This window comes from Kitasatospora sp. NPDC051914, from assembly GCF_040680995.1.
Classification (GTDB): Bacteria; Actinomycetota; Actinomycetes; order Streptomycetales; family Streptomycetaceae; genus Kitasatospora.
Window position 1 is genome coordinate 1 of sequence record NZ_JBFAXX010000031.1, and the last position, 104,368, is coordinate 104,368.

Annotated in this window: 64 protein-coding genes and 3 pseudogenes; 40 read left to right on the forward strand and 27 right to left on the reverse strand. The window is 69.1% G+C overall.

Going from position 1 to position 104,368, the window contains the following annotated elements; all coding sequences use genetic code 11:
• Positions 1 to 908: pseudogene (locus AB0M03_RS21065) on the reverse strand (cytosine permease); the annotation flags it as partial.
• 75 nt (positions 909 to 983) lie between these two features.
• Between AB0M03_RS21065 and AB0M03_RS21070 the strand changes: the two are divergent.
• From AB0M03_RS21070 to AB0M03_RS21085, 4 genes and pseudogenes are all read left to right on the forward strand, one after another.
• Positions 984 to 2,570 (forward strand): recombinase family protein, encoded by a 1,587-nt coding sequence (locus tag AB0M03_RS21070; RefSeq protein WP_363493091.1) that lies wholly within the window; start codon positions 984 to 986, stop codon positions 2,568 to 2,570.
• Between the two features lie 700 nt (positions 2,571 to 3,270).
• Positions 3,271 to 3,507, forward strand: coding sequence for a hypothetical protein (locus AB0M03_RS21075; protein ID WP_363493192.1), 237 nt, complete (start codon positions 3,271 to 3,273; stop codon positions 3,505 to 3,507).
• A gap of 110 nt (positions 3,508 to 3,617) precedes the next feature.
• Positions 3,618 to 3,851, forward strand: a pseudogene (locus tag AB0M03_RS21080) (transposase family protein); the annotation flags it as partial.
• Positions 3,852 to 3,861: 10 nt separating this feature from the next.
• Positions 3,862 to 4,764 (forward strand): ISAs1 family transposase, encoded by a 903-nt coding sequence (locus tag AB0M03_RS21085; protein ID WP_363493193.1) that lies wholly within the window; start codon positions 3,862 to 3,864, stop codon positions 4,762 to 4,764.
• Between the two features lie 316 nt (positions 4,765 to 5,080).
• Here the strand turns inward: AB0M03_RS21085 and AB0M03_RS21090 are convergent, their stop codons facing one another.
• Both AB0M03_RS21090 and AB0M03_RS21095 read right to left on the reverse strand, forming a co-directional pair.
• A complete protein-coding gene (locus tag AB0M03_RS21090; RefSeq protein WP_363493092.1) occupies positions 5,081 to 5,713 on the reverse strand; it encodes a hypothetical protein in 633 nt (210 codons plus the stop codon).
• Between the two features lie 41 nt (positions 5,714 to 5,754).
• Positions 5,755 to 12,615 (reverse strand): polymorphic toxin-type HINT domain-containing protein, encoded by a 6,861-nt coding sequence (locus AB0M03_RS21095; protein ID WP_363493093.1) that lies wholly within the window; start codon positions 12,613 to 12,615, stop codon positions 5,755 to 5,757.
• 888 nt (positions 12,616 to 13,503) lie between these two features.
• On the opposite strand from AB0M03_RS21095, the gene AB0M03_RS21100 reads away from it, so the two are divergent.
• Both AB0M03_RS21100 and AB0M03_RS21105 read left to right on the forward strand, forming a co-directional pair.
• Positions 13,504 to 17,178 (forward strand): LamG domain-containing protein, encoded by a 3,675-nt coding sequence (locus AB0M03_RS21100; RefSeq protein ID WP_363493094.1) that lies wholly within the window; start codon positions 13,504 to 13,506, stop codon positions 17,176 to 17,178.
• A 257-nt stretch (positions 17,179 to 17,435) separates the two neighbouring features.
• Positions 17,436 to 18,005, forward strand: a complete 570-nt coding sequence (locus AB0M03_RS21105) for a signal protein (RefSeq protein WP_363493095.1) — start codon at positions 17,436 to 17,438, stop codon at positions 18,003 to 18,005.
• Positions 18,006 to 18,228: 223 nt separating this feature from the next.
• Here the strand turns inward: AB0M03_RS21105 and AB0M03_RS21110 are convergent, their stop codons facing one another.
• From AB0M03_RS21110 to AB0M03_RS21145, 8 genes are all read right to left on the reverse strand, one after another.
• Positions 18,229 to 19,191 (reverse strand): thiopeptide-type bacteriocin biosynthesis protein, encoded by a 963-nt coding sequence (locus tag AB0M03_RS21110; RefSeq protein ID WP_363493096.1) that lies wholly within the window; start codon positions 19,189 to 19,191, stop codon positions 18,229 to 18,231.
• A gap of 27 nt (positions 19,192 to 19,218) precedes the next feature.
• Positions 19,219 to 20,361 carry a lanthionine synthetase C family protein gene (locus tag AB0M03_RS21115; RefSeq protein ID WP_363493097.1) on the reverse strand — a complete coding sequence of 381 codons (1,143 nt, stop codon included), beginning with the start codon at positions 20,359 to 20,361 and terminating at the stop codon, positions 19,219 to 19,221.
• Complete coding sequence (locus tag AB0M03_RS21120; RefSeq protein ID WP_363493098.1) at positions 20,358 to 23,405, reverse strand: lantibiotic dehydratase; 3,048 nt, start codon at positions 23,403 to 23,405, stop codon at positions 20,358 to 20,360. The genes AB0M03_RS21115 and AB0M03_RS21120 overlap by 4 nt, the downstream gene beginning before the upstream one ends.
• Positions 23,406 to 23,512: 107 nt before the next feature.
• Positions 23,513 to 23,686, reverse strand: a complete 174-nt coding sequence (locus AB0M03_RS21125; RefSeq protein ID WP_363493099.1) for an FxLD family lanthipeptide — start codon at positions 23,684 to 23,686, stop codon at positions 23,513 to 23,515.
• Between the two features lie 48 nt (positions 23,687 to 23,734).
• The gene (gene fxlM, locus AB0M03_RS21130) at positions 23,735 to 24,952 is read right to left on the reverse strand and encodes a methyltransferase, FxLD system (protein WP_363493100.1); all 1,218 of its coding nucleotides are present in this window, start codon (positions 24,950 to 24,952) and stop codon (positions 23,735 to 23,737) included.
• Positions 24,953 to 25,006: 54 nt separating this feature from the next.
• The gene (locus AB0M03_RS21135; RefSeq protein WP_363493101.1) at positions 25,007 to 25,957 is read right to left on the reverse strand and encodes a phosphotransferase; all 951 of its coding nucleotides are present in this window, start codon (positions 25,955 to 25,957) and stop codon (positions 25,007 to 25,009) included.
• Positions 25,945 to 26,187 carry a hypothetical protein gene (locus tag AB0M03_RS21140; RefSeq protein ID WP_363493102.1) on the reverse strand — a complete coding sequence of 81 codons (243 nt, stop codon included), beginning with the start codon at positions 26,185 to 26,187 and terminating at the stop codon, positions 25,945 to 25,947. Before AB0M03_RS21140 ends, AB0M03_RS21135 begins: the two co-directional genes overlap by 13 nt.
• 257 nt (positions 26,188 to 26,444) lie before the next feature.
• A complete protein-coding gene (locus AB0M03_RS21145; protein WP_363493103.1) occupies positions 26,445 to 26,933 on the reverse strand; it encodes an ATP-binding protein in 489 nt (162 codons plus the stop codon).
• 433 nt (positions 26,934 to 27,366) lie between these two features.
• Here AB0M03_RS21145 and AB0M03_RS21150 point away from each other — a divergent pair, with 433 nt between their 5' ends.
• Positions 27,367 to 28,593 carry a hypothetical protein gene (locus tag AB0M03_RS21150; protein WP_363493104.1) on the forward strand — a complete coding sequence of 409 codons (1,227 nt, stop codon included), beginning with the start codon at positions 27,367 to 27,369 and terminating at the stop codon, positions 28,591 to 28,593.
• Between the two features lie 33 nt (positions 28,594 to 28,626).
• The gene (locus tag AB0M03_RS21155) at positions 28,627 to 29,529 is read left to right on the forward strand and encodes an aminoglycoside phosphotransferase family protein (protein WP_363493105.1); all 903 of its coding nucleotides are present in this window, start codon (positions 28,627 to 28,629) and stop codon (positions 29,527 to 29,529) included.
• Positions 29,530 to 29,741: 212 nt separating this feature from the next.
• Here AB0M03_RS21155 and AB0M03_RS21160 read toward each other — a convergent pair whose 3' ends face one another.
• Positions 29,742 to 30,488, reverse strand: coding sequence for a site-specific DNA-methyltransferase (locus tag AB0M03_RS21160; protein WP_363493106.1), 747 nt, complete (start codon positions 30,486 to 30,488; stop codon positions 29,742 to 29,744).
• A 549-nt stretch (positions 30,489 to 31,037) separates the two neighbouring features.
• Between AB0M03_RS21160 and AB0M03_RS21165 the strand changes: the two genes are divergently transcribed.
• From AB0M03_RS21165 to AB0M03_RS21210, 10 genes are all read left to right on the forward strand, one after another.
• Entirely contained in the window at positions 31,038 to 32,204 is a 1,167-nt protein-coding gene (locus tag AB0M03_RS21165; RefSeq protein ID WP_363493107.1) for an NlpC/P60 family protein, read from the forward strand.
• A gap of 63 nt (positions 32,205 to 32,267) precedes the next feature.
• Positions 32,268 to 32,576: a DUF6112 family protein gene (locus AB0M03_RS21170; RefSeq protein ID WP_363493108.1), complete on the forward strand. Its 309-nt coding sequence runs from the start codon at positions 32,268 to 32,270 to the stop codon at positions 32,574 to 32,576.
• 38 nt (positions 32,577 to 32,614) lie between these two features.
• Positions 32,615 to 33,280 (forward strand): hypothetical protein, encoded by a 666-nt coding sequence (locus AB0M03_RS21175; protein ID WP_363493195.1) that lies wholly within the window; start codon positions 32,615 to 32,617, stop codon positions 33,278 to 33,280.
• A gap of 30 nt (positions 33,281 to 33,310) precedes the next feature.
• The gene (locus tag AB0M03_RS21180; protein WP_363493110.1) at positions 33,311 to 34,780 is read left to right on the forward strand and encodes an ATP-binding protein; all 1,470 of its coding nucleotides are present in this window, start codon (positions 33,311 to 33,313) and stop codon (positions 34,778 to 34,780) included.
• Between the two features lie 152 nt (positions 34,781 to 34,932).
• Positions 34,933 to 36,405 (forward strand): SCO6880 family protein, encoded by a 1,473-nt coding sequence (locus tag AB0M03_RS21185; protein ID WP_363493113.1) that lies wholly within the window; start codon positions 34,933 to 34,935, stop codon positions 36,403 to 36,405.
• A 34-nt stretch (positions 36,406 to 36,439) separates the two neighbouring features.
• Entirely contained in the window at positions 36,440 to 36,889 is a 450-nt protein-coding gene (locus AB0M03_RS21190; protein ID WP_363493115.1) for a DUF6238 family protein, read from the forward strand.
• A 24-nt stretch (positions 36,890 to 36,913) separates the two neighbouring features.
• On the forward strand, positions 36,914 to 38,419 hold the full coding sequence (locus AB0M03_RS21195) for an ATP-binding protein (protein WP_363493117.1): 1,506 nt from the start codon (positions 36,914 to 36,916) through the stop codon (positions 38,417 to 38,419).
• A gap of 165 nt (positions 38,420 to 38,584) precedes the next feature.
• The gene (locus AB0M03_RS21200; RefSeq protein ID WP_363493119.1) at positions 38,585 to 39,346 is read left to right on the forward strand and encodes a hypothetical protein; all 762 of its coding nucleotides are present in this window, start codon (positions 38,585 to 38,587) and stop codon (positions 39,344 to 39,346) included.
• Between the two features lie 46 nt (positions 39,347 to 39,392).
• Positions 39,393 to 39,890, forward strand: a complete 498-nt coding sequence (locus tag AB0M03_RS21205; RefSeq protein ID WP_363493121.1) for a hypothetical protein — start codon at positions 39,393 to 39,395, stop codon at positions 39,888 to 39,890.
• 113 nt (positions 39,891 to 40,003) lie between these two features.
• Positions 40,004 to 41,794, forward strand: a complete 1,791-nt coding sequence (locus tag AB0M03_RS21210; RefSeq protein WP_363493123.1) for a TraM recognition domain-containing protein — start codon at positions 40,004 to 40,006, stop codon at positions 41,792 to 41,794.
• A gap of 47 nt (positions 41,795 to 41,841) precedes the next feature.
• Here AB0M03_RS21210 and AB0M03_RS21215 read toward each other — a convergent pair whose 3' ends face one another.
• Positions 41,842 to 42,183, reverse strand: a complete 342-nt coding sequence (locus AB0M03_RS21215) for a DUF5713 family protein (protein ID WP_363493125.1) — start codon at positions 42,181 to 42,183, stop codon at positions 41,842 to 41,844.
• Between the two features lie 221 nt (positions 42,184 to 42,404).
• Between AB0M03_RS21215 and AB0M03_RS21220 the strand changes: the two genes are divergently transcribed.
• From AB0M03_RS21220 to AB0M03_RS21265, 10 genes are all read left to right on the forward strand, one after another.
• A complete protein-coding gene (locus tag AB0M03_RS21220; RefSeq protein WP_363493127.1) occupies positions 42,405 to 42,626 on the forward strand; it encodes a hypothetical protein in 222 nt (73 codons plus the stop codon).
• Entirely contained in the window at positions 42,626 to 43,798 is a 1,173-nt protein-coding gene (locus tag AB0M03_RS21225) for a DnaB-like helicase N-terminal domain-containing protein (protein ID WP_363493128.1), read from the forward strand. The genes AB0M03_RS21220 and AB0M03_RS21225 overlap by 1 nt, the downstream gene beginning before the upstream one ends.
• On the forward strand, positions 43,795 to 44,379 hold the full coding sequence (locus AB0M03_RS21230; protein WP_363493130.1) for a hypothetical protein: 585 nt from the start codon (positions 43,795 to 43,797) through the stop codon (positions 44,377 to 44,379). The genes AB0M03_RS21225 and AB0M03_RS21230 overlap by 4 nt, the downstream gene beginning before the upstream one ends.
• A 181-nt stretch (positions 44,380 to 44,560) precedes the next feature.
• Complete coding sequence (locus AB0M03_RS21235; protein ID WP_363493132.1) at positions 44,561 to 45,154, forward strand: DUF4913 domain-containing protein; 594 nt, start codon at positions 44,561 to 44,563, stop codon at positions 45,152 to 45,154.
• Positions 45,151 to 45,882: a glycosyl hydrolase gene (locus tag AB0M03_RS21240; RefSeq protein WP_363493134.1), complete on the forward strand. Its 732-nt coding sequence runs from the start codon at positions 45,151 to 45,153 to the stop codon at positions 45,880 to 45,882. Before AB0M03_RS21235 ends, AB0M03_RS21240 begins: the two co-directional genes overlap by 4 nt.
• Entirely contained in the window at positions 45,879 to 46,376 is a 498-nt protein-coding gene (locus AB0M03_RS21245) for a hypothetical protein (RefSeq protein ID WP_363493136.1), read from the forward strand. Before AB0M03_RS21240 ends, AB0M03_RS21245 begins: the two co-directional genes overlap by 4 nt.
• Before the next feature lie 228 nt (positions 46,377 to 46,604).
• Positions 46,605 to 47,459: a DUF317 domain-containing protein gene (locus AB0M03_RS21250; protein ID WP_363493138.1), complete on the forward strand. Its 855-nt coding sequence runs from the start codon at positions 46,605 to 46,607 to the stop codon at positions 47,457 to 47,459.
• Between the two features lie 25 nt (positions 47,460 to 47,484).
• A complete protein-coding gene (locus AB0M03_RS21255) occupies positions 47,485 to 47,970 on the forward strand; it encodes a hypothetical protein (RefSeq protein ID WP_363493140.1) in 486 nt (161 codons plus the stop codon).
• Positions 47,971 to 48,625: 655 nt separating this feature from the next.
• Positions 48,626 to 54,943 carry an RHS repeat-associated core domain-containing protein gene (locus AB0M03_RS21260; protein WP_363493142.1) on the forward strand — a complete coding sequence of 2,106 codons (6,318 nt, stop codon included), beginning with the start codon at positions 48,626 to 48,628 and terminating at the stop codon, positions 54,941 to 54,943.
• 8 nt (positions 54,944 to 54,951) lie between these two features.
• Positions 54,952 to 55,422 carry a hypothetical protein gene (locus AB0M03_RS21265; RefSeq protein WP_363493144.1) on the forward strand — a complete coding sequence of 157 codons (471 nt, stop codon included), beginning with the start codon at positions 54,952 to 54,954 and terminating at the stop codon, positions 55,420 to 55,422.
• Between the two features lie 104 nt (positions 55,423 to 55,526).
• On the opposite strand, the gene AB0M03_RS21270 is transcribed toward AB0M03_RS21265, so the two are convergent.
• The 9 genes from AB0M03_RS21270 to AB0M03_RS21310 all read right to left on the reverse strand — a co-directional run bounded on the left by AB0M03_RS21270 (position 55,527) and on the right by AB0M03_RS21310 (position 63,231).
• The gene (locus tag AB0M03_RS21270) at positions 55,527 to 56,588 is read right to left on the reverse strand and encodes an IS630 family transposase (RefSeq protein ID WP_363493146.1); all 1,062 of its coding nucleotides are present in this window, start codon (positions 56,586 to 56,588) and stop codon (positions 55,527 to 55,529) included.
• Positions 56,589 to 56,642: 54 nt separating this feature from the next.
• Positions 56,643 to 57,035, reverse strand: a complete 393-nt coding sequence (locus AB0M03_RS21275) for a hypothetical protein (RefSeq protein ID WP_363493148.1) — start codon at positions 57,033 to 57,035, stop codon at positions 56,643 to 56,645.
• On the reverse strand, positions 57,032 to 58,885 hold the full coding sequence (locus AB0M03_RS21280) for a mobilization protein (RefSeq protein WP_363493149.1): 1,854 nt from the start codon (positions 58,883 to 58,885) through the stop codon (positions 57,032 to 57,034). Before AB0M03_RS21280 ends, AB0M03_RS21275 begins: the two co-directional genes overlap by 4 nt.
• Positions 58,882 to 59,316, reverse strand: a complete 435-nt coding sequence (locus tag AB0M03_RS21285; protein WP_363493151.1) for a MobC family plasmid mobilization relaxosome protein — start codon at positions 59,314 to 59,316, stop codon at positions 58,882 to 58,884. Before AB0M03_RS21285 ends, AB0M03_RS21280 begins: the two co-directional genes overlap by 4 nt.
• A gap of 179 nt (positions 59,317 to 59,495) precedes the next feature.
• Positions 59,496 to 59,720 (reverse strand): hypothetical protein, encoded by a 225-nt coding sequence (locus AB0M03_RS21290; protein ID WP_363493153.1) that lies wholly within the window; start codon positions 59,718 to 59,720, stop codon positions 59,496 to 59,498.
• A gap of 83 nt (positions 59,721 to 59,803) precedes the next feature.
• A complete protein-coding gene (locus AB0M03_RS21295) occupies positions 59,804 to 60,841 on the reverse strand; it encodes a DUF2637 domain-containing protein (protein ID WP_363493155.1) in 1,038 nt (345 codons plus the stop codon).
• Positions 60,838 to 61,404, reverse strand: coding sequence for a WhiB family transcriptional regulator (locus AB0M03_RS21300; RefSeq protein ID WP_363493157.1), 567 nt, complete (start codon positions 61,402 to 61,404; stop codon positions 60,838 to 60,840). The genes AB0M03_RS21295 and AB0M03_RS21300 overlap by 4 nt, the downstream gene beginning before the upstream one ends.
• 103 nt (positions 61,405 to 61,507) lie before the next feature.
• A complete protein-coding gene (locus tag AB0M03_RS21305) occupies positions 61,508 to 62,215 on the reverse strand; it encodes an ATP-binding protein (protein ID WP_363493159.1) in 708 nt (235 codons plus the stop codon).
• Positions 62,215 to 63,231, reverse strand: a complete 1,017-nt coding sequence (locus AB0M03_RS21310; protein WP_363493161.1) for a hypothetical protein — start codon at positions 63,229 to 63,231, stop codon at positions 62,215 to 62,217. The genes AB0M03_RS21305 and AB0M03_RS21310 overlap by 1 nt, the downstream gene beginning before the upstream one ends.
• A gap of 505 nt (positions 63,232 to 63,736) precedes the next feature.
• Here AB0M03_RS21310 and AB0M03_RS21315 point away from each other — a divergent pair.
• The 4 genes from AB0M03_RS21315 to AB0M03_RS21330 all read left to right on the forward strand — a co-directional run bounded on the left by AB0M03_RS21315 (position 63,737) and on the right by AB0M03_RS21330 (position 66,834).
• Positions 63,737 to 64,168, forward strand: coding sequence for a helix-turn-helix transcriptional regulator (locus AB0M03_RS21315; RefSeq protein WP_363493163.1), 432 nt, complete (start codon positions 63,737 to 63,739; stop codon positions 64,166 to 64,168).
• A gap of 282 nt (positions 64,169 to 64,450) precedes the next feature.
• Positions 64,451 to 64,999, forward strand: a complete 549-nt coding sequence (locus AB0M03_RS21320) for a hypothetical protein (RefSeq protein ID WP_363493165.1) — start codon at positions 64,451 to 64,453, stop codon at positions 64,997 to 64,999.
• A gap of 3 nt (positions 65,000 to 65,002) precedes the next feature.
• On the forward strand, positions 65,003 to 66,217 hold the full coding sequence (locus tag AB0M03_RS21325) for an MAB_1171c family putative transporter (protein WP_363493167.1): 1,215 nt from the start codon (positions 65,003 to 65,005) through the stop codon (positions 66,215 to 66,217).
• Positions 66,214 to 66,834, forward strand: a complete 621-nt coding sequence (locus AB0M03_RS21330) for a hypothetical protein (protein WP_363493169.1) — start codon at positions 66,214 to 66,216, stop codon at positions 66,832 to 66,834. Before AB0M03_RS21325 ends, AB0M03_RS21330 begins: the two co-directional genes overlap by 4 nt.
• A 362-nt stretch (positions 66,835 to 67,196) precedes the next feature.
• Here the strand turns inward: AB0M03_RS21330 and AB0M03_RS21335 are convergent, their stop codons facing one another.
• Positions 67,197 to 69,785: a DUF262 domain-containing protein gene (locus AB0M03_RS21335; RefSeq protein ID WP_363493171.1), complete on the reverse strand. Its 2,589-nt coding sequence runs from the start codon at positions 69,783 to 69,785 to the stop codon at positions 67,197 to 67,199.
• Between the two features lie 493 nt (positions 69,786 to 70,278).
• Between AB0M03_RS21335 and AB0M03_RS21340 the strand changes: the two genes are divergently transcribed.
• The 6 genes from AB0M03_RS21340 to AB0M03_RS21365 all read left to right on the forward strand — a co-directional run bounded on the left by AB0M03_RS21340 (position 70,279) and on the right by AB0M03_RS21365 (position 90,492).
• Complete coding sequence (locus AB0M03_RS21340; RefSeq protein ID WP_363493173.1) at positions 70,279 to 71,022, forward strand: DUF4839 domain-containing protein; 744 nt, start codon at positions 70,279 to 70,281, stop codon at positions 71,020 to 71,022.
• A 650-nt stretch (positions 71,023 to 71,672) separates the two neighbouring features.
• A complete protein-coding gene (locus AB0M03_RS21345; protein WP_363493197.1) occupies positions 71,673 to 72,815 on the forward strand; it encodes a serine/threonine-protein kinase in 1,143 nt (380 codons plus the stop codon).
• A 139-nt stretch (positions 72,816 to 72,954) separates the two neighbouring features.
• Positions 72,955 to 76,008, forward strand: coding sequence for a DEAD/DEAH box helicase (locus AB0M03_RS21350; protein ID WP_363493175.1), 3,054 nt, complete (start codon positions 72,955 to 72,957; stop codon positions 76,006 to 76,008).
• Positions 76,008 to 81,413 carry a hypothetical protein gene (locus AB0M03_RS21355; protein WP_363493177.1) on the forward strand — a complete coding sequence of 1,802 codons (5,406 nt, stop codon included), beginning with the start codon at positions 76,008 to 76,010 and terminating at the stop codon, positions 81,411 to 81,413. Before AB0M03_RS21350 ends, AB0M03_RS21355 begins: the two co-directional genes overlap by 1 nt.
• Positions 81,410 to 88,165, forward strand: coding sequence for a DEAD/DEAH box helicase (locus AB0M03_RS21360; protein WP_363493179.1), 6,756 nt, complete (start codon positions 81,410 to 81,412; stop codon positions 88,163 to 88,165). The genes AB0M03_RS21355 and AB0M03_RS21360 overlap by 4 nt, the downstream gene beginning before the upstream one ends.
• The gene (locus tag AB0M03_RS21365; RefSeq protein WP_363493181.1) at positions 88,162 to 90,492 is read left to right on the forward strand and encodes a UvrD-helicase domain-containing protein; all 2,331 of its coding nucleotides are present in this window, start codon (positions 88,162 to 88,164) and stop codon (positions 90,490 to 90,492) included. The genes AB0M03_RS21360 and AB0M03_RS21365 overlap by 4 nt, the downstream gene beginning before the upstream one ends.
• Positions 90,493 to 90,685: 193 nt before the next feature.
• Here AB0M03_RS21365 and AB0M03_RS21370 read toward each other — a convergent pair whose 3' ends face one another.
• Entirely contained in the window at positions 90,686 to 96,196 is a 5,511-nt protein-coding gene (locus tag AB0M03_RS21370; protein WP_363493183.1) for a DUF4011 domain-containing protein, read from the reverse strand.
• Positions 96,197 to 96,642: 446 nt separating this feature from the next.
• Between AB0M03_RS21370 and AB0M03_RS21375 the strand changes: the two genes are divergently transcribed.
• The gene (locus tag AB0M03_RS21375; RefSeq protein ID WP_363493184.1) at positions 96,643 to 98,112 is read left to right on the forward strand and encodes a hypothetical protein; all 1,470 of its coding nucleotides are present in this window, start codon (positions 96,643 to 96,645) and stop codon (positions 98,110 to 98,112) included.
• A 120-nt stretch (positions 98,113 to 98,232) separates the two neighbouring features.
• The gene (locus AB0M03_RS21380; RefSeq protein ID WP_363493186.1) at positions 98,233 to 99,033 is read left to right on the forward strand and encodes a hypothetical protein; all 801 of its coding nucleotides are present in this window, start codon (positions 98,233 to 98,235) and stop codon (positions 99,031 to 99,033) included.
• Positions 99,034 to 99,308: 275 nt separating this feature from the next.
• On the opposite strand, the gene AB0M03_RS21385 is transcribed toward AB0M03_RS21380, so the two are convergent.
• The 3 genes and pseudogenes from AB0M03_RS21385 to AB0M03_RS21395 all read right to left on the reverse strand — a co-directional run.
• A complete protein-coding gene (locus AB0M03_RS21385) occupies positions 99,309 to 102,620 on the reverse strand; it encodes an AAA domain-containing protein (protein ID WP_363493188.1) in 3,312 nt (1,103 codons plus the stop codon).
• Between the two features lie 1,267 nt (positions 102,621 to 103,887).
• Positions 103,888 to 103,983 (reverse strand): annotated as a pseudogene (locus AB0M03_RS21390) (hypothetical protein); the annotation flags it as partial.
• Positions 103,984 to 104,070: 87 nt separating this feature from the next.
• On the reverse strand, positions 104,071 to 104,368 hold a 298-nt coding region (locus AB0M03_RS21395; RefSeq protein ID WP_363493190.1), incomplete at its 5' end, for a cytosine permease.

The following is a 104,368-nucleotide window of genomic DNA, read 5'->3' on the forward strand; positions in this document are numbered from 1 at the left end:
ACGAGGTTGGCCAGGTCGTAGGCGGGCGAGACCACGTTCGCGGCGATGTTCACCGACAGGGTGGCGACCAGGACGGTGAGCAGGGCGAACAGGATCCCGGCGGTGGAGTCCATCTTGGCGGCGAGCGCGATCGGGTCCCAGATCGGCTCCCCGTAGACGGCCTGCGAGCCGGAGGTGACGAGGACAGACAGCAGGGCGAACAGGGTCATGGTGGTGGGCAGGCCGAGGGCCTGGCCGCGGATCTGCGCCTTCTGCGAGCCGCCGAAGCGGGTGAAGTCCGGGATGTTCAGCGAGAGCGTCGACCAGAAGCCGATCATGCCCATCAGGGCGGGGAAGAAGACCTTCCAGAAGTCGCCGTCCCAGCCCAGTTTGGAGGGCTGGTCGAGCAGCGGGCCGAAGCCGCCGGCTTCCACCGAGATCCACAGCAGCAGGGCGAGCGCGCCGACGATGACGAACGGCGCCGCCCAGTTCTCGAACCGCCGCAGCGTCTCCATGCCGCGGGCGATGATCGCCATCTCGATCACCCAGAAGATCAGGAACGACAGCCACTGCGTCCACGGGTAGCCGCCGACGTGGGCCGCGTTCTGCCAGCCGGAGCCCAGCAGCTTCCCGGCGAGCAGGAAGATGCCCTCGCCGCCGATCCAGGTCTGGATGCCGAACCAGGCGCAGGCCACCGCGGCCCGGACCATCGCCGGCAGGTTGGCGCCGCGCAGCCCGAACGAGGCCCGGGCGAACACCGGGAAGGGGATGCCGTACTTGGTGCCGGCGTGCCCGGTGAGCAGCATCGGCACCAGCACGATCAGGTTGCCCAGGGCGATGGTGAGGACGGCCTGCTTCCAGTCCATGCCGAGCGCGACCAGGCCTGAGGCCAGCGTCCAGGACGGGATGTTGTGGGCCATGCCGACCCATGTTGCTCGTGATAAAACACATACACTGATCGGGGTCGAAGTTTCAGGCCTTTACGGCCGCAACACCAGGGGGACGTGCTCGTCGTGGCTGTACCTGCAAGTGCCAAGTCGCTCCAGCGGGCAATCATCTACATCCGCGTCAGCACCGAACGCGAGGAGATGCAGAGCCCCGAGCAACAGCGTTACAGCTGCGAGCAGTATGCCAAGCGGAACGGCATCAAGATTGTCGGCGAGCCGGTCGAAGATCTCGACCTCTCGGGGACCTCATCCAGCAAGCGTCAGATCTCCGCAATCATCGGGCGGGTGCGCAGCGGTGAGGCCAACATCGTGTTGGTGTGGAAGTGGTCGCGCTTCGGACGGAACATTCGCGAATCGCAGGTCAATCTCCACGAACTCGAGAAGGCCGGCGGCCGGCTCATCGCCGCGACCGAGGACTACGACACCGACACCTATCACGGCCGTTTCAGCCGCGACAACATGCTGCTGGTCGCCGATCTCCAGGCCGGCATCATCGGTGCAACGTGGCAGGAGGCACACGATCGTAGGCATCGCGCGGGGCTTCCCCACACGGGGCAGGCCCGTTTCGGGTACATGCGCTGCCCGGACTGTCGCCGCAAGGAGGACGCCCCGGAGCAGTTCCACCACTGCAGGTCCTGCGATGGTGTCCTGGTCGTCGACCCTGTCCGGGGCCCGGCCTTGGGCGAGGCCTACGAGCGCTACGTGGCCGGTGCCTCGATCTCAGGCATCGCCCGGGATATGAAGGAGCGCGGCATCCGTTCGCTCAGCGGGGCGGTGATGAAGCCGTCCGCGTGGCAGAACGTGATGGACTCCGGCTTCGCCGCAGGCCTGATTCGCTGGCGCGGGCCGGAGTTCCGCCGGCTCCATGGGCGTGCTGCGAAGAAGCCGGACACCTACGACAACTGGGCGCCGGGCAGGCACGTAGCGCTCATATCGATGGATGTCTGGGAGGCGTACAAGAAGCTTCGCCAGAACCCTGCAACGATCCCCTGGTCGACTGAGGCGAAGTACGCGTACTCCGGGCTGCTGCGATGCGCGGCTGTCGACGAGGCAGGCGCCAAGTGCAACCGTCGGATGACGGCATCGGCGCTGATTCGATCCAACGGCGGTGCCGGAATGAAGCTCTTCCGTTGCCCGGGCATTGCCATGAAGGAGTGCTCCGGAGTCACGATCACGCTCAAGCGGCTGGACTCGGCAACGCTCGCATGGCTTGGAGAGTTCGCGAGGGGCGCGGACATGGGCCTCTTGGCAATGAAGCGCAGTGCCCGTCGCGCCCAGGCCGAGTCGGATATCCCCTCGGTCCGCGCGGACATCGCTGCAGCGCAGTCCAAGAGGAAGAAGCTCCTGGACCTGTACCTCAAGGACCTGGTCTCGGAGGACGACTACCGCGAGACCATGGAGCAACTGGCAGCATCTCTCGCATCGATGGAGAACCGGTTGGCCGTCCTGGAGGTGGATACCGGTGAGGGGATCGTCCCGACGGCCGCCGACTTCGGCAAACTGCTCGACCTGTGGCCACGGATGACTCCCGATGAGCAGCGTGCAGCTCTCAGCCGGGTCGTGGCCTTCATCGAGATCGAGAAGACCCCGGGGAAGCAGTACAACCGGATCTCCATCGTCCCCCGTTGGGAGGTAGCAACGTAGGTCGGGCCGTGTTCAGGCCGCGTCCGACTCGCTCTGCCGAACTGCCCGCGCGCGTTCTTCCTTCCAGATTCGGTGGGCCGCCCTCCCAACCACCTCCCAGAATTCATTCCAACAGCGCTCTTCGGTTGTCATGTTGTCCACTGAGTCCTCGCCATTCGGGAAGCCGCGATGAGCGGGGACATGCGATCCAGTGTGCTGCGACGGACAAGCCAGATCGCAACATGATACGGACACTGCTGACCCCAGGTACTGCCCCGTTCGAGGATCCGCCGGAATCGCGGTTTTGGGCGGCCGTATTTCCCTGGTAAGAGCAAATCATCACCTGCAAGCCGCGCTCACGCAGCACCTCGGCAGCCAGTCCGTAGCCGGACACCATGTGTGCGAAGGGCTGTCAAAGTGGGTCTTCGAAGTTGAGCGGTGTGCCCTGGTCTGGGCTGCCGATGCACTGTCACCAAGTGTGAGGATGGTGGGCCCCGGATGCCGGAAGCCCGTGGCCCTGCGTGATCATTTCTGTTCTTGACGCAGAACGATCACACGGGAGCCACGGGCTTGCTCAACGATACGACGCTGCTGCTCGATCTGAACGGGGTGTCCGTCGTTCGGGTCGAGCGGCTGGCCAACAACGGACGCCGGGTCCACCTGGTCACGGCGGACGAGAGCGCACGGGGCCTGTCCGGTGTGTGGGGTGTTCGCCACCCGAGTGAAGGGCTCGGCGATCACCCGGCCCCGGGATCTGCCGTACGGCGAGAACGGGCTGGAGCTGCGCTGGTACAAACGTCGCTGGTACTACGCCGAGCCGGCCTGCCCCAAGGGTCGTTCACCGAGCAAGTGCCGCAGATACCGGCCGGTGCACGCATCAGGGCGCGAGCGTTCTCGGGTGACGAGACGTCACAGTTGTGACGAAGTAGGAGGGTTGTCTGCTTCGCCGGTGTGGTGAAACGGGACGCGGCTCCGGATGATCAAGGTGTCGAAGCCGTTGATCACAACCGAAGCCGCGTCTGCATGCCATCTTCCCTGATCTCCACCGTCACCCGCCACCAGGACCACATGCCAGGCGATCTGACCGGCGACGCCGAGCGCCTGATCACCCTGGCCGAGGTCCTGGACCGTCTGCCGGACCCGCGCCGCACGCGGGGGCGCCGCTACCGACTGGGCGCCCTGCTCGTGCTGTGCGCCACCGCGGTAATGGCCGGGGCGTCCACCTGGGCCGCCATCATCCGCTTCGCCGTCGGCCTCGACCCGGTGCTGCGCGAGCGCATCGGCCTGGTCCGCGGCATCCCGCGCACCAGCACTGGCCCGCCTCCTCGCCCGCCTCGACGGCGACGGGCTCGACGCGGCACTGGGCGCCTGGCTGCAACTGCAGCACACCGACCCACTCACCGGCCCAGTCCCGGCAGACGCACCGGTCAAACGGGACGCGGTCTCGGTCGACGGCAAGACCTTGCGCGGCTCGCGAACCCGCGAGCGCCGGGCCGTCCACCTGCTCGCCGCGTCGATCCACCGCACCCGCACCGTCATCGCCCAGCGACAGGTCGACTCCAAGAGCAACGAGATCACCGCGTTCCGCCCGCTCCTCAGCCCCCTCGACCTGGCGGACAAGGTCGTCACCTTCGATGCCCTGCTCACCCAGCACGACCACGCCCGCTTCCTGGTCGAGGAGAAGAACGCGCACTACATCGCCCTGATCAAGGGCAACCACCCCACCCTGCACGCCCAGTTGAAGAAGCTCCCCTGGAGTGAGGTCCCGCTCATGGACAAGACCCGCGCCACCGCTCACGGCCGCGACGAGATCCGCCGCCTGAAGGCCGCCACCGTCCCCGACCTTCCCTTCCCCCACGCCGACCAGGTCCTGCAGATCGTGCGCCGCCGCCGCGTCCTGAGCACCGGCAAACTCACCGTCGAACGCATCTACGCGCTCACCGACCTGACGATGCACGAGGCCACGGCCGTCCACCTCGCCGAACACGTACGCGAACACTGGGGCGTCGAGGCCCTGCACCACCTGCGTGACGTCACCCTCCGCGAGGACGCCTCCAAGATCCGCACCGGCAACGCACCCCGCATCATGGCCGGTCTGCGCAACACCGCCCTCGCGCTCGCCGAGCTCGCCGGCTGGCACAACCACGCCGCCGCAGTCGATCACTACAGGTCACGACCCGACCACGCACTCGACCTGATCAAGCCCACAGCCTGAGAAAGCTCATGCCCTGGACACCACCCTGGCTGGCACCGGCCTGATCATGGACGGCTGACCGACATCACGCATTCAAGTTCAGTGGCATTACCGTCAGCGTTGCCATCGAGCGACCGAAAGGGCCCCGCTGAGAAGTTTGGCGGGGCCCTTTTGCGAGCAGCTGCCCGCCGGACAATCGTAAGTGAGCTGCAGATGTCCTATCCGGCTGTTCGCAGCCCGAACAGTTTCGAGATCATCAAGCTGACCAAAGTCCACCCTTGTTCAGATCTAATCCCGCGATCGATAGGCTACCGAAACCGGCTGTGCATGAATATAGTCAGTTTCCTTCGCGGTCGATTCTCGGAGGATTCTGGGATCCGAAAAGGATTGCTTCTTTCGGAAGCCTGGAGAGTCTGGATGTGGCGCTGTCCACTATGCTCTGAGTATGCCTTCTAAGATCAGAGGAGTAATCCTCGGCGGCATTTCGAAAAATCTCGAACTGCACGCCGGACATTTCCTGGTGCATCTCGGCTTCGTACTCCTCCAGAACGTCGTCCGGGATCATCTGAGCCATATCGCGGATCTGATGCTCGAGAGGGGAGAAGGCGCTACTTCCTTCCTCTTTCGCGATGTCGAGCTGATCGCACATCCAGCGGACCATGGCAAGACTGCGGGAAGCCTCCAGATCTGGCCCGCTCAGTCGCATCTTGATCGCCCAGTCTGAGCGAGTAATGCAGTCATAGTCGGCGGCGCCATCCGCGACTCCAAGGCCAGGCACTAGTATCGGCGCAGTAGCGCCGCCGTGGACATATTCAGCGCGATCGGCTGCGATCAGCTCAGAAAATTCCTCTCTTGAAATCCCCTCCCCATGCCTGGCCACGAGCATTGCATTTAGCTCGGCTAGCCTTACGGGAGTGAGGACTTCCTTGAGTAGCTCCAACACGTTGGCTCGCAGTCGACTGTCAATCACCCGACCGACTCCTCAGTTAATCGAATCATCACAGCCGGGAATTAGCCCAAGATCCGTCCAGCCCGGATCATATTGAGGGCATCCAGCAGAGGCCCGGCAGGCGTTACAGTACCCGCATGGTGCTCGTCGTTCCAGGGGCCCGGCCACCTCTGAGTCAGGTAGCGCTCGTTGGCCAACGCCTCGGCCTTGCTGTCATAGTTTCTGATGATCTGCATGTAAGAGCCATCGCCGAACGCCTGATACTTCTTCATGCTGTAGCGCCCCACGGGATCATTTGTGATTCCCCACTTCTCTACCGTAAGGCCATCCTTGGACATGATGGCGTATAGGGAAGTCTGGCCGTAGTCGGGGCGGTCTCCAACAACCGGTTTAGTCGAGTCACACCAGAATCCACCTGCATTATGGACGAGTGCTGGCGTATTTCCAGCCAGCACATAGTACGTGTGGACGTCGTCCACGGTGAGGTTGTAGGCGGCTATCGTCCAGTCATGGTGCGCGGTACTTACTACCTCGGCTGTTGCGCCGGTGTCGGTAAGGAGACGGTCTCCAGGGCGAAGATCGGCGGTGTCGACCCAGGTATGCCGGCTTTCCGACCAGAAGGGATGGTGGTCGGTTGCGGTGAGAGCCTCGTCAGTGCCGTCGGAGCCGCGGACGGTCAGTGTGGTGAATCCGCGGTCGTCCGGTGTGCGGATGGTTGCGGTGACCGTGTGGGTGCCGGTTTCTCCTGTCTGCGGGTCGGTTGCTATGACCGTGTCGCCGACCTGGATGTCTTCGATCGGTTTGCGTGTGCCGTCGGCGAGGAGTACCTGGGTGCCGGCGGGGAAGCTGTTTGCGGAGCATCCGCCCCTTTGTTCCCAGGCGTGTGTGGCCCGTGCGGCGGACCAGCCGTTCTCCGGTGCGCCGGTGGTAAGGCGGCCGTTGAGGCCGACCGGGCCTTCGCGGCCGTAGTTTATTCCCTCCTCCAGGGCGGCTTGAATGAGGGATTCGATGTTGAAGACCTCGCCTGGGCAGTTGTCCTTTCCGATGTCGATGCAGGCGAACATGATGGTGTTCTGGAGCTGGTGCTTAGTGATCGGATAGTCGGGGTTGGTGTAAGGGCAGGACTTTTTCCCCCAGTCCTTCGCGCAGAAGTTCTGCATCACGGAGTAGAGGGCGTCGATGAATTCGCCGCCCTTGTCCCAGTCCTCGGGGATGGCGACGCCGGGGTAGACGACGATCTTCTGGGTGCGGCAGCAAGTTCCGTTGCTGCGGGTGCCGCGCTTTTGGTGTCCGCTGCCGTCGGCGTCGTGGCCGTTGGTGGCGGTGGCGGTGGTGGACAGGCCTTCTCGTGAGGGTGTGTTGACTCCGACCTGGGTGCCGCCGTCGCATTCGTCGGGTGTGCGGCAGGCCATCAGGCCGCTGGGGTCGCTGAGGTTGACCGGGTCGTTGCTGCTGTAGGCGTAGCCGTTCCACTGCTGGGGGTCGGTGCCCGCCAGGAGGGGATCGGGGCTGAGGAAGCGTCCGGTGGTCGCCTGGTACTGGCGTGCGCCGAGGCTGGTGAGGCCGGTGGCGTCGTCCCTCATTCCGCCGACGAAGCCGCGGGTTCCGGCCCAGGTGGTGGGCTGGGTGCCGCGGGGGACGCCGAAGGGGTCGGTGGGACGGCGGGTTTCGGCGAGCGTGGCGCTGTCGAGGGAGAGTGCTGCGGTGCCGTGCGGGTCGGTGATCTGGAAGGTGGAGGCGGCCGCCTGGCGTACGAGGGTCAGCCCGCCGGGCATCTGGTAGTAGCGGGTGCCGGTGGTGGTGGAGTTGGAGGAGTCGTAGACGAGTTCGTCGTCGCCGAGCACGAAGGTGGTCTTGGTGCCGTCACGGCGGATCAGCAGTGCGCCGTCCGCGTCGTACAGGTAGGTGCGGGAGACGGCTCCCGCAGTCCTGTTGAGGCTGGCGAGCCTGTTTTCCTCATTCCAGGTGAGGGTGCTGGTGCCTCCGTTGTCGGTGATGGTGGTGGTGTTGCCGACTGCGTCGTACTGGAGGCTGGAGGCGCCGGGGCCTGTGGGTGAGCTGGTGGTTGATCCGAGTAGGGCGTGGGGGCCGCCGGTTCCGCCGCCGGTGTTCTGGGCGGTGGTGGGGGTGTTGACGGTGGCGGCCGGGTGGAATGTCTGGTCGACGGTGGTGTCTTTGCTGCTGTCCCCGGCAGGGTCGTGCTGGATGGTCTGGGTGCGGTTACCGGTGAGGTCGTGGCGGTAGGTCTGCCAGTACGCGGCCGGACCGCCGACGGTGGTGCGGTTGGGGGCCTTGGCGCCGCTGGTGGGATCGGGGTTGGTGCACGATCCCTGACCGCCGACTGCGGGCTGGGGTGCCATGGTGAGGCCGCCGGTGTCGGTCCAGGCGGTGGCGAGCCGGCCCAGGTAGTCGTAGGTGAAGCACTGGAGGTCGGCAGCGGCCGGCGTGTTGTCGGCGATGCTGCGGACTGCGGTGGTTCGTCCGGACTGGTCGTAGGCGTAGCTGGTTTGCTGGACCGCGCCGGTGGCGGCCGTCTGCTTGTCGACGTACTGGCTGAGCAGGCGGCCGGTGGGCTCGTCGAAGTTATTGGTGACGACGATCTGGGTGCCCCACGGGTTCACGGTGGTACGGACGGATCGGCCGTAGGCGTCGTAGTCGTTGGAGAGGTCGTAGGTGGTGCCGAACGCGCCGTAGCTCTGCAGCGGTCCGAGCTTGTCGTAGCTGTAGTTGATCGTTTCGGCGGGGATGTCGGCGACCGCAGACCGGTTGGAGGCCTTGAGCAAGCCGGTGCCCGGGTCGTAGCTCGCCTGCGTGGTGTACGTGAACGGGCCCGTGGCGCCGACGTCAGCGCCGGGCACGGTGAGTGTGGTCTTGGTGGGGTGGTAGGCGGTGTCGTAGGACAGGACGGCCCTGGTGTAGGCCTTGCCCGCAGTGCCTCCGTCGTAGCGGGTGGAGGTGGAGGGCTGTCCCTTGACGACGGTGTCGTAGGTGCGGGAGGTGAGTTGCTTCGCCGGGTCCACCACGGTGCCGGCGTAGGTGGCTGTGCTCCTGCCGAGGAGGTCGTAGGCGTAGGTGATGCTCTGCTGGCGGGCGTCGGTCGTCCGCAGGACGCGCCCGGCCGTGTCGTAGGCGGTCGTACTGGTTCCCGTGTCCGGGTCGGTTGAGGAGATGCGCCGTCCGCGGAGGTCGTAGGTGTAGGTCCAGGTGTTTCCGGCGGCGTCGGTGTGGCCGGCCGCCTGCCCGGCGGGGGTGTAGGTGTAGGTGGCGATGTCGGCGTCCGCCGACTTGCCGGTGGCGCCAGCTGTCTTGTACTGCCACAGCTGCACGGTGTGGCCGCGGCTGTCGGTGACGGTCGAGGTCGGTGTGCTGCCGGGCGGGGGCGTGACGTCGGTGCGGTCCCAGCCGGGGTAGCTCATGGTGGTGGTGTTCTGCACCACGCCGTAGGCGATGGACTGCACGGACACCGGGCGGCCGAGGCCGTCGAAGACCGTGTAGGCCTGTGAGGGGATCTCCTGGGCGGTCGCCGTCTGGTAGAGGACGGTCCCGGGGGGCGCATCCTTGTTGTACCAGGGGCTGTTGGTCCGGACGGTCTGGCCCTGCGAGTTGTAGGCGATGTCGGTGATGATCCGGCCGGTGTAGGCGGACAGCGCAGGGGTGGACTGGGTCTGGATGGTGCGCCCGGATCCGTCCATGATCTGGATCTCGGTGCGGTAGGTGTCGCCGCCGGTCGTGGTGCCGGCGAGGGTGGCGACGGTGACGGACGGCGGGACCACCTTCTGGTCGACGATGCCGGGCACAGAGTAGGTGAACGTCTTGCTGGCCGTCTTCGCCGTCGGCCGTCCCGGCAGCCACACCGCGGTGAGACGGCCCAGCGCGTCGTGGGCCGTGGTGGTGACGCGGCCGTTCGGGTCGGTGACCGTCTTCGGCAGGCCACGGGCGGTGTCGAGAACGGTCGTGGTGGTACGGCCCGTCGCAGCATCGCTGGCGCCGGCCGGGGCCGGCGCTGTGACGGTGACCGAGTTCGGCAACTCGCCCTGATTGGCCGCGCTGTAGACCGTCGTGGTGACCGCACCGGACGCGTGGGCGCTGTCCGTCGCGTTGGGATCGGTCGCGGTCAGCACGCGCCCGTACTTGTCGTAAGTCTGCTTGGCGTCCTGGATGAACTTCGCCGTCGAGCCGTCGAACCGGTCGATGCTCTCGGCAGCCTTGGCCTCGCCCTTGCTGCCGGCCTGACCGAGCGGCAGGTCGTCGTAGTAGGTGCGCTTCCACGACATCGTGTTGGACGCCGTCGGGGCCGCCGTGCACGCGGCCGTACCGCTGACGGCCAGGACCTCCGACACCAGCGCCGTCGTCTGCGCGCTCGCGGCATTGGCATACGAGGTCCGCGCACAGGTGTCGGGCAGGCCGTCGGCCGTGCTGAGCACCGAGGTCACCCGGTTGCTGTGGTCGGAATCGGTCGTCGTTGTCGTGGAGGTTGCGCGCCAGGACCCGTCCGCCTTGATCTCCTTGGAGGTGGAGACCATGGTGGTGCCGGAATACCGGGCGGTCAGCGCCGGAAGGCCCGGGATGGCGTGGGTGGCCGTGGGGACGGGCCCAGAGGACGTCGAGACGGAGTAGGAGACGATGGAGCCCCCGGCCTGGTCGTACGTGTCGGTCTCCAGGGTCTGGCCGTACAGCCAGTCCTCGTCGGCGACGTTCCCGCTCTTGGCGCCCGCCACTGTGGCACTGCGGGTGCCGCTGCTGGTGATGTCGCCGTTCATCCCCTGGTAGTAGGAGATGGTGCTCTGGGACTTGGGCCCGTCAGCGCCGTTGCCCGTCACGCTGGTGACACTGGCGTAGCCGCGGAACTGGTCCCACGTGCGGTCCTTGGTGTCCGTGAACGGTGAGTCGTTGCGGTGCCATGCGGCTTTGCCGTAGGTGTAGGTGGCGGTCGTCGGCACCGACCCGGGTGTGCCCGGGTTCGTCGTGACGGTTTTGACCGGGTACTTCTGGAACCAGTCGTCGATGGGGTCGGCGTTCGGCTGTTCGGTCGGCGGATGCCATTTGACGTTGAAGCACGACCGGGTGTCGGTGTCCGCCGAGGCCGGCATGGACCCGCTCACGCGGGAGCAGTCCGCCGGCCAGTAGTCCACCCCGATGCTGGCACCCGTCTCCGTCGTGATGAGCTGGATGCGGGGCCGGTTGAACGCGGGCCGCGAGGGAACGAGGTCGGTTCCGTCGACCCTGTTCGGCAGCAGAGCTTCGGTGAAGGACACCGCCGGAAGGGGCAGCTGAGTGCTCGAGGCCTGGATGTCCTTGCCGGTGCGCTTGACGGACCCCAGCCAGGGCACCTGGGTGCTCTCCGTGCTGTTCTGGATTTTCACGAAGCGATGGTCGAGCTCGTACAGGTCGACATCCTGGTAGCCGCCGGACACCAGGACCTGGGTCGTGACGGACTCTAGCCACTTCGTGGTCCAGAACGTCGGGCTGTAATTGGTGCAGCTGCCGCTCTGGTCGCAGTTCTGGTCGAGCGGGACGTCGGGCCAGTTCGCGGCGTTGGCCTTGGTCCGCTGCGCGGGGGCGCACGCGGTCGGCGAGGTGGTGCACCGCTCGGCGGGGTTGAAGGCGATCTTCGCGGCGGACTTGGCGGTGCCGTTGGCGGCGATCTGGTCGCCGAGCTGCTGGCCGTAGGCGATGGTGCTCAGGTAGCCGGAGCGGGTGTAGGCGGTGTTCGTTCCGGTTCCGTTGTTCTGTCCGCCGCCGCGCGCGTAGTAGTTGGTTTCCTGGGTGTAGCTGTAGGTGGTCAGGTTTCCGTGCGGGTCGACGACGTGGTCGAGGTTCCACCGCCATCCGGCCTGGCACCACGACGCCTTGCCCTTGGCAGCGTCGTAGCAGGGATCGCCGCTGTTGGGCGAGTACACCGGCACGGCCCAGGCGGAGTTGGCGGCCGGCCCCTTGGCCGTGGGGTTGCCCGCCGCGTCGGGGAGGTGGTTGAGGCCGAAGTAGTAGACGGTGCCACCGGTGTCAGTGACCTTGATGTACGACCCGTTCCACGTGTCGTTGGTCGCACCGGTCAGGAACTCGACCTTGGTGCCGTCGTCGCCCTGGAGCCTCCACGTACAGCTCGACTGTTCCATCGCCGCGGGCGCACCGCTCTGGCAGGAGGCGTCGTGGGGGACCAGCTGGCCGGAGTGACCCGCCAGTGCCAGTGTCAGGTTGGCCCCTGCCCAGCACTCGTCACCCGACCCGGTGATTCCAGCCTTCAGGCACGGCTTGTAGGAGCGCTCCACGAAGCCGGGCGCATAGCTCCACCCGTCGCCGATCCACGACGCCTGGGCGTTCGTCGAGGACGTCTTGCCGTCGACGGACGACGAATCGTAGGAGAACGCGACCTGAGGAGTCGCCCCGCCCAGCGTGGGCGGCGACTGGAGGGCGTAGGAGTAGGTGAAGGCTCCAGAATTGCTGCCAGCGGCCCAGGCCGCGGAGGGGTTAAGAGACGACGCCGCGTAGGTGCCGGCTCCGCTGGAGGCCTGCGACACTGGACTCAGCACCACGCCCCCGGTGGGGCTGCTGAGCGCGCGAACGTCTGTGCCCTCGGCTGCGTTTGCAGCCGGAAGGACGACATCAGCAGTCAGCTTCCGCGACTTGGGGTCGAAGTGCGAGACGAGGGATGTCTGCTTCAAGCACCCATCGACTTGCGGGGTCGTCAGGGAGCACGCAGGGAGCTGGACGAGCCGGGAGCGCTCGGCCCAGTTGGCGCCGAACCCGACACCGAGCTTGTCCACCTCGACGGCCACGCGGACCGCTCCGTCCCCGCCGCCTGCACTGGTGGGGGAGAGGGAGATCAGCGGGCCGACAGAGTTCGCGCTCTTGGGTGCGGACGAGACCTTGATCTTGACGTTCTTGCCGCCGGCGGCGGAGCCGGCCAGAGGCGCGAGCGACACCGGGAGGCCAGAGGCATGGGACTCTGCGCCGGCAGCCGGGGCGCTGCCCGCCGCACGGGAGCCGAACTCCTTGGGCGCCTGGACCAGCCGTACCGACGACTCGCCCGAGACCTCTCGCGGCGCACTCGGCGGCTGCCAAGCAGGCGGGACCGGCAACTTGGGTTTGGCAGCCTCCAATCCGGCCGGCGTCGCGCCCTTGATGGAGACGGTCTTGGGCAGCGGTGTGGTGGGTGGTGACCACTTGCGTGTGTAGTCGGGACCAGCTGCCGCGGCCACTGACACCGGTGCCAGTAGTGACGCGAGCAGACCCGCAGCAGCTGCTCCGGCGATCCTTCTGCTCAGCATGGGCATAGTTCGGGAACGCTGCGCGTTCCAGGGCAAAAGCACTGACAAACCCCCAGATGGCCGGGCGTGTCCGCCCAGCTCGGACGATCTCGACGCAGGTCAGCCGGGAGCGTACTGACGTGACTTGACGGATGTTCAGTAATTTGAGAAACCCGTAAGGGTGAGTCATCTCACATCGAGCACAAACTTCACGACAGGTCCAAAAACGGATCGACCAAGGCCCAAAGCGGTTGCCCACTGGCGCGAAAGAACGGAAGCGTGAGGGCGACCTCTGCGCGAAAACAGCCGAGGCACCTCCGCCCTGTTGGGAGCAACCACTTGACCAGTTCGCGTCGTCGCGGCGCTGCGCCTCCACGTTTCCTGCTGGCCGCCGCAGCCATGGCGTTCCTCGCCTCCCTTGCCAGTCCCGCCGTGCCCGCCGGCGCCGCGCCATTGCCGACGGCCGAGGAAGTCACGGCCGCTGACTCGCGCCACTCGCAGGAACAGCCTCCGGCCGACGACATCTCTCAGGCCCTGGCGCAGGCTAAATCCACCGGGCAGCGCGTGCCGATCCCCTCACTGACCACCGAGTACAGCGAGACCACGGCCACGCCACAGGGCCACCTGGCCCTGACCACCCACCCCGACCAGCAGCGCACCAAGGCCACCGGAACCTGGCAGACGCTGGACGCCGACCTGGCGCGTAACGGCGACGGAAGCTTCTCCCCGAAGGCTTCCGCCAACCCGCTGGTGCTCTCCAAGGGAGGCGGGGGGTCTTTCGCCACCATGACCAGCAGCGACGGCAAGAAGCTCTCGCTGTCCCTGCCCTTCGCCCTCCCCGCCCCGACAGTCACCGGCCCCAGCGTCCTCTACCCGAACGTCCTTCCCGACATCGACCTCAAGGTCACAGCCACCAAGTTCGGCGGCGTGACCACCGTCCTGATCGTCAAGACACAGGCCGCCGCTGCCAACAGCGCCCTGAAGACCCTCCACTTCGACACCGAAGGAGAGGGAATCGCCGTCAAAGCCGACGCCGGCGGGAACCTGAGCGCCCAAGCCGCTGACGGCAAGCCCCGGTGGACGGCCCCCGCCCCCCGCATGTGGGACAGCACAACCGGCGCTGCCCCAGCCGGGAAGGACGCCTCCCAGGCCAGAGCGTTGAGCGCCGAGACCGAGACCACCCCAACCGACAAGGCGCCGCCCACCGGAACCGCCGACGGACCGGGGGCGTACTCGAAGATCGCCCCCATGCCGGTCGCCGCCGACACCGACGGCATCGATCTCGCGCCGGACCAGAACCTCCTGTCCACCGGAACCGCGCCCTACTTCATCGACCCCGCGTGGATCCCCTCGACAACGTCCGCAAACGCCTGGACCTGGGTCCAGTCGGCCCAGCCCACCGCCAACAACTGGAACCGGACCGGCAGCGCCGACTCCGAACACCCTGGCGCCGGCCTGTGCGGCTACTACGCAGCAGGAGGCAGTTGCTCGCCGTCCTCCGTCTACCGGACCTACTACCAATTCGACACCCGCTCCCTGCGGGGCGCCGTGTTCCACTACGCGACCATGAACCTGCAGGAGTACGTCTCCGCGGACTGGTCCTGCACCAACACCTATCCGCTGGACCTGTACCTCACCGGCGGCATCTACGACGGAGTGAACTGGGGCAACAAACCGGGGAGCATCGGCGGCTCACTGGGCCGCCAATGGGTCGGCGGTTCGGGACACGGAAGCTGCTACGGCAACGTGCCGTTCAGCTACACCATCACCGGCACCCTCCAGCAATACGGTGGTGACCACGACACACTGACGTTCGGACTGTACGGCGACGAGGGCAACCAGAACGGCTTCAAGCGCTTCACCTACCAGCCCTCCCTCTACGTCGAATACGACCGGGCCCCCAACCTGCCGACCAACCCCCACGTCAACCCGGCCCCCAAGACCGTCACACCGTCGACGACCTACCAAGCCTGCGACAACAGCGGCACAGCGTCCTGGGCATGGCTCGGCGCCGGCAGCGACCAGGCCAGCGCCGTCACGCTGAACGCCACCGTCTCGAGCCCGACGCAGGCACAGCTCTACACGTGGGCCCACATCTGGGACTACAACCTCCCCGGTGCTCCCGACGTGTCCTCGGGCTACTCACCACTGGTCGCGTCCGGCAGCAACGCCCCCTTCACGGTCGCCACCGGAGCCATCAAGGACGGCCACTCCTACGGCTTCAGCATCATGGCCAGCGACCAACTTCCCGGCGTGCCCTGGTCCGGAGCCACACCGATCTGCCACTTCCGGGTCGACCTCACCCCGCCCACCCTCGCCTTCGACCCCACCGTCAGCGACACCACAACGCAGTTCCCGCCTGCAGGAAACGGACAGACACCGAAGATCTACGCGGGACAGACCGGCTCCATCCCGTTCAAGGCCACCGACCCCAACCCCAGCGGCCTGAACACCTCCGGCCTCGCATGCCTCCGCTGGAGCTGGGACCCGCAGTTCAACGGCGCCTCCTGGCAATGCGGAACCAACATGCCCAGCAACCAGATCACCGGAATCACCCCGACGCGCTGGGGCACTCAGATCCTCTACCTCCAGGCCCAGGACAACGCCGGCAACCTGTCGCCCGTGGCCCCCTACGCCTTCTACGTCCCGTGGAACGCAAGCAGCCAAGCACCCTCCTTCGGTGACATCACCGGCGACAGCGCACCCGACATCGTCACCCCCGACACCGCCGGTAACCTGCGCGCCTACCCGGTGCCCGGCAACCCCCAGGCCTCGTCCGCCGCGGTCACCCTCGCCGCCAAGCCCTCCAACTCGCCCGACAAGGACTCCTGGGCCCTCTACCAGAAGACACACCGGGGCAGCCTGCGCGGCGGAACCGGCGTCGACGACCTCCTCGTCCACAAGACCGCATCCCCCAGCCTCTACGCCTTCAAAAACCCCAACAACAGCGGCGTGACCGGCGCCTTCGACACCTCGGTCCCCATCGACAAACCGTCCTGCGAAACGACCTACTCCCTCAACACCAGCTGCACGAACTACTCCACCGACTGGTCCGCCACACGCCAGATCGCCGCGCTCGGAGACCCGACCACCACCAATCTCGACACCGCCAAGAAGTTCCTCAACAAGACGGGCCTGTTCACCGTCGAGACGACGGGCTCGAACGACGCCGCACTCTGGTACTACCCCGCCGTCGGGGAGAGCCTGTTCGGCCCCCCGGTCAAGGTGGCAGCCACTGGATGGTTCACCATGGACCTGATCTCGCCCGGAGACTGGTCTGCGCAAGGACGCCCCGGCCTGTGGGCCCGTGACCGGGCTAACGGAAGCATCCACGCCTACACCCTCAGCCTCGGCACAGCGACAGCGGTCGACGAATTCGGCACACCCGCCGGGACCTACCCCACTGTCACGGCACTGGCCACCGACACAAACATCGGCACCGCACCGGCCGCCACCTACCCTGTCCTCGGATCTGACGGCGACCTCAACGGCGACGGCCTGGCCGACCTGTGGACCGTCGGCACGGACAACGCAATCAAGCTCTGGCCCGGCACCGGCAGCAACCGGCACGTGAACGCCCTCGGAACTCCGATCACCGCCGGCAGCACCAGCGCGGCAGCAGACCAGTGGCGCCTGGCCGGAAACACCACCGACAGCACCGGCGACAACCCCGCCACCGCCACAGGCAACACGACCTGGACCGCCGACCACGCAAGCCGCCCCAACAGCGCCCTGACCCTGAACAACACCTACCTCAAGACCACCACTTCGGCGGTCGACACCAGCCAGAGCTACTCCGTCTCCGCCTGGGTCAAGATCAACACTGCCGCTGGCTACCAGACCTTCGTGACGCAGAACGGCAACGACCGAGGAGCCTTCTACCTCCAGTACTCGCCGGCCTTCGGCACCTGGGCCTTCGTCGCGCCCTCCGCCGACAAGATCCCGCCCGCCGCCTACTACGCAGCTCGCGCATCCGGCCCCGCCGCCCCGGGCACATGGACGCACCTGGTCGGCACCTACGACGTCACCACCCACGTCATGACGCTCTACGTCAACGGCACGTACGCGGGATCCACGACCAACCCGACACCCTGGGCCGCAAACGGCCCGCTCACCATCGGCGCCGCAGCCACAGCCAACCACCCCGCCGACAACCAGGTCGACGGAGCCGTCAGCGACGTCCGCACCTACCCCTACGCCCTCACCGCGGAACAGGTCAGCTCGCTCGCCGCCAGCTGACCCGACACCCATGTCTGTGGCCCGTTCCTCCAGAGAAGCGGGCCACAGACATCACCCGAAACCCCACCCGCAGACCCCTCCTCCCATCACCCGGCCCTCCGTCAAACCGCTGACATGTCAGCATCGGGTGCCCTAGCCTGCGACCTGTGATCACCAGAACCCGAGCGGGCCAGCTCGTACTCGCCGCCGCACTCACTACAGCCGCGTGCACGAGCTCCCAGCAGAACGCTGCACCCTCGTCGTCTCCCTCCTCGCCCATGGCCCAGCAGGTCGCCACGGCCTCGCCGTCCGGCGGTGCCTCCTCCGCAACCAGCACGCCGGAGGCGGCAGCACCCTTGACTGCGGCGGACCTTCAGGGCAGGTGGTGGAACTGGGTCGCTTCGAGCAATCCGGAGACCGATCCCGTGGCAGACAGCGACGGCCGACACTGTGCGTCGGGGCAGTCGGGTGCCACGTGGTTCCTCGCAGACACTGCCACACCCACACCCGTGACGCGTGAATGCACCGTCCCCACCAACGCCCACCTGGCCTTCCCCATCGTCAACCACCTCGGAACCCGTCAAGCGTGCGACCAGTTCATGGCCGCCGCTCTTGGCACCGCGGTCTTGGACGGAACCATGAAGGAAGCCGAACGCCTTGGAGCGGTCGACATCAAGATCGCGGGCGCCCCGGGCAACCCAGTCACCAGCGAAACCCCCCTCTCCACCCAGGCGTGCGGCTTGTGGATACAGCTCCCGCCGCTCAGCCAGGGCACCCACACATTGAAGATCATGGGTCGTGCGGTAGCGAAGTCAGTGGACGTCACCTACACACTCCACGTGCAGTAGGTGGGGAAGAAAGAACCGACACGGGACGCCAAAGCCTCTGGGGTTCCGCCCCTGCCCTGCGGCCGCCCTTGCTTGTGCTCCAGCGGCAGAGGGCAGCGGCCTTCAATAGCGCGCGACGAGCAGCCAAAGCGGGTCTGTACGGTGACCGGTGTATCTCCCGATCACGTCGCTCATCAGGTGCTCTTCCTTGATCGGGAGATACACCGGTCACCGTACAGACCCGTTAACGGTCCATGGCGGCCTCTCTAGCAGCTCGGGCGAGGATGGCTTGGGTATCAGCGGACAGGCCAACCCGGTTGGCGTGGAAGATCACATGGTGGGCGAGGACGGCGCGCAGGCCACGGAAAAGGGTTCCACGGCCTGCTGCATCGCCGAGTGCGGTCCCGGCCCGGGCGAAGGCCTCGAACCACTGGGGAAACGCGGCAAGTCTCCCCCTAGGGGTGAGGAGGATTGAGTCTGGTTCGGTGGCTGCGAACATGAGCACTTTCAGCGCGTCCCGCATGCCGCTCACCCGATCGGTCGGGACCTCGGGCGGTAATGGGCGCATTTGTTCGACCCGGTGCCAAACGTCGCCCTGTTCGAACCAGTCGAGGCCGGCGGATCGGAACATAGTGCTGCAGAGCAGGACGGAAAGCTCTCGGCGGCCGATCGGCCATGCGCCGGTGGAGTGGGTCAGGATTTGGTCGCTGTCGCTGTGGAACAGCCGATGGGCGGAAGCCATACCGTCCGGGCCGCCGAAGGCACAGGTCTCGGGTTCATAGATGGTGGGAGTCCAATACTCGACCAAGCCGTCGCCTCGCAGTTGGCTGAGGCTGTCCATCATCAGGGCCTGCACCTCATAGGTATCGGCAGTCTGCGCCGGTTGGTAACGCAGGCGCCAGCAGGGCCACTTGCGGATGAACCACCAGCTGGTGAGCAGGCCCTCCGATGCAGCGTCGCGTAGTCGCGGTGCGATCCGGGTGGCAGCTACGTGTTCGGCGGTGCCCCAGTCTGCGAAGCGGATGAGCACCTGGTGGTGGCCTTCCCGTCGCTGTGCTCTCTCGATGGCGCCGAAGCCCGCGGCGGTGAACAGCGCCACTGCAAGGCCGAGTTCGTCCGTTGTGGTTCCAATATCGGCGGCTGCCCGGTCCAGCGGTGTGCCGGCGAGGTGGGCGAGGATCGCCGTGGTGGTCGTTATTGTGGTCATGGGTCTCCATGCGAGGGCTGGCAGTGGTCAGGCCAGGAGCAGACTCGTGTCCCACCCGGACTGTGGGGAGCTGTGGTGGGCGGTGTGCAGGGCGAGCAGCAGGCCTGCGTGGCCCTCGAGGTAGCCAGGCCCGTCGTCTCCGAACGACCGCTCCTGCTGGATGAGCACGTCGCGAAGGTGTGGCAGCCGCATGGCGAGCGGCGATTCAGTGGCGTCTTGGGATGCTCGCCATACGGTCTGGAAGAGGCCGGCCCAGCCGTGGCAGAGGCTGCTGTCGGTGAGCTGGTCGAGTTGGTCGGTGTCGGACAGGCATGCGGCGATCGCGTTTTCGGCGAGGTGCTGGCGGTGGATATCGCCGGTGGCGAGGGCGGCGAGTTGTTGGGCGCGGGCGATGCCCGGTGTGCCGTAGCACCAGGAGGGCCGGAAGGGGCCGCGGTGGGCGATGCGCCGCGAACGGACTTCCTCGAAGTTGATCCATTGTGGCCACCAGGGGATCCCATCGGTGTCCTGCTGCCAGTCGTCAAGCCATGCGCAGATCCGGCCGATGGCGTCGCGGTGGCCGTGGACCTCCACCCCGTCACGCAGGGAGAGGGCGAGAAGGGCGAGTGGCCCGGTGATGCCGTGGGCCATGCCGAGGTTGGCATGGCCGTTGGGAAAAGCCGGGGGCTGGCGGAAGTGTGGGTCGTGGCCGGTCCACCAGCCGGGGACGTGCTGCCCGTCGAGGCGCAGCGGTTCGGTGAGGCGGACGAGGTGGGCGAGAGTTCGGCCGAGCGCGTCGCTTCCTGGTGCTGCGCGCAAGAGGTGGGCGCCGATGCCGGTGAGCCCGTAGATCAGGTCGAACTCTTCCAGCCCGGGTAATTCCCGGCGGCGGAGACGGACTTCGGCGCGGTCCAGGCGGCGGTGGGCGAGTGCCTCGGTGTGGGCGAGCAGATGGGCACGGGGTCGCTCGTAGCGGCCGGGGCCGGCGGCTTCGAGGGCGAAGGCGAGAGAGGTGGCGCCGTAGAACAGTCCGGTACCGTCGCCGGCGTTGACGTTGCCCGTGGCGGCGTCGGTCAGCCAGTGGTGTGCGGTGTCCCAGTCGGCGATGCCGGTACGGGCACGTTCGATGTGCAGCAGGGCGATCCCGGCTGCGCCTTTGGCCAGCGACTGCCCGGTGGGTGTGGCGGTCATCGGGTTGCTCCGGCGGGCGCGGTGGCCCAGCGCAGGGCGGCGGTGCGGGCCAGGTGGGTGGTGATGCGTTCGCGGTCGGGGTCGACGCCGAGAACGCGGACGTGGTGGAGGTGGAGCAGGGAGCGCAGGACGGTGAGCGGGTCGCGCTGATCGGCGAGCCGGTCGCGGTAGGTGGCCAGGGCGGTTCGGCGGCGGTCCCAGGCGTGGGCGATGCCGTCGCCGCCGGGCAGGGCCGCGAGCCGGGCCGGGCCGCGCTGGGGGTCGGTGAGGCGGATGGCAGCAGCGCGCGTGGTCGGGTCGGTGCGTACCGGGTCGTGCGGCAGGTGGTCGACGAGCCAGCGCAGGCCCGTCTCGGTGTGGCCGGTGAAGGCGACGGCCAGGTCCACGAGGCTGGCTGCGGTGACCGACTCAACGGGCAGGTCGGTGCGGGCGATGGCGGCGATCTGGGCCAGGGCGACGACGGAGTCCGCTGCGACTGCGTGCTCGGCGGCCGTCATCGCCGCGCCGTGTCCGTATCTGCCGGTTTCCGGTTGGTAGGTGGCCAATTGGAGGTGGGTGAGCAGGCCGAGGCTGCGGAGTTCGGCGGCCCAGTCGGCGAGTCTGGTCGCAGCCGCGGTGTAGTGGGTCGGGCGGGTGAGGCGGATGTGGAGTCGCAGGTGTTGGTCGATGTCGGGGCGGGTCAGGTCCCGGTAGCGGCGGAACCACCACTGGGGTGGCTGGCGCCAGGTGGCGAGGAGGCGGGGCAGGTGGCCGGTGAGGATCTCGTCCTGGTGGTCGGGGTGGCCGTGCAGCTGGGCGGACAGCCATGGTGAGTTCCCGGGTAGGTGGGCGGCGTCCGGGTCTGCCGGCCGCAGGAGCGTCACGGTGGGAGTCCTCTGTGCTGGTGGTGTGAGTCGGACGAGGGGGATGAGCAGTTCGTGGGCGCGGCCGAGCCAGCCGTCGGAGTCGGGCGGTGCTGCCTCGCGTAGTTCGATCTGTTGGGCCTTGTCGAGGCGGGCCCGGAGGATCGCGCGGTGGAGATCGTGGTCGAGGTCGAGCGGGAGCCTGAGTTCGCCCTCGGTAAGAAGCACGTCGGCCGGGCAGCCGGTTTGCTTCCGCCAGGCGGCCAGGTTCTCGTCCCACTCGGCCGCCGAGGCGCCGGTCGGCAAGTCCGCGGCATCGAGCAGCCAGCGGGCCGGGGCGAGGATCGTGCGTCCGTGGCGCAGCCGCGGCAGGTAGGGAAGGCGGGCGGTGGCTCCCCAGTGGAAGGCGCCGAACACGGCGGAGCGCGCGCCCGCGATCTCGGCGAGGAAGCGGGCCAGCGGCGGTGTCTGGACGCGGGCCTCCAGCGCGTGCAGGACGACCGGTTCGACCGGTCGGCCGGTGGACAGCTGGATCAGGTGAAGGCTGCCGGCGTCGGCGGTGACCGCCAGGTCGTCGAGGGCCAGGGTCCCGGAGTCTGCAGTGTGGTGGCCGGACAGGTGGATGAGGTGCGGGAGGATCTGCGGGGTGCGGGCGACGTTCTCGGCGGCGCGCCGCCGGGGCGGGAAGACCAGCTGGGCCGGCAGAGCCCCGGGGCGGGAGGTCGGAAGCTGCGCGTACACCTCGGCCAGACGGGTGCGGCCGGGGTCGGTGAGGACGTCGAGGAAGCGGCCGGCCATGGAGGCCCCGGTCCGGGGCGTACCGGTTACCGTCAGCCGAAAGTGCCCGCGGTCCAAGTCCTCGCGGCTGGCGGCGTGCACCTGGACGGCAATCTCGGCCCGCGGCGGCGGCACGGCCTCGGTGAAGTCGCCCACTTCCAGGGCATCGATCAATTCCTCGGTGAGGACGATCTCGCGGTCCCCTCGCAGTGCGGCGCGCTGGACCCAGGCGAGCAGTGTCTCGTCCCGGTTGGTCAGGGTCTGCGGGGTACGCCGGTAGGGTGAGCCGAGGAAGCCGGCGGGCAGTCCCAGGCCGGTGCCGGACTGGACGAGGTCGCGGACCGGGACGGCGGCGCCGATCCCGTACCGGTCGAGGAACCGGTGGTGCCACGCCTTCCAGTGCGGGGCGCCGAACGGGTCCGGGGTCAGGCGCAGCAGGGCGGAGGCAGTGGCGGCGGCCTCGTCGGCGACCTGTGCCGGTACGGTCACGGCGCAGTCCAGCCGGACGTCGGTCATGAGTGCGCCCGGTTCGCTTCGGAGCAGCGGTTCGAGGCCAGCGGGGTTGTCGACGGCGAGCATCGCGGTGTGCAGGGATCGCAGTCGGCGCTCGGTGGTTGCACGGGTGGGAGGGGTGCCGTGGTTGTCGAGCTCGCCGAGGACGTGGCCGAGCGGGTCGGTGGAGGTCATCGGCGGGCGCAGGCTGGTCAGCAGGGCACCGCGGTGGACGAGTTCGGCAAGAAGTCCGGCGACCTGCGCACGCTCGGGGTAGCTCGCGCAGAGGTGCTCGACGAGGTCGTGGAAGGCCACGGGCTTGGCGGCCGCCGCCATCGCCGTCTGGACGGGGTCGGTGTGGCGGATCGTCACTTCGATTGGTGCGAAGTCCTCGGGCTCGTGATCGGGGGCCTGGCCGGGGACGACGAGGCGGTCCCCGCGGAGGAAGGCGTCGGGGTTCGCCCGTACGGGCAGGCGTGCCAGCAGCTCTGTATGGCGTTCGAGGTCGGCGACGATACGGGCGAGCCAGCCGGAGTTTGCGCGCACGACCGGGCGGTGGTTCTGGCCCCAGTGCACTGAGGTCTGCCTGCCGAGCTCGGCGGTCGCGATGCCGGCGAAGAGCCCGAACGGGGTGGCCCGGCGTTCCCAGCGCAGCAGGTAGGCGGTCAGCGACAGCACCGTACGGCGTGCCTGCCTGCTCGATGTCTCCTCGCCGGTCTGCACCTGGTCGAGGCGGCGGGCCAGGTCCGGGCTGGCCAGCGTGATTGCCGTCCGCAGTTCAGTGTTCTGCCAGACCTCGCGCAGCCATGCCGCCGCGTCGCCGTCGGCCGGCTGGAGCTGCGGAAGCCGGGTGGTCGCCGGGTCGTGGGTCGTCGCGCGGATCATCGCCACACCGCGGTGCCCGTACAGCGGCCGGCTGTGCCGTGTGCTCATCTCGGCTCCTGCTGGAGGTCGATAGGGGTGGGAGGTGGCCGCCGCCGGCCTGCTGCAACTGCGGGTCGGCGGCGGCTGGGCACCTCGGGACCGGTGCCCGGGTGGGGTCAGGACGGGTTGGAGATGTAGCTCACGCAGGCGCTGCCGGAGCAGGAGGAACCGCAGCCGTCGTCGGTGCTGCGGAGCAAGCCCTTGACCGGCTCGCCGGCCTCGACCACCACGTGGACGTCGAGGTCGAAGTCGCCCTGTGCGGCGGTGGTGCCGTCAACGCTGTGGGTCATGGAACTCCCCTTTCGAAGGGACAGGAGGGTTGGAACGCCTGGACCCGGTCAGGCCCAGGAGACGGTGAGGCGTGTGTGCGCCTTGTCGATGACTGTCCCGGGCGGGAGTTGGTCGTCGGGGGTGCCCGCCGGGGAGACGGTGATGCGCGGGCCGGGGCCGTGCCGGTGGGCGTGGTCCCAGGTCTTCACCTGCTCGGCGAGGCGTTCCGCAAGGGCGGTCGCACGGGGTCCGTAGCCGTGGGCGCCGAACTCCCACCGGTCGTCGGAGATCTTGCGCAGGGCGAGGTGGGCGAGGCTGTCGCCGTCGATGACGGTCGGGCAGGCCATGCGGTTAGACGGTTGGACCGCACCGGTGTCCAGGTCCGGGTCGACCGACAGGAGGCAGAAGCCGGTCGGTGTTGTGGTGGCCAGCCAGAACGGCAGCAGGTCGAACGGTTCGTCCCGTCCCACCTCCACTGCCGACCACGTCTCCGCCCGCGAGGTGTCGAGCACGCCCGCCAGCGGTCCCGGATCGGCCACCAGGCCGTCGTCGAAGCGCAGCCCCACCTCCTTGCCACGCAGGAGCAGCAGCCGCTCCTCGTGCGCACCGGCGCCCTGGGCGGCAACGAATCCGCACACCGCCGAGGACCGGCTGACCAGGCGGTCGCTCTCACGCTGGAAGGCGATGGAGCGGGTCAGGCCGTTGATGCGCAGCGGCACGGTCAGGATTCCGCCGTCGGCCAGTTGCTGCGTCCACGCCGGTGGGATGTCCCAGGCGCCGAAGGTGACCATGACGTGGTCGTAGGGGCCGTCCTCCTTCGCGCCGTTCTCGGCGTCGCCGTGGCGCACGACGACGCGCCAGTACCCGGCCTGTTGGAGGAAGCGGCTGGCGCGGTCGGTGACAAAAGGGTCGATGTCGACGGTGACGACCGTGCCGTCCGCGCCAACCAGTTCGGCCATCAGTGCGGCCTTGTAACCGCCGGAGCCGAGTTCGAGGACCTTCTGGCCGATCCGCAGTCGGGCCTGTTCCAGCATGACGGCCTGGATGTGCGGATCGGAAACGGAGCTGGTCGCGATGCCGTGCTCGTCGCGCTTGGTGACGACCGCGCGCAGGGCGTACGCCTCCTCCAGCGAGGCTTCCGGGGCGAAGATGTGCCGGGGCACGGTCCGGAAGGCGCGTTCGACCTCCCTGGTGCGGATCGCCCCCTGTTCGCGCAGCTTCTCGACCATGGCCGCGCGAAGCGTCTCGGCGGAGGGGGACGGTTGGACGTCCTCGGGCATGGGCATCACAGCTCCTTGATCATCGGGATACGTCCGGCGGCAGGTGCGGTCGGACGGGTCTCAGGAATGGCAGGCGAGGCGGAACCGCATCCACCTGAGGGCGGCATCTCGGCCGACCCTCCACGGGAATCCGTATGGGTTTGTGGGACCGTGGTCGCGCCACCACACCCGGCCGGCCAGGGCCACGGCCAGTGCGGTGAGGTCGTCCTCGTCAGCCTGGTCGAGCCCCGCGTACTGACGGGCCCACGCTTCAGCACCGGCCGGATCGCGGCCCGCTTCGACCAGGTGCGGGACGAGGAGAGCTGCGTCCGCCCACGCCGGGCCGAACCGGGCCCGGCGCCACCCCACCGCCGTGACTCCGCCATCGGGAGTGATCAGCAGGTTGCCCGGGTGCAGGCTGCCGTGGACGACGGCCGGGCCACCGAGCCGCTGGGCTCTGCCGTCCAGGGCGGTAAGCCGCTGGAGCACACGGGCCTCGCGTGGGTCCAGCACAGCTCGGCTCCACGCCGATCCCGCGAACCTCTCCCACGATGGCCAGAACCGAAGCGCATCCCCCAGCACCCCGACCTGGCCGACCGGATCGCCCGCCAGGGCCTTCGCCGATCGCAGCAGGAAATCCCCCACGGGGGCGAGGTCGGGCGAACCGGGCACCAAGCTGACGGACCGGCCCGACACCAGCTCGTGCACCAGCACGCACGACTCAACTTCCCGAACTGCGCAGAGCAGCGCAGGCCCGACCGCGGCGATCCGATCGGAGATCAGCACCTCCCGGCGCAGCTCGGTGATCCCCGGACTGTTCCAGCCCGCGGCCGTGACGTGCACCGCTCGGCCGTCGTCCAGAGTCAGCCGTCCGCAGACGCCCCGCAGCGGTCCGGTCGGCAGCCGGTCGAACCGCACAGGAGCGCCGCCGAGCCGGTCGGCCACCGCAGTCAGGAACCCGCCCAGGGCATCACCAGCCACCAGCCCGCGAGGCGCTCCTGCTCCCCCACCGCCGACCATCAGATCGGCCATGACGCCTCCCGGCCCGGCAGCAGCGGCTCGCCGCCGGTGTTCGGCTGCGCGGTGAAGACATACACCGCGTCGTCGTCCACCAGCGTCACCGTGTACGACTCCCCCCACACCAGAGCCGCCATCGCCACCTCGGCCGCCGACTCGTCCTGTGCCCAGGCCCGTCCCGGCCGCGCGTGGGCGATGTTCAGCTGGTCGGCCAACTGCTCGACCCGCATCTGCAGCCACCGCACGGACCTCCGGGCATCCCGGGTGGGGCACGCGCCGAACAGGACCGGCCGGCCGCCGCTGTGCGGGTAGGCGACAGCACTGCACCAGAACGTCTCCCGAAGTGCAGCACTCGGGCCTTGGCCGAACGCGCCGGCGGCCCGGTGGGCCGCCCGGGGCTGGGGGGCTCGGTCGGCGGCCTCATTGCGGCTCGGTGGGCGCTTCACCGCCGGGGCCCGCCGTACCCCCTCGTCCAGCCCGAGGGCGCGACGCAGCAGGCTTCTCATGCTGCCTCCCCCGGGTTCTCGTCTGCAGAGCTCTGCAGGACCCTGGCCCACACCACCTTTGCTCCCTTCCCTCTCGCCACGCCCCAGTCCTCCGAGACCGCTGCCACGAGCCGCAGCCCGTGGCCGTGCTGGCGAACGCCGGCGGGCCGGGTGGCGGGCATCAGATCGCTGCGGCTGTCTCGGACCTCGAGACGGCAGCCGCCCGCGCTCTCCTGGAGCCGCACGAGAACCGAATCCCCCGGTCGGCAGGCGTGCCTGATGGCGTTCGTCACCAGTTCGGAGCAGATCAACGCCACGTCGTCAGCGCGCTCCCGCGCCCATCCCCACGCCACCAGCTCGACGTGGACACCGTTTCGTGCCAGCCTGACGGAGCCATGGTCGGCGGTGAACTCCTTCGCCCAGACCCGCGACGCCTGGCCTTCGCGGGCCGATGTCCGACCGGCTGCCTGGCGTCCGGCAAGAGCATCAGGGATGGCGGTGGGCATGGCGTGTACCTCCGAGGCCGTGCGCGGGACAGGGTTCCTGGGGCTGTGCGCCGAGGCGCTCCTGGTGGTTGCCTCGTGCCGGAAAGACTCGCCGACGGCTACTGGCGCCACAACGGGAGCAAGTTGCTGATGGCGCACATCAGTTACTGAAATCACGGTTCCGTCCGCGCAAATCAGTAACTAATTGCTGTTATTGGCTAACCATCAGCAACATCGGTTACTAAGCTGATGGACCGCGCAGTCGTCAGGGAGGTGTCTCATGGCGCACAAGCCATCCTGTTCCGCACAGATCCGAGCCACTGGCGTGGCAAGCGGCTGGGCGACGACGGCAATCGTGGCTGCGATCGTCGACTGCTGCGGTGTGAGCCCGCTCCGGGGGCAACGACTTGCCCGTGGCTGGACCCTTCAACGTGCCGTCGACGAACTGGTCGAGATGTGCGATGCGCAGCAGCTGTCCCGACCGAAGCTCGACATCGACCAGCTGCGGGCCTGGGAGACCGGGCGTACACCTCGCATGCAGACCATCGACCTGCTGTGCCGGCTGTACGCGACGGACGCCCAGGGCCTGGGCATGACCGGTGACTACCGCACCGCCCCTCGGCCGGCCGCCGTCCCCGCGCCTTCGTCGGCCGTCACGGCATCCGCCTCCGTCCGCTCCACGCACGCTCCGGCGCCGATCGCCCCCGGTGACGCAGTGGACGCACTCGTGGACTCCCACCGCCGGGCAGTCGAGAGCACGCTCGCCAGCACAACCGTCAGCGCAGGACGACTCGAGGTCCTGGACGAACGGCTGATGGACCTTCGCCGCGCCTACGTCGTCGCCCCGCCGCTGGAGATGCTTGCCCAGCTCCTACACGACCTGGACGAGGTACGCCTTCTCACCGCGGAACGGCAGCCCGCCCACGTGCAGGTCCACCTGTCGGAGATGATCGCGGTCCTGGCCACATTGACCGCCGACGCGCTGATGAAGCTCGGGCGGCTGGGCCAGGCGCAGCTGTGGTACGGCACCGCGCGCACCGCGGCCGACGACAGCGGCAGCTGGGAGTTACGGGCACGCGTCCGGGTTCAGGCCGCCATGCTGCCGTACTACTACGGGCCGCTGGAGCGCGCGGTGAGCTTCACCCACGAGGCGCGACTCCTCAACCGCAGCCGCCCCACGTCCACCGGCGCGTTCGCCGCAGCAGCCGCAGCACGGGCCCACGCCCGACAGGGCAACGCCGAGGCGGCCCGTACAGCGATCAAGGAAGCACGGGAGCTGTTCGACCGCTCCCGGCAGGATGCATCCGAGTCCGACGACGCCTGGGCCTTCCCCCTGCGCAGACTCCTGCTCTACCTCTCCGGCGCCTACACCTACCTCGGCGACACCATCCGCGCACGCCACGTACAGTCCGAGGCCCTGGCGCTGTACTCGGGTCGGACCGGCATCGATCCGGCACTGCTGCGTCTCGAGGAGGCGATGTGCCTGATCCACGAGCGCAGCATCACCGAGGCGTGTCAGCTGGCCGGCCAGACCTACCTGATGGTGCCTGCCGCGCACCGGACTGAAATCCTCGGTGCCCGGGCTCAGGACATCATCGCGATACTGCCGGAGAACGCCCGGTCGGCACGGGCGGCGCGCGAGCTCGGTGAGATCCTGGCGCTGCCGGCCGGTGGGATGTGACAGAAGGGGCATCCGACCGTCAGCCTTACAGGCATGAGTGCTCCGGTTGCCCGGATCGGCGGCTTCGCCGAGTCCGAAGTGTCCGACGTCCTGGAGAGCGCATGCCGACAGGTCGGCCTCGACCCGTCCGGCGCGCAGGTACTGCGCGGCCACACGAACGCGGTCTTCCGGCTCCCCGCTGCCGGGGCGGTCGCCAAGATCGCCCGGGCCGGCACCCCCTACGCGAACGTACGACGCACGGTGGAACTGGTCCGGTGGCTCACCGACCTGGGCTTCCCCACCGTCGAACTACTGGCGGTGGATCAGCCGGTCGCCGTCGGCGCGCACACGGTGACCTTCTGGGAGTACCTGCCGCAGCCCGACGTCCCCGTGCCGGCTGCCGACCTGGCGATACCTCTCCGCACATTACACCGGCTCCCCCCACCTCCCTTCGAAGTCCGGCCGCTCGACACGGTCGCGGCCATCAGGCGGTCACTCGATGCCACCACCGCCCTGCCGGCCACCGACATCGACTACCTGTCGAAGCGCGTGGATCAGCTGGAACAAGACCTTGAGAAGGTCCGCTTCGCCCTGCCGCCCGGCCTGCTGCAAGGCGACCCCCAGCATCGGAACGCACTCCACCACCCAGGAGGCGCGGTGCTGTGCGACTGGGACACCGCATGCCACGGCCCGGCCGAACTGGACCTCGTCACCGTGGAGATCCATTGCCGTAGGTTCGGCTACGGCACCTCCCACTACGAGGACTTCGCCCGCACCTACGGGTTCGACGTGACCGCATGGAGCGGGTACACCGTCCTGCGCGATCTACGAGAGCTACGAATGATCACCACGAACGCCAAGCGGGCCGCAGCAGGATCGTTGATCGTGACCGAGGTACTCCGACGCGTAGAAGGGCTCCGTCGCGACGACAGCGATCTCCGGTGGAACATCCTCTGACGACCAGGCGAAGTCCCAGCTGCGGACAGGCACCTGGCCGTGCCGTGTACAACCGCGCAGCCGGAATCGCCCTTCTTCTCCGGGGAGAAGACCGCGCCATTGATCCACCGGGAAGTCGATGGGCCCGGCGGGGACGGAAGGCGGCCAAGCTGAATGCTCTGGCCGCCTTGTCCACTCTCCAGCCCACCGGCCTGACGCAATGACTCTCAACGTCACGTCTCCGGTCCTGCTAGACCGTAGTGATCCTGGGTCAGCTCCGCGCGAAGCCTCCGCTCGGCTATGTCGGCGTAGTGCGGCGACAACTCGATGCCCAGGAACTTCCGCCCCTCCCGCACGGCGGCGACGCCGGTCGAACCGCTGCCAGTGAACGGATCGAGGACGGTGCCGTTCTCGGGGCAGATCCGGACGAGCTGCTGCATGATCTCCAGCGGCTTCTGGGTGATGTGGACGCGGTCCTTGCGGGGCTGGGACGCGGTGAAGTGGCCGGGCAGGTAGATGGCCCGGCTGTTGTCGAGGCTGCCCTTGACGCCCCAGGTGATGAACTCCGCGGACTGCTTGAAGCCGCCCTTGCGGGGTCGGCTGGTGGGCTTGATCCAGGGAATCGTGCCCTGCCAGGTCCAGCCGGCCATCTGCAGGGCGTCGCTCGTGGTGGGTTCCTGTCGCCAGTCGGAGAAGACCATCGCGACCGAGTGCTCGGTGGACGCACGGTAAGCCTCGGTCAGCAGCTCGGTGAGCCAAGAGCGGTATGAGCGCTGGTCGCGGTTCTCGCCGGGAAAGGTCTTCAGGTCGTGGGCGGATCCGGACGTCACGTACTTGGTGCGGGCGTCGCGGCTGGTGCGCTCGGAGCTGGTCCGCCCGCCCGAGTTGTACGGCGGATCGGTGATGACCGCGTTGACGGACTCGTCGGGGAGTGTCTTCAGCACGGTGAGGGCGTCCCCTCGGTGGAGCGTGTAGCTCATGATTCCTCTTTCGGTGCAGGGGTGTTCCTGCTTTGGGCATGACGGCATTCGCCAGGAGCGGGGAGCCGGGACGGTAACAGCGATCAACGGCCGTGCCTAACGACGGCGTGGACGGCGCTACTCCTGGTGGAGGGGTCGCTTGGTGCGGCCGAACTTCGCGTCTACTGTCTCGCCGTGCCAACAGGGCGAGGTACCAAATCGGCCCTGATCAGCGCGCGTTGATCCATGTTGTCTCGTCCGGTGGGGCAGTGCGCGGACGCTGCTCCCTTGTTCCAAGGAGTGTTGTGTTCCGGCCGAGATTACGAGCGCGGCTGGCTGCCGCGTGATCCCGATACCGGCGTCCTGGGCTACTGGCCCCTGACCCGGTCCGCCTCGAACGAGGCTGATTCACCACCGGCGCGGTGCCGTGGCTTCTTCGCACGAGAAGCCGGCACCCGTTTACCAGGAACCGTAAGGAGTCGCTGCGATGCAGCATGCCCTGGCACAGCCATGCCCTCATCCGCCCCCGCCGCCACGCCGACGCACCCGTCGTGATGACGGACGACGGCGGTGAAGAAGACCGCAGGAGTCTTCGTAGGTCTCGTCGCTGTCGGCCCGTTGCTGCTGGCCCTGCCGGTCGTGGTCATGGCGGGTACCGCTTCCGCTGCCTGTATGCCCGGATCCGATGCGCAGACCGTGGACACCTCTGCCGTCGCCGCGCAGGTGAAGGCGATCCTGGGCGGCTCCACCCCGCCCGGCGCTCCGGGAGTAGCAGGGCTGGAGAAGCCCGGCGAGCAGATCCCCAACGCCCAGGTCATCCAGGCCACCGGCATCGCCATGCATGTCCCCGTCCGCGGGCAGGTCGTCGCCCTGGCCACAGCTCTGCAGGAAAGCGGGCTTCGCAACATCAACTACGGCGACCGCGACAGCCTGGGACTCTTCCAGCAGCGGCCTTCTCAGGGCTGGGGAACACCGGAGCAGATCATGCAGCCGGTGTACGCCTCGACGAAGTTCTACGAGGCGCTCAAGAAGGTCAACGGCTGGGAGTCGATGACCATCACCCAGGCCGCCCAGGCAGTACAGCGCTCCGGCTTCCCGGATGCATACGCAAAGTGGGAGCCGCTGGCGACCGCGCTGCAGCAGGCCATCGCGCCACTGCTTCCCGGCGCCGGCCCGGGCGCGACGGCATCGCCGGGGCCGGGCTCGAGCCCGGCGCCGACAACCCCGGGCATCGCCAATCCCTCACCGAGTGGCGGAGGCTGTTCGACGACGGGCGGCGACGGCACCGGTTTCGGGACGATCCCGGCAGGTTCCCTGCCGGAGGGCTATGCGATCCCGTCCGACGCGCCGGCGCAGGTGCAGACCGCCATCAGGTGGGCCCTGGGCCAGCTCGGCACGCCGTACCAATGGGGCGGCACCTGCACCAACTCCCACGGTGCCGACCCGATGGGCCGATGCGACTGCAGCTCGTTGATGCAGCTGGCCTACAAGGCCTCCGGGATCACCCTGAGCCGCACCACCTATACGCAGGTGTCCGAGGGCACCGCCGTATCCGTCGACGCACTCAGGCCCGGCGACCTGCTGTTCACCCGCGGCACCGCTCTGCGGCCCGAGCACGTCGGAATGTTCATCGGCTCCGGGCTCGTCGTGCACGCCCCGAAGACCGGCGACGTGGTCAAGATCTCGACCCTCGCCTCCTGGCGGCCGACGATCCTCGCTGCCCGCCGCATCGTCTGACCGCACCCCCTTCCGTCCTCCTCGGCGCACCTTCGCGCACCCATATTCGAACAAAGGTTCCCCATGATTCTCGCCGACACGCTCGTCCAGCTCGCGTACGACCCTGGCATTGCCCCGAACGAGGGCGGCCTGCCGGGGCTCGCGGTCCTCAAGAAGGTGATGGGCTCGCTGAACCTGTTTGCCATCATCGCAGTCGTCGGCGCCCTGGCGGTGAGCGCCGGGGTGTGGGCCTGGGGTCACCATTCCGGCGGCCACCAGGCCGAGGCCAACGGCAAGAAGGGCGTGCTCGTCTCGGCCGGCGCCGCCCTGCTGCTGGGCGCGGCCAACGGCGTCGTCGCGTTCTTCTCGGCGCTCGGCAGCCAGATCAGCTGATGCAGAAACGCTCCCTTCCCTCTTCCTCCCACAGCGAGATGCCCGGTGGCACGCTCGCGCGCCGCCGGACACTGCTGGGCACCCTCGTCCTGGTGGCGCTCATCGCACTCTCCGGCCTGCTGGCCTACGTCACCCGAGACTCCCGAGCCGAGCCGAACCACGCTGCTGCTGCTTCGAGTTCACCCTCCGGGCCCGCACCCACCTCCCCGTCGTCGGCTCCGTCACTCAAGGGCAGCCCAGCGGTCCTGCCGAGTCCGCCGGCCACACGCGATCCGATCACGTTCGCAAAGGCAGCGGCCGTGGCTCTGTGGTCGTACGACACGCGGGCCTACTCGCAGCCCGAGCTGGTGGCAGCCCTCCACCGGTGGCTGACGGCCGAAGGCCAATACGTCGACGTGGAGTCGGTGGAGCGGCTGGTGCCCTCGCCGGTGCTGTGGGGGCGGATGGCGGACTCGGGGCAGTTCGCCACTGCGACCGCGGCCGAGGCGCACTTCCCGGAGTCGTTCACCCGAGCCTTGCAGGCCGATCCGGGAGCGATCACCCAGGCATACATCTACGCCGTCACGGTCTCCGGCAAGCAGTCGATCTCCTGGACCGGCTCGCCCGAGGGCGGTGCCGAGGACCGCTCGGCCACTCTCGCCGTCCAGTGCCGGCCCGACCGGCCCTGCGCCCTGGCCGGTGTCCTTCCGTCCGTCGCGCCCTGACCGTCCCCATCGAGAAAGGAGGTTCCCTTCGTGGGTGTCTGCGACATCCCTCTGATGAGCCAGGTCTGCACCGCGGTCGATGCGGTCAGCTTCGTCTCCAACCCCGGCAAGAGCATCACTGACGGCATCGGTGCGTGGATCGCCAAGTCGATGGGCGAGCTGGCGGCCAGTGCCGTCGACCTCGCCGCGAAGGCGGTCGACCAGACCACCGCCATCGACCTGAGCGCCCCGTGGTTCAGGGACAACTACCAACTCATCCTGCCGATCGGTCTGATCCTGACGGTGGGCACGTTCTGCGCACAGCTGATCCTGGCCGCCTGGCGCCGGGACGAGCGGGCGCTCGCCCAGGCGGCCTGGGGCACCATGACCGGCGTGCTGTTCTCCTTCTGTGCGATCAGCTTCACCGCCGTGGCCGTCACCGTGGTCGACGCGCTGTCGGCAGGGTTGTTCAAAGCGGCGAACACCTCGGTGGACGACGCGATCCGTCGATTGGTGAAGGTGTCCACGCTGGGCGCGATGTACCCGCTCGGCTGGGCGATCCCTGCGCTGGTGGCCACGGGCTGCGCGATCGGTGCGTTCCTGTACTGGGGGGTGATGGTCGCCCGCAAGGTCGGTGTGCTGGTCCTGGTGGCGTTTGCGGCGTTCGCCGGCGCCGGCGGCGGCTGGGAGGTCGCCAAGCGCTGGCGGCGCGGCTGGATCGAGGCCACCGCCACCCTGGTGGTCAGCAAACTGCTGATGACCGTGGTGTTCCTGATCGGCGTCTCGGCGATCGGCAAGACCGACAAGACGGACGGTCTCGGTGCCCTGTCCGATGCCATGGCCGGCATCGTGATCATGCTGCTGGTGCTGCTGTGCCCGTACGCGGTCTACAAGTTCGTCCACTGGGCAACGGACGGCGGTGGCCACGACGACCTGCACCGCACCGGTGTCGCCGGCGTGGCGGTGGCAGCCGGCGCGGCGAAGACGGCCGGAAGCCTCGCGATGCAGGTGGGCGGTGGTGCCCCGGCGCCGCAGGGCCCGAGCCAGGTCCCGGGCGCGGACGCCGGCGGTGTCGCCTCCGGCATCGACCCGACCGGGCGGTTCAGCAAGGAAGGCATTGACGCCGGCCCCGCCCAGCCGCAGACGAAGTTCCGGTTCGGCGAGGACCCGAACGCCAAGGGCGACCGCGGACGCGCCCTGGTCACCCGGCCGGGCATTCCGGCTCTGATCACCCGCGCATCCTCCGGTGCCGAAGGTGGCCAGCCAATGCCCGGCCGAGTCCCCGAGGCGCCTGCCCCGCCGAGCACCCGGGGCGCCGCCGTGGCAAGTCCGGTCGCCCCGGCTGCACCCGGTGCTTCCCCGACCTCGAGTGCGCCCGCCCCCTCGGCCCCGGCTCCTCGACCTCCGATGCCCTCGGCGCCAGCCGTACCTGCGGTCGACGGCCCGTCCCCGGCCGGAGTAGCCGCACCCAATCCGGTCCGGTTCGTCTACCCGAACAGGCCGCCCCGGCCCGGTTCCTGAGCGGATCGGGCCCGATCCCGGGGCGGGCCGCCGTCCGCCGCCCGCCCCGGGCACCACCCCGTGCACCCACTGCCGAAGGAGTCGCCGTGGAGTCCAGAAGAACCGCCGTGTCCCGATCCGCCCACCCCGCACGCTCACCCCCTGGAACTTCGATGTCTTCCACTCCAAAACCCGACACCGTTCCTGCGTCCGTCAAGTTCCCCCATCGCTCCAAGCGCGGCGTCCTGCTCGGCCTGAGTGCCTCGCAGCTGGTGACCACCACCATCGCCGGTCTCCTCCTGCTCGCTGTTCTGGTCGCCCGCGGCGTCATCGGTGCCCTCCAGCTCGTCCCGCTGTGGGCCGCCGTCGCCGCGTTCGTGTTCGTCCGCCACCGAGGCCGCACCCTGGCCGACTGGGCACCGGTCGCCGCCCGGTACGCACTACGCCGCCTGCGCGGCCAACTCGTCTGGCTCGCCCGCCCCTCTCGCCGCCCGGTACGCGAAGGCCTGCTGCACCTGCCGGGCAGCGCGGCCAGCCTGCGCGTGGTCACGGCCCCGGACCGCCGCTACGGCGCGGTCCACGACCCGCACGCCGGCACCCTCACCGCGATCGTCAAGGTCAGCAGCCGCGCGTACGCCTTGCTCGACCCCGGCACCCAGAACGCCAACGTCGCGGGGTGGGGACGAGCGCTCGCCGCGCTCGCCCGTACTGGGCACGTCGCCCGCATCCAGGTGATCGAGCGGACCGTTCCGGACAGCGGTGACGCGCTGCGCCGGTACTGGGAGGAGCATGGCAGGCCGGACGTGCGGCTCGCGGGGGCGCTTTACGCCGAGCTGATCGAAGGCGCAGGTCCGGCTGCCGCACCGCACGAGGCGTACGTGGCCGTCGCGCTGGACTGCAAAGCGGCGCGGCGCCTGATCAACCAGGCTGGCGGCGGTCTGACGGGCGCCTTCTCGGTCCTGGTCCAGCTGACCTCGGCATTCGAGCAGTCCGCCCGGACCGCCGGCCTCAACCCGAAGGGCTGGCTGTCCGCTACCGAGATCGCAGCTGTCGCCCGCACCGCCTACGACCCCAAGTCCCGTACCGCGCTCGACCGGTGGTCGGAGGACGGGCGCCCGGCCGCCGACCCGGCTGCCGCGGGACCGGTGGTCGTGGTGGAGAAGGCCGACCACATCAGCACTGACTCCGCCCACCACTCCACGTACTGGGTTGAGAACTGGCCCAGGACCGAGACGAACGCCGGCTTCCTCCACCAGGTGCTGTTCGCCTCGGGCATGCGCCGCACCATCTCCCTCTCCTACGAGCCGAAGGACCTGGACTCGGCGATGCGCGACGTCCGACGCAAGAAGGCGAGCGTCATCGCCGACTCGACCGAACGTGTCCGGAAGGGCCAAGTGGCCAGCGAAGCCGACTCGGTGGAGTACCAGGACATCCGAGACCGCGAGCGCCAGCTGATCGCCGGGCACGCCGATGTCGCCCTGACCGGCCTGCTAACCGTCTCGGCCGACACCGAGGACGAACTGCGCGCCGCCTGCGCCGTGGTGGAGACCGCCGCCGTCGGCGCCCAGCTCGACCTCCGCCCGCTCACCTGGCAACAGGCCGAGGCCTTCACCGCCGCCGCCCTCCCGTTCGCCCGCGCCGCCTGATGCCGGCCTGATCGCTTCCCGAAAGAGCACCCCGATGCCGGGCACCACTGCCACCGTGCAGGACTTCGTTCCGTACGCGACCGCCGCGATCGACTTCCACCGCGCGCTCAACATCCCCGCAGGGCCACTCGTCGCTTCCCGCGCGGAACTGGACTCCCTCCACGCGCATCTCGTCTCGCTCCACGAGCTGCTGGACGCCCACACCCGGCGCACCTCACCTCTGCTCCCGGCTGAGGGCGACCACCTCAGGGCCGCAAGGACCCGCCTGTGGCAGGCCGCAGACCACCTCCATGCCGCCTACCACTCCTCACCCCGACCAGGCAGTGGCGACGTCCCCGACCGCGACGCCTGCCGGACCCGCCTGCCCGAGGGAGCGCCCGAACTGACCATCTGCCGCCGCCACCTGGAGACGGCCCGGCTGCTACGCCGCCGCATCACCCCCGCCGACCTCCGTTCCCCGTTCACCGGTCTCGTCCGCCGCTGAACCCCGACCCCCGGAGCCGTGACCATGCCCAGGAACCGCACCACCGCCTCCCGCCTCTTCGTCCCGCGCAAGACTTCCCGTGCCGGGCGGCGATCCGCTCGCACCGAGCTCGCCAAGGCGCGCGCCAAGGCCCGTCGCGCCCAGGCCCCCGCCGAACGTCACGAGCACGAGGACGCCGGCCCCGAGCTGCAGCCCACCTACCCGGCCGCGGGCCGGCCCGGCCCCGCCTCCGCCCGCGGCGGCAAGCTGCGCTTCCCCAAACACCGCATGACCACCGCCGTCGCCGGTGGCGCCTACCCTTTCCTCGCGGAAGCCGGCCTTGGCGCCGAGGGGATCTTCATCGGCCGCGACCTCCATGCCGAGGGCAGCTTCTGCTACGACCCGTTCAGCCTCTACAACTCCGGCCGCGTCGAAGGCTTCACCAACCCCAACGCGATCCTGTGCGGGGTCATCGGCATGGGAAAGAGCGCCCTCGCGAAGTCCATCGCCACCCGGGCCGTCGCCCACGGCTACAAGATCTACGTGCCGTCCGATCCGAAGGGCGAGTGGACCGGCCTGGCCGAGGCCCTCGGTGGCCAGACCATCGCGCTGGGCCCCGGACTGCCGGGAAAGCTCAACCCGCTCGACGCCCCGCAACGGCCCGCGGGGGCGGGCGAGGAGGACTGGCGGGCCGAGGTACGCAAGCGTCGCCTCCTCCTGCTGGGGAGTCTGGCCAGCACGGTACTCAAGCGCGATCTGCTGCCGATGGAGCACACCGGCTTGGACGTCGCGCTGGACCTGGTCGTCGCCGATGCCGAGGTGAACGGCACGGTGCCGCTGCTCGGTGACATCGCCCACGTCCTCGGCCGGCCCGAGCGCCTCGATGCCGCCCTCGGCGAGCAGGCCGGCGGCATCGGCCACGCCGCCGACGACCTTGCGCACGCCCTGCGGCGCCTGGTCCACGGCGACTTGAGCGGGATGTTCGACGCGCCGTCCACGGTGGTCTTCGATCCTGCGGCGTCGATGCTCTCCATTGACCTGTCCCGGCTCGGCAGCAGCGGCGACGACACCGCTCTGGTGCTGGCGATGACCTGCGCCTCGGCGTGGATGGAGTCCGCCCTGGCCGACCCCGACGGCGGCAGGCGGTGGGTGGTCTACGACGAGGCGTGGCGCATCATGCGGCACGTCGGACTACTGGAACGTATGCAGCAGCAGTGGAAGCTCAGCCGCGGCCTGGGAATCGCCAACCTCCTGATCCTCCACCGGCTTTCCGACCTGCTGTCCGCAGGCGACGCCGGCTCGCGCGGACGAGTCCTCGCCGAAGGCCTCCTCGCTGACTGCAGCACGAGGATCATCTACCGCCAGGAACCCGACCAGATCGCGGTCTCCATGTCGCTGCTCGGTCTCACCGGTGTCGAGGCCCAGGCCATCGCCGCGCTCACCCGCGGCCGGGGCCTGTGGAAGGTGGCGGGGCTCAGCTTCATCGTGCAGCACCTCCTCCATCCCAGGGAGCGGGCGCTGTATGACACGGACTTCCGCATGGCGGCATAGCCAAGTCGCCATGCGCTGCAGGACGCCCGCGCGGTGCCGACCGCCACCGTCCACCCACGCCGCCAACCCCTCGTCCAGGAAGGACTTTGCCGTGCTTCGACCGCACAGATCCCGCCCCGTCACCGGACAAGTCCACCGCCCGTATCCCCGAAGCGGAGCCCCACCATGTCTGCTGCCTCCGAGGCCATGCCCGACGTCGCCATCGGACACCACCCTGACCACGGAATCGTCGCCACTCTGCCCACTCGTTCGGCCTCCGCCCAGTGGATGCTGGAACGCCTCGACTTCCAGCGCATCCCCGGCCATCCGAGTCTGTACGCGCTGACCGACCAGCAGCGTGAGGTCTCCGAGCGTGCGGCCTGGGCCATCAGGCTTCTCACGGCCGCCGGCCACCGCGTCGACACCGGCATGCCCCCAACCGTCGAGAGCACCGACGAGCAGGCACGGGTACGGTCGCGGCCCGGCGCGACCGAATCGCAGCACAGCCAGGACCCGGACCCAGGTCCGGACGTCTCCTTCGCCGAACATCCCGGTGTGGGCGTGGTCGCGGCCGTCGACAATGGTCGGCCGATCAGCCCGGCCGTCTTCCTGGAAACCGACGGCTGGCGCCACCACCGCGGCCTGGACGTCTACCTCCCACCGGCAGCCACCCGGGCTGAGGCCCTGGGCGCGGTTGTACGCAGCACCGTCGCACTGCAGCAAGGCAACTACCGGGTGGCCATGCAGCCCCAGCTCGCCGAAGCCGTCGCCGCACACCACGTCCCGACCCACCAGGCCTTCACCACGCACAAGTTCCGCGTCGACGAGGCCGCCCTCGCCAAGAGCCCCACCCACCGGCCGGGCCCCGCGGCACCGCCCGCCACCGTCCCCGCCGTACCGCCCAAGGCGGCCGTGGACCCGCGCATCGCCTTCGCACGGGGCCGCTGACAGATGCCCCGTGATCACTCCACCTCGACAAGCAGGGAGCATCCCGATGGCCGTGAAGAAGATCTGGACGATCGCCCACTCGTGCGGGCACCGGACGGAGCGGGATCTGGGCGACCGCCCGGCCGACCGCCGTGCCGGGTTCGCCGAGTGGCTCGCCAGGCAGGACTGCACCGACTGCTGGCGGGTCGCGAAGTCCGGCGACGAAGCGGACAAGGCGGCCTGGCTGGAGACGAAGCGCGCCGCCGAGCAGGCCGAGGCGGAAGCCTGGTCCGCGCAGTACCGCATGACGCCGCTGGAGGGCACCGAACGGGGTGTTGCCTGGGCCGTGCGCTGCCGCCACCAGGTCCTCGCCACCGCCTATACCGCGCTCGTCCTCGAGGGCGGTATGCCCGAGGCCGAGTGGGAGCAGATCGAGGACCGGGCGCGCACGGTCACCCGCGCCGGCTGGTGGATCGACCAGCGCTCCTCCGAACCGGCCGACCTGCCCGAGCTGCTGGACGCCGCGACCGCCGCCGACCGGCCCACCGAGAACCCGTTCGTCTGACCGGGCGGCTGTGCTCTGCCGGCACAGGGCACCCGCCGCCATTCACACACTGCCGGCCGCCACCACTCGGCCGTACCGCCCACCGTCCACCTGCGCATACACAGGAATCCACCGTGCCCTCCTCGCGCCCCGGCACGCCGTCGACGACCAGCGGGTCCGACGCGCTGCTCTACCTCCTCTTCGGCCTCCTCGGCGCAGCCCTCGGTTTCGGCACCCTCGCCTGGCTGACCGGCAACCTCACCAACGGCCTGGTTGGACAAGGCCCCTGGGCGCCGTTCCGGGCCGCCGATGCCGTATTGCACCCCGATCTGCTCTGGCCCCGCCTGAGCGCAACCGCGGTGCTGATCGGCGCCCGCGTCGTCCCCGGCCTGTTCACCCTCGCCCTGACCATCGCGGGCCTGATCCTGTGGCTGCGGTGGCGCTCCGGGTCGAAGACCGGCCTCGCCCGCAAGCCCGGCCTCACCCCGCTCCTGGACAAGGAGATCACAGCGAAAGCGAGGAGCCTGCGCCCGAGCCTGCACGGCCGGAAGCCCAAGGAGATCGCACCGAACGATCGCGGCATCCTGGTCGGTACCCTCTCCCCCGGCAAGGCCGAGGTCCGTGCTTCCTGGGAGGACGTTCTCGTCGCCGTCATGGCGCCGCGCTCCGGCAAGACCAGCGGCCTGGCGATCCCCGCCATCCTTGCTGCTCCCGGCCCCGTCCTGCTCACCAGCAACAAAGCCGCCAACGACGCCTACACGGCATGCGTCGACGCTCGCGCGAAGGTCGGCAGGGTCTGGACGCTGGACCCGCAGCAGATCGCGCACCACCCGCGGGAGATGTGGTGGGACATCCTCGCCGACGCCCGCGACCTCGCGGGCGCCAAACGGCTCGCCGGGCACTTCGTCACTGCGTCCGTCGACGAGTCCAGCGGCTCGGACTTCTGGAGCACCGCAGCGAGCAACACGCTGGGTGCCCTGTTCCTGGCCGCAGCCAGCCACCGGCGCCCGATCACCGATGTGCTCGGCTGGCTGGCGTCCCCTGCCGACCGTACCCCGGTGGACTTGCTGGCCGATGCCGGCCACCACGCGGTTGCCGCCCAGCTCCAGGGCACCGTCACCGGCGCCACCGAGACCCGGGATGGCATCTACGAGACCGCCCGGCAGTACGCGAGCTGCCTGCTGGACCCGGAGATCGCCGCTTGGGTCACCCCCACGCCGGGGCTACCCGAGTTCAAGCCGTTCGGCTTCGCCTCCTCCCGCGACACCCTGTTCCTGCTCAGCAAGGACGGCGGCGGCAGCGCGTCGGCGATCATCGCGGCGGCGGCCGACGCGGTGATGCGCGCGGCCGTCATCGTCGCCGAACGCTCCGGCGGCCGGCTCGACCCGCCCGCCCTGTGCGTCCTCGACGAAGCCGCCAACGTGTGCCGCATCAGCGATCTGCCGGACCTCTATTCCCACTTGGGTAGTCGGGGCGTCATCCCGATTACCATCCTGCAGTCCTACCGACAGGGGCAGCGCTGCTGGGGCGAGGCCGGCATGGACGCCCTCTGGTCCGCAGCCACCGTGAAGATCATTGGCTCGGGTATCGACGACGCCGACTTCGCCGATAAGCTGTCGAGGCAGATCGGCGAGCACGACGTACAGACCGTCTCCGTCTCCAACTCCGACAGCGGCAAGTCGACTTCGGTATCGATGCGCACCGAACGGATCCTGCCGCCCGACCGGATCAGGGCGCTCCCGAAGGGCAAGGCGCTCCTGTTCGCGACCGGCCTGCGGGTGGCGATGCTCGACCTCAAGCCCTGGTACAAGGAACGTTCTGCCAAGGAGATCGGCCCGGCCTCCGCCCGCGCCACCAAGGCGATCACGGAGCGCGCCCTCGCGAACGCCGCTGCGGGCCATGACCGCCTCAACCGTTTGGACTGATCGGTGTGCCCGGCCGCGCACGACTGTGGACGCCGAAGTCGACGCCGTCACCAGTCGCGACCGGCGATCAGCTCCTCCACATCCGCGTCCTGGAAGCCGTACGCGTCGGCGATGAAGGCGAAGTCCTCGGCGATCTCCTCACGCGCGACCGTCTCGATCTCACTGTCCGCGGCCTCGAATGCCTCCTGCAGGACGTTGAACTCCTCTGTGGCAGCCGCGGTGAGGGCATAGAGGGAGGCCAGGTCGGACGGCCGCTCGGCCTCGATCCGCTCGCACAGCCGCAGCAGGATGTCGCAACCGCGGTCGACGACGGCGTCCGGGTAATACGCATCCGCGTACAGGGCACGCAGGAAGCGGCGTTGGGCGACCTGGTCGTTGGTAATCGGCATGACGCTTCTCCTGGGTCATTGGGTGGTGCCGGACGCCCTGATCTTGCGCCCGAGCACTGACACCAGCCAGGCCTACGGCCCTGCCCGGCTCTCCCCGGAAGGTCGCACCTCTGGAGTCCCGCGCCCCGGACGGTTGCTCGCCCTGACCCGCCCTTCCGGGCCGCCCGCGACGTTCAGCTTCGCCTTCGTCGCAAGTCCTGCCATCAATCTGGGAGTTGTGCATGCCTGACCCGAACTTGTCCAGGCCTGTCCGTCAATCCGTCCCGCTGGCCGGCGCCCCGGTGATCCGCCGAGGCTGTCAGTGGTGGCTGGTCACCAGCGCAGGTCCCGTTCTCGCCACCGATCCGGCCATCACCAGCGAACTGGATCGCTTCGCCACCGCCTTGGCCGCTGCCGACCACGAGGTCGCACGCCTGCGGGCCCTGCGCAACGGAGAGGCGTGATGGATCCGCTGCTGAAGGGGGAGCAGGCTGTCCTCGGCGCGGTTCTTCTCGCTCCCGGCCAGCTGGACTCGCTGCGCTGGCTGGAGCCCACCGACTTCTACCGTCCCGCCCACCAGGCGCTGTTCGCCGCGATGCGCAAGCTGCGCGCCGACGGTCTACTCACCCCGGGCACGCAGAATGATGTCCCGCTGTCCTGGGTGACCGACACCGTCGCCGAGGCCGGCCGACATGCCCGCGGGCTGACCGCCTCGTACGCGCACGCCCTGATCGCCGCCTGCCCCCGGCCGCAGAACGCCCCGGTCTACGGCCGCATGGTCCTCGAGGGCTCCATCCACCGCACCGTGGCCGAGTATGCCGCCCGCCTGGAGGAGGTGGCCCGCATCGACGCCCGGGCGCGCGAGATCGACGGCGTCCTCAAGCACTCCGAAGTCCTGGCCGACGCCCTCACCGGGCTGGCCCGTCGGTGGGGCACCGAGTCCCGCCCCGTGGCGCCGACCGAACCCGTGCAGCCGCAGCCTGCTACGGTCCCGGTCGTCGCCGATGACCGGCTGGAGGACGAGCAGTTCCTGCTGGCGCTGCTCGTCGAGCGGCCCGTGGCGATCGAGGAGGTCGTCGGCTGGCTGCGGCCTGCCGACTTCGGCGATCCCGGCCACGGTCACCTGTACCGGTGCCTGGGTGCGCTCCACCACCGGGGCGAGCCGATCGACCGGGTCACGGTCTTGTGGGAGATCCAGCGGCGCGGCCTGCTCGCGGACGGCCTCCTGCGCGAAGACCAGCTCGGCGCGATCCTCGGCGTCGGCGGGGCCGGTTCGGCCGAATGGCTCGGCGACCAGGTCATCCGAGCCTCGCTCACCCGAACCGCCGCCGAGGCCGCCCGCACGATCAGGGCCCTCGCCTCCGACGCGCGCCTCGCCCCCGGCCAGCTGATCGGCCACGCCCTTCATGCGCTCGGCCCGCTGGAGGAGGTCCGCACCCGCTGGCGGACCTCTGCATCCCCGCCCTCCCCACACCCGGCCGATCCCGCAATCCGGATCAGCGCCGCGCTCGCCCGTAGCGCTCCCCGGCAGCACCCCCGCAGCACAGCACCCGAACGCCCGACTCCCCCGTCGACTGCGCCAATCCGCACACCTGCACGTACCAGCCCCAGTCTCTCTGCCCGGAGCACCCCATGAACACCCCGATAGAAGAGTCGCTCACCCTCCACTCCCACGCGCAGGCCCTGGAACGGCAGAAGGCCGACCTCCCGGACACCGGGCGCCCGTTCCGCTTGCCGGACGCCGCCGTTGTCAGCCGCCAGATCTCCGAATTGGGCTGCTTCATCTCGGAGATGGGCGATGAGTTCCTCTTCCGTGCCACCGATCAGCCCGCGCCCGAGCACTCGGTACGTGCCGCCAGTGCGTTCGCCGATGCGGCCGAGCACGCCGGACAGGCTGCCTCCAGTCTCGGGATGGTCGCCCAGCAACTCGCGTTCTTCGCTTCCACCGCCGGGCACCGTCATCATCCCGAGGTCCGGCAGGCCCGTAAGGATGCCGCCGAGGTGATCGACTGGGCCGCCGAAACGGCCCGCGAAGAGCTGCAGCAGGCTGTCACCGTGCTCCGCCAGACGGCCGCGATCATCTCACCACCGTCCGTCGACTTGCGGCAGCAAGCTGCACTCGCACGCTCGGCAACAGCAGCTTCCGACGGCAGCGGCGCTCTGCCGTCCCCGCCCTCAGCCGCATCGGTTGCTGCACCCGTGCGGTCTCAGCGATGAGGCGGCACATCTGTTCACCCGCGGCCTCCACCTGGCCTGCGTCTAGCACGATTTGGCGGCCATACCAAACCGCCGGTCCTGCGGATCCTTCCCTCATCACCTTCCTGGAGCACTGCCTTGACCCACCGAAGAAGACCTCCCGTCCTCGCCCCTCGTATCGACCCGACCCCCTGGATATGCCATGTCCGATCCGACCACGGGCGGCCCCGAGTCCGAGCCGATCCGCATCCCCGACGAGGACCTGGATGACCTCGTCAGCGCGCTCACACGCACGATGGCCGAGGTCCGCCAGCACGGCGTCATACTCGACCGTCTCGGAAGTGAAGCCGACACCGAAATCGGTACGGGGCCGGGCGCAGACGAGCCCGGCCACGCGCCTCCCGATGGTGAACCCGACTCTTCCGCACCACTGTTCATCCTCGCGATGGGCGGAGGACAGTACGCCGCCGAACTGGACGGGCTGGCGAACTGGGTCACCCACCTCCTGCTGCCGGTCTACGGCCGGGAGATCAGTTCCACACGGCCCTGGTGCTCGCGCTGGTACGAGCACCCCGAGGCCGTTGCCCGCCTCCACGCCCTGTGGCTCGTGTGGCAACAGTTGACCGATGCCGAGGCCGGCCACGCCGGACCCGCCTCCTGGCATCGCGACCACCTCGACCACACCCTGCTCCAACTCCGATCCCCCGACGGGCCGTTCGCCGCGTGCACCACCAGCCCCGCCCGGCCCGCTCACCGCATTCTGTCCACCCCCGACCAGCTGGGACCCGCCGTATGAGCACCGACCTTGACTTCGGACTCGACGGCCTATCCCCCGTCGACGAACACTCCGCCGACCTGCAGCGCAACACGTGGGAAGGCGACTACCGCCTCCTGGCCCAACACGATGTCGGCGAGCGCAGCTTCCTCCTCACCTTCGACACCGCCGCGACGTGGGACTACCTGCCGGGAGCTCCGAGCCTCGCCGCCTTCGACATCGTCCGCGACCGGCAGCAGGGCACCTTCAGCATGCAGGCCTCCAAGCACGCCGTCCTCGCGTTCTCACAGAAGTGGCTGATCGAACGGGGCTGTCCGCCCAGCGCCACCGTCCCCGCGGGCTTCCTGCCCGCCGACGATTTGACCGTCCTCATCACGGAGCGGATCAGCCGTTCCGGCGACCGGTACGGGGTCTTCGATCACCAGGTCATGGATGGCACCCCAGAAGCATGGACCATGGCCGTAGACCGCGCAGCCACCGAGTTGCCCGTCCGGCTCTTCCTCGAAGAGATCCAGCCCGACCACCACACCTACACAGTTCGTGAGGGCGCGTTTCCCGACCTGGACGCAGCCGAGGAGTGGTTGGAGAACCGTCCGACCCCGTTGCCGCCAGCGCCCGAAGATCTCGGCGCGGAAGCGAGGCGCGCCCATGCCGCCCTGGCCCGCTCCGGCACCGTGACGCCGACCCCAGTTGTCGCTCCGGCGCCCGCCGCGCCGGCTGCCCAGCCGGTCGTTCAGAGGTCGATGTGAGCCGAGCCCGATTCGCCTTCACTGCGCACCCCGACGCCATCGCCGATCTCCGCCAGCTCCCGGACGCTATCCGCAACCAAGCCCTACTGCACCTGCATGACCTGGTCCACGGAGAGCGTGTCGCCACCCGCCTGGAAGGCCGGCTGGAGGGCTGCCACAAGATCTATCTCGGCATCGGCAACGAGTGGGCCAGTCACCGCCTGGTCGTGCAGTTCCGCGACGCCCCGCCCACCTCGAAGCACTCTCGCGAGGTCTACCTCGTCGCCGCCGGTCCCAGGCTCGACTACGCGGTCTACCGCTCTGCCCAGAACCGTCTGGGACGAACCGGCCTCAACCTTCCCCCAAGCCTCGGCCCGGCCGAGGAAGCCCGTATCCGCGCCGCCCGCGCCCGCTCCGTACGTCCGGCATCCCTCAGTGGCACAGCGCCGGCCACCACGTACACCACCGCCTCCCCCGGCTTCGCCACCGCTCCTGCGGCCCGAAGGGCCCGATGACGACTCCCACACCCCCACCGTTCCGGCCTCGCCTGCTGGCTCGTCGTGGCCACCAAGACCGTACTGCGGTGCCGACCAGCGAACAGGCCCTGGCACGGTGCGATGCGGCGCCCGGGGACAACCCGCAGGGCTTCGCGAGGAAGCCCTGCGGAGCGCCGGTGCGGGAGGCCGCCGTATTGCCCACGGCCGTCCGCGATCCATTCCACCGTTGTCCAGGAGAACTTCCTCATGCCGCAGCCCTCCTCCCTCGAGCAACCGCGCGAGTACCGGATCACCCCGCGGTTCCTCGCCGGCCCCACCTACACAGGCGACCCCGGCCTGCAGCCCCTGCTCGACACTGGCGCGACACTTACCCAGGACGACCTGGGCAACGTCTACGTCACCACCCCGGATCAGCGGATCCGGCTGGGTTTCCTGCCGGAGTACGAGGGCGGCGAACTGTGGATGGTCAGCGCCCACTCTCAAGCCTTTGCCCCTCCCGAGTGGCTGGTCACCTTCGATCTCCGCGTCGCGCCGGAAATCGTCGGGGAGTTCACGACCACCCTTGCCGCTGCCCACGCGAAGGACCCCGACAGCATCCTGGGCGACCGTGTGGGTGGGCTGGACGTTACCGACCGTCTCCTCGAGAACGGCTGGCACCTGGATACTCGTTCCCTGGCAGAAGTCGCCTACCGATCGTCTGACCGACTCGTGACACTGCACCGGCGGCTCGGCCACCTGCGGCATGAAACCGAGATGGCAGGCACTGCCGAGCGCTGGCTGCTCGAAGTCGGACCGCCGGGATACCGCTGGTACGCAAGCGCGTCCTCCAACATCCCAGACCATCTGCTCGGCGCGCTCACCACCGCCGCCATCAACCCCACCCCGGTCCACCGCGAGATGTGGCCCTCCGACCTGGCGCGCCTACCCGCGCAGGCCATCGCCACACCGACGACACCGACCCCGTTGGAGGTGGCTCGCCTTCGCGCCGCCACCGCCCGCTCGGCCTCCGTACCCCGTTCACCCGCTTCCACGCTGGCCTACAGCACCACCACTCGACCGCTGGCCCTTCCGAAACCCGCCGACGTCGGCCACTCCCGTTGACCACACCCGTAGCTTGGAGGACGTCATGTCCGACACCACCCCTCCCAACCACGCGGACGCGATGATCGAGAAGGCCTGGGGCCGGCCCATCGCCGAGCTGGAGAAGGCCGCGATCCGCCGGCCCGTCGAGGACCCACTGCTACGAGCGGCGATGCACAGCCGGAGCCTGCTCAACATCGTCGCCAACTCAGCTGCCGTGCACCAAGAGCGCCTGCACGCTCTCACCCGGCCCGGCCACGTCCCCGCCTTCTACGACCTCGACCGGATCACCGAATCCGCGTCCGCGCTGCGGACCGCCTACGCCGAGAGCAACACCGCTCTACGAACGATCCGCCACATCATCGACGCCCGCGAAGCCGCACTCAAGAACGAAGCCGGACCGTCCAACGGCCGTATCCAGGCCGCCACCGCCCGCTCAGCGCAGGCCATGCACCCATCCAGTCTCCTTGCCGCTCCACCCGCCCCGATGGCCGCAGCCAGCCCGCCTCAGCCCCTCCCGAACCGGCGATAGCGGCCAAGCAGTCCACGGCTTGACCGTGGTGGATAGCCGGGTCGGGAACCCGCCACCGCACGTTCCGCTGTCACTGGCGTGAACTGCTTCATTCGGCGGAAGCTCGGTCCAGCACTGATTCGCCCCGACGATCGCTTCGGCTGAAACCATCAGCACCACCTACGATCCGAGCACCATTCAATACTGCCGTCGTCTACCTCGGCGCCATGCGCGGCCAGGAATGCCACCACCTCAAGGACTGGTCCGCACTCTGAGTGATCGCCGCTTCCGCGCGGTTCGTCCCCGATGAACTCATTCTCCCTGTTGCACCATTCCGCACACGATTGTCCACCTCCCGAGGAATCATCCCTGATAGGACGGCATGGCCTCCAGCTCACATCCCTCCCCTTCCGACCCTGTGACGATTTCATCAAGACTTCACCACAATCAGATCGCGACCCCATCCCGAAAGGTCAGCGACCATCAGCGAAACCCTCCACACATCAAGGTCGTTCGACGGCAAATCACTACTCTGACAACCAGTCAGTAATTTACTGAGTCCCGCGAGCCCGATCCGAGTGCATCTGACGGACCATCCGATGATCTACGTTTCTCCCGCGTCTGGGACCCATCCGTCTGAGACGAGAACCGAGGAGAAGACTCAATGAAGCCAAGAATGGGCCGCCCCACCGGCGGCTCGTCCGGCGCCACACCACGCTGGCTGCGGCAGATCGCCGGTGCCGTGGCACTCATGCTGGTAGTCGAGGGAACGGCTGCGCTTACTGCGACCGCTTCTGTCGCGGCGTCGGGAGGGAAGGGGACGAGTGGTACGTCCACGCAGGCCAAGCAGGTCGCTGAAGCGCTGACCGCTCTTGACGTCCCCTCGGCCATCGCCACTGCGCGCCTGCGCAAGGCTCGGGTCGAGGTGCTCGGAGAGGCTGCTGAGCAGTCCAGGACATGGGCCAATCCCAACGGAACACTGACCACCGAGTCGTACGCCCTGCCGATCCGGTTCAAGCGCGACGGCCAGTGGGTGGATGTGGACACCACCTTGAAAGCCGGCTCCGACGGATCGGTCGCACCACGGGGACACGCCAAGGGGCTCAAGCTGGCAGGCGGTGGCAAGGACGCCATCCTGGCCGTGCAGGGCAATGGAGTGCACCAGGTGTCGGTGGGCTGGAAGGGCAATTTGCCGAAACCGAGTCTCAAGGGTGATACGGCAACCTATGCCGACGTCACCCCGGGCACGGACGTCACCGTGCAAGCAACCCGCTCCGGATTCGAGCAGAACGTTGTCCTCAGGTCGCGCCCGGCAGCCGGCTACCAGGTGACGATCCCAATATCCGCCAAGGGCCTGAAGGCCAAGCAGGACAAGAACGGCTCGATCACCTTCACCGACTCCGAGGGCAGAGCGGCCGGATCCATCCCTGCGCCGTACATGTGGGACGCCGCGGTTGACGCCAAGTCCCTGGAACACAAGCATCAGGCGCCGGTTGCGATGACGATGAAGCAGTCCGGTGACACGGTGAACCTCACCCTTACCCCGGACGCGAAGTTCCTGGCGGACCCGGCTACGAAGTACCCCGTCACGGTGGATCCCTCCGTCAGCCTGTCCTCGGTGATCGACACCTTCGCGCAGATCAGCTACTCGACGCCTCAGTACACCAACACGGAGCTCAAGCTCGGCACCTACAACGGCGGTGCCGACGTGGCCCGCTCGTTCCTGCAGTTCCCGATGCAGCAGCTGATCAACACGAAGATCCTCTCCTCGTCGCTCAACTTGTACGAGAACTGGTCGTCCAACTGTCTTCAGACCTCATGGGAGCTCTGGCAGACCGGAGCAGCGGACATCTCCACTGTCTGGACCAACCAGCCGACCTGGACAACGAAGTACGCATCGACCACCCAGACCAAGGGGTACCCGTCGTCTTGCGGCGGCTCCATTCCCGCAGGCTGGGTCTCGATCGATCCGAGCGCGTTCCTGCAGTACGCAGGTGACCACGGCTACAACTACGCCAACATCGGCCTGCGGGCGACCAACGAGGCCGACTCCAACAGCTGGAAGCGGTTCAATTCGGCCAACGCCGCCAGCAACGTGCCGTACCTGTCCGTGACCTACAACTCGTACCCGATGTCCTCCGCACCGACCGCGGCGCCGGGCGTCACCTCGGGCACCAAGCTGTACAGCAACACCACCACCCCTCAACTGCAGGCCACGGTTGCCGACGCCGACGGCGGCAACGTGATGGCGCGGTGGAACGTCTACGACACCACCGGCGGGGGCAACACGCAGATCATCGCCAACCTGAACGGGTCCTGGACCGCCTCCGGAGGCCTGTCCAGCGCCCAGGTCCCCGCAGGCAAGCTGATCGACGGCCACACCTACACGGCCTGGCCATGGGGCTATGACGGATCCTTGTGGTCACGACAGACCGTCCCGAACGGGCTTGTCTTCACCGTCGACAGCACCAACCCGGGCAGCCCGACCGTCACCTCTGCCGACTACCCGGCGGACGGCTGGGGCAAGGGAGCAGGCCAGGCGGGTAACTTCACCATCACTCCGCCGTCTGGCGGCTCCGACACGAGCGGTGTCGTCTGGCAGCTCGACGCCGGAACCCAGTCGTTCGCCGCCACCACCGGCTCCGCTGTCACCGTCTCGGCTGCCCCGCCGTGGGACGGCCCGCACGCCCTCATCGTCTCCACGCGTGACCTGGCGGGCAACCTCTCCGCCTCGACCACCTATCACTTCAATGCAGGTGCAGGTGCAGTCACCTCGCCATCGCCCGGCGACCGGACCGATCGCCGGGTCACTCTGACCGCGGCAGGTCCGACCACCACGCAGAACGTCAAGTTCCAGTACCGCCGGTCTGATTCCGATGCCTGGACGGATGTTCCAGTGGGCAAGGTGGTCAAGGACGGCAATCCGCTGAGTGGCTGGCCAGTGACCATGACCAACGGCTCCTCCCCTGCCCTGGTCTGGGATGTCGCCGGCACGCTCGGCGACGACGGCTCAGTGCAGTTGCGTGGTGAGTTCACCGACAGCGCCTCAGTGGTGTTCGACTCCTCACCGGTCACCTTCACTCTCGATCGCAAAGAATCCCGCGCGGTGAGCAGCAAGATCGGGCCGGGCTCGCTCAACCTGTCGACCGGCGACTACGTGCTGCTCGGCGAGGACGGTGGCGCTTTCGGTCTTGCTGTGAACCGCACCGCTTCCTCCCGCAACCCTGCTGGAGGTGCCCCTATCGGGCAGGTGGCGCCCTTCGGGCCGCAGTGGAGCCTCGGTGGCACGACGGACGCCACCGTCGACTACACCGAGATCCGGCCGGTGACGGCTTCCGCAGTTCAGCTTGTCATGACCGGCAGCGGTGAGGTCTCCTTCACGAAGGAAAGTGACGGCACCTGGGCCCCCGAGCCGGGCTCCGAGGCATACCAGCTCTCCTACAACGGCTCGACCGACCAGTTCACTCTGGTGGATCTCAGCGGGACCACGTCGGTCTTCGCCAAGTCTGCCGCTTCCGCGGGAGTCTGGACTCTTCGGTCCACCACCCCGACCGGCGGCCAAGGAACACTCTTCCGTTTTGATTCGGTTACGTCCGGCAGCACGACGTTGGTTCGCCCGAGCAGGGTCGCCGCACCCACTTCGGCCCTCAGTGACATCAACAGCTCCTGCCTGACTCCGTCCACTCCCGCGGCCGGCTGCCGTGTCCTCGAGTACGGCTACGCGAACACCACCACTGCGGGTGCCTCGTTCGGCGACTTCGCAGGCCAGGTCAACCAGGTGAGCCTCTGGCTGACCGATCCTCAAACCGGCATCGAGACCGCGACGGTCATTGCCCGGTACGCCTACGACAGCACCGGTATGCTCCGTCAGGTCTGGGACCCACGGGTCAGCCCGAACCTGGTCACGGCGTACAGCTACGATGCTGCCGGCAGAGTAGGCTCGGTGACACCGCCCGGCGAGCTGCCCTGGAACTTCACCTACGGCACCGCTGGCAGCTCCGGCGACACCAATGCAGGCCGCTTGCTGAACGTCTCGCGCGCGACGCTGCTTCCCGGATCCAATTCGATCACCAACGGCACGGCAGCGACCACTGTGGTCTACGACGTACCGTTGAGCACTGGTGCGGGTGGCCCGTACGCAATGGGCAGCTCCGATGTCGGAGCCTGGGCCCAGACCGATGTGCCCACCGATGCCACGGCAGTCTTCCCGGCCGACCAGGTGCCGTCGAGCAACACCGGCAGCGGGCTCACCTCAGGCTCCTACGGCCGCGCAAGCGTTCACTACCTGAACGTCGACGGTCGCGAGGTCAATCTGGCCGTGCCCGGTGGGCACATCACCACCGCCGAGTACGACACCACGGGCAACCTGGTACGCGAGCTCGGCGCGGGCAACCGTGAACTGGCGCTGGCTGACAGCACCAATGCCGAGCTCAATGCTCTCGGATTGGCGTCACTGACCACCGCTCAACGTGCCGTCCAATTGTCGAACCAGCATGTCTTCGACAGCAGCGGCCAGCGTGAGACCGACACCTACGGCCCGATCCATCGCATCACGCTGGAACACGATGTCGCAGCCTCCGGTTCTTCCGGTGCGCTGGGGGCAGGTGCGGTGGTCTCCGGCCGGGCGCACACTCACAACACCTTTGACGAAGGCCGTCCCACCGACGGCTCGGCGACGGTGTCCAACCAGATCACCCGCGCCGTCACCGGAGTCGCCATCACCGGCTACGCATCTGATGCCGACACCCGAACCACCACCACGGCGTACGATTGGGCGCTCGGCAAGCCGGTGCAGGTCGTCATTGACCCGTCCGGTCTGGCAATCACCTCGGTGACTGCGTACAACGGCTCTGGCCAGGTCGTCTCGGCCTCGCAGCCCGCTTCGAACGGGACCGATGCCGGGACCACTCTGTCTACCTACTACTCGGCGGCAGGCGCGGCGCCTTGCGGCGGCCATCCTGAATGGGCCGACTTGCTCTGCACCACGGCGCCGGCCGGTGCCATCACGGGCGGAGGCTCCAACCCCACGCAGCGGGTCAGTACCACCATCACTTACACGCGGGACGGTCTCCCGGCGGTAGTCACCGAGACTGCCAACGGCGTCACCCGTACCACGACCAACTCCTATGACGCAGGTGACCGTCTGGTCACCAGTGCCGTCACCGGTGGCGTCGGCCAGACCACGCAGACCCCGACCAGCACCTACGACACGACCAACGGGCGGATCACCCAGAGCTCAACCCCGGACGGAGCGACTGTCCGCCAGTCCTACGACCTCCTCGGTCGCATCACCAGCTACTCGGATGCCAGCGGTAACACCGCAGCCACGAGGTACGACTCGCTGGACCGCATCACTCAGGTCACGGACTCGGCCCCGACCACCATCACCTATACCTACGACACCAGCAAGGACCCCCGCGGCCTGCTCACGTCCAAGACGGATTCGCACGTCGGCACCTTCACTGGCGTCTACGACGCCGACGGCATCCTCGTCACCGAAACACTGCCTGGCTCCGTCAATCTGACCATCGCAACGGACGAGACCGGCAAGACCCTGTCGCGCACGTACACCGATGGCTCCGGCAACGTGCTGGTCTCCGACCAGGCCAGCTTCTCCGGCCACGGCTCGGAGGTCACCCGCTCCCTGTCCACCTCCGGTGGCCTGGGTCTGAACGACAACTACACCTACGACCAGGGCGCCCGCCTTGCCAGCGCAGCCGAGACCGTCATCAGCGCGGCCGTCGGCACCTGCACCGTCCGCCGGTACAGCTTCGATCGCAACTCCAACCGCACCAGCCTGACGACGGCCAGCGGGAGCACCGGGGCGGCCTGTCCGACCGCCGGCGGTACCACCGCGACCCACAGTTACGACAGCGCTGACCGACTGGTCGACGCCGGCTACGCGTACGACGCCTTCGGCCGGACCACCGTCGAACCGGACACCACGGCGACGTCGTACTACACCACCGACCTGGTCTACCAGCAGACCAAGGGGAACAGCCGCACCACTTGGCAGCTCGACCCGGCCGGCCGAATCAAGTCCGCCCTCGGAGAGTCGAACACCTCCGGCACCTGGGCCCAGACCAGCTCGCGAGTGAGCCACTACAACAGAATGGGAGACTCCCCCAGCTGGACCGTCGAGGACACCGGAACCAGCGCCTACACCTCGAACGTCACCGATCTCGAATCGGCGCTCTCCGCCACCTTCTCCTCGGCCACGGGCGCCATTGCCCTCCAGCTGACCAACCTGCACGGCGACGTGTCGATGATCCTCCCGCTCGGCAGCGGAAGCGTGACCTTCTCACTGACTGACGAGTTCGGCAACCGCATCGCCGGGACGCAGGCGGTGCGGTACGGCTGGCGCGGCGAGTCGATGCGCTCCGGTGAAACGCCGTCCGGCGATCTCCTGATGGGCGCCCGTCTCTACTCGCCGAGCACTGGTCGCTTCCTTCAGACCGACCCGATCAGCGGCGGCAGCGCCAGCGCATACGACTACGCCAACGCCGATCCACTCAACCAGTACGATGACGCTGGTCTCTCCGGCACGACGCTGGGCGGTCGAATGACCACCGTGGAAGCCCGCTGGTGCGGTTGGCCCTCCCGGTGGCGCATTTGCCAATCCATGTATGGTGACGCGTACGTGGCCGCTCACGTGGCGGTGAACATTTTCGGAAGCACCGACCACCGCAGCTACGGTGATGCCTTCCAGCACGTGTTCTGGATGGCTCTCGTAACCCTGCACGAGGGGCCGAACAGTGCCCGGGGCGTCGGCCAACGACACGAGGACTACAGCAGCAACAAGGAAAAAGATCGCCAAATGGCCAACTGGAACAACGAGACCGGAATCTGGATCGGTCTGGACGCCAAGCGGCGAGGCCTCCGTGGCAGGGCGGCCGAGCAGTACGTGTTCCGGACCGCCGCCTACTGGACCTGCGCCGGCGCCGTCTGGCTCCAGCAGTACGACAGGTCCCAGTGGTACCGCGGATGCTGGTGATGAGGGCCATGAAGGCGGTCCGCCTCAGTGCGATCCTTGGCATCCCCGTCATTGTGCTGCTGAGCGCCGGCTGGTGGGTCTTCTACCGGTCCGATGTCACGGAGTACCCCTCGCAGACGGCGAATGCCAGACTGGATGTACTCCAGCAGGATGCGCTTGTGCCCGAGGTCGGGAAGTACCTCGGCCTCACTCCCTCCATGTCCCGGATGCAGTGCCGTGACACTCCGGACGGGCTGGAAGCACCCACCCTGGAAGCAATGTTCCAGGGCAATCACCCGCCCCTTTCGGCGGAGAAGGTACAGGCCCTGGCGCAGGCTGCCGGCTGGCATACGGTCTTCACAAACCAGCCCGGCTCGTCCGGGTACTCGGTACAGCTCCAGAAGTCCTTCGGGAGCTGGGAAAGCAATACGGTGGTGACCGTGGTTCCCTCGTCCGTGTCGATCGATCTCGACGCCTCGGTCGACGGATCCTGCCCCTGAGAAACCATGGAACGGCCTTGCAGAGGTTGAAAATCCTCTGCAAGGCCGTTCTGCGCATCTACTCAATCGCCACCACAGCCGACGAAAAAGGTCGCTTCTATTGATCAGAAACTCAATTGGTTCTCGTCGAGGGTGTAGCGCACGTGCGGACCGTGGAAGTAGCCGCGGACGATGTGGGGCTGGCACTGGCGTCGGTGGAAGAAGCGTCGGGCTTCGGCTGCCAGTTCGGCCTGGTTCCGGGCCCGGTGGCTCATGGGCAGGCTGCGCTTGAGGTCGGCGTTGACCAGTTCGTCCGGGTTGAGCTCGGGCGAGTACGACGGCAGGAAGTGCAGCTCGACCCGGTCGGCATGGTCGGCCAGCCAGGCGCGGACCTTCTTGCTGCGGTGGGCCGAGTGGCGGTCCACGACGAGGTGGATCTTGCGGTCGAAGTGGCCGGCAAGCCGGTCGAGGAAGCGGCACATGACCTGCGCGTCGAAGGTCTCGGTGAAGACCATGAAGTACATGCGGCCCTTGGTGCTGATCGCGGACATCGCGTTGACCGAGAAGCGGTTCCCGGTCCGGCGCACGATCGGGGTCCGCCCCTTGGCGCCCCAGGTCCGGCCGGTGACCTGGTCGGAGCGGATGCCGACCTGGTCGGCGAAGAGCACCTCGGCGTCCTCGGCCTTCGCCTTCGCGCGGATCGCCGGCCAGGTCTCCTCCAGCCGGCCGCGCACCGCCTCGGGATTCTGCTCGACGGCCCGTTTGTCCGGGCGCTGGAACGACAGCCCCCAGCGGCGCAGGTACTTGCCCACCCCCGGCTCCGTCAGGTGGACCCCATGCAGCTTCGCGATCAGCGCACCCACCTGGGAGCGCGTCCACAGCTGCCCGGCAAGCCCCAGCTGACAGGGCGGGTGGTCGAGCACGGCCTGCCGCACCGCGGCCTGCTCGGCCTCGGACAGCACCTGATGTTCCCCGGCCCGCCGCCCACGCGGACGCCCGATCAGCGCCTCACGCCCGCCGGCCAGCCACTTCGCCCACCAGCCGTCCACCGCCTTCAGCGAGACCTTGAACACCGCCGCGACGTCCTCGCGGTCCCGCCCCTCGACCAGCGCGGCCACTGCCCGCAGCCGCAGCGCTTCCTGCGCCGACGGCGACAAGTGCCGTGCATCCCACACCAGTTCACTCACGCGGTGTTCAACGACCCAGAACCCCTACCGTTTCAGGTCAATACATGACAGCGTCTACCCAAGGTAGAGCCCAGCGAAGATTCCGTCGAAGCCGAGAGCGATTCGGGCTTCAGCAAGGGTGCGGTACTGCGTCCAGGTCGGATCGGTGACCATGACGTCGAAGTCCCGGTGGGTGATCTCCGGCTCCAGCCATTCGGCCCCACAGCGGCAGCGGATCCAGACGTTGCGGCGGTAGCTGATCAGCAGCCAGTCGCGCCCGGCCCTGCAGGTGGGGCAGGTCACTGGGATGCCACGCAGCGCCAGTTCGGTCGGGCACTGTGCGAGGCGGACGGCCTCCGGTCCACTGGGTGGCTGGGTTTCGTACTGCAGTTGCAGGAGCGGATCGGCGGCCGGGTCCGTGCCGTCGGCCGCAGTCGAGGCAGGGGTCTGCTGGGTGGTTCTGGTCACGGGCTCTCCATTCGCGGTGCGGGTCTTTGAGTACCACCCGGCGGACCGGGGTGCTGAGGGTTTTGGGCCGGGTGGAGAGCAATATCCACCCGGCCCGGTCGGTCACTGGCGCGGTGCCGGACGGCCTGGCTCAGTGGTGGACCGGGTCGATACTGACGTGGCAGTGCGGGTGTCGATGCGCGCTGGTCGGTGCTGGTTCGCCGACCATCGGCCCCCTCCGTGCGTGACCAGGAGGGGTCGGCGGGCAGCTCTGCGATTCGACGGATGCGCCAGACGAGGACGTCGGAGGTGCTGCGGGCGGTACCGAGTTCCCGCCAGGAGGTGGCTTCCACCAGCAGCGCCTGGGGGTCGTGGCCGGCCTGCTCGGCTTCCGCGAGTACGGCGGCCAGAGCGTCGTACTCGCGTACCTGTCCTGCCGCGGACGCTGGCTCGCCGAGGGCGGCGCGAAGGGTGGCCTCATAGCGGCACCGCTCACTCTTGGGCAGGGCGCGCCCGTTTCCGCGCATCGTCCGCATCGGGCTGGCGGCGGCTTGCTGGTAGGCGGCGCGCAGGTGTTGGGCGGCTTGGTGGGAGGCGGCGGCCTGCTGGGCGTGGCCTCGGGCGGAGTGCCAGCGGGCGGCGGCCAGGGCGAGCAGGACGAGGATGGACAGGACCATGGCGGTGGCCCCGCCGTCTTCGCCTCGGCCGAGCGCGCCGCCCGCGTGGACGATTCCGCGGGCGGCCGATCGTAGGGCACGGATGTCGGCGTTTTCCGCACGGATGTGGCTGCGGGTGGCACGTTCGAAGGCCCGTGCGGCGTCTCGGAGTTCAGCTCGGGTGACAGCCGGGGAGGTTTGTGCGAGGGCATCGAGGAGTTCGCCTGCGCCGACGAGCTGGGCAGCGGCCGCGTCGTCGTCCTGGTCGAGGGCGGTGACGGCTCGCTCAGCAACGACGGTGGCCTCACGGCGACGGCGCGCGGGTGCAGAACGGTCGGTGCGGGCCGCCCGGTTGCTGGGCTCCGGAGTGTCGGCAGCTGGTCCGACCTCAATGCGGCGGCGGATCCGTGGCAGGGAAAGATCGGGGGCAAGGGTGCTTCCGGCGAACCAAACGGGTCCCCCGTTCGCGTTGCGGTCGCCGGGCAGGGCAACGTTGTAGCCGAGGGCGTTACCGGAGGGTGCGTGTCGCAGTTTGACCCGAAGGCCAGCCTCCCGCAGGCGCGTGAAGAACTCGGCTTCGGTAGCGGCTCCGGCAACGGCCTGGCGAACGGCTTCACGCAGGGTCTCGCGCGGGGTTTCGGTGCGGCCGGTGCGCTCAGCTTTGAAGCGTTCTTGGCTGGTAGGGGTCTTGGCAGCGGTGCCGTCCCCGGGGATGAGCTGTCGCAGGCCGTACTCCTTCTCGATGAGGCGGGCCTCGGCCTGGGCCTTGCGACGGTCGAAGCTGAGGCCGGCGAGGCGGCCGTCTTGGCGGACCAGGGTTGCGGCGATGTGGATGTGGTCGTCGGCGTGGCGGACGGCGACCCAGCGGCAGGCGGTGGTGTCGCCGTCAGGGGCGATGCCGGTGGCTTGGACGATGCGGCGGGCGATGGCTGCCCACTCGGTGTCGTCGAGGTGGCGGTCGCCGGGGTCGGCGCGTACCGAGCAGTGCCAGATGGTGGTGGTCGGCGCGCGGTCGCCGATGGCCTTGACGGGCTGGTCGAGTTGGGCGGCGAGCTGGGCGATGGTGTGGTGGGCGTTGCGGCCGGGGTCGGGGGCGAAGTTGTTCCAGGAGGCCACGAGGTGCTGGTCGGTGTGCTCGTCGCGTTTGCCCGGCCCGAACAGGTAGCGGATCAGGCCGTAGGTCCCACCCGTGCCGGTACGGATCTTCGGGATCACCGGCGAACCATCCAGGCGACCGCCTCGTCGACTGCGCCGATGGAGGCTTCGACGCGTCGCAGAAGCTCTCGGAGGTCGGGACCGATCGGGCCTCCGGCGTTGGCGTGGTGGGCGATCTGGTTGAGGTTGTTGCCGACGGCCCCGAGCTGGCGGTTGGACTCCATGAGTTCCTGGATGCCGCGCCGGTAGTCGGCGACGGCGGCGTTCGGGTCGGTGCTGGCCGCGGCGGCGAGGGTGGCCGCGGCGGTGAAGCTGCCGGGGGCGAGGTGGGTCTGCTCGGCGGCGCGCTGAAGGAGGGCCCACTCGGTATTACTGAAGCGGGGGCAGACGCGGTTGGTGCGCGGGGCGCTCTGGCGAAGGCGGCGACGGATGGCTGCGCGGACGACTTCGGCGGTCGGCGGCTGCTGCTGTTCCTTCCCTGTCGTCGGCACCCCTGGGCCAGCTCCCCGGTCGTCGGCGGACCCCCCTGGGTCCGCCGACGACCGGGGAGTTCCCGCCCCGTTCGGGGCGGGAGCGGGGTAAGGACTCCTTACCCCACAACTTGCTCCGCCAGGAGCCCGATCGCGGTCACGCCCCGGTCCGGGGGTGGTGCCATCAAGGCCGGCGGCGGTCACCGGCTGGCTTCGGTGTCGTGCCAGCGGATGTCGCGGACGAGGTCCTCGACGAAGTCGATTGCGAGGACTGGGTGGTGAAGGGTCCAAGGACGAGAGCGCTGGCCGCGCTGGACACTCCGGGCGCCGTCGGGACCGGTTTCGACGCGGTAGAGGTGGCCGTGTTGCTGGAGGACGGCCAGCCAGGAGTCCGCCTCGGCCCAGGTGGCGGGGGTGGTGCGCATGGTGAGGTGCTCCGGTTCGGTGAGGTTAGTGGGTGGTGAGCGGCTGGGGTGACCTCGAGGTCACCTCAGCCGCGTGGTGTCGGTCAGTTCCGGTCGGCGATGACCGACTGCTGCCCGTGCTGGGCTCGAAGTTGGGCCATCAACTGGGTCAAGGTGTCGCTGGACAGCGGGATCTGCTGACCTCGGATCGCGCTTGCGACCACTTTGCGGGTCAGTTTCTCCTCCTCCTTGACCGCCTGGCGGGCGATCTCCAGCAGTCCTTCCGTGTCCAGGTCAGTGCGGCGGTCACTAGTCACCTGGTCGGCCAGGTCGGTGACCTGCGCGCCAGCGACCGGCTGACCGGCAGGTGCAGTCCGGGCGACCGCCGAGGCAGGCGCCGTGCCGGTTCGACCTGGTCGGTCACTGACCGGCCGGGCAATGACCGGATGACCGCGCAGCTCAACGGTCTTGGTCAGGCTGACCGGACTCGGGCTCGCCGGGGCAGCCGAAGCAGTGCCCCGGCTACTGCTGACCTGCTGACCGGCGAGTGCCGTCCGGTCAGCCGGCGGCGTGGTGACCGGACTATCGGCGGCCCGGTGACCACCGTCCGCCCTCCCGGCCACGGTGGTCGGCTGGTCACTCCGGACGGCCGAGGAGGCGGGCTGGCCGGAGTCCGTCCCGGCCGTCCGGTCAGCCGGGGTGACCGGTCTGCGGGCAATGAGGATGTACAGGTGAACGGCGCCGGCCAGGGCGAGCGGAGCAATGGTGGACAGCACCGCAACCACCGTGTCGCCCAGCCGAAGACCACCGTCGGCGGCATGCAGCTGATTGAGCCTGACCGCGTGCAGCGCGTTCGCCCACAAACTGGCGGTGGTCGCCGAACCGAAGAGCAGCCACACGTAGGCGCGGGCCCGCAGCGGTGCGTCCCGCATCACCAGAAGGGCCCGTACCCCGTAGGCGATAAAGCCGTCGACCACGAGCGGGAACAGGTAGGTGAGGAAGCCCCGGACGTGGATCGCGGCCGCCATCTGCTGGAGCGCGTCGTACGACAGTACGCAGCCGGCGGCGCCGAGGGCGATGACGACGGTCCGGTCCCAGCCGGTGACCTGTGCGGGGGTGGCGCCGGTGGCGGTGGTGCTCACGCGGCGGTCCCGAAGTCGTTGCGGACCGGGTGCCCGGCGGTGCCACCGGTCGGTGGTGCGGTCCGGGTGGCCTGCTCGGCGATCTCACGGTGGCGGATAACTCGGCGGGTCTCGCGGTACAGCTTGAGCGCGTGCTCCTCGGTGATCTTCAGGAGCCAGGCGAGGCGTCCGACCGTGATGCCTTGGCGGTGTCCGGCGAGAACGACCGCGCGGCGCTCGGCCTTGGTGAGGTGGACGTCGCGCCCGGCGAGGACGGCGTTGACCCGGCTGTAGTCGAGCCGGTTGGCCAGGTCGCTGTGCAGGGGGTCGCGCTCCTCCTCGGTGAGGCCGCCTCGGATGCCGTGGGTGTCGCCCGCTTCCAGGGCGGCGTCCAGGCAGGTGCGGCGGACGGGGCACTGAGCGCACAGCGCCTTGGCCGCTGCGATCTTGTCGGTCTCCTCCGGCCGGGGAAAGAAGATCCCCGGGTCCACGGGGTTGTACTCGGCGGGGTTGCAGGCGGCCTGGTCCTGCCAGGTGTGGTCGCCGAGGGAGCGGTGGCGGGCGGGGTCGGTCGTGGTGGTCATGCGGATTGCTCCGATCGCTCTCCGCGCGCAGCGGCGTCGGCGGAGAGGGGTCGCTGGGTAGGTGAAGGGCAGGGCTGTACGCCGGGCGCAGCCGAGTGGCGGGTCAGGAGGCGCGCTGGAAGCGTCTGCGGTCGACCGGCTCGAACTCGACCCTGGTGGTCATCTGGGCGAGCCTGGAGGTGACGCGGTCACCGAGGTAGGCCTTGAGCTCCTTGATCGGCAGGTTCGTGGTGATCAAGGTCGGCAGCATGTGGTTGTACCGGCGGTTGATCAGCCGGTAGGTCTGCTCCTCGACGAACTCGCTCGACTTGGCCGCGCCGAGGTCGTCGAGGATGAGCAGCGGCACCCGGCTGTAGGTCGCCAGGACCTGCTCGCTGTCCGTGTCGCTCCTGGGTCGCAGCTCGGCGTAGAGGTCTGCGGCCGTGGTCGCACGCCAGCGCACGCCGATGCCGGCCTGGACGAGTGCGCGGACCGCGCCGTACGCCTCGTGGGTCTTCCCGGCGCCGACCACGCCGGCCAGCAGCAGGCTCGGGCCGGTGGCGACCTGGCGGCGGGCCCCGGTGCTCGGGGCGAGGGCCTGGGCGGCGACCTGCCGCACCCAGGCCAGGACCTGAGGATGCTCGGCGACTGCGTTCCGGTAGCGCGGCATCATCCCGGCAGACAGGGCCTCCAGCGCCGAGTACGGCTCGGCCTCGTCGGGCACGGCGTCCACCACGGCCCGGTCGATGCCCCTTTCGGCGAGGATCCGGGCCATCCGGTCGAGCAGCGGAGCGCCAGCGGCGAGGGTCTGCGGGTCACGGTGACGTCGCATCACAGTTCCTCGCTGTAGGCACCGGCATCGATCGGGTTCGTCCACGCCTGGTGAGCGGGCACGGTGTGCCGGGCCCCCTGCCGTACCGCATCGGTGGATCGCGCGTTCATCGCGTCGTTGACCAGGCTCGGCAGGCGGCTGGGGTGGCCCTGGATCTCGGTGAACCGTCGGAGGCCGGCCCGAACGTACTCGGGGGCGATTCCTTCGCCCAGGAGCTTCTTGGTGATGCGGCCGAGGTGTCCGATCACGTCGCCCGGCGGACGTTCGTGGCAGGCGGCGACGTATTCGGCGATCAAGTCGCCGGCAGAGGCGGTGGCGGCGGGCGCGATGCGCCCCGTAGGTGACGACGATCCAGGATCCAAGATCCTGGATCCAGGCGCCGAACCTTCGGCGAGGCTTCGCGGAGTCCTCGGGGAGTCTTCCACACATGCGGCCTGAGCTGCGCCTTCCTGAACCCGGGTCTCGAGAGTTCCGGTGATACCGGCCTGGGAGTCCTGTGGAACGGCCGAGGCCTTGCCCCAGGATGCGACAGCCGCGGCGGCGGGTACCACGGGTGGATCTAGGGTCCGGGGATTGTTCGGCACGCCTTCGGCGAGCCCTCCGGGAGAGATCGGCGACGCCTCGGCATGGCGGGTGCAAGTTCCCTTGCAGGGTCCGCACCGATCAGCCGCGTGGTGCTGGGGACACGCAGGCAGGCGGGACTGGCTCGGCTTGTCGATCCGCTGGTGTTCGAACCAGGTGACGATGTGGAGGTATCGGCGGCCGTCGCAACCGGTGTAACGGCAGATCAGTCCCGCGTCGGCGAGCTGCTGGAGGTCGTCCTCGACGTGGACGGAGGTGTGCTCGGCCCGCAGCGGCCACAGCAGGCCGGCGACGATCGCCGCGTTGTCGCGGTGGCGACCGTGGTCGTCGGCCTGGGTGAGGAGGCCGAAGAAGGTCCGCTCGGCCTCGACGGTCACTTCGGCGAGGGACTCGGAGACGAAGGCCTCCGGCTTGATCGTGCGGATGCGCGCCATGTCAGCGGCTCCATGGGGCGGCAAGGCGCCGCCGAGGTCCCGCGGCCGGGCAGGCCGAGGTTCCGTCAGGTGTGACGGGCATGGAATACTCCGGTGTTCGTGGGCGCGGTACGGCTGTCCTCGTCGAAAAGTCCAGCCGTCCGCGCGTTGCGTGAATCGGCACCTTCTATGTGCCGGCCCGGCGTCCAGGAGTTGGTAGCTCCGGGGCGCCGGTCTCGTTTCAGCGCGTCGCCGCCGCGCGGTCGCAGTTCGTCGCTGGCCCCTCCCCCGTTGTCCTGCTGGATCGGGAGCGGCGCCATGGGCACAGCTCCGAAGAAGATCCGCTCTGGCTTCCCCCGGCCCCGCCAAGTATCGAACACTTTAGTGGCGAAGCCTTCCCGATCAACGTACACCGCAGTGGATGGCCATCGTCAACTACAGTGTGCGAAGTTGTGCCCGAGGGGGCGGATGTCACACACTGAAGTGGCCAATCCGGATCGCCGGACACAGGGAGGTGGAGCAGCGGATGACCAGAGCACGATTCGCCGAGCGGCTGGATCACCTGTTCCGCACGGTCCACCCGGCCGGCCGCGGTCCCTACACCTACGCCGAGGTTGCCGACGGCATCAAGGAAGCCGCCGGGTCCGACAGCAAGGGGATCTCCGCGAGCGCGATCCAGCAGCTCCGCACGGGCTCGAAGACCAACCCGACGATGAACACAATCGAGGCATTGGCCCAGTTCTTCGGAGTCAGACCCTCGTACTTCTTCGACGACGAGAGCGCAGAGCGGACTGCGGCCGAGCTGAGTCTCCTCGCTTCCATGCGCGACAACAATGTGCGCACCATCGCCACGCGAGCATCCGGCCTGTCGCCGGAGACGCTCAGCGTCCTGCAGGGTTTCATCGAGCGGGCACGGGCACTCGAAGGACTTCCGACGCAAGAATCCCCGGAATCCTGAGCCGGCACATCCACAGCCTCGCCGCGACGGGGAATTACTCAGATAACGGTTGAATAACCGCCGCCATCGGGATTGATCACGCTGCGGCGCACAGTCCAGCCACAGGCGCCCGATATGCCCGAAATTCCACTGCTCGGTGTCGCTGAGTGCAACATTGGCCAGCTGGCCTCCGCAGTTCGTCCGCAACAGCGAGTAGGGCCATGGCTACCGTTGTCATATGGTGGTCAAGCTTCCGCGAATACGGGGGCCTGCACACCTCAGCTCAGCATGGTCGGGGCACCAATGAGATTCAGCCGCATCACAAAGGGAAAGTCGAAGACTCGGGATACCGACCGGGCACTGCGCGATCTCGCCGACAGCCTGGACCTCCCCACGCCTTTTACGATCGAGGGCTTCTGCTCGGTCATCGCAGCGCAGCGGAATCGAAAGCTCCACATTCATGCGATCGACCACAGGACGGCAGAAGAAATTCCCTGCGGCGTCTGGATCGCCACGGACATCGGCGACCACATCTTCGTCGAGGATGCCACGAGTCCGATGCACCGGGCCCACATCATCCTGCACGAGCTCTGCCACATGCTCCTGGGCCATACCTCCGTTCCGGGCACGGGTGCTGGACCGGTTGGCGTTTTCGCGAGCGACTCGTTCTCCGGGATCTCGCCGGAGACCGTCTCCAGCATGCTCGGCCGTACGAGCTACACCACGAAGGACGAACAGGACGCCGAGGCCCTGGCCGGCCTCATCGCCGAACGCATCCAGGAGGAGTCGAGCGGCAGGCCTTCGGACGATCGTCTTGTGACGCATCTCCTGCAGGCTCTGCGCGAGGCGTAGTCCGTGATCAACGCGTTCAACTGCGCGGCCACCGTGGCTTTGTGGCTGGTCAGTGTCTGGCGGGCGCCTGGCGCATGGCGTGTGCCGAGCAAGCGACCGCTGTGGGCCGCCTTCACCGTCCTCGCCGCCCAGATGCTCCTCTCCTTCGACAGCAACGCCGTCCGGCTCGACGAAGCCATCGGCATCAACAGTCTGTCGGCCCTCCTCAAACACCTCGCGTCCGTGGCGGCCGCCGCGTGCGTCGTGTCCTTCCTCGCCTGCGCCTCGGCATCCGCCACCGACAAGCCCGGCCCTTCGAAGAAGGGGCACCAGCTACGCGCCATCGTGCCGAGCACTGCCGCCATTGCGATGACCGTCTCTTTCGCCCTCGCCGCGCGCCCGAACGAGGCGCTGGACATGTTCCTCGCCTTCCCCGGCGACCCGTGGGTGACGTTCTACGGGGTGAGCTGGCTGACGTACTTCGGCTGGGCGATGTACGCCACGACCGCTCTCTGCCTCCGATGGTCGCGTCTTCCTGGCCCCCGACCGTTGAAGATCGGCCTCGCCGTGGTGAGCGCCGGCACGGGGATCGGAATCTTCTACACACTTCACCGAGCAGCGGTTCTGATGGCCGGCCAGTACGGTGTCCGGCTTCTCAGCCCTGCGACGAACCACAGCCTGAACGTCCTGCTCATGGTCGTTCCCCTGCTTCTGATAGCGGTCGGCAGCACCTTGCCCGCGCTCGACAAGGCCATCAGCGCAGTCCGCACTCAGCGGGACCTCACAGCGCTCTACCGGCTGTGGCGCGACCTCACGGATGCGGTACCGAGCGTCCGGCTCGACCCGTTGCCGAGCCGGCTGGCCGACGCCCTCGACCTGCGGGCCAACCGGAGCCGCCTCTACCGGCGGACCATCGAGATCCGCGACGCCGTCATGACGCTCTCCGATCACGCATCGCCCGACCTCCGTATGCGGGCCCACGAGTACACGTCCAACGCCGGCCTCACCGGCAGGGCACTCGGCCGGACCTCCGAGGCCTGTTGGATCCGAGCTGCCCGCCACGCCCGAATGGCCGGCGCCCCTGCCACCGGCTCTGCCGCTGCCCCCATCGCAGGAGGCCTCGACCTCCCGTCGGAAGTACGAGCCCTCCGCGGGATGTCCGCGGTCTACTTCTCGCCGCTCGCCACCCGATTCGCCGCCACCACCTCAACCGCCCTCGCCCAGGAGCCCGCTGCATGAGCACGTTCACCCCGCCCGCACCCCCGGCTTTCAGCGCCTCCTCCGGCACCGAGAAGACTGCCCGCATACTCACCGACGTCCTCGCACCGGCCAACCTCGTCACCGCCCTGCTGCTTCTCATCGGCTGGCACAGCACCCACAGCTGGACAGGATTGGGCTGGGGACTGCTCGCCGCCCTGTTCTGTGGCGTCATCCCGATCAGCCTGATTCTGCTGGGTGTGCGCCGAGGCGCCCTGACGGACAAGCACATCCGCCTGCGGCGCCAGCGCCTCGTCCCGATGACCGCAAGCCTGCTCTCCGTCATCGCCGGCCTCGCCCTCCTCCACGCGGTCGGCGCACCGCGCGACGTCTCCGCCTTGGTCGTCGCCATGCTCGTCGGCCTCGTCTCGTCCACGGCGGTGACCGTCCGCTGGCAGATCTCCATCCACAACTCGGTAGCAGGCGGCACCGTGATGATCCTCATGCTGGTCTTCGGCCCGGCGATGGCCCTCTCCCTCATCGGTGCCGCGGCCATCGGCTGGTCCCGACTCGTCCTCAAGGCCCACACACTCGCCCAGGTCCTGGCTGGAACCGCGCTGGGCAGCACGGCCGCTCTCGCTTTCGCTCTCCTGCGCTAACCAACCGACTGCCCAGGGCCCGCGAGACCCGCAGAGAATCAACATGTTGATTTGTCTCGGGCTTGGCTTGCGGGTCCGAGACCGCCCCGCCTCCTGATGCTCTCCTTCACCCCGCCCGAGCCGCCTGGCCTGGCACACCGATCGCCCCGCGCTGGCGACCGTCGCGATCGCCGGGCTCGGCCGCGCCCTTCGGGCTGCTCGCCACCAACCGCGCCCTCGCCTCCCTGTTCGCCTCCGGGAGTACCAACCAGCCTTGCGGTCGCGCGCACCAAGTACGGGCGCATGGCGCGGATCTCCGGAGCCTGTCGGCTCAATGTCTTGAGCCGACAGGGTTCCTCAGGGTCGCACGCGACCGGCGGATGTCAGGAGCGGGCCGCCTCCGCGGCACACTGGCCGCGGAACCAAGCGAGGGTTTCGAGCAGCTGCTTGCGACTCACCTCGTCCACAAGCAGGTCGAGGCCGAAGCTCGGCCGTAGGGCGAGCTTCCCCTCAGGGATCACGACTCCCTCGATCCGGTTCAGCCGGCACCGCAGTTCCTCACGCAGCTCCACGTCGCTGAACGGAGCACGTTCCGCCATGTGCTGGAAGGCCACTTCGACCGAGCCTCCGCGCCCGGTACCAGGCTTGAGCGTGAGCGGCCAGATGCCCTCACCCAGGTCGGAGTGGCCGCCCAGCATCAGGAAGGCGCTCACCGAGATCTCGCCCGAGCCGTGGGCTGTCCATCCGCCGATCGTCTCCCAGAACTCGACCACCGCATTGACCGCGACGACGCAGTCGGCGCTGTTGTCCGCCTCGAGCTGGCGGAAGAACCGTTCGCGCTTCTGCTCCCTGTTTCCGCCCGGGCCGCCGTTCTCCCGCGGTGCCGGAACGGACAGGACACCATCGTCGGTCTGGTCGCCGTCCGTCCCGGCGTGGAAATCGGCGAGATCCTGCGCGGTCAAGCGCTGGGCGGGATCGGCGGCTCCGGCGGCAGTGAAATGGATGCCGTCGGTTCCGAGGAGCTCACGCACGTCTCCGTGGTCCGTTGCGCCCCATCGGAATCCTTCCGAGACCCGCCCCTCGGAGTTCAGCACGCGGTGTGCATTGATGACCCCCGGCGTGTTCGCCAGATGCGTTCCCACCGCCTGCGCACCGGAGCCGATGAAGGAGGCGACGTCGCCGTAGGTGGTCCAGGTGCCATCCGGCAGCGCAGCAAGCACCTGGTGCAGCATCTGCCAGTCCCGACCCCGCTCCGGCCGCGCGACCCCTCGCAGGGGTGCAGGCCAGAGCTCCACAGCTCGGTCCGCCAACTCGTCCGCGCGAGCCAGAATCTCGGCCGCCCCCCAGCGTGCCGTCGCGGCGATCCGCCGGTTCATCTCGAGATGGCTGCCGGCCAGCAGCCCCTGCTTACGTTCGAAAGGGTGATTCGAAAGCTCGGAGTTGACCGCGCTCAGCGTCAGGTTCCCGAGTGTGTGCTGCAGTCGGGCATGGAGTTCCTCCGGGCTCTCACCGTCCGCACAGTCCGGGCGGAGCATGGTCAGCCACTCGTCCCCGGGCGACTGCGGCATCACATGCTCGATCGTCAGCTGCGCAGAAGCGAAGTCCACCGGTTCGGGGTGGCCGTAGCTCTCCTCGATGCGCTGCAGGATCATCTTGCGTTGCTCGTGCCTGGCTCGCTGGTAGAACGGCCCCGTACAGATCGCCTCACGTAGTTCCTCATCACCCGGCCAGAACCGGTTGTTGGCCGACAGCAACTGTCGGATCCCCTCGGCTGCGGGCACTCCGTGCGGCATCTGCGCAGGAACCGACATGAAAATGCGGTTCAGGTTGTTCGTCGGGATCCAGCAGATCGCCCGCCGCACCAGGAAGCTCTCGATGTACGACAGTGCCCGAGCCAGTTCCTCGGAGTCCAGCTCGGCTCGTGCCTGGCGGTCCAGCAGCATCATCAGCGCCGGATACGTGACCGACGCCTGCCATGTACTGAGCCGGCGCAGGTAGCTCCGTACCTCCGGATCGGGCTCCAGAGTGGGGTCAACGATCCTGGCGAAGTGAGCGGAGCGCCGGTGCAGCTCCCTGATGTACGACTCGATGGTCTCCTCGTCGTAGCCGTCCCCCTCAAAGCGCTGCTGTTGTGCGGTGTAGAGGTCCTGCCGGCGGACCCGGTCATCACCGTCCAGTACCAGCTGCAGCCACATCAGTTGCTCCAGCTGGTCATTCGACAGGCTTCTCTGCAGAGGAAGCCAGTGGGTCTCGTAGACGTGATCGCCGCGCGTGGGAAGTCGCATGAACAGGTAGTTCCGCAGCAGGTCCGCCTGGCTGAGCTTCAGACCGGTGTTGTTCAGTGACTCGAAGATGCGGTGGACGTTGTCACCCTTCTCCGCCGTCACCACGACCAGCGTCAGTCGGGAGGTGATGGCCTCCTCGATCATGCCGATGTCCTGAGGGTCGGACGGGTCGGACACCTTCACCAGTTTGTGGCGGAAGAACCGGTACGCTGCCGCGATTCGACTCTCTCCGCCATTGCCGTTGTGCGCACCCTGCACATGCGCCGCGTAGGCGGCACGATCGGCCTGGGTCGGCAGCAGCCTGAAGAACTCGTCGCCGCGCCGGCGCTTGTTGATCAGGTAGTCCTCACCAATGCGTTCCGCCTCGTCCGGCTCCGTCGCGGCGCGGTGGTCGCGGATCGCAGCGAGCGCGAGCGACAGGGTCGTCAGCCGCTGCTGGCCGTCCACGACCAACCAGCGCGGAAACGTCGCCTCGTTGAGCGGGGACGGGGCAAGCACGACCGACCCCAGGAAGTGCGTGCTGCCGGCCCTCCCGGCCGACAGCAGCTCGGCCTGCTCAAGGACGTCGCTCCACAGCTGCGCGAGCTGCTTCTCCTGCCAGGAGTAGGTCCTCTGGTAGAGCGGCACCTGGAACTGTTGCGCTCTGCCTTGCATCAGGTCCGCGACAACCGTCTCTTTGGCCTGCACCCTAGGTCCCACCCTCCGGTTGATCGTTGTCTCAACGGTAGAGCGCCGGGAGACGTTTGGCCGAGAATCCCAAGAGGTCCCCAGAGCAGAGCTTCGGCGTGGTCCGATGACGCCCGTTTTGTGATCGTGTGAGGCCAAGGAGGGCCAGTGGTCGTCGTGGGTCGCGTGCGTTGCGGCGGAGAGTGACGGCGATGTCGGTGACGCCGTCCAGCTGTAGGGTGCCGATGGCCAGGTTGCGCCAGGCGGCCATCATGCGGGGCGCGTTGCTGGTCTGTAACTGTGATGCGGGCTCGGCAAACGTGGTGTCCGGCGCCACAACCGTCGCAAAGTAGCCTTCGGCCTGGCAAGCCGGCTTGCCTGCGACCGAGTACTCCTGGGTCCGAATCACAAGCTCGGGCCGAGGGTGACGTCGGCGCTGCCGAGCACCTCGAGGAATCCCCTATGCTCGCGGAGCAGTTGGTGCGAACAGTCCATTCAGGGGGCGCGGAGCCGCATGGTCGACGAGATCAAGTACGAACACAAGACTGTGCGGACAGTTCGCGGCACCGATGGCTTGGTGATCTCGAAGATGCAGAAGGATGGCTGGGAGCTCGTGGAACAGGCCCAGGGCACGCTTCGCTCCACCCTCAGTTTCCGTCGTCCGAAGAAACCTCAGCCGTGGCTGCTGATCGGCGTGGCGGCCGCCGTCCTTGTAATCCTGGCCATCGTCATCGGTGTCGCCTCCGAGCTCGGCGACGGAGGCGGGGCGAAAGACGAGTCAGACAAGACGACGGTCGCTACGAGCGAGAAGCCTTCCACCACACCGACTGCGACTGCGACCGCGACCGCGACCGCGGCCGAGTCGGCTGGCACCGAGGTGATCACGCCCCAGAACAACCCGGAGTTCGCGGCATTGCTGAAGGCGGACTCGTGCGACAACGTGAACCTGGACTTCGCGACCAGGCACAAGGGCCAGACGGTCGCGTTCGACGGCTCGATCGTGAACATGGCGCCCCACGGTGGCTACAACACCCGCTACGACTTCCTCCTGGGTCCGGGCAACAAGGGGCCGAACACGACGGTCGGGCCGGCCTTCAAGTACGAGGACGTCAACATCCTCGACCTGAAATTGAGCGGCAAGGAGATCCCCGACACCGTCGGCGCCGGCGACAAGTTCCGCTTCGTCGCTGAAGTGGGCGAATTCAAGGCGGACCAGTGCGTCTTCTTCCTCAAGCCGGTCTCGACGGAAATCCGGTAGTCAAGCTGGGCAGCCGCGTCATCGCCAGGAAAAGCAATGCCGCCGAGCAGGCCACCCCGGCCCAGCTTGCCAAGCTGGGCCGGGGGATTGGAGTATCGAGGTGCTGCACCGCGTCCGGGGACACCACGCTTGCCGAGGACCCCTCACAGTTGCAGACCGGCAACGCGCCCCACGTGATGACCGCCTGCTGCAATCTGGCCATCGGCACCCTGAAGCTGGACGGCGTCACCAACATCGCCGCCGCCCTCCGCCACAACGCACGCGACCCACGACGACCACTGGCCCTCCTCTGCCTCACCCGATCACAAACAGACGTCATTGGACTACGCCGAAGCCCTGGTCCCCAGAGCGCTCCGGCACCCTGGGTATACGGGTTCCGAATACATGACCAGCGGCCGGCAGAGCTGCAGGCGATGGATGAGTCGCTCCGCACCCCAAGGCGGGCTGATTGGGCGACGAGGGCGGGGGCGCAACCGAGCCCAATCCGATGACCACCGGCAGGCTGACCTGCACATGGCGTCTATAACAGCACTGAGAGCTATGTGCTGATCTTGGCCATGGGGATGACCTCGGACCACTAGGCTGCTCTCGAACGACCGCGGCAATGACAACGCCGCACGCGCGAAGGGCTGAGTGGACGAATGCCGGAGATGCCGGAGCGAATCGGCCGGTACACGGTGGCAAGGAGACTGGGCTCGGGAGGAATGGGCGAGGTCTTTCTCGCCTACTCCCCCGCCGGCGCTCCGGTTGCCGTGAAGCTGATCCGTACCGACCGGCTGGACCCGGTGACGAGGGCCCGTTTCGAGAAGGAGGCACGGGTCGCACGCGACGTCGTCGGTACCCGGGGGGTGGCGCGGTTCCTGGACGCGGACCCGTATGCGGATCGCCCGTGGATGGCGATGGAGTACGTCGCCGGCCACACACTGCTGGAGACGGTCGACGAGGCCGGGATACTCCCCGAACTGTTGGTGGCGAGCCTCGGCGCGCTGCTGGCAGAAGGACTCGGCGCGGTTCACACGGCCGGGCTGCTGCACCGCGACCTGAAACCGCAGAACGTCATTCTCGGCGAGTACGGCCCGGTGATCATCGACTTCGGCCTCGCGGCTTTCGCGGACACCGGGCAGGACACCCTCTCGCACAGCGGGATGATCGTCGGCACCGTGCGGTGCATGTCTCCCGAGCAGGCGGCCGGGCACCCCCACGTCACGCCCGCCGCAGACGTCTATGCGCTGGGCACCGTGCTCCTGTACGCCGCTGCGGGTCACTACCCTTACGACGGCTCCCGCTGGGAGGCGATCGTCGCGCAGGTCTCCAGTCCGATGCAGCAGCCTGACCTCAGTGGCGTGCCGGAATCGTTGCTGCCGCTGCTCACCGCGATGCTCGCGCACGAGCCGGCGACCCGCCCCACGTTGACCGAGGTCGCGGAGCGCTGCACTGCGCTGATGACATCGCTCGGGGTCTCGCCGGTGTCCGCACGCCGGGCTCTGATCGCCCGCACGACTGCGACGGCCGCTGGAGCAGCGGAGGCCGACGTACCGACTGTCGAAGTCGAGGACCGGCTGCGGGCTCTTCTCACCGCTCCGTCTCCTGCCTCCCCTCTTGATACCGGTGTGTCGCCCGGGGCCGCGTCCCCAAACGAAGAGATCACGGACGAGCAGGCCGCCGATCCTCCGGAAGCTCCTGCAGAGGCGGCACCGGCGAAGAAGCCGACCCCGCACCGTCCCAGGGTTCCGGCCTCGCAGCGGATCGCACAGGAGCTGCGGGAGGCGTACGCAATGCAGTCGACTCTGTAAGTGGTCGCAGTGCGTCATCGGTGCAGGTAGTGGCTGCAAGGACTGGTTGGGTTCCCGAAACGGGCATGCGCGAGACTGTGCACGCACGATGTGCGGTCATGGTGCAGCGGTAGTGGCGGCGAGTGAGCTGGAGGGCATCGTGGGGGTCGACACGGAGATCGGTGGCGGAACCGGCGCCGGGGCGGAGCCGACTGCCTGGGCGTCCTGGGAGCCGGAAGTGCTGACCGCACGGCCGAGCACCACGCCGAGCTTCCCGCCCGGGGCGCAGGTGCTGGTCCGCGACGAGCAGTGGCTGGTACGCAAGGCCACCTTGACGGAGCACGACGGCTGGATGGTCGAGGTCACCGGCGTGTCCTCGTTCGTCCGGGATACCGACGCCGTGTTCTACAGCCGTCTGGACCAGATCCAGGTGCTGGATCCCCACGAGACGAAGCTCGTAGCGGACGACTCGCCGAACCACCGCCGCGGCCGGCTGTACCTGGAGGCGGTCGTCCGCAAGTCGTTCCTGCCGCAGACCGAGCACGGCCTGGGCCTTGCCGACAACTTCCTCATGGACGCGCAGACGCACCAGTTGCGGCCGGCCGAGCTCGCACTGTCGATGGCCAACCCGCAGCCGCGGCTGCTGATCGCGGACGTGGTCGGTCTGGGCAAGACCTTGGAGATCGGAATCCTGCTGGCAGAGCTCATCCGGCGCGGGCGCGGCGAGCGGATCCTGGTGGTCACGCCGCAGCACGTGCTGGAGCAGTTCCAGCGGGAGCTGTGGACGCGCTTCGCGATCCCGCTGGTGCGGCTGGACTCCACCGGCATCCAGCGCATCCAGCAGGAGATCCCCTCGGGCCGGAACCCGTTCGCGTACTTCAAGCGGGTGATCGTCTCGGTCGACACCCTCAAGCGGGAGGGGCAGTACGCCCATCACCTGGAGAAGACCGACTGGGACGCGGTGGTGATCGACGAGTCGCACCGCCTGGTCAACCGCGGCACCGACACCAACGCGCTGGCGCGGCTGCTGGCCCACCGCACGGACGCGCTCGTCCTGGCGTCCGCGACGCCGCACAACGGTGACGCCCGGTCCTTCGCGGAGCTGATCCGCCTGCTGGACCCGGCGGCCATCGCCGACCCGGGCAAGTACGAGGTGTCCGATCTCGAGCACCTCTACATCCGCCGGACGAAGACCACTCCCGAGGTCCGTGACTCTCTCCGCGGGGCCTGGGCGGACCGGGGACCGTCCGTACCGGTGCCCGCGCCCGCGAGCGACGCCGAACTGGCGGTCTTCGAAGAGCTGGCGGACCGCTGGATCCCGCGCGACGGCGCGGGCGACTCGGTGGCCTGGAGCCAGCTGGACGCCTACAACCTGCTCAAGTCGTTCCTTTCCTCGCACCACGCGCTGCTGCAGACCGTCGCCACCCGCAAGAAGTCCCTCACCGAGCGCAAGGACCTCCGCGGCGAGGAGAACGACGCTGCCCGCACCCAGCGCCGCAGGCGTACCGACGAGGAAGCGGCCGCCGAGCTCGCGGCACTGGCCGACCTTGAGAGGGCGGCGCGCCGGATCGGCGACGGGGACTCCGCCAAGCTGCAGGCCCTGGTGGCCGAGCTGCGCGAGCTCGGGGTCGGGCCCGGCTCGGACGTGCGCGTCGTCGTCTTCTCGGAGCGCATCCCCACCCTGAAGTGGCTCGCCGAGGCCGTACCCGCGGCGCTCGGCTTCACCAAGGGCCCGGACGTCGACGACAAGAAGCCGTGGCTGGCCTACGGGCACGGCCGCGGCGACAGCGGTGCGGTCCAGGTGATGCACGGCGAGGCGACCACCGACCAGGAGCAGATGCGGATCGTCGAGAAGTTCGGGCTCCGCGACGACCCGGTCCGGCTGCTGTTCACCGGCGACGTCGCCTCCGAGGGTGTCAACCTGCACCAGCAGTGCCATCTCCTGATCCATTACGACCTGCCCTGGTCGCTGATCCGTATCGAGCAACGCAACGGCCGCATCGACCGGTACGGCCAGGCCCGATCGCCGCAGTTCCGCGCTCTGGTGCTGACCAGCGACCTGCCGTGGCGGGCCGACCCGGCCACCGGCGAACCGCGCACCCTGGACGACCGTCTGGTCGGCGAGAAGCTCCTCAAGCGCGAGGAGGAGGCCCACAAGATCGAGGGATCGGCCGACGCCGTAACCGGGATCTACCGGGCTCAGGAAGAGGAGAACCGGCTCACCAAGGACCTGATCGCCGGCCGCACCGTCGAGGAGTCGATCAAGACCTCCCGGCAGACCGGCGGCGGCATGCTGGCCGGTCTGCTGGCCCAGGTCGGCGCCACCCCGACCCGCAAGGAGGTACCACAGGCGCATGTCCCGCAGCTCTTCCCCAGCACCGCCGAGTACTTCGAGGCCGGCCTGCGGCAGATCTGCCGGACCAATCCCGAGGACGAACTGGCGCTGCGCCGCGACCCCGACGGCACCATCGCCTTCGAACCGCCGCGCGACCTCGCCTACCGCTTTCGTGCCCTGCCCAAGTCCTACCTGGACGAGCAGCAGATCCTGGCGAGCAAGAGCGGCCCCGGCCGGCTGCGGGTGACCTTCTCCAAGGAGCTCGCCGACAAGCGACTCAAGGTCGCCCGCGAGTCCTCCGACACCCTGTGGCCCAACGTGTCCTACCTGACGGACATCCACCCCGTCCTGGACTGGCTCACCGACAAGGTCCTGGTCGAGATCGGCCGCCACGAAGCGCCCGTGCTGGCCGCCGACGTCCCCAGCCCGACCTTCCTCGTCCAAGGCATCTACTCCAACGCCCTGGGCCGCCCCACCGTGGTCGAGTGGATGGCCGTCCACGGTCTGCCGGGCGAGCCCGCGGTCGAGATCATGGACAACGACTTCCTCGTTCGGGCCGGGGTCGGCCCCCAGATGCCCGGTCGCGCCGTCCCCCACGACCTGGACGGCCTGCAGAGCCTCGTCCCGGCGGCGATCGACGCCGCGACCGGCTACCTGAAGGCCCGGGAAGACGCCTACCGCCACCAGGTCGAAGCCGCTCTGGAGCCGTACCGCAAGCGGCTGACCCACTGGAAGCAGGAAGCCCTGTTCGCCGGGTCCCGTCCCGACAAGCAGCAGGTGGCCCTCACCGCCGGCCGCCGCTTCGACCTGGTCAAGTCCCTGGAGACCTCCGGCGCGCCCATGCTGCGCCTGCTCGCCGTCCTGGAGAACTCGCACTGATGAGCACCGTCTACGACTCCTTCAGCAACCGCGGCGAGTACTTCGCGGCGCACTACTTCGCCGAGCAGCTCGCCGCCGATCTCAAGAAGCACCTCCTCGACACGTGGACGCTGCGCGAGGGCGACGAGAACGACCCCCGAACCACGGCCCGGGAGCGTGTCCGCGGACTGCGCTCCTCCTACTTCGGCGAGGAGCTGCGCGGGTTCTTCGCCGAGGCCGACCGTGCGGACGCCGAGGACGAGTACTCCCGCCGGACGTACGGCAATCGCGAGTGGGAGAAGCGGATCGGCGAGTGGCACCAGCAGGTGCTGCACGCACTGGGGTACGACGACGGCGGACCCGCCGAGCTGACGGTCCACCGGGCCGGGCGCGATCACGCCGTGCAGGTCGCCTACCACGGCCATGGGATCGTGGCGCTCGACTGCGGGTGGGCCACCGAAGCCGACGCCGCCCTGGACCCGGCCGGCTCCGGTCGGCTGCTCACCCCGCTGCGGGTCGGTTCGGCCGAGAACTACACCGACGGCGCTGCGCTGGCCTCGTGGCTCTTCGCGAGCACCATGGGCGGTCCCGAGGGCACTCCGCCGCGCTTCGTCCTGCTCCTGCTGGGCGGCGTCCTCGTGCTCGCCGACCGGAACAGCTGGGGCGAGGGCCGTTATCTGGCCGTCAGCCTCGACGCGGCGCTGGAACGCAACGACCGCAAGCAGGGCGGCGAACTCGCCACCCTTGCCGCCCTGTTCGGCCAGGAGATGCTCCGCCCCGGTGACAACGGCGCCGAACCACTACTTGACGCCCTGCTCAAGGCCTCCAGCACCAACGCGGTCGGCGTCAGCGGCGAACTCCGCAACGGCCTGCAGCGGTCGGTCGAGATCATCGCTCAGGAGGTGCTGGACCGGCTCACCGACACCGGACTCACGCCCGCCGACCTCGACGACGGCCGGACGCCCTTCCCCAAGCGCCTCACCCGTGAGACGCTGCGCTACCTCTACCGCATCCTGTTCCTGCTGTACGCGGAGGCCCGGCCCGAACTCGGCATCCTGCCGGCCGACGACGGCAGCTACGAGGCCGGCTACTCCATGGCCCGGCTGCGCGAACTCGTCGCCCGCGACGAGCAGCTCGTCGAGCCGGCCGCCCGGAACGGGTTCCACCTGCACGAGTCCCTGGACGTGCTGTTCGCCAAGGTCAACTACGGCCACCGCCCCTACGGCAGCGAGCCCGACGACGACCTCCCCGGCGACGACGAGGACACCCGCAGGGCCAAGAACGCCCGCCGCAGCGAGGACCGCGGCCTGCGGTTCGAACCGCTGCGGAGCGAGCTGTTCGAACCGAAGTCGGTCAGGCTGATCGGCCGCGAGACCCTCGACCCGCGGACGGACGACGACGCTCCCGCCTGGCTCGACCTGCGGCTGCGCAACGCCGCCCTGCACGAGGTGCTGCGGCTGCTGACCATGAAGGACGCCAAGAAGGGCGAACGCGGCGGCTTCATCTCCTACCGCAACCTCGGCATCAACCAGCTCGGTGCGGTGTACGAGGGCCTGATGTCCTACACCGGCTTCATCGCCCAGGAGGAGCTGTGCGAGGTCGCCAAGGGCGGCGACCCCAAGGACGGCTCGTGGATGATCCCGGCCTCCCGGCAGGGCGAGTACCCCGACGACGTGTTCGTGCAGTACGACGAGCGCGATGCGAAGAAGGGCCTGCGCGGGCGGAAGAAGTACGCCCCGGGCTCGTTCGTCTACCGCCTCGCCGGACGCGACCGGCAGACGTCCGCCTCGTACTACACGCCCGAGTCGCTGACCAAGGTAACCGTCGAGCTGACGCTCAAGCACCGCCTCGACCAGGAGAAGGACGCGGACGGGAACACCGTCCGCACCCGGGCGTCCGAGCTGCTCAAGTACAAGATCTGCGAACCCGCGCTGGGGTCAGGGGCCTTCCTCAACGAGGCGATCAACCAGGTCGCCAAGGAGTACCTGCGGCGCAGGCAGGACGAGCTGGGCGTCACCATCCCCACCAGTCAGGCCCTGGTCGAGGAGCAGAAGGCCAAGGCCTACATCGCCCTGCACAACGCCTACGGCGTCGACCTCAACGCGACCGGCGTCGAGCTGGCCGAGGTCTCACTCTGGCTCAACACCATGCACCCCGGCATGCGGGCGCCCTGGTTCGGCCTGCACCTGCGGCGCGGCAATTCACTGATCGGCGGCCGGCGTGCCGTCTACAGCGGGGAGGCCGTGGGCGGCAAGGACAAGCTCTGGCTGAAGGCCAAGGGCACGCTGGCCCCCACTCCGCTGCCGTTCCTCGGTGAGGACGGCGAACGGCAGGAGCTGCCGGACGGCGCGGTGCACCAGTTCCTGCTGCCGGCGGTCGGCTGGGCGGCGGTGGCGGGCGAGAAGGAGGCGAAGGCGCTCGCCCCCGAGCAGGAGCGGCAGCTCGCGGCCTGGAAGAAGGGCATCCTCAAGCCGCCCGCGGTCAAGGCCGGGCGTGGGCAGAAGCTGTCGCAGCTGGCCCGCCTCCAGGCCGTCGCCCGCCGCGCCGAGTTCCTGTGGGAGCTGGTCGTGCGGCGCATGAAGATCTCCGAGGACGAGATCTCCCGGCGGATAGAGGTGTGGGGGGCCGAGGCGGCGGAGGGCGAGGACGCCGAGGAGTACGCGTTCCTGCGGCGCCCTGAGGGCGCGGTGCCGAAGGAGAAGGTCTACAAGGACCTCTTCGACTCCCCCGGCACCCCGTACTGGCGGCTCAAGACCATGATGGACACGTGGTGCGCGCTGTGGTTCTGGCCGGTCGACCAGGCTGCGCTGCTGGACGGCAGCGCCAACGTGTACGGCGGGGAGAAGCGCGACGGCGGTGCGGGTGACGCCGAATCCGTGCTCGCCGTACTCCCGCAGGTCGGCGAGCCCGTGATCGAGGAGGCGTGGACGGTTGCCGAGCAGGCGTCGCTGTTCTCAACCGGGGCGGAGCAGGAGAGCCTGTTCGCAGGTCTCGCCGACAGCGTGCCCGTGTCAACAGGTGGCGGTTCGCTCGGTGGTGGCCGGCGCCCGCGGCGCCCGGCGCCCCAGCGGCGACCTTCCATCCCGCTCGCTGACTTCGCCGACTGGCTGGACTTCGCGGAGTCCCTGCTCGGCGCCTACGACGCGCCGACGGACTCGCTGATCGGTGACCTCGCCGATCTGGATGACGTCGCGACCTTCGAGGACGGCCTGCCCGCCTTCATGGGCATGGACTCGGTGTGGAAGCTGGAGGAGCGCTTCCCCTGGCTGGCCACGGCACAGCGCATCGCCGAAGAACAGGGCTTCCTGCACTGGGAGTTGGACTTCGTCTTGGTCTTCGCACAGGGCGGCGGCTTCGACCTCCAGGTGGGGAACCCGCCGTGGGTGCGGCCCGACTGGGACGAGGCCAGCGTACTGGCAGAGCACGGGCCCTGGTTCAAGCTGACCGAAAAGGCGTCGGCGGCAGAGAAGCAGCGACGTAAGGACCAGATGCTGCGATCGCCCGAGGTGCGTGACTACGTGCTGGGCGAACTCACATCCATCAGTGCGCAGGCGGATGTGCTGGCCTCGGAACAGCTTTACCCGCTGCTGGCGGGAACACGGCCAGATCTGTATCGGGCATTCATGTGTCAAGTGTGGGGACACACTTCAGCGATGGGCACGGCGGGAATGGTTCACCCGGACTCGCATTTCACCGGCGACAAGGAAGGGTCGCTCCGGGAGGCCTCGTACCGACGGTTGCGAGTGCACGGGGACTTCGTCAACGCTGGGCAGAGGTTCTTCCCCGAACCGGTCGGCCACGCAACTCACTTCGGCGTACATGTGTACGGCACTCCCGGGGAGATCGGCTTCGACCATCTGTCGTGGCTGGTGTCGATCGAGGCGCTGCGGCTGTCGGCCAGGCACGACGGCTCCGGGAACGTGCCCGGCGTCCGTTACCGCAACGGTGAGTTCGATGAGCGCCCGCACCTGGCCCGGGTCGTGCGAGTGGACCGTGAACAGCTCGCGGTATGGCAGCAGCTACTGGACGAGCAAGGACAGCCGGTGGAACAGGGCAAGCTGCTGTTCCCAGTGAGCACAGCGGAGGCGGCGGCCATCGAGGCACTAGCCGACTATCCGTTGCGTCTGGGAACGCTTGGTCCTCAGGTCACTGCGGGCTACAACGAGACTACCGCCAAGGCAGCCGGCCTGATCGACTACAACCGCCCGGACGGACTCGAAGGGATCCCCTATCAGCCGGATCGATGGCGGCAAGTGGTCCTGAAAGGACCGCAGCTGGGCGTTGCCACACCCGTTTTCAAGCGTCACGACGCCAACAGCAATGACGCCTTCGGCGCCGACCTGGTCGCTCTCCAGGACAACTTCGTCCCCGACACGGCATACGTGCGAGTCAAGAGGAGGAACCAGGAGTACCTGGCAGAGCAGGACCGCTGGATTGACCACCGCGCACTCGCGCGCCTCCGTGAGAACGCGTTCGCTGTGGCCTCTGCCCGAGCCGCCATTGCCATGCGGGAGCGGGTCGCTGAGGACGAGGTCACGGTAGAGAAAATCGATGCTGCACTCATCGCCCGCGCCCGCCGCCGATACGCAATCTTCCATCGGGTTGCCTGGCGTCGAATGATCTCGTCGAACAGTGAGCGGGCTCTGTATGCCGCTCTGGTACCGCCGGGGACCGCGCACATCGATGCGGTACACAGCCTCGCTATGCCAAACGACCGCCTCACCGCGCTAGTGGCGGGGTTCTGGTCCTCCCTGCCCTTGGACTACTTTCTTCGGGCGACGGGCCGTGGCGACCTCCGGATCGCGGGTGCCAAGGCCATGCCCGCCCCCTCCCCCGACCACCCTCTCGCGTCCCCGCTTCTGCTCCGCACCCTGCGCCTGAACTGCCTCACCCGCGCCTACGCCGACCTGTGGTCCGAGCTGTACGACCGCACCTGGCCCGGGTACGAGCCGTGGGCGTGTGCCTGGCCCGGCCTCCAGCCGCTGCACGAGGTGACCCCGGACTGGCAATCGGGCACCCCACTGCGTTCCGAACGTGCTCGCCGAGCTGCCCTGGTGGAGATCGACGCGCTGGTGGCAGTCTGGCTCGGGATGGATGTCGACGCCCTAATCGCTGCATACAAGGGCCGTTTCCCTGTGCTACAGAAGTTCGAAGCCGCGACCTGGTTCGACGCCGAGGGCCGAAAGCTAGCAAGTTACGCCCGCACAATCGGCCAGCATCAGGCCAAGGAGAGCTGGGCTCAGTACGAGGCCTATCAAGCCGCCCCTAACACCGCGCCCGTGCCCGACGGGTACACCGCGCCCTTCTACAAGGCGGACCGCGAGGCCGAGATGCGCGAGGCCCATGCCGTGTTCCAGGCCCGCCTGGATGCTGCCGTCGCCCGGGGTGAGTGGGATCCGATCAAGCAGGAGGTACCGCGCTCGTGAGGCCGACGCTGGAGGCGCGGGCACTCAAGGAGAGCCTGCTGCAGTACCTCTCGACCACTTACGCGCTCACCGACGAGGGCGCGCGGCTGGCCCTGCACGCCTTCCTCGGTGACGAAACGTCGGGGATGTTCCGCGGCCCGTACCTGCGGATCCGCGCGCCATTCATCGATGCGGAGCCGGGCTGGCGGGACTTGCTGGAGTGGTCCCCGTCGGGCGGCTGGACTGCACGTGCCCACCAGGCTGCAGCGTTCGCCCGGCTGTCCTCCGCGCACGGCCACGTGCCGGAGCCGACCCTCGTGACCACGGGCACCGGGTCCGGCAAGACGGAGTCGTTCCTGATCCCGGTCCTGGACCACTGCCGCCGGGAGCGGGCCGCAGGCCGTGCCGGCATCAAGGCCGTGCTGCTGTACCCGATGAACGCCCTGGCGACCGACCAGGCGCTGCGCATCAACGCCTACCTCCGGGACGAAGAAGCGCTGTCCCAGGTTACCGCTGGCCTCTACATCGGTGAGATCGCCAAGACCCGCTACGAGCGGGTGGCGACGAACCGGGGAGAGATGCAGGCGTCTCCGCCGGACATCCTGATCACCAACTACAAGATGTTGGACCTACTCCTCCAGCGCCGCGCCGATGCGCCGCTCTGGCAAGACGCTGACGTCCGCTACATCGTCGTCGACGAGTTCCACACCTTCGACGGTGCGCAGGGCACGGACGTCGCGATGCTGCTGCGCCGCCTGGCGTCCTCACTGGGCGTGTCGGAGCCCGGCCGGCCACTGGGCGGGATCTGCCCGGTAGCGACCTCCGCGACCCTCGCCTCCGGTACGGACGAGGCGGGCGCGGCCGAGTTGCTGAAGGTGGTGGGCGAGGTGTTCGGCACTCCGTTCACGCCCGAGGCGGTCATCGGCGAGCGGCGGCTGACGGCGGAGGAGTTCATCCCCTCCGAGTCGATCGAGCTGCTGCCCGTACCGACCCCGGAGAAGCTGGCCGCGATGCCCGACCCGTCGCTGAGTGACGAGGCGCTGGACGATCTCGCGGAGGCGTTCACCGGTCAGCGCGGGCTCGACCCGTTCCGGCTCGGTGCGCAGTTGAAGAAGCACATCCTGACCCAGGCCGTGATGATCGCGCTGGGTGGGGAGTTGAAATCCACGGAGGAGATCCTCGCCGTGCTGTGGCGCGCGGGGGCGTACTCCTGGGGGCAGGCGATCACGCAGCGCCCGGAGCAGGCGGCGGAGGCGCTGGCCCGGTTCGTCGCGCTGCTGTCGGTGGCACGCGACCCCTCGTCCTCCTCGCTCCGTCCTCGGCCGCTGGTGCAGATCGAGGTGCACCAGTGGGCCCGGTCGGTGTCGCGGCTGCTGCGCGGGGTGCTGCCATGGCCGAAGGCGCAGTTCCAGTGGGATGCAGGTGATGCGCCGCAGGAGAGCCCCGGGGACGGGGCACGCAATGCACCGGTGACCACGGCCACCAGCGGAGAGTCCGCCAACCTGTTCCTGCCTGCGGTGTACTGCCGGGACTGTGGCCGGTCGGGCTGGGCGGTGTTCACGCCGGAGAGCGACGACCACGCGGTGGAGGTGAACCCGGCGAAGATCCGCCGGGCCTCCGCCACGCAGGACAAGATCCGGGTGCGGAACCTGATCGCGGCGACGAGCGAGGAGGCCAAGCGGGCTGCCGCGGACACGAAGATCGCCGCATCGGCACGCACCAAGAGCAGCGCCGCCCAAGGGCAGTTGCGCGGTGCGGGCGGTGATCTGATGGTGCTGGACGGCCCGCAGCGCCGCCTGCGTCTGCCCGATCCGGTCGGTGATTTCGACCCGGCGTCGGGCGAGCCGAGGCTCGCGGCGCCGGACTCCGCGTTCGTCCTGGTTCAGCAGGGCGCCACGGCGAACACCGCGGCGAAGGAGGACTGGTGCCCGGCGTGCGGTGAGCACAACGCGATCCGCTACCTCGGCACCGGCCAGGCCGCGCTCGCGGCGGCCTCGATCACCCGGCTGTTCACCGGCGGCGAGCTGGTCGAGGAGCTCGGCGAGCGCAAGACGCTGATGTTCAACGACTCGGTGCAGGACGCCGCGCACCGGGCCGGTTTCGTCGCCAACCGCTCCTACACCTTCTCCCTGCGGGCGCTGCTGGTCGCGCATCTGTCGGAGTCCGAGCCGACCGCCCTGAACGACCTGATAGCGGGGGTGATCGCCGACACCACCGATCCCCGGACGCTCGCGGCCGTCGTACCGCCGGACCTGCACGACCTCAAGGGCGTCAAGCGGCTGCTGTCGGGCACGTCGCGCGGCGGGGACCGTCGCACCTGGGAGCTGATCGGCGAGCGGCTGGCGTTCCAGACGCTGATGGAGTTCGGCCTGCGGGCCCGGCAGGGCCGCACCCTGGAACTGACCCGGACAGCCGCCGCACACGTACGGCTGCCCGATCCCGCGGCAGCCGTCGCCCTGGTCCGCGAGGCGCACCTGGAGGCGGTGCGCGGCGAGGCGCTGGTGCCGGTGGACGATGCGCGGTACCTGGCGTTCCTGCGGATCTTCCTGGAGCGGCTGCGGTGGCGCGGCGCGATCAAGCACCGCTGGCTGGAAAAGTTCCTGTCCGAGACGGGCACCAGCCGCTACTTCATCTGGAACCGCCGCCCGGAAGGTATGCCGGCCTTCCCCAAGGGCGTGGGCGCTCCGGTGTTCCTGTTGTCGGGGCCGAAGGACGGCAGCGAGTTCGACGTCGTCACCGGTCGTCTGGCGTGGCACGAGCGGTGGGCCGGACGGTGTCTGGGAATGCCGCGCGAGCAGTCGCCCGAGTTCTGGGGGCGGCTGCTTCCCGCCCTGCACGCGGCCGGACTGCTGTCGATGCGGGCGGCCAAGGACGGGGCCACGCGGATCTACGGTCTGCAGCCTGGGGCGATCGACGCCCTGTTGCTGTCCGACGCGGACGTCGAAACGGCGTATGTGCGCTGCCGGGTGTGCTTTTGGGAGCAGACGGTTCATCCGTCGCTGTTGGAGCAGTGGCACGATGCGCCGTGCCCGTCGTACCGGTGCAGCACCGGGCGGCTCGTGGCAGGAACGTACGCGCGCGAGGTGGACGTGCACGCCCGCGACCGCACGTACCAGGACGACTACTACCGCCGCCTGTACCACCGTTCGGGCCCGTACCAGGTGGTGACCGCGGAGCACACCAGGATGCTCAGCCGGGAGGAGCGGGAGACGGTCGAGGAGGCGTTCCGCCGCGGCACCGGCGACGAGCGGGCCTTCAACGACCCCAATGTGCTGTCGTGCACGCCCACCCTTGAGTTGGGTATCGACATCGGCGACCTGTCGGCGGTGGTGCTGGCCTCGCTGCCGCGCACGCCGGCGAACTACGCCCAGCGGGTCGGCCGGGCCGGCCGCCGGACCGGGAATGCGTTCCTGCTGACCATCCCGGAGCGGCGCAGGCGTGACCTGTACTTCCTGGAGCAGCCGAAGGAGATGATCGCGGGCCGGATCGTGCCGCCGGGCTGCTACCTGTCGGCCGTGGAGATCCTGCGCCGCCAGTACCTGGCGCACCTGCTGGACCTGGCTGCCCGCGGTCGGCTGATCGACGGTGAGGGACGGGTGCTGCCGGCGCTGCCGGGCACGGTGAAGGGTCTGTTCGGCGTGGACGGGTATCTCGCCGACCTGGTGGACTTGGTGCTCGCCCGGGGCGAGGCGCTGGTCGAGGCGTTCCTGGAGCTGTTCCCGTCCGGTGTGTCGGAGCAGGCGGCGACCGATCTGCGCGCCTACGCGGTGCGCGGGCTGCGCAGTGCGGTGGACGAAGCCGAGCGGACGTGGGCGGCCCGGGAGGAGACGCTGCGCGCCCGGATCCGGCACATCAACGAAGCGCTCGGCGAACTGCACGAAGCCGATCCGGAGGAGGCACGGCAGAAGGCGGAGCTGGAGGCGGAGCGGCGCGGGGTCGGCCGCCAGCTTGGCGCGCTGTTGGAGGAGACTCCGGCCCAGGGCGTGCTGTGCGACCTGGGGCTGCTGCCGAACTACGCCTTGATGGACGCCGTCACCGTGCTGGAGGCCACGCTGTACTGGCCCGAGGGCGAGGATGCGACCGGCCGTGCGCGCTACGACTCCGAGCTGCGGACGTACGACCGTCCGCAGCGCTATGCGCTCGCCGAGCTGGCGCCGGGCAACACCTTCTACGTCAACCGCTACCGCCACGAGATCACCGGGCTGGACGTCGGCACGGCCTCGCAGCCCGGCTGGCAGACCTGGCGGGTGTGCCCGCAGTGCGGCTACGTCCGCACCCAGGATGCGGCCGAGGACCGCTCGGCGTGCCCGCGCTGCGGCACCGGGGCTATCGCGGACGACGGCTCGTGCCTGTTCAAGGTCGTCCAGCCGCGGCTGGTGACCTCCCGTGACAAGCGGGAGGACGCGCGGATCCGGGACGACCGCGACGAGCGCGATCCGCGGTTCTACGAGATGGTCCACGCAGTGGACATCCCCGAAGAGTCCCTGGAGCCCGGCTCGTGGCGGCACGCGAGTGAGACGTTCGGCGTGGACTTCTGCCGGTCAGCGATGGTGCGAACGGTCAACCTGGGTCCGGCCAGGTTCGACATCCCGGCCGGGGACGACTTCGCCGGGCACACCGTCCGACTGAACCCGTTCCACGTATGCACCGGCTGCGGAGCGGCCACCGCCGACGGCCGGCCGGTGTTCGACCACGACACCGATGCGCTCAGTGCCTCGGATGCCCGTGACCCGCGGCTGAAGCACCATCGGCCGTGGTGCCCAGTGCGGCGGGGCAAAGCCGGTGCGGCCCAGTCACTGCCCGTGCTGCTCGCGCACGAACTGCGGACGGAGGCGCTGCGGGTGCTGCTGCCGGCGGCGACCGTTCTGGTGGAGGAGAAGATCCACTCGTTCCGGGCGGCCCTGCGGCTCGGGGTGGACCGGCAGTTCGGCGGCGACCCGCAGCACCTGGACCACACCCTCGCCTCGATGCCGGACGCCGCCACCGGCGAGCGGCGCTGGTTCCTGGTGCTCTTCGACTCGCTGCCCGGCGGCACCGGCTACCTGCACCGGCTCACCGACCCGGCGGTCTTCCGTGCGACGCTACTGAAGGCCCATCAGGCGCTCACCGAGTGCCCGTGCAAGGACGAGGAGCACCGCCGGGCCTGCCACCGGTGCCTACACCGCTACACCGCCGAGCGTCACCAGGCGACGGTCTCTCGTGTGGAGGCGCTGGAACTGCTGGAGTCGCTGCTGTTCGACGCGGAGGGCAACGACGCCTGGCGGACCACCAAGGTGGCCTCGACCGGGTTGATCGGCCTCGACCGGCAGATCGAGTCCGACCTGGAGGCGCGCTTCCTGGCAGCGCTCCGGCGCTGGAGCGAGCACAGCAAGGACGCCGTCCTGGAGGAGGACGGCCGCGCCAGCGGGCACCTGAGAATCAGCACAAGCGACGAGCGCCTCCACTGGCGCCTCACCGCCCAGCAGCGGCTCCCCGGCTCCCGCACCGACTTCACCTTCACCGGCATCAACGGCACCCCGGGCAGCGTGAAGGTGTACCTGGACGGCCGACGGTTCCACGCCAGCAGTACGCACAACCGCCTGGCCGACGACGCCTCACGGCGCAACCGCCTCCGCGCCGACGGCGCCGTGGTCTTCCAACTGACCTGGCACGACCTCGACCTGTTCGAGGGCCGTGACACCCGGAGCGGTCCCGTGTGGCCCCCCTACGAGTGGGCGGCACAGGAAGCCGCGAAAGGCGCCTACGAAGGGCTCGGCGGCAGCCGCCCGGACCTGGCCGGCGCCGTGTTCGCCAACCCGGTCGACACGCTGCTCGCATACCTGCGCGACCCCGCCCCGAAACTGTGGGCCCGGCGGGCGAACGCCATGGTCAGCGGCCTGACCGCACACCCGGCCACCGCCATCGTCGGCTCCACGACCGAGCGCGGCCCGCTCGTGGCCACGCTCCGCGCTGCGCTCGGCCACCCCGCCGGGCCGACCGCCGACAACGGACAGGTGGGGCTGGTGCACGTCCTGCGCAGCACCGACACCAACGGGCTTCCGCTGGTGTTCGCGGTACGCGACGCCGACCAGCAGGCCCCCGCCTGGACCGTGCTGGCGTGCCTGGACGACGACACGCCGGCGCTGAACACCGAGGAGCACAAGCAGCGATGGCGCGCCTGGCTGTACTGGTCGAACCTGCTGCAGTTCCTGCCGCAGGCCGGCGGTGACGGCGTCCAGCTCACCAGCAGCCAGGTGGCTGCGTACCCACTGGATGCACTGTCGGTGTGCGGGGGCGTGGGCGAGCTCGAGTCGCTCATCGCCGCCGAGCGCCCCGGAATCGAGGCGACCGCCACACCAAAACCCGAGTCCGTGCCGATCGAGTCCTCGGTCGAGGAGCAGATCGTCGTCCTGCTGCGTGACCGTGCCTGGGACAAGAACTTCATCCCACACATCGACCCGGACGAGGAGGCCCACCTGCTCGCCCTGGCCACCCGGATCGCCGACCGCGGCAAGAAGGCCCCGAACGTGTTCGGCTACGAACTCGGTGACAGCGGCTGGCCGGCCGACTTCGTCTGGGCCGAGGACGGCATCAAGATCGCAGTCGTCTCCGCTCCTGAAGACTCGCCCGAGGCCGAGGACGAGGCCCAGCGTCGCGACGCCGCGTACCGGGCCGACGGCTGGACCGTACGCACCGCCGCCGACTGGCTCGACCACCTCGACTCCCTGACTGCCCTGCTCCCCGACGCGCCCTCGCCGGGCGCGGCGCCCGATGTGGAAGGCTCCCACCGATGACCGCCCGGCTCAGCCTGTACCAGAAGGCCGAACAGGAGCTCTACAAGCTCGACCGCCAGGTCAAGGCGAAGTTCTACGACTTCAGCCACCTCTTCCGGCAGGACCCCTGGCACACCTCGCTGCGCCTCAAGCCGCTCAAGGGCGACGGCCGGATCTTCTCCGCCCGGCTCGACCCCTCCTACCGCGTCCTGCTGACCCGCACCGGCATCGCGGCGGGCGGCGAGGAGAGCTGGCTGGCCATCGCGGTCCGCCACCGCCGCGACGTCTACGAGCAGCTGTCGGTGGCGGTCAACCGCGTCACCGGCGAGATCGAGTTCGTCGACCTCTCGGTGGTCGGCGAGAGCGCCCTGCGCCGCGCCGGGATCGAACTCACCCCCGCCGAACCCGAGGCGGAACCCGGCGAGGAGGCCATCGAGGCCGCACCACCCGCCGCACCGCCGGCGGCAGCCGGCCTCCCCGAACCCGAGCCGACCGTCCCGCTGCTGGCCGCCTACGACGCGGAGCTCCTGCGCGACCTCGGCGTGGCCGAAGCCCTGATCGACCTGGCGCTCGTGGTCACCAGCAGCGACGAGCTCGACCAACTGGTCCAGGACGCTCCGCTGCTGACCAAGGACGTGCTGTACGGGCTCGCGTCCGGGCTCTCTGTCGACGAGGTCCGCCGCGAGATCACCGCGGCCGTTGAGCTCGACGAGCAGCCGAACCCCGATGACTTCACCGCCGCGCTCGCCCGCACCACCGTCACCACGGTCGACAAGGCACTCCAGGCAGCCATCGAGGAAGGCGACTTCCGTGCCTGGAAGGTCTTCCTCCACCCCACCCAGGCCCGCCTGGTCAACCGCGACTACAGCGGCCCGGCCCGAGTCTCCGGCGGGCCCGGCACAGGCAAGACCATCGTGGCGCTCCACCGAGTCCGTCACCTGGCAGAGCAGCTACCACCCGGCCAGAACAAGCCGATCCTGCTCACCACGTTCACCAAAAACCTCACCACCGACCTGCGCGCCCGACTCGCCTCCCTCGTGGAGGAGCCCGAACTGCTGGCCCGGGTCGAGATCACCCACATCGACCAGCTCACCGCACGCGTCCTGGGCGAGAACGCAATCTCCGGCCGCAGCAGGAGCCGCGTGGACAACCAGGTGGCACTCAAGGAACTCCGCGACCTGCTGCTCGAACTCGACGAGCGCGCCTGGGAGCCCGAGTTCCTCTTCGAGGAATGGGAGCAGGTCGTCCTCGGACAGGCCGTCCCCACCCGCACCGCCTACCTCCAGGCTCGCCGCGCCGGCCGGGGAAGGCCGCTGAGCCGCGTCGAGCGCAGCACAGTGTGGAAGCTGCTCGAGCAGTACACCGCCCGCCTCGACAAGCTGAACATGGAGACCTGGAGCCAGGCAGCCGAGCGTGCCGCCCGCTTCGAGATCGAACGCGCCGCAAAGATCCAGGCCCGCGCCGACCACAAGGAACAGGTCGGCGGGAAGGACCTGGTCCACCGCGACGCCGAGTCCGGCATGCGCTACATCCGCCACCGGTACCAGCACATCGTCGTCGACGAAGCCCAGGACCTCAGCCCGGCCCACTGGAAGATGCTCCGTGCCATGGTCGCGCCGGGCCCCAACGACCTCTTCGTCACCGGCGACACGCACCAGCGCATTTACGACAACCAGGTCGCCCTCGGAGCCGTCGGCATCAACATCAGGGGACGTGCCTCCCGACTTACCCTCAGCTACCGCACCACCAAGGAGATCCTGGCCAAGGCGATCACCGTCGTCACCGGCAAGGACGTGGAGTTCGACGACCTCGACGACGGTACCGACACCCTTGCCGGCTACCGCTCCGTCCTGCACGGCCCCGACCCCGTCCTTGCCGGCTACACCACATGGAGCGAGGAACTCGCCGGCCTCGCCGGCACCTTGCGCGCCTGGCGCACCGAACTCACCACCGACGCGAACGGCAACACCACCCGCGACGCCCGCGGCCTAATCGCCATCTGCGTGGCCGACCGCAACAAGGTCAACGAGGTCATGTACCACCTCACCACCCAGGCCGGTATCACCTGCGCCGAACTAACCAAGGACGGTCCCCGCGGCGACGGCGAGGTCCATGTCGGCACCATGCACCGCTTCAAGGGCCTTGAGTACCAGCGTCTAGCCATCGCCGCCGCCAGCAACGGCATCCTCCCCCGCGCCGCCATCGAGCAGTACCGCAAGACCGACCAGGCTCGCTACCAACGCGAACTGCGCAAGTCCCGCGCCCTACTCTTCGTCGCCACCACCCGGGCCCGCGACGCCCTCACAATCTCCTGGCACGGCAACCGCAGCCCGTTCCTGCCCAGCTGATCAGCGCGAATGCGTTGGGCCCGCGGGCCGCGGCACCTCGCCGCGGCCGCAGTGACGAAAGCCCAACCGGCTGAGGGCCGGGGAATCTCTCGGCGCACTGCCTCGGCAGCATGAAAGAGCGAACAGTCACCTGCGGGCCAGCGGGTGGCCTCCCGAGCCGGGAGGCTACCCGCCCACGCGCGCCACGGCGCCGTCAGTCGCGCACCGCCAACAGCCGCACGGCCATGCGGCGCCCGTCGTGCTCGTACTCGACTCGGCTGCCGGCCGTCCGGCCGGACAGGGCCTGCCCGAGCGGGGTGAAGGGGCTGAGCTTCTCCACGTCCGCCGAGTGCGGCTCCTGGGAGGTGATCTCGTACTCCTGCTCTTCACCGCCGAAGTCCACGCTGACCAGGCGGCCGGGGCACACGGCGTCCGCCGCGGCCCTGCGGTCGCCGGTCAGGTAGGCCTTGAGCAGGGCCGCGCGCTCCTCCAGCTGCTCGGTGCGCCCGCGCTGCCTGCGCTGCTGGTCGGTACGGGCCCTCGGACGCGAGTCGCGCCCAACCACGCCGGACTGCTGCTCCAACTCCGCTCGCAGCTGCTCCAGTTCGTGGCGGATCCGCTGTTCCGCCGACTCCGACAGAGCAGCCACGACCGGTACCTTGCCACTGGGCGAGGGCTGCCGGGGCGTGGGCACGGCCGGCAGGGCGAGCGGTGCTGCCGACGCCCGGCCGGCCTCCGGCGCAGCGGCGACCGGCGGGGCGCTCCGCTGCGGGGCGACGCTCACGCTCCGGGCGGCGGCCCGCTCGACGGCGGTTCTCAGCCGGGCCTCGGCCTCCACCCGGTTGCGGTACCAGTCGGTGCCCCAGATCCGGTGCAGCGTCCAGCCGAGGCCGGTGAGCATGGACTCGCGGAGCCGGTCGCGGTCGCGAGCGGCCTTGGAGGAGTGGTACATGGCGCCGTCGCACTCGATGCCCAGGGCGTAGCGGCCGGGGCGCTGCGGGTCGCGCACCCCCAGGTCGATGCGGTAGCCGGCGACGCCCACCTGCGGCTGGACGGTGTAGCCCCAGCCGCGCAGCACCTCCAGCACCGACTCCTCGAAGGGGCTCTCGGGCTCGGCGTCGCCGTCCTCGGCATCCTGGGCGAGCACAACGGGCCCGGACTTGGCGTACTTGAGGTAGCGGGCGAAGTGCTCAAAGCTCGCGCTCTCGGACGGCCGGAGGTTCTCGGGCTCGAAGGAGGCCACCACCTCGACCCGGTAGCGGGCGCGGGTGACGGCGACGTTGAGCCGCCGCCAGCCGTCCTTGCGGTTGATCGGCCCGAAGTTCTGGTTGATCTTGCCGTTCTCGTCCGGGCCGTAGCCGACCGACATGATGATCACGTCGCGCTCGTCGCCCTGCACGGCTTCGAGGTTCTTGATGAAGAAGCCGTCCAGACGGTCGTCGGAGAAGCAGGCGTCCAGGTCGGGGTACCGCCGGCGCTCCTGATCGACCGCCTCCCGGATCACCTCGGCCTGGGCCTGGGAGAGCGCCACGACGCCCAGAGAGCGGTTGGGGCGGGTGCGGAAGTGGTGGATGACGCGCCGGGCGACCTCGACGGCCTCACCGGGGTTGTTGCGTGCCGCCGCTCCGGAGCGGTAGACGCCCTGCCCGGCCCTGAAGAAGGCCACGCCCACGTCGGGCCCCTCGGAGAACGCACCGGGGAAGGTGGTCATCGCGCCCCGGTAGAACTGCTTGTTGCTGAAAGCGATCAGGTGCTCGTGGCGGCTGCGATAGTGCCAGCGCAGCGAGAGCTCCTTGAGCATCCCGTTGCCCTTGGCCAGAGCGAGCAGCGACTCGTAGCGGGGCACCTCCTCCTCGGCGTACGGGTCGTCCTCCTCGTCCTCACCGGCGGTGAAGAACGCGGTGGGCGGCAGCTGGTTCTCGTCGCCGGCCACGATCAGGGCCTTGGCCCGGTAGATGCAGTTGATCGCGTCCTGCGGCAGGACCTGGGACGCCTCGTCGAAGATCACCACGTCGAAGGTGAGGTCCGGCGGCAGGAACCGGCTGACCGTCAGGGGGCTCATCATGAAGCAGGGCTTGATGCGCAGCGCCGCCTCACCGGCATCCCGAAGGAGCACGTGCACCGGCGTGTGCCGCATCTTCTTCTTGCCCTCGTGCTGGATCAGCTTGGTGCCGCGGCTGCTGAGCACATCTGGGCGGTTCATGTCGCAGGTGCGCGCCACCCGGATCCGGGCGTGCTCGGCCAGGGCCCGGTCAACGTCGCGGAAAGCGGCGACCTTGTCGTCCCGGTCCTTGGCCCGGTTCCACACCAGGCGGGGGTCGTTCTGGATGACGCGGTCGGCCCAGGAGTGCAGCACCGACTTCTCCACCACCTGCGGGAAGTCCTCCGGCGTAACGCCGGCCCGGACGGCACGGGCGGTCAGGTCGCCCAGGCCCGCCTCCTCCAGCGCCCGCTGGCCCCGCTGGTAGGACGCCCATTCGTCCGGGCCCCCGCGGTCGCCGTCCAGCAGGGCCAGCAGTTGCTCGGCCGACGCCGTCACGGACAGGACGGCACGCAGCACGTGCCCCCGCTGCTCGTCGAACATCCCGGTCAGCCGGGCGCAGGAGCGGTCCCAGAACCGCTTCGCCTCTTCCAACGTGCTGTCCGGACCTGCCTGATGGAGTATCCGGGCCGCCTCGGCGGGAAACACCCCTTCCTCGAGCATGCAGCTTTCCCGCAGCCGCTGCAGCCAGGCCGCGGCCTGCTCCAGCGCGGCACGCGCGGTGACGCGGCCGGCGTACAGCACACCGAGGAAGTCGCGGTCCTGTGCGGCGTGGGCGGCGAACTCATCGTCGGCGGCGCGGGCAGCCCGGGCCGCCACGATCGCGGCGCGCGCCTCGGCCAGGGTCCGGCTATCGCGCCCGGAGACACCGCCGACGTACTCGAGCAGCCGTGCGGCTTCCCTCAGTGGCGCCACGTGGGCACTGCTCCAGCGGGCGGCGTCCGCCAGGGTACCGTCCTCCAGGTCGCAGGGGGTGCCCAGGAGCGGCGGGAGCACCAGCGAATCGCGCCACGCGGTGAGCAGTTCTCCGGCGCTCTCGGCTGCCTCGCGGGCCGCCGGGCGGGGATCCCCGCCGTACGCGAGCTGGGCGCGGAGCGCCTCGGGATCCAGAAGCTGCGGGGCCAGTTCGGCGGCCCGCTCGGCGCGCCCAAGTGCCTTTTCCGCCGCGGCGAAGTCGGTCTCCTCGCCCTGCCAGAAGTGGCCGAGGAGCTCGCCCTCGCGGCGGCCCTCCTGCTCCAGTCGTTGCTGTGCCTGCTGCCAGGCGACTGCGTCCGGCAGTGCCGCGAGGACCATCTTGGTGCACTTGGCACCCTCGGGCAGCAGGGCCCGCACGGTGCGGCGGTCGGCCCGGTACGAGGAGGACATCCGTGCCGTGAGCGAGCGGTGCACGGTGGCGAAGCGCTGGGTCACGTCCGCCAGTGCGGCCTCCTCAAGGACCCGTTCGGTGAAGTTCCGGCGGGCCTTGTCGCGGGCCGCGCGCAGGTCGGCCACCGCGTCGGACAGTCGGTACAGGGCGGTACGGGCCTGGGCCGCGCCCGCGGGGGTGAGCCACCGTGCGGGGGGCTTCTCGTCCTGCTCCGGCAGGGACAGCTCGGTCAGGCGGACCAGCCGCAGGCCCTGCGCGCAGGTCTCCGGCGCGGGGACGCCGTACACGCGGGCGGCGTTGGCCAGCAGCTGCAGTGCCCGCTCCAGGCTCTGCGCGTCGGTCGCGAGCCGGTCGGCGAGTGCAGTGGCCTGCTCGGCGGTGGCGCCGGACAGATCCAGCCCGGACGGGACGAGCGTGGCCAGTGCCTGCTCCTGCGGCCCGGGCTCGGGAGAGATCGGGGCGGAGGAGTCGGCCAGCTCGGCCCAGTGCGGTCCGAGCAGCCCGTGCGCCGCCCGTTCGGCAGCCTCGACCGTGTCCAGCCGCCGCTCGAACGTCCGGATGCCGTCAGCGATCCGGGGCGGATCGGTCTCCAGCCAGGGCAGGGGGACGACGGGTCTTTCGGCACCCAGCCGCAGCGCCTCGATGAGGCACTCGGCGTCGTACAGGCCGTCCCATCCCATGGCCTCCATCAGTGGGGCGTGCGGTGCCAAGGCACCGCGCAGGACTGCAAGGTCCTCCAGGGCCCTCGCCAGTGCGTCCAGTTCGCCGCCGGTCTCGCCGAGTCCGCGCCAGGCGAACGCCTCGCCCTCCAGGGCGGGGCGCCAGGAACGGGACACCCAGCGTGCGCCGTCGAGAATGCTGCGCAGGCGTTCCTCGGTGAGGCCGGCCGCGTCGAACTCCGGTTCCGGGGCGAGCTGCTGCAGGGTATGCAGCAGCGAGACACGGCCCAGGACATCGTGCAGGGGGCGGTTCATCCCCTCGTGGTGCTCGTTCATCGCCGCGGCGTAGCCGGAGAGCTCCCGGCGCAGTTCCTTGGCGGTGAGGAGCTCGTCGCGGCGCGCCGCTGGGAAGGAGCGGCGAGATGCGTTGAGGGCTCGGCCGAGCTCCTGGGCGACCAGCTTGCGGTTGGCGGTGTTGCTGTGCAGGGCGAGGACGTAGTCGTCCAGGCCGACCTGTTCGAGGCGGTTGCGCACCACGTCCAGTGCGGCCGCCTTCTCGCTGACGAACAGGACGCTGCGGCCTTTCTCCAACAAGCCTGCGATCATGTTGGTGATGGTCTGGCTCTTACCGGTGCCGGGCGGGCCGTCCATCACGAAGCTACGACCGTCCAGCGCAGCGGCGACGCACTGGCGCTGGGAGGAGTCGGCGTCCAGCACGAGCGGGGCGTTCTCCGGCGGCTGCTTCTGGTCGATCTGGTCCAGCGGTATCGGGTCGAAGCCGAGGGAGTCCGCAGTGCCGGCCGCGTCGGCGCCCAGGCCCAGGGTGCGCACCAGCGGGCTGCCCAGGATCCGCTGCATGTTGTCCCGCAGGTCCCGATACATCACCTCCTTGCTGGAGTTGAAGGCGTCCAGCACGATGCGCTCGCTGACCTGCCAGCCGGTACGGGCCGAGACGGCCCGCCGGACCTGCTCCAGCAAGGCCGGGGCGTCGGTGGGCTCGATCTGCTCCGGGGCGGGCCACTCGATGCCCATCTCCTCCATCTTGACGGCCAGCGCCGGGTTGAAGCTCAGCTCCTCGTCCCCGTTGAGCTCCAGGAGGAAGGAGTCGCCCTTCCATCTGCGCAGCCGCACCGGCACCAGCAGCAGGGGCGAGGCGACGGGATCGGCATCGGCAGCCGGACGCCACTGGAGGAAGCCCACGCCGAGGTACAGCACCCACAGGCCGTAGTCGTTGTACTTCTCCTGCGCGACGGTGGCCAGGCGCTTGAGATGCCTGTCCTGTTCGGCCTGGGTTGCCTTGGTGGTGTGCAGGGCGATCCTGGTGCTGCCGGCGCCCGTCCGGGAGGCGGGGGTGTCGATGGGGCGGCTGCCGGTCAGGGTTGCGACCGCATCGCCGGGGTACGCGGGCAGGCCAGGCTGCGGCTGGACGGCAGCGGAGGTGTTATCCGGCACCGGGGCGAACAGGCAGCCCTTGGGCAGCGCCTCCAACACCTGCGCCAGCCCCGGAGCGGTGATGTCCGCACCCGCCTGCTTGCTGCTGCGCCGGTAGTGCACCAGCCGATTGCGAAAGCCCAGATCGATCAGAGACTTCTGCCAGGACTCCAGTAGCGGCCTCAAAGGGTCGGCGGCGCTGTGCTGTCCGGAGCGGCGGTGGGCCATGCTGGTGACTCCGTTCGGGCCGATCAGATGGTGCGAAAATCGTGAAGGCTGGCGGAAGCATAGTGCGTCCGCCCGGTAACCGAGAGCAGAGGTCCAGCAGGTCCGCACCCACCATTGAGGTGTCCTCGACCAGGCCGTCGTGACGGCCGCGCCTCCGTCAGTCCGGGGCTATGCGTTGATGTTCGGGCTTCCTCTTGCGTGGCACACAGCGCAAGGACGCAAAGCAATTGGGGGTGGCCGACGAGAAGGGCAGGACCGGCGCGGATGCCGTCAGCCGTTTCGTCAAGCCGGGGACGGGCCGGGTGCTGGAGGGCTAGCATCACTGCGCCGACGGCTTCACCACGCCCCGGGCCGGGCCGCGGGGCTGTCAGGCGAATGCCCGGCCGGGCCGCAGTACGGCTCCTCGGCGTATCCGCCCCGTAGTGCCTGTTCCGTGGAGGACCCGCTTGCCCGATGCCGCAGACCTCGACACTCCGCCACGCGAGGGTGACGGCATCGCCGGCCTGGAAGCCGCGCTGCCCCCGGGTGCGTGGAGCGACCTCGAGGAGGAGTTCCGGCAGGTCGAAGCCGACGCCGATGCCCAGAGACGTGGGAAGAAGCTGGAACCGCTGTTGGAACGCCTCTTCCAGCGGGCGCACTTCCGAGTGGAGCTGGATCCTCCGGGAACCGGGCCCCGGCAGACCGACTTGATTGTGTCGACCCGGGACGCCACGTACCTCGTGGAAGCGAAGTGGACCGGCGACCGGTCGGGATCACCGGTGGCCGATGAGATCCGGCTCCGGTTGGAAGAGGTCGGGCAACGGGTCATCGGCGTACTGGTGTCCGTCAGCGGGATCAACCAGGAGTTCGCGGACAGGGCCGTCGCCAAGCGGGAGAAGGGCCTCGTCGTGGCTCTCGACCGGCAGGACCTCCTCCTGGCACTGCGAGACCCGCTTGAACTGGACAGGTTGCTGGCGTTCAAGGTCCGGGAGCTGGAGGTCTTCGGCCGTGTGCACCGAGGCGAGGACCAGCAGAACAGGCCGGCGACCAAGCGTCCGGCCTCCCCGGTGTTGCCCGACTCGACCCGGGCTCTCGCTCGACTCGACGGCACTTCCGTCGGCGCGGTCAGCAGCAAAGGGCTCATCTCGCCGGTGGTTTTCGCTGTCGAGCTTCCCGACATCGACTGGGCGTACACAGCTTCCGGAGCGGGGGTCTCCCTCGACGTGCCGCTAGCTTCCCGAAGCGGGGACGAGTTGCTGGACGCGCTGCACCGCCTCAACGCCACGGGCTGGATCAGTAGGTGCTCCCATTGGACGATTCAGAAGATGGGCCGTGTCTGGCACGGCATCGGTGCGAGCAGCTTCGCAGAGACTTTGACCGGCTGGCAGAACCGGCTGCAGTACGGCGGGGAGGACAGCGGTACCGAGAGCATCACCATCTTCGACGCATTCGAAGGCGGCTGGTACACCATCACTGCGGATCTCGGGTGTGACGAGTACCGGCGCACCCTTCGGGCGAACTTGTCGATGCAACTCCCGGGCGTGCCGTTGGACACTGGCCCGCTGCACCAACTGTTCCAGCAGTTCGGCACCCCATTGCGCGGATTCTTCCGGCCTCTGGCCGAGCGATCCATCCGGCGAGGTCACGACAGGCCGACCAAGTGGCCGTTGGAGGTCGTGGGACTGGTGACCGAACAAGGCCGTGTCCCGGGCGACCTGTGGGCGGTCGGCGTGGTGGTGCGCAATCCGTTCCTCCCGTTCGGCTCTGTTCAACCCCCGGCCAAGTGGCCGACCATTCCTGAGGACTCGGAGCTCCTGGTATGCGCTCTGCGAAACCACCATCCTGCCAACCAGGTGCGGGACTTCTACTTCCTATGGGGTTGGGAGAGCGCGGAATCATCGGATGCCACGGTCGTACGGATCGTCGCCGACTGGTGAGCGAGCAGCGCGGTGACCGCCCCGAACAGCGAGCGGGCGGGAATTGATCCTTGCCGATCACTTCGCCGCAGCCCCGGCCGAAGACCCGACGCGACTCCTCCCATGGGGCAGGATCGGCTCGTGAACCTGGCAGACCTCGGCACCGCCGTCCCCGCCTTCCTCGCACTCCCCATCAGCTTCCTCACCGCTCTGTGGGCCAGGCGCGCCGGCGACCGGGCGGCAAGCGCGACGCTCACCGCAGGGCTCGACCAGGCCCGCGCCGCCATCACAACAGCACGCGTCCAACACCAGAGCGAGCACGAAGCCAGGCAGCAGACTGCACTCGCCGACGCGTCGTCCGCCTTTCTCCGCGCGGCCGACGCCTTGGCGGCCACGGTCCAACGGCTGCCGGACGTCGACCACAATCAGCGTGACACGCAACTCGCCAGCACCGGCATGACGGTGGAGACCACCTTCGGCCCGCTTGAACTCCTGGCCCCGCCTAACCTCCTGCCCTGTGCCAAGGCGTTGTTGGACTACTGCCGGTCACTGGAGAAGCTCGCCCTCGACCGGGCGGTGCTCCGCTCGGCCGTCAAGGCTCTGGAGTCCGGTTGGTGCTACCTCGACGCGGAGTCCTGCGACCACCCTCACCACAGCTCGGCGTACCTTGCGTGGGAATTCCTCGTGGACTGGAACGGCAAGGAAGAGGAAGAGAGGTGGAGAGACCGAGATCTCCTGGAGTTCTGCCTCCAGGACAGCAGATGTCTGTCCGACGGGGAGACGGCCCGGGTGCTCGCACTCGCGGACCGACTCCCGGGCAGCTGGTCGCAGATGATCGGCGGCTTCGTTCGCGACCCCCTCATGGAACGCTTCACCTCCGTGCGCACGCCCTTCGTCAAAGCCGTACGTTCGACGCGGAACCCGGCCGAGGTGAACCAGTGACGCTCCCGACCTGTGGCTGGCGCTCCAGCATCAGTTCGCCAGGGCCGAAGGAGCCCTGACTCTGGTTCGTCAGCGGTTGGCGCTCCGTGAGCGCCTCGGCCGTTCGCCTGAATGTCCTGGATACCGATGAGGCGGACCATCGCATGACCGCTGCGGGTGCGCCGGATTCCATGCGCCCGAGACTGCTCCTTCCTGGCAGTTCCGCAGACCCATCGCTTTGTCACTCGCCCCTCGGTCCTCCACCACGGCGTGCCCCCGGGGCGCCGGGCTCCGTGTCACCCTCCACCGTGGCGACGACTGGTGGCGTCGGTTGCGAAACGGGCTTCGATCCTCCACCCGCGGTTGCCTTTCCGTGCCGGGCAGGCGAGGTTGTAGCAGCGCCAGTACCAGCCGCCCTTTCCTCGTCTGAGGTCCACCTCTTGGCCCTTGCACGAGCCGCATGCGGGCGGGTTCGCAATGTCCTCGGCGTGTTCGTGCTGGAGGATCCTACGGGCAAAGTGGCTACCTCGGATGGTCAGCATGACCTCGCGCGAGTGGTTCTGGGACAGCGCGTTGAGGCTGCCCAGGAGGACCAGGCGGTCGTCGACGACCACGATCTTCTGGTGCATCACGTTGACGGGTACGACCCTGGGCACCACGGCTTTCAGCTCGGCCAGGTACTCGGCGAACTTTTGCTGGTTGTGGTCGCTGGGGTCGCGAACGAACACCGTGACCCTTACGCCGCGCCGGACTGCGTCCTCGAGCGCGGGCAGCAGGGTGCGCACGCGCGCGGCGACCCATGGGGTCCAGATCCAGATGGACTGCCGTGCCGCGGCGAGGTGGTCGGCGAACGTCCGGCGGAAGGCGACCTCGTCCTGGACGTCGGTGATCTCAACGTGCCGGCCGAGGACCTCCGCCAGACGCGACCCGACCGGACCGAGGTGGGGAGTCACGGGTCCGTGCGGCGCGATCAGGGCCGCGGCGGGGATCGTGCGCACGAGCCGGCCCTCGATCAGCTCGCGCACCGCCCCCAGCGCCGTGTCCGGCGCGGCAGCGGCGATGCGGCTGCGGCTGCCGACGAGGTAGAGACGGTGCTGCACGCGGGTGACGGCCACGTTGAACAGACGCAGGCCATTGTGGACCCATGCCCCGGCATCGGGCCGACGGGCGGCCTTGGCCATCCACATGCCATCGCCGTGGGCGGCTTCGACCAGGTCGAAGACCACGATGGGGAATTCGCGTCCCTGGAAGCGGTGTGCCGTGCCGACCTCGGCGAGCATCCCGGATTCGCCCTCGATCTCGCGCATGGCCTCCAGGGTGGCCTCGGCCTGGGCCGTATAGGGCGTGACCACTCCGACGGCATCCCCATCGGCCCGGTGCAGGTCGGCCAACGCCCGGGAGAGGAGCACGCCCGCGGGCCACCATCCTTTCGCCGCGCCGATCCGGTAGACCTGGGCAAGGTCGACGAGCCCGTCAGTGTCGACGATGACGATCTCCGCATCGTCCGCTCCCCTGGCTCTCGCCCGTGCCTCGGCGGACGGTCCGGCGGACAGCAGGCCGTCGTATGCCAGCGTGTTGGCAAGCCGCATCACGTCGGTGCCGAACCGATGCTGCACGTCCAGCGCGATACAGCCGGGGTGCTGCTGCGCGGCCTGCGGTGTGTCGATCCCGCAGTGCTTGAACACCTCGGTCAGCAGCCAGCGCCGCACGTCCGGACGCCTGTTGTCCTTCAAGCCCTCGGGCAGGACCGGCCCGAGCTGCATGAAATCGCCGAGGAGCACGGCGGTTTTCCTCGCCTTGGACACCGCCAGCAGGACCTCGGGCAGGGTGGCGGCGCCGACCTCGTCGATCAGGACCACGTCGTAGGCGCCTTCGAACACGGCCGTGTTGGTCCTGAAACGGGCCAGTGTGGTGGCCACCAGCCGCGCCGAGCGGATGAGTTCGCCCTGCGCGTCGCGGGCGAGGCGTTCGTACTGCTCGTGCAGTTCCTGGTGCTGTTTGAGCAGGGCAGACCGGCGGGTGGCATCGAGGGCCACCTGCGGGCGCAGGCTCTGGGCTTCTGCGTGCCGGGCGGGGTGGCCTCGGCGAACAGCCTCGGCCACCTCGGCGGCTGCGCTGCGCGACAGCCGCAGCTGCTCGTCGAGGCCCAGGAGCAACTCGGCAAGGTCGTCGTCCCGCGTGTCCAGGCAATGGATGGCGTCGCGCGCACCGTCGAGCTCGTCGGCGATCCTCTGGAGCTCTTCACGGCCGAGTGGGAGATCCCGGGCCAGCCGGGCCGTCTCGGCATGGATCTGCAGCCGGCGGCGGTCGGCGAGGGCGCGGGCGCTGCGGGCCGCATCGGAAGCGGTCAGGCTGCGCTCGGCGGCGGCCTCCATGTCCGCCTTGGCGGTGGCGATCGCGGCGCGGGCCTTCAGCCTGGCAAGGCCGGCCTTGCCCTCTAATGCCTCCAGTCGCTCCTGCGAGGCGGCCAGGTCCTGCTCCGCAACGAGGGCCTTGCCCTCGGCGGCCGTGGCTGCCGCCTCGATCGTCTCCGCTTCGTACGCGAGCTCGTCGATCACCTCCCACGCCGCACACTGATCCGCGACGGCGTGGTGGGCAGCCTCGGCCACCGCGCTACGGCGGACGGCCGCCTCCCGGGCCTGAGTCACCTCACGGCGCTGCTCGGAGGCACGGCCGAGTGCGGCGAGGAGATGGTCGACGGTGTGTTCCGGTATGCGCAGGCGGCTGGAGTTCCGAGCGTGGCGGTCGGCGTCGAATCCGGCCAGTTGCGCCTCGATGGCGGTGAGCTGCTCCGCACGCCGGTTGACGGCGGCCAGCTCCGCCGCCACGGCCTGACGGCGGTCGTCAACCGTGGAAAGCTTGGCCCGGACCATCAGGGGCAGGCAGACCTGCGGGTCCTCGGCGATGTCCCGCAAGTGCGGCGGGCCGACACGGACGAGCTGCCCGGGCGCATGGCGGCGTTCCTTGACGACGCCCAGCAGGGCGTTGTCGACGGCGATGTTGGTCGCCGACACCAGCAGGACCCGCTTGCCGTCGGCGATGAGATCGCTGATGGCCCGCTTGAGGACCGATGTCTTGCCGGTGCCGGGCGGCCCCCACACGAGCCACAGTCCGCTGCCGAGGCAGGCTCGGTAGGCGAGGTCCTGGGCGGGCAGCAGGACACCGGCCGGCAGTCCGACCGGCGCCGGGCGCCCACCGGCCTCCCCTCGTGCCAGGAGTCCGGCCAGCCCCTCCTCCATCGCGCCCGAAATGCCCTTGCGCAGCGACTCGATCAGGAATGTCGCCGGCTGCTGCAACAGCCATAGCCACGGGTCGGTGGGATCGGCGAACTCGGCGACCCGCACGCGCAGCACCGTGCCGTCCTGGGAGACGTCCATGACCGGGTGGCCGGCCTCCAGGCCATCCTCGTCCAACCCGGCCAGGCGCAGGTTCTCCACCTGGATCTGGTCCGCATTGATGGGCAGTCCGCGCACGTCGACCGCGTAGGCTCCCGGGGCCGTGCCGGGCACAGCCCGACCGATCCGGCGCCAGCGTGGTTTCCGGCCGCCACCGCCCTCCAGTGCCAGCCAGGCGTCGAGCGACGAAATGGTCTCTTCACGCCAGCCCATGGTCCCCCCATGTGATGGATGCGCATCGTCCGGTCGCGTCAGTCCTACCACCACGAACCGTTCACCACAGGAGCGTTCCGGGATTCGAGGAAGCGCCTGGGACGGGCTGGCGGTCGGACGGCACGGGCCGGCCGCGGTCCTGCCCCGACGTATGCCACGGGCCGGTCATCAGCCAGTGGGCGGGGTCGGTGTGTCACGAAGCAGCCGGGTCAGCGCCGTGCTTCCTCCAAAGGTGAAGAATCGGGGCGCGGTGGCCGCCTGCCACTGCAGGTGGGACTGCCCCTGGCAGGCGGCCCGTTCGACCTGCGCACGTCGATCTCGAACGGCCGGTGGGCCCGGTGGGCGGTAGCGCGTTCCACCGGTCAGGTGAGGGCGAGCACGTGAATGTCGCCGCGTGCGCCGGTGATGTAAGAGGCGGCCCGGGGTGGGCGCGCTCCGGCACAGTGTTCCGCTCCAGGTGTCGATGGCGTGCAGGCCACCGGCCGGGCCGGACGCGTAGAGCGGGTCGGCAACGACACTGGCGAGGCCGTCGTATACCCGAGGTTCCCGCTCACAGCAGATCCGGCGGGCGGCCAGGGCGAGTGCGCGCAGACGGCCTGCTGCCGCCGCGATGTGGACGGTGCTGCCACTGAGCACGGGCCCGCCCTGGTAGGCAAGCCGGTGGGGTCTGCACTCCTCCCCTCTCGCGGCACCGAAGATCCGCAGAAGGTACCCGTCGCGGACGACGACGGTTCCCTCGAAGATGCGGGCCGACGGATCTGACGGGATCTCGTCGGAACGCACCACAGAGGTGCTGGCGGACGGCGCCTGTGTGCCGGTGTACCGCCGGGTGCACAGTCGGCAGGCCCGGCATTGCCACCCATGAGGACACGGGTCCTGGAGCACCGTCCTGCGCCGGGGTGGAATGCCCCGGGTCCGCGCCGTGGCGTCCGCCTTCCCGGAGAATCCGGACCCGGCCGGCGAGGACGTCCTGGGGGCACTGGCGGAGACGTGCCCGGAGGCCTTCATCGACACCGCCCCGGAGCGCCGCATCGGCCATGTTGGCCGCCCGAGCGGCGGCCGCCCGGCCCGACCGGCGCGCTCGGGAACACCGCGCGGCACGCCCTGCGGACCGTGCCGGTGTCGTCCCGCGGCACACCGGACGCGGTGACGCCCGCACACCTCGGAGCGGTGATCGAACGCGGTCGGCTCGCCACGACCAAGGTCGCCGAACTGGCGCGGTCTGCGCACAGGGTGACCTCGTGCGTCGGCGCCGTCCGGGCGGCGTTCAGTCGTGGAAGCCGGTCGCCAGGAGGCGGCGGGCCCGGTCCAGGAGCTCCTCCGGGTCGGAGTCCTCGTCGCGCAGCCAGTGGTCGTGGGCGGCGACGGCGGGCCCGGACCGCCTGACGCCTTCACGGCCGTCCGACGGCCCGGGGCGGGGCTACTGTGGTCCGCGGCCCCGCCCCCGCCGTCATTGTGCCGTTCTGCGGGAACCGATGCTGAGCGCGGTGTACAGGAGCGTCGCGGAGGCGAAGCCGACCGCCCAGCCGTAGTCGGCGAGGGGCTTGAGGAAGGGGATCAGGCCGTCGGCGGGGAAGGGGCCGCCGTAGGAGCCGCCGACGGCGAGGAGGCCGCCGACGAAGAAGGCGAGCAGGGCGCGCCAGTTCCAGCCGGCGGTGTACCAGTAGCGGCCGTGCGGGCGGTAGAGGTCGGCGAGGTCGAGCGAGGTGCGGCGGACGATCCAGTAGTCGGCGATGAGGATGCCGGCG

Bases quoted from the DNA above. Each gene is read 5' to 3' on its own strand.
- AB0M03_RS21105 (WP_363493095.1), top strand. From the start codon at position 17,436: ATGGCCCAGCAGGTCGCCACGGCCTCGCCGTCCGGCGGTGCCTCCTCC.
- AB0M03_RS21110 (WP_363493096.1), bottom strand. From the start codon at position 19,191: ATGACCACAATAACGACCACCACGGCGATCCTCGCCCACCTCGCCGGC.
- AB0M03_RS21115 (WP_363493097.1), bottom strand. From the start codon at position 20,361: ATGACCGCCACACCCACCGGGCAGTCGCTGGCCAAAGGCGCAGCCGGG.
- AB0M03_RS21120 (WP_363493098.1), bottom strand. From the start codon at position 23,405: ATGAGCACACGGCACAGCCGGCCGCTGTACGGGCACCGCGGTGTGGCG.
- AB0M03_RS21125 (WP_363493099.1), bottom strand. From the start codon at position 23,686: ATGACCCACAGCGTTGACGGCACCACCGCCGCACAGGGCGACTTCGAC.
- fxlM (WP_363493100.1), bottom strand. From the start codon at position 24,952: ATGCCCATGCCCGAGGACGTCCAACCGTCCCCCTCCGCCGAGACGCTT.
- AB0M03_RS21135 (WP_363493101.1), bottom strand. From the start codon at position 25,957: ATGGCCGATCTGATGGTCGGCGGTGGGGGAGCAGGAGCGCCTCGCGGG.
- AB0M03_RS21145 (WP_363493103.1), bottom strand. From the start codon at position 26,933: ATGCCCACCGCCATCCCTGATGCTCTTGCCGGACGCCAGGCAGCCGGT.
- AB0M03_RS21150 (WP_363493104.1), top strand. From the start codon at position 27,367: ATGTGCGATGCGCAGCAGCTGTCCCGACCGAAGCTCGACATCGACCAG.
- AB0M03_RS21155 (WP_363493105.1), top strand. From the start codon at position 28,627: ATGAGTGCTCCGGTTGCCCGGATCGGCGGCTTCGCCGAGTCCGAAGTG.
- AB0M03_RS21160 (WP_363493106.1), bottom strand. From the start codon at position 30,488: ATGAGCTACACGCTCCACCGAGGGGACGCCCTCACCGTGCTGAAGACA.
- AB0M03_RS21170 (WP_363493108.1), top strand. From the start codon at position 32,268: ATGATTCTCGCCGACACGCTCGTCCAGCTCGCGTACGACCCTGGCATT.
- AB0M03_RS21175 (WP_363493195.1), top strand. From the start codon at position 32,615: ATGCCCGGTGGCACGCTCGCGCGCCGCCGGACACTGCTGGGCACCCTC.
- AB0M03_RS21185 (WP_363493113.1), top strand. From the start codon at position 34,933: ATGTCTTCCACTCCAAAACCCGACACCGTTCCTGCGTCCGTCAAGTTC.
- AB0M03_RS21190 (WP_363493115.1), top strand. From the start codon at position 36,440: ATGCCGGGCACCACTGCCACCGTGCAGGACTTCGTTCCGTACGCGACC.
- AB0M03_RS21195 (WP_363493117.1), top strand. From the start codon at position 36,914: ATGCCCAGGAACCGCACCACCGCCTCCCGCCTCTTCGTCCCGCGCAAG.
- AB0M03_RS21200 (WP_363493119.1), top strand. From the start codon at position 38,585: ATGTCTGCTGCCTCCGAGGCCATGCCCGACGTCGCCATCGGACACCAC.
- AB0M03_RS21205 (WP_363493121.1), top strand. From the start codon at position 39,393: ATGGCCGTGAAGAAGATCTGGACGATCGCCCACTCGTGCGGGCACCGG.
- AB0M03_RS21215 (WP_363493125.1), bottom strand. From the start codon at position 42,183: ATGCCGATTACCAACGACCAGGTCGCCCAACGCCGCTTCCTGCGTGCC.
- AB0M03_RS21220 (WP_363493127.1), top strand. From the start codon at position 42,405: ATGCCTGACCCGAACTTGTCCAGGCCTGTCCGTCAATCCGTCCCGCTG.
- AB0M03_RS21225 (WP_363493128.1), top strand. From the start codon at position 42,626: ATGGATCCGCTGCTGAAGGGGGAGCAGGCTGTCCTCGGCGCGGTTCTT.
- AB0M03_RS21230 (WP_363493130.1), top strand. From the start codon at position 43,795: ATGAACACCCCGATAGAAGAGTCGCTCACCCTCCACTCCCACGCGCAG.
- AB0M03_RS21235 (WP_363493132.1), top strand. From the start codon at position 44,561: ATGTCCGATCCGACCACGGGCGGCCCCGAGTCCGAGCCGATCCGCATC.
- AB0M03_RS21240 (WP_363493134.1), top strand. From the start codon at position 45,151: ATGAGCACCGACCTTGACTTCGGACTCGACGGCCTATCCCCCGTCGAC.
- AB0M03_RS21250 (WP_363493138.1), top strand. From the start codon at position 46,605: ATGCCGCAGCCCTCCTCCCTCGAGCAACCGCGCGAGTACCGGATCACC.
- AB0M03_RS21255 (WP_363493140.1), top strand. From the start codon at position 47,485: ATGTCCGACACCACCCCTCCCAACCACGCGGACGCGATGATCGAGAAG.
- AB0M03_RS21260 (WP_363493142.1), top strand. From the start codon at position 48,626: ATGGGCCGCCCCACCGGCGGCTCGTCCGGCGCCACACCACGCTGGCTG.
- AB0M03_RS21265 (WP_363493144.1), top strand. From the start codon at position 54,952: ATGAAGGCGGTCCGCCTCAGTGCGATCCTTGGCATCCCCGTCATTGTG.
- AB0M03_RS21290 (WP_363493153.1), bottom strand. From the start codon at position 59,720: ATGCGCACCACCCCCGCCACCTGGGCCGAGGCGGACTCCTGGCTGGCC.
- AB0M03_RS21300 (WP_363493157.1), bottom strand. From the start codon at position 61,404: ATGACCACCACGACCGACCCCGCCCGCCACCGCTCCCTCGGCGACCAC.
- AB0M03_RS21305 (WP_363493159.1), bottom strand. From the start codon at position 62,215: ATGCGACGTCACCGTGACCCGCAGACCCTCGCCGCTGGCGCTCCGCTG.
- AB0M03_RS21310 (WP_363493161.1), bottom strand. From the start codon at position 63,231: ATGGCGCGCATCCGCACGATCAAGCCGGAGGCCTTCGTCTCCGAGTCC.
- AB0M03_RS21315 (WP_363493163.1), top strand. From the start codon at position 63,737: ATGACCAGAGCACGATTCGCCGAGCGGCTGGATCACCTGTTCCGCACG.
- AB0M03_RS21320 (WP_363493165.1), top strand. From the start codon at position 64,451: ATGAGATTCAGCCGCATCACAAAGGGAAAGTCGAAGACTCGGGATACC.
- AB0M03_RS21330 (WP_363493169.1), top strand. From the start codon at position 66,214: ATGAGCACGTTCACCCCGCCCGCACCCCCGGCTTTCAGCGCCTCCTCC.
- AB0M03_RS21340 (WP_363493173.1), top strand. From the start codon at position 70,279: ATGGTCGACGAGATCAAGTACGAACACAAGACTGTGCGGACAGTTCGC.
- AB0M03_RS21345 (WP_363493197.1), top strand. From the start codon at position 71,673: ATGCCGGAGCGAATCGGCCGGTACACGGTGGCAAGGAGACTGGGCTCG.
- AB0M03_RS21355 (WP_363493177.1), top strand. From the start codon at position 76,008: ATGAGCACCGTCTACGACTCCTTCAGCAACCGCGGCGAGTACTTCGCG.
- AB0M03_RS21365 (WP_363493181.1), top strand. From the start codon at position 88,162: ATGACCGCCCGGCTCAGCCTGTACCAGAAGGCCGAACAGGAGCTCTAC.
- AB0M03_RS21370 (WP_363493183.1), bottom strand. From the start codon at position 96,196: ATGGCCCACCGCCGCTCCGGACAGCACAGCGCCGCCGACCCTTTGAGG.
- AB0M03_RS21385 (WP_363493188.1), bottom strand. From the start codon at position 102,620: ATGGGCTGGCGTGAAGAGACCATTTCGTCGCTCGACGCCTGGCTGGCA.